This window comes from Granulicella sp. S156 (genome assembly GCF_009766105.1).
Taxonomy (GTDB): domain Bacteria; phylum Acidobacteriota; class Terriglobia; order Terriglobales; family Acidobacteriaceae; genus Granulicella.
In genome coordinates, this window is sequence record NZ_LMUH01000026.1 from 187,966 (window position 1) to 298,643 (window position 110,678).

Annotated in this window: 68 protein-coding genes; 34 read left to right on the top strand and 34 right to left on the bottom strand. The window is 57.0% G+C overall.

The window, feature by feature from the left end; all coding sequences use genetic code 11:
* Positions 1–241: 241 nt before the first annotated feature.
* From GSQ91_RS22460 to GSQ91_RS22475, 4 genes are read right to left on the bottom strand one after another with little or no spacing between them, the layout of a single operon-like run.
* Positions 242–1,399 carry an NADH-quinone oxidoreductase subunit D gene (locus GSQ91_RS22460; protein WP_158823994.1) on the bottom strand — a complete coding sequence of 386 codons (1,158 nt, stop codon included), beginning with the start codon at positions 1,397–1,399 and terminating at the stop codon, positions 242–244.
* The gene (locus GSQ91_RS22465) at positions 1,396–2,004 is read right to left on the bottom strand and encodes an NADH-quinone oxidoreductase subunit C (RefSeq protein WP_158823995.1); all 609 of its coding nucleotides are present in this window, start codon (positions 2,002–2,004) and stop codon (positions 1,396–1,398) included. The genes GSQ91_RS22460 and GSQ91_RS22465 overlap by 4 nt, the downstream gene beginning before the upstream one ends.
* Complete coding sequence (locus GSQ91_RS22470) at positions 1,985–2,626, bottom strand: NADH-quinone oxidoreductase subunit B (protein ID WP_158823996.1); 642 nt, start codon at positions 2,624–2,626, stop codon at positions 1,985–1,987. The genes GSQ91_RS22465 and GSQ91_RS22470 overlap by 20 nt, the downstream gene beginning before the upstream one ends.
* A gap of 24 nt (positions 2,627–2,650) precedes the next feature.
* The gene (locus tag GSQ91_RS22475) at positions 2,651–3,022 is read right to left on the bottom strand and encodes an NADH-quinone oxidoreductase subunit A (protein ID WP_158823997.1); all 372 of its coding nucleotides are present in this window, start codon (positions 3,020–3,022) and stop codon (positions 2,651–2,653) included.
* A 349-nt stretch (positions 3,023–3,371) separates the two neighbouring features.
* Here GSQ91_RS22475 and GSQ91_RS22480 point away from each other — a divergent pair, with 349 nt between their 5' ends.
* The 4 genes from GSQ91_RS22480 to GSQ91_RS22495 all read left to right on the top strand — a co-directional run bounded on the left by GSQ91_RS22480 (position 3,372) and on the right by GSQ91_RS22495 (position 15,500).
* Positions 3,372–6,281: a glycoside hydrolase family 2 TIM barrel-domain containing protein gene (locus tag GSQ91_RS22480; protein ID WP_158823998.1), complete on the top strand. Its 2,910-nt coding sequence runs from the start codon at positions 3,372–3,374 to the stop codon at positions 6,279–6,281.
* A 685-nt stretch (positions 6,282–6,966) separates the two neighbouring features.
* The gene (locus GSQ91_RS22485) at positions 6,967–9,087 is read left to right on the top strand and encodes an arabinofuranosidase catalytic domain-containing protein (protein ID WP_158823999.1); all 2,121 of its coding nucleotides are present in this window, start codon (positions 6,967–6,969) and stop codon (positions 9,085–9,087) included.
* Between the two features lie 566 nt (positions 9,088–9,653).
* On the top strand, positions 9,654–13,280 hold the full coding sequence (locus tag GSQ91_RS22490; protein ID WP_158824000.1) for a TonB-dependent receptor: 3,627 nt from the start codon (positions 9,654–9,656) through the stop codon (positions 13,278–13,280).
* A gap of 156 nt (positions 13,281–13,436) precedes the next feature.
* Positions 13,437–15,500 carry an alpha-L-arabinofuranosidase C-terminal domain-containing protein gene (locus GSQ91_RS22495; RefSeq protein ID WP_254064879.1) on the top strand — a complete coding sequence of 688 codons (2,064 nt, stop codon included), beginning with the start codon at positions 13,437–13,439 and terminating at the stop codon, positions 15,498–15,500.
* Positions 15,501–15,566: 66 nt separating this feature from the next.
* Here GSQ91_RS22495 and GSQ91_RS22500 read toward each other — a convergent pair whose 3' ends face one another.
* Positions 15,567–17,153 (bottom strand): malectin domain-containing carbohydrate-binding protein, encoded by a 1,587-nt coding sequence (locus tag GSQ91_RS22500; protein WP_158824002.1) that lies wholly within the window; start codon positions 17,151–17,153, stop codon positions 15,567–15,569.
* Positions 17,154–17,608: 455 nt separating this feature from the next.
* On the opposite strand from GSQ91_RS22500, the gene GSQ91_RS22505 reads away from it, so the two are divergent.
* From GSQ91_RS22505 to GSQ91_RS22520, 4 genes are all read left to right on the top strand, one after another.
* The gene (locus GSQ91_RS22505) at positions 17,609–21,577 is read left to right on the top strand and encodes a malectin domain-containing carbohydrate-binding protein (protein WP_158824003.1); all 3,969 of its coding nucleotides are present in this window, start codon (positions 17,609–17,611) and stop codon (positions 21,575–21,577) included.
* Positions 21,578–21,725: 148 nt separating this feature from the next.
* Positions 21,726–25,454, top strand: a complete 3,729-nt coding sequence (locus tag GSQ91_RS22510; protein WP_158824004.1) for a malectin domain-containing carbohydrate-binding protein — start codon at positions 21,726–21,728, stop codon at positions 25,452–25,454.
* 151 nt (positions 25,455–25,605) lie between these two features.
* A complete protein-coding gene (locus GSQ91_RS22515; RefSeq protein WP_158824005.1) occupies positions 25,606–32,037 on the top strand; it encodes a malectin domain-containing carbohydrate-binding protein in 6,432 nt (2,143 codons plus the stop codon).
* A gap of 110 nt (positions 32,038–32,147) precedes the next feature.
* Positions 32,148–36,737 (top strand): malectin domain-containing carbohydrate-binding protein, encoded by a 4,590-nt coding sequence (locus GSQ91_RS22520; RefSeq protein ID WP_158824006.1) that lies wholly within the window; start codon positions 32,148–32,150, stop codon positions 36,735–36,737.
* 110 nt (positions 36,738–36,847) lie between these two features.
* On the opposite strand, the gene GSQ91_RS22525 is transcribed toward GSQ91_RS22520, so the two are convergent.
* Both GSQ91_RS22525 and GSQ91_RS22530 read right to left on the bottom strand, forming a co-directional pair.
* Positions 36,848–39,175: a GH92 family glycosyl hydrolase gene (locus tag GSQ91_RS22525; RefSeq protein WP_158824007.1), complete on the bottom strand. Its 2,328-nt coding sequence runs from the start codon at positions 39,173–39,175 to the stop codon at positions 36,848–36,850.
* Between the two features lie 377 nt (positions 39,176–39,552).
* Positions 39,553–40,986 carry a hypothetical protein gene (locus GSQ91_RS22530; protein WP_158824008.1) on the bottom strand — a complete coding sequence of 478 codons (1,434 nt, stop codon included), beginning with the start codon at positions 40,984–40,986 and terminating at the stop codon, positions 39,553–39,555.
* 468 nt (positions 40,987–41,454) lie between these two features.
* Here GSQ91_RS22530 and GSQ91_RS22535 point away from each other — a divergent pair, with 468 nt between their 5' ends.
* From GSQ91_RS22535 to GSQ91_RS22550, 4 genes are all read left to right on the top strand, one after another.
* Positions 41,455–44,820: a TonB-dependent receptor gene (locus tag GSQ91_RS22535; protein WP_158824009.1), complete on the top strand. Its 3,366-nt coding sequence runs from the start codon at positions 41,455–41,457 to the stop codon at positions 44,818–44,820.
* A 332-nt stretch (positions 44,821–45,152) separates the two neighbouring features.
* Positions 45,153–47,960 (top strand): UPF0182 family protein, encoded by a 2,808-nt coding sequence (locus GSQ91_RS22540; protein ID WP_254064829.1) that lies wholly within the window; start codon positions 45,153–45,155, stop codon positions 47,958–47,960.
* Between the two features lie 113 nt (positions 47,961–48,073).
* Positions 48,074–49,450, top strand: coding sequence for a S9 family peptidase (locus tag GSQ91_RS22545; RefSeq protein WP_216845380.1), 1,377 nt, complete (start codon positions 48,074–48,076; stop codon positions 49,448–49,450).
* Between the two features lie 659 nt (positions 49,451–50,109).
* Positions 50,110–51,474 (top strand): amino acid permease, encoded by a 1,365-nt coding sequence (locus tag GSQ91_RS22550; RefSeq protein WP_158824010.1) that lies wholly within the window; start codon positions 50,110–50,112, stop codon positions 51,472–51,474.
* A 115-nt stretch (positions 51,475–51,589) separates the two neighbouring features.
* On the opposite strand, the gene GSQ91_RS26140 is transcribed toward GSQ91_RS22550, so the two are convergent.
* Positions 51,590–52,210: a TetR/AcrR family transcriptional regulator gene (locus GSQ91_RS26140; RefSeq protein ID WP_158824011.1), complete on the bottom strand. Its 621-nt coding sequence runs from the start codon at positions 52,208–52,210 to the stop codon at positions 51,590–51,592.
* A 516-nt stretch (positions 52,211–52,726) separates the two neighbouring features.
* Positions 52,727–53,713, bottom strand: coding sequence for a hypothetical protein (locus GSQ91_RS22560; protein WP_158824012.1), 987 nt, complete (start codon positions 53,711–53,713; stop codon positions 52,727–52,729).
* 453 nt (positions 53,714–54,166) lie between these two features.
* On the opposite strand from GSQ91_RS22560, the gene GSQ91_RS22565 reads away from it, so the two are divergent.
* Genes GSQ91_RS22565 through GSQ91_RS22575 form a run of 3 tightly spaced genes read left to right on the top strand, consistent with a single transcriptional unit; the run spans position 54,167 to position 55,651 of the window.
* The gene (locus GSQ91_RS22565; RefSeq protein WP_254064831.1) at positions 54,167–54,736 is read left to right on the top strand and encodes an RNA polymerase sigma factor; all 570 of its coding nucleotides are present in this window, start codon (positions 54,167–54,169) and stop codon (positions 54,734–54,736) included.
* The gene (locus GSQ91_RS22570) at positions 54,726–55,202 is read left to right on the top strand and encodes a hypothetical protein (protein WP_158824014.1); all 477 of its coding nucleotides are present in this window, start codon (positions 54,726–54,728) and stop codon (positions 55,200–55,202) included. The genes GSQ91_RS22565 and GSQ91_RS22570 overlap by 11 nt, the downstream gene beginning before the upstream one ends.
* Positions 55,199–55,651 (top strand): zinc ribbon domain-containing protein, encoded by a 453-nt coding sequence (locus GSQ91_RS22575; protein ID WP_158824564.1) that lies wholly within the window; start codon positions 55,199–55,201, stop codon positions 55,649–55,651. The genes GSQ91_RS22570 and GSQ91_RS22575 overlap by 4 nt, the downstream gene beginning before the upstream one ends.
* A gap of 446 nt (positions 55,652–56,097) precedes the next feature.
* On the opposite strand, the gene GSQ91_RS22580 is transcribed toward GSQ91_RS22575, so the two are convergent.
* Positions 56,098–57,684, bottom strand: a complete 1,587-nt coding sequence (locus GSQ91_RS22580) for a DHA2 family efflux MFS transporter permease subunit (RefSeq protein ID WP_158824015.1) — start codon at positions 57,682–57,684, stop codon at positions 56,098–56,100.
* 117 nt (positions 57,685–57,801) lie between these two features.
* Between GSQ91_RS22580 and GSQ91_RS22585 the strand changes: the two genes are divergently transcribed.
* Positions 57,802–58,479 carry a CerR family C-terminal domain-containing protein gene (locus GSQ91_RS22585; protein WP_158824016.1) on the top strand — a complete coding sequence of 226 codons (678 nt, stop codon included), beginning with the start codon at positions 57,802–57,804 and terminating at the stop codon, positions 58,477–58,479.
* 54 nt (positions 58,480–58,533) lie between these two features.
* Here the strand turns inward: GSQ91_RS22585 and GSQ91_RS22590 are convergent, their stop codons facing one another.
* The 3 genes from GSQ91_RS22590 to mutS are packed head-to-tail and all read right to left on the bottom strand — an operon-like array spanning position 58,534 to position 64,018.
* Positions 58,534–60,063 (bottom strand): ABC transporter substrate-binding protein, encoded by a 1,530-nt coding sequence (locus GSQ91_RS22590; protein WP_158824017.1) that lies wholly within the window; start codon positions 60,061–60,063, stop codon positions 58,534–58,536.
* Positions 60,060–61,268: an anhydro-N-acetylmuramic acid kinase gene (locus GSQ91_RS22595; RefSeq protein ID WP_158824018.1), complete on the bottom strand. Its 1,209-nt coding sequence runs from the start codon at positions 61,266–61,268 to the stop codon at positions 60,060–60,062. The genes GSQ91_RS22590 and GSQ91_RS22595 overlap by 4 nt, the downstream gene beginning before the upstream one ends.
* The gene (gene mutS, locus GSQ91_RS22600) at positions 61,265–64,018 is read right to left on the bottom strand and encodes a DNA mismatch repair protein MutS (RefSeq protein ID WP_158824019.1); all 2,754 of its coding nucleotides are present in this window, start codon (positions 64,016–64,018) and stop codon (positions 61,265–61,267) included. The genes GSQ91_RS22595 and mutS overlap by 4 nt, the downstream gene beginning before the upstream one ends.
* 135 nt (positions 64,019–64,153) lie before the next feature.
* Between mutS and GSQ91_RS22605 the strand changes: the two genes are divergently transcribed.
* The 3 genes from GSQ91_RS22605 (at position 64,154) to hemA (ending at position 66,610) form a co-directional block, all read left to right on the top strand.
* Entirely contained in the window at positions 64,154–64,396 is a 243-nt protein-coding gene (locus GSQ91_RS22605) for a hypothetical protein (protein WP_158824020.1), read from the top strand.
* Positions 64,397–64,520: 124 nt separating this feature from the next.
* The gene (gene ccsA, locus GSQ91_RS22610; RefSeq protein ID WP_158824021.1) at positions 64,521–65,336 is read left to right on the top strand and encodes a cytochrome c biogenesis protein CcsA; all 816 of its coding nucleotides are present in this window, start codon (positions 64,521–64,523) and stop codon (positions 65,334–65,336) included.
* Positions 65,333–66,610, top strand: coding sequence for a glutamyl-tRNA reductase (gene hemA / locus GSQ91_RS22615; RefSeq protein ID WP_158824022.1), 1,278 nt, complete (start codon positions 65,333–65,335; stop codon positions 66,608–66,610). Before ccsA ends, hemA begins: the two co-directional genes overlap by 4 nt.
* Positions 66,611–66,779: 169 nt before the next feature.
* Here the strand turns inward: hemA and GSQ91_RS22620 are convergent, their stop codons facing one another.
* Positions 66,780–67,451 carry an epimerase gene (locus GSQ91_RS22620; protein WP_158824023.1) on the bottom strand — a complete coding sequence of 224 codons (672 nt, stop codon included), beginning with the start codon at positions 67,449–67,451 and terminating at the stop codon, positions 66,780–66,782.
* 95 nt (positions 67,452–67,546) lie between these two features.
* Between GSQ91_RS22620 and hemC the strand changes: the two genes are divergently transcribed.
* Both hemC and GSQ91_RS22630 read left to right on the top strand, forming a co-directional pair.
* Entirely contained in the window at positions 67,547–68,533 is a 987-nt protein-coding gene (gene hemC, locus GSQ91_RS22625) for a hydroxymethylbilane synthase (RefSeq protein ID WP_158824024.1), read from the top strand.
* A gap of 403 nt (positions 68,534–68,936) precedes the next feature.
* Complete coding sequence (locus GSQ91_RS22630; RefSeq protein WP_158824025.1) at positions 68,937–69,359, top strand: MerC domain-containing protein; 423 nt, start codon at positions 68,937–68,939, stop codon at positions 69,357–69,359.
* Between the two features lie 351 nt (positions 69,360–69,710).
* On the opposite strand, the gene GSQ91_RS22635 is transcribed toward GSQ91_RS22630, so the two are convergent.
* Positions 69,711–70,388, bottom strand: a complete 678-nt coding sequence (locus GSQ91_RS22635) for an ROK family protein (RefSeq protein WP_158824026.1) — start codon at positions 70,386–70,388, stop codon at positions 69,711–69,713.
* 15 nt (positions 70,389–70,403) lie between these two features.
* Positions 70,404–71,321, bottom strand: coding sequence for an alpha/beta hydrolase (locus GSQ91_RS22640; protein ID WP_158824027.1), 918 nt, complete (start codon positions 71,319–71,321; stop codon positions 70,404–70,406).
* 167 nt (positions 71,322–71,488) lie between these two features.
* On the opposite strand from GSQ91_RS22640, the gene GSQ91_RS22645 reads away from it, so the two are divergent.
* Positions 71,489–73,267, top strand: a complete 1,779-nt coding sequence (locus GSQ91_RS22645) for a DUF885 family protein (protein ID WP_158824028.1) — start codon at positions 71,489–71,491, stop codon at positions 73,265–73,267.
* Between the two features lie 99 nt (positions 73,268–73,366).
* On the opposite strand, the gene GSQ91_RS22650 is transcribed toward GSQ91_RS22645, so the two are convergent.
* Positions 73,367–73,858: a metal-dependent transcriptional regulator gene (locus GSQ91_RS22650; RefSeq protein ID WP_254064833.1), complete on the bottom strand. Its 492-nt coding sequence runs from the start codon at positions 73,856–73,858 to the stop codon at positions 73,367–73,369.
* Between the two features lie 76 nt (positions 73,859–73,934).
* Between GSQ91_RS22650 and GSQ91_RS22655 the strand changes: the two genes are divergently transcribed.
* The gene (locus tag GSQ91_RS22655) at positions 73,935–77,381 is read left to right on the top strand and encodes a TonB-dependent receptor (protein ID WP_158824030.1); all 3,447 of its coding nucleotides are present in this window, start codon (positions 73,935–73,937) and stop codon (positions 77,379–77,381) included.
* 159 nt (positions 77,382–77,540) lie between these two features.
* On the opposite strand, the gene GSQ91_RS22660 is transcribed toward GSQ91_RS22655, so the two are convergent.
* A complete protein-coding gene (locus tag GSQ91_RS22660) occupies positions 77,541–77,963 on the bottom strand; it encodes a helix-turn-helix domain-containing protein (RefSeq protein WP_158824031.1) in 423 nt (140 codons plus the stop codon).
* A 75-nt stretch (positions 77,964–78,038) separates the two neighbouring features.
* Between GSQ91_RS22660 and GSQ91_RS22665 the strand changes: the two genes are divergently transcribed.
* Positions 78,039–79,004: an oxidoreductase gene (locus GSQ91_RS22665; protein ID WP_158824032.1), complete on the top strand. Its 966-nt coding sequence runs from the start codon at positions 78,039–78,041 to the stop codon at positions 79,002–79,004.
* A gap of 2 nt (positions 79,005–79,006) precedes the next feature.
* On the opposite strand, the gene GSQ91_RS22670 is transcribed toward GSQ91_RS22665, so the two are convergent.
* The gene (locus GSQ91_RS22670; RefSeq protein WP_174240722.1) at positions 79,007–81,409 is read right to left on the bottom strand and encodes an aldehyde dehydrogenase family protein; all 2,403 of its coding nucleotides are present in this window, start codon (positions 81,407–81,409) and stop codon (positions 79,007–79,009) included.
* Between the two features lie 110 nt (positions 81,410–81,519).
* Entirely contained in the window at positions 81,520–82,572 is a 1,053-nt protein-coding gene (deoC, locus tag GSQ91_RS22675; RefSeq protein ID WP_254064834.1) for a deoxyribose-phosphate aldolase, read from the bottom strand.
* A gap of 277 nt (positions 82,573–82,849) precedes the next feature.
* On the opposite strand from deoC, the gene GSQ91_RS22680 reads away from it, so the two are divergent.
* Positions 82,850–86,167 carry a glycoside hydrolase family 38 C-terminal domain-containing protein gene (locus tag GSQ91_RS22680; RefSeq protein ID WP_158824033.1) on the top strand — a complete coding sequence of 1,106 codons (3,318 nt, stop codon included), beginning with the start codon at positions 82,850–82,852 and terminating at the stop codon, positions 86,165–86,167.
* A gap of 303 nt (positions 86,168–86,470) precedes the next feature.
* The gene (locus tag GSQ91_RS22685; protein ID WP_158824034.1) at positions 86,471–87,325 is read left to right on the top strand and encodes a uroporphyrinogen-III synthase; all 855 of its coding nucleotides are present in this window, start codon (positions 86,471–86,473) and stop codon (positions 87,323–87,325) included.
* Between the two features lie 109 nt (positions 87,326–87,434).
* On the opposite strand, the gene GSQ91_RS22690 is transcribed toward GSQ91_RS22685, so the two are convergent.
* The 3 genes from GSQ91_RS22690 to GSQ91_RS22700 form a co-directional block, all read right to left on the bottom strand.
* A complete protein-coding gene (locus GSQ91_RS22690) occupies positions 87,435–88,460 on the bottom strand; it encodes a proline iminopeptidase-family hydrolase (protein ID WP_158824035.1) in 1,026 nt (341 codons plus the stop codon).
* A 136-nt stretch (positions 88,461–88,596) separates the two neighbouring features.
* Entirely contained in the window at positions 88,597–89,442 is an 846-nt protein-coding gene (nth, locus tag GSQ91_RS22695; RefSeq protein ID WP_158824036.1) for an endonuclease III, read from the bottom strand.
* 257 nt (positions 89,443–89,699) lie between these two features.
* Entirely contained in the window at positions 89,700–90,506 is an 807-nt protein-coding gene (locus tag GSQ91_RS22700) for a chlorite dismutase family protein (RefSeq protein ID WP_158824037.1), read from the bottom strand.
* 164 nt (positions 90,507–90,670) lie between these two features.
* Here GSQ91_RS22700 and GSQ91_RS22705 point away from each other — a divergent pair, with 164 nt between their 5' ends.
* The 4 genes from GSQ91_RS22705 (at position 90,671) to lpxD (ending at position 94,224) form a co-directional block, all read left to right on the top strand.
* Positions 90,671–91,309: a DedA family protein gene (locus GSQ91_RS22705; RefSeq protein WP_158824038.1), complete on the top strand. Its 639-nt coding sequence runs from the start codon at positions 90,671–90,673 to the stop codon at positions 91,307–91,309.
* A gap of 145 nt (positions 91,310–91,454) precedes the next feature.
* On the top strand, positions 91,455–92,153 hold the full coding sequence (locus GSQ91_RS22710) for a lipid-binding SYLF domain-containing protein (RefSeq protein ID WP_158824039.1): 699 nt from the start codon (positions 91,455–91,457) through the stop codon (positions 92,151–92,153).
* 199 nt (positions 92,154–92,352) lie between these two features.
* Positions 92,353–93,294 (top strand): lysophospholipid acyltransferase family protein, encoded by a 942-nt coding sequence (locus GSQ91_RS22715; protein WP_158824040.1) that lies wholly within the window; start codon positions 92,353–92,355, stop codon positions 93,292–93,294.
* Complete coding sequence (gene lpxD, locus GSQ91_RS22720; protein ID WP_158824041.1) at positions 93,295–94,224, top strand: UDP-3-O-(3-hydroxymyristoyl)glucosamine N-acyltransferase; 930 nt, start codon at positions 93,295–93,297, stop codon at positions 94,222–94,224.
* Positions 94,225–94,407: 183 nt separating this feature from the next.
* Here lpxD and bshB1 read toward each other — a convergent pair whose 3' ends face one another.
* Both bshB1 and GSQ91_RS22730 read right to left on the bottom strand, forming a co-directional pair.
* Positions 94,408–95,151: a bacillithiol biosynthesis deacetylase BshB1 gene (gene bshB1 / locus GSQ91_RS22725; RefSeq protein ID WP_254064836.1), complete on the bottom strand. Its 744-nt coding sequence runs from the start codon at positions 95,149–95,151 to the stop codon at positions 94,408–94,410.
* Between the two features lie 8 nt (positions 95,152–95,159).
* Positions 95,160–96,896, bottom strand: coding sequence for a hypothetical protein (locus tag GSQ91_RS22730; protein WP_158824042.1), 1,737 nt, complete (start codon positions 96,894–96,896; stop codon positions 95,160–95,162).
* Between the two features lie 169 nt (positions 96,897–97,065).
* On the opposite strand from GSQ91_RS22730, the gene GSQ91_RS22735 reads away from it, so the two are divergent.
* The 4 genes from GSQ91_RS22735 to GSQ91_RS22750 are packed head-to-tail and all read left to right on the top strand — an operon-like array spanning position 97,066 to position 99,955.
* A complete protein-coding gene (locus GSQ91_RS22735; protein ID WP_158824043.1) occupies positions 97,066–98,943 on the top strand; it encodes a bifunctional homocysteine S-methyltransferase/methylenetetrahydrofolate reductase in 1,878 nt (625 codons plus the stop codon).
* The gene (gene xseB, locus GSQ91_RS22740; RefSeq protein WP_158824044.1) at positions 98,943–99,212 is read left to right on the top strand and encodes an exodeoxyribonuclease VII small subunit; all 270 of its coding nucleotides are present in this window, start codon (positions 98,943–98,945) and stop codon (positions 99,210–99,212) included. Before GSQ91_RS22735 ends, xseB begins: the two co-directional genes overlap by 1 nt.
* A gap of 9 nt (positions 99,213–99,221) precedes the next feature.
* Entirely contained in the window at positions 99,222–99,383 is a 162-nt protein-coding gene (locus tag GSQ91_RS22745; RefSeq protein WP_158824045.1) for a hypothetical protein, read from the top strand.
* Positions 99,380–99,955, top strand: a complete 576-nt coding sequence (locus GSQ91_RS22750) for a zeta toxin family protein (RefSeq protein ID WP_158824046.1) — start codon at positions 99,380–99,382, stop codon at positions 99,953–99,955. The genes GSQ91_RS22745 and GSQ91_RS22750 overlap by 4 nt, the downstream gene beginning before the upstream one ends.
* Positions 99,956–99,968: 13 nt before the next feature.
* On the opposite strand, the gene GSQ91_RS22755 is transcribed toward GSQ91_RS22750, so the two are convergent.
* The 9 genes from GSQ91_RS22755 to GSQ91_RS22795 all read right to left on the bottom strand — a co-directional run.
* Positions 99,969–100,973 (bottom strand): polyprenyl synthetase family protein, encoded by a 1,005-nt coding sequence (locus tag GSQ91_RS22755; protein ID WP_158824047.1) that lies wholly within the window; start codon positions 100,971–100,973, stop codon positions 99,969–99,971.
* 52 nt (positions 100,974–101,025) lie between these two features.
* Entirely contained in the window at positions 101,026–101,526 is a 501-nt protein-coding gene (locus GSQ91_RS22760; RefSeq protein WP_158824048.1) for a YajQ family cyclic di-GMP-binding protein, read from the bottom strand.
* A gap of 52 nt (positions 101,527–101,578) precedes the next feature.
* Positions 101,579–102,403 carry a TatD family hydrolase gene (locus tag GSQ91_RS22765; protein WP_158824049.1) on the bottom strand — a complete coding sequence of 275 codons (825 nt, stop codon included), beginning with the start codon at positions 102,401–102,403 and terminating at the stop codon, positions 101,579–101,581.
* 37 nt (positions 102,404–102,440) lie between these two features.
* Positions 102,441–103,478 carry a hypothetical protein gene (locus GSQ91_RS22770; protein WP_158824050.1) on the bottom strand — a complete coding sequence of 346 codons (1,038 nt, stop codon included), beginning with the start codon at positions 103,476–103,478 and terminating at the stop codon, positions 102,441–102,443.
* 29 nt (positions 103,479–103,507) lie between these two features.
* Positions 103,508–105,970 carry a methionine--tRNA ligase subunit beta gene (gene metG, locus GSQ91_RS22775; protein ID WP_158824051.1) on the bottom strand — a complete coding sequence of 821 codons (2,463 nt, stop codon included), beginning with the start codon at positions 105,968–105,970 and terminating at the stop codon, positions 103,508–103,510.
* A gap of 21 nt (positions 105,971–105,991) precedes the next feature.
* Entirely contained in the window at positions 105,992–106,579 is a 588-nt protein-coding gene (locus GSQ91_RS22780) for an RNA polymerase sigma factor (RefSeq protein ID WP_158824052.1), read from the bottom strand.
* Between the two features lie 255 nt (positions 106,580–106,834).
* Positions 106,835–108,187 carry an MFS transporter gene (locus GSQ91_RS22785; protein ID WP_158824053.1) on the bottom strand — a complete coding sequence of 451 codons (1,353 nt, stop codon included), beginning with the start codon at positions 108,185–108,187 and terminating at the stop codon, positions 106,835–106,837.
* A 148-nt stretch (positions 108,188–108,335) separates the two neighbouring features.
* The gene (locus tag GSQ91_RS22790; RefSeq protein WP_254064837.1) at positions 108,336–108,641 is read right to left on the bottom strand and encodes a permease; all 306 of its coding nucleotides are present in this window, start codon (positions 108,639–108,641) and stop codon (positions 108,336–108,338) included.
* 247 nt (positions 108,642–108,888) lie between these two features.
* Positions 108,889–110,678: VWA domain-containing protein (locus GSQ91_RS22795; RefSeq protein WP_158824054.1), on the bottom strand; the 1,790-nt coding region annotated here is incomplete at its 5' end.

Here is a 110,678-nt window from a genome sequence, read left to right on the forward strand (position 1 = left end):
GCCGTCGTAGACGAGAAAAGGGAAGTTGCGAGAGGCTTCGATGCGCGGGGCGCGCTCCTCGGGGAACTGGATGGTGGTGAGGCGATCTTTATCGACATAGCTGCCGAAAAAGTTTCGGGCTGTCTCTGCTAGTCCTTTTAGGAGGCCATTCCCAAGCATCTATCTGTTTTCCCTGCGAAAAAAATAGTGCAATATTGCGCGATCTAACTCTACTCCAATTGAGTGTGTCCAGCGATACTTTTTAGCGATCTACCTCGCCCATGACGATATCGATGCTGCCAAGGATGATGACTACGTCGGCTACATTACGGCCGAGGCACATGTCTTCGAGGACGGTGAGGTTGATGAGGCTAGGTGGGCGGACGCGGTAGCGGTAGGGGTTGGGTGTGCCGTCGCTGATGAGATAAAAACCCAATTCTCCCTTGGGGGCCTCGATGCGGCCGTAGGCTTCGCCTGGTTTGGGGCGGAAGTTGCGGACCTTGGTCTTCGGGTCGGTGAAGGGGCCTTCGGGGAGATCACGCATCGCCTGCTCGAGAATTTTGATCGATTCTCGCATTTCGAGCATGCGAATCATGTAGCGGTCGTAGACATCACCGTGATCGCCCAGCGGGATGCGGAAGTTGAAACGATCGTAGATGCCGTACTTGTCTACCTTGCGGAGGTCGTAGTTGACGCCGCAGGCACGGAGGACGGGACCGGTGATGCCGGCGTTGATCGCCAGTTCTTTAGAAAGAACGCCGACACCCTGGGTGCGGGCCATAATGATTTCATTGCCAACGAGAAGAGTTTCGTACTCGTCGAGGAAACGGGGGAAGGCCGCGACGACCTGCTTCGCTTCCTCGAGCCAGCCGGCGGGAAGGTCGACCCGGCAGCCACCGAAACGCATGTAGTTACACATCATGCGTGCGCCGGTGAGGGCTTCAAAGAGGTCCAGGATTTTTTCGCGCTCGCGGAAGGCGTACATGAGCGGTGTGCCGCTGGCGCCCATGTCCTGCATGAGGAAGCCGACGAGCGAAGCGTGGTTTTGCAGGCGGGTGAGCTCGGCGGTGATAACGCGAAGGTATTGCGCGCGCTCTGGAACCTGAACGCCCGCGAGAGTTTCCACGGCGAGCGCATAGGCCCAGTTGTTGGTGAGCGAGCAGAAGTAGTCGAGGCGATCGGTGTAGGGCATGGAGCCGAGATAGGTTTCATCCTCGGCGATTTTTTCGTGATTGCGATGGAGGTAGCCGAAGATGGGTTTGAGCTTGACTACGGTTTCACCATCGAGGACGACATCCATGCGGAAGACGCCATGCGTGGACGGGTGCTGCGGTCCCATGGAGACTTCAAGAAGCTGCGAATCGCCATCGGCGGATGGCGTCAGGTGTGCGGCAGAAGGGAACTCGGCGAGGACGCTCATGCGGTGCCTCCATGATGCTGCGTGGTTTTGAGGAGGACCTTGTCGTGCGCGGTGGGCTCGTACTCGTAATCGTCCGGTTCGACGTAGTCGCGGCGCATGGGGAAGTCGGTAAACTCCTCCCACATGAGGAGGCGGCGAAGATCAGGATGGCCGTCGAAGATGACGCCGAAGAGATCGAAGACTTCGCGTTCCTGAAAGTCGACGCTACGCCATACCGCGATGAGTGAAGGCAGATGGACGCGTGTGGCGCGATCCTGTGTGCGCATGCGCAGGATGACCGGACCGTGTTTCAGCTCCATGGAGTAGAGGTGATAGACGACTTCGAGATGCCCCGTCGCCGGAGCTTCAGTGCTTTCGACTGCTTCGCCGGTTTCCGTGGCTTTGCTTGGCGCGAGAGTGGGCGCGGGCCAGTCGACGCCAGTGACGTTAGAGCAGTAATCGAAGCGGAGATGCGGAGCATCGCGGAGGAATGTGGCAACGGCAAGCGCGTGTTCTGCGTCGATGAGCAACGAGTGCTGCGCAGAAGGGCTGGGATTGGGAATGATCTCCAGGCGGCAGCCGGGGACATTCGCTTCGATTTCGGGTTTAAGCGATTCCAGAGTCATCGTTACCAGCCAGGGAGATGTTGACGAGCGGGGGGTGCCAGACGTCAGGATTTTTTGACGGTTCCAGATCATGCTCCCCGAATTTGGGAATTGGAAATTCACTGGGCTCGGCGGCGTTGAGATGGCGGGGACGGTTGTCGCCGGTTAATGGCTGCACCTCGATTTTCTTTTGCAGTTCCATGAAGCCTTCGAGAAGAGCTTCGGGACGCGGCGGGCAGCCGGGAATGTAAATGTCAATGGGGATATAGCGATCGATGCCCTTGAGGACGTTGTATCCCTGTTTGAATGGGCCGCCGGAGATGGCGCAGGCGCCCATGGAGATGACGTACTTGGGCTCGGGCATCTGGTTATAGAGGCGGACGATTTGCGGTGCCATCTTTTTGGTGATGGTGCCGGCGACAATCATGAGGTCGGCCTGGCGGGGCGACGGACGAAAGACTTCCGCCCCGAAACGGGCGAGGTCATAGCGTGCCATGGTGGTGGCAATCATTTCGATGGCACAACAGGCGAGGCCAAAGTTGAGCGGCCAGAGCGAGCTTTTGCGGCCCCAATTGTAGAGCTCCTGCATGGTGGTGGCGATGACGCCCTGGCGGCCTAGCTCGTGTTTGAGTGCTTCATCCATGGAGGGACCTTCGAGAGTTCGATCTTATGACCAAGTGAGGACGTTCTTCTGCCAAGCCCAGGCAAGACCTTCGATCAACAGCAAGAGGAAAGTAAGCATGGAGAGACATTCTCCTATGCCGAAGTGAGTGAAGGCTGTGGCGAAGGGCAGGAGGAAGACGACTTCGACATCGAAGACGAGAAAGATGATGGCGTAAAGGTAATAGCCCGGACTGAACTGGACCCACGCATCGCCCTTGGCTTCAAGGCCGCACTCATAGACTGCATTTTTGGATTGGCCGGGCTTGGCTGGAGAAAACTTTTTGGCCCAGAGCCATGCCAGTGCAAGCGGGGCAACCGCAAAACCGAGAGCCCCAATGAGCAGAACAAAAATCGGCAGGTAGGAGTCGTTCGCCATGTCTTCAAAATCACGGTAGCAGATTTGGGCGATAGCCGCACGGTGCCTGTTGACGCATTGCCACCGATTTTGCTGGCTGATATGCCTCGCGCCTGATCTGAAGTCGAGTCTGAAATTGAATTTCGGAATGGAGGGGGGCCCAGTTTGAGGCCGCTATCTGCCATGGAATGAGGGTGCAGAAAGAATCGAAGACGGAGTTTCCGCAGTCCGCTTTCGGGGCAGCAACTATGAAATTACCCAATCGTATGACTGTGTCTCGCTAGAGCTTGTCATGATTTCGCGCTGGTCCCATGAAAATGGCACATGTCACAATTGATCGGTTCTGGATTGTGGCGTTCGGGGGTTTCTGATGCGTTCGTTGGCTCACTATACTGCTTTGTTGATCTTTCTTCTGGCTTCGGTAGCGAGAGCCGCTGAGACTGAAACCCAGTACCTATCCGGCCTGGGTAAGGACGATCCCGTCAAGTGGGAGTTCAAGTGCGATAAGGGGCAAAACGCCGACAAATGGTCGACTATCGGTGTCCCATCCAACTGGGAGCTGCAAGGCTTTGGCATCTATACCTATGGCCGGATCACTCCAGCAGGCGGGTGGCCTCGCGTTCATGGTATCTACAAGCGCACCTTTACCACGCCTGTGGTCTGGCGAGACAAAACCATTTTCGTCAAGTTTGAAGGTGTTATGACCGATGCCCGGGTTACCATCAACGGTCAATCGGCCGGCCCCATGCATCAGGGCGGCTATTACGCCTTCAAGTACGACATCACGAGTCTCCTTAGGCCAGCGGGTCAGCAGAATGAGATCCAGGTGGACGTCGACGATGACTCGATGAATGAGTCCGTCAATCACGCGGAGCGCCGCGGCGATTTCTGGAACTACGCCGGCATCTTCCGGCCGGTTTATCTCGAGGCCGTCCCCAAGACATTTGTCGATCACGTGGCCATCAACGCGACCGCTGAGGGCTCCCTGGGTGTCGATGTCACGCTCTCCGATACGCGCCCAGCAGCCCCGAAAAGTCTCATCGCCTCCGTGGAGATGCAGGTGCTCGACATAAACGGCACGCCTGTTGGCGATCCTGTAACAGCGAAGGATGTCACCCTCAATGGAGGAACCCGCCTTGCCGGAAAGATTCTCAATCCGCGACTCTGGACTGCTGAGACGCCGAACCTCTACCAGCTCGAAGTGCGGCTGAAATTAGGCGATGCCGTCGTGCACACAGTGCATCAGAAGTTTGGATTCCGCACCATTGAACTCCGCCCCGGACAAGGCCTGTTTGTGAACAGTAATCGCGTCTTCCTGAAGGGGGTCGCCCGTCACTCATTCTGGCCCGATTCCGGCCGGACTCTGTCCGAGCAGATCTCCAGAGACGACGTCAACCTCATCAAAGAAATGAACGGCAACGCAGTTCGTTCCAGTCACTATCCGCCGGACCGCCACTTCCTCGATGCCTGTGACGAACTTGGCCTATACGTACTCGATGAAATCGCGGGCTGGCAGGCGCATTACGACACTGACATCGGCAAGAAGCTGGTCAAGGAGATGGTGGAGCATGACGTAAACCATCCTTCGATCCTCTTCTGGGACAACGGCAATGAAGGCGGGTTCAATTTCGATCTCGATGGAGAGTATTCAAAGTACGACCCGGGGAAACGTGTGGTTCTGCACCCTTGGGCGGCCTATCCTCCGGGTATCGTCGATACCAAACACTATCCAAACTATGAGCTGCTGCAGCAAAAGCTCGCCAATGATCCTGTCTTTTTCCCAACGGAGATGCTGCACGGCCTCTATGACGGCGGAGCCGGAGCGGGGCTGAGTGACTATTGGGATGCCATTCTCAAGAGCAAGGCCGGCGCTGGAGGATTTATCTGGTCGTTTGTGGATGAAGATGTGAAACGCGTGGACAAGGGCGGCATTCTCGACTCCGCCGGCAACCAAGCCCCCGATGGCATTGTCGGCCCATATCGTGAACGGGAAGCAAGCTTCTACACCGTCAAGCAGCTTTGGTCGCCCATCATCGTGACGCCGCCTGACGGCGCTTCGCACTCCTTCACCGTAACAAACCGTTACGCTTTCACCAATGCCGACCAATGCACCTTCGAATGGCAGACGATCGCCTTTCGCCAACCTAATGACACCGCTTCCGGTTCGGTGGTGCTGGCATCTCGGACCGATCACGGCCGTTCGCTGGCACCGGGTTCATCGGCAAGTTGGGACGATTGGGGACCGCCTGCTCCAACCTCCGTTCGCAGTGCCAAGAGAACACCCGATGCCACTCGGCTTCTCATTAAGGACGCCACGGGTCGCGTGATTCAGACCTATGTCTGGCCTATCGACAGTCTCGAGAGCCGATTGGACCAACTAGAGCACTCCGTTGGAGCAGCAAAGCCGACTGCCACCGAATCCGGTGACACTATTACGGCGACTGCGGGTGACCTGTCGTTACGAATAAGCAAGACCAGCGGCCTATTAATCTCCGCCTCTCGGCATGGCAAGTCCTTTTCCCTTGCCAGCGGCCCTCGCGTAGTGGCGATGAGCCCAAGGAGCGCTCCTCCACGCAAGCAAGATCCGCCGTCTCCGCCACCTGCCCTTGCACCGGAGTCCAGGCTCAGGTCTATAAGCCATGAAACTGACGGCAACGACTTAATCATCTCCGCCGCGTTCGACGGACCGATGAAATCGCTCACCTACCGTCTCAAACCCAATGGCTGGTTGTCCATCGACTATGTCTATGACATGAGTGGCGCCGAGGAATACTTCGGCATCGGATTCGACTATCCCGAAGCTGCTGTTAAAGGCATGCGATTCCTTGGTGATGGGCCTGCTCCGGTCTATCAGAATCGCCTCGCCGGTGGCACTCTTGACGTCTGGAACAGGCCGTATAACAACACCATGGTCGGAGATCCAGACGACCTGAAACCCGGAGAGCACTTCGACTATCCGATTTTCAAGGGGTTCTACGCTGGTGTGCGCTGGGTGCAGTTCAATACCTCGGAAGGCCCGATTACCGTGATGGTAGGCCAACAGCGCGACTCTCCAATCTACGTGCAGGTCTTTACTCCGAAGACCCCGCCCACAAATCTGCTAGGACAAGTTGCCGTGCCGTTCCCAAATGCCGGAGTTTCCTTTCTTCATGGCATCCCAGCAATTGGCAACAAATTTGGAGGACCGCAATCCATGGGGCCTTCGGGGCAGGCAGCGATAGCTAAAGGCGAGTACAAGGGAAACATCAGTCTGTATTTTGGAAAGTTGCTGGCACGGTGAGATTACCTGTTCGATAGGAGTGCTTCCCGCTACCGCCGTCTTCGCTCAATTGAGTTCGACACCCCTAATACGCCGCGCATAATCGGAACTTTTAATAATCCGTAGTGGGTCTCAAGAGTGCTAAGGGTGGCTCAAGATCTCCCCGTGTGGCCATGGTGTTCGCACCATCTGCGGGGATGCAGACTCTGGTCGAGGGGACACGGGTTTGTGTTGAGTCGGGAGAGAGAAAACCTTGATGAAGTGCTAACTGGCCATCGATTGCCGACGTAGATTGGACAGCCTTGATCTATCACAAAGTCCGGCATTAAAAGATTATTTTGCGTACGCATGCTGAGCCAAATTATCCCGCATATTTGAAAATAAAGAATGGCCATTATTTGTTTCATGGCGCAAACATAGTTCTTTTGAACTAAAAAAAATCAGTTCAATCATCCCATTGACGGCCGCACCTGTCACGCCTACATTTCTCATGGTCAAAGAAAGAGTTATTTCTGAGAGACGTACTTAACTGCGACCTCGTAATTATCGAAGCACCCCCACAATTAGCCGCATAGGGCTTCCAATATAGAGCCACATAAGCCAGTTCAGGCTCAATTATAAGAGCCCTTTGTGTATGGTGCGGAGGATGGCTTCAGTATCGAGGCTGCGATAGCTAACACCAAGTGAAGGAGCCAGGTAAAAGCTTATGAGAATCAAGTCACAATCGGTGTACGGAAAAATCTTATTCAGGATAGTGCTTGTCGCTGTCCTCGCCATTAGTTTGGCTAATGTTTGCTCGGCACAAGCAAGATCGAATGGTCCGTGCGACATCTATGCAGGGGCCACACCTTGTGTTGCTGCATTCAGCACAACCAGAGCACTATATGCCTCGTATACAGGTTCGCTATATCAGGTGACACGTCTGTCAGACAACACCACGAGTAATATCGGAATTCTTTCCGATGGCTATGCGAATGCCGCTACGCAGGACAGTTTTTGCGCCAACACCACCTGTACGATCACCGAAGTTTACGATCAGTCCTCCAACCATAACAACCTCACCCTCGCCCCTCCAGGCGGCGCAGCAAGCGGCGCTGGTCCAGGCGGCCAAGATCTTCCGGCCTTTGCAGCTACGCTGCCGGTATCTGCAGGTGGACATAAAGTATATGGAATGTACTTTCAATCTGGTATGGGATATCGCAACGATGCGACCACGGGCATTGCGGTAAATGGTCAGCCTGAGGGGGTATATATGGTGAGCTCGGGTGCTCATCTCAACGGTGGATGCTGCTTCGACTTTGGCAATGCTGAGACAAACAACCGTGATAATAATGCCGGCCACATGGATGCGATCAACATTATCTGTTCTGGCAATCCATGCTCTCCAGTTGCAGGACTCGATATGGAGAATGGCATTTATGGCAATTTGGCGGTAACCGACGGGACTCCGTTTGTGACTGCGATGGGCTCAAACGATGGGCAGCATAACTACACCATCTACCAGGGCAATGCTCAATCGGGAAGCCTTACTACTACCGGTTCGGTAGCTCTTCCAAGTGGGTACTCGCCGATGCAACAGGAGGGAGCCATCATTCTTGGCATTGGCGGGGATAACAGCGACACGACGATAGGGTCCTTCTTCGAAGGTGTCATGACGTCAGGTGTTCCTTCCAGTACGACTATGAATGCTGTTCAGGCTAATATCGTCTCGGCCGGCTACGCGGGTATGCTCCCTTATCATGACGGATTTGGAAGTGGTTCTGCATCGGGATGGGCCACGTATAACGGCAACTGGTCCGTGTCTGGAGGTTCATACGTAAACAGTACAGTCGATAACAACGGTGACAAGGCCGTTACCGGGTCGCCGACGTGGGATAACTACACATTGCAGGGAGATGTGCAGATTACGACCAGCGGGGGCGATGCTGGGTTGAACTTCCGTGTGACCAATCCGGCGGCGGGGCTCGACTCCTTAGATGGCTACTATGTGGGCGTGGACGCGACTAGTGGCATTTTAGTTCTCGGTCGTGAAAGCTATGGTTGGACGGCACTACAGACCGCGGCATTGCCCGGTGGCGTATCAACGAATACGTGGTATCACCTCACCGCGCAAGCCGTGGGCTGTACTCTCACTGTTTCTGCTCAACCGGTTGGATCGACTACGGTGACTGGATTCACCTATACCGATACCGGCTGTACCAACACAACAGGCGCGGTTGGAGTTCGCAGCCATCTTACGTCGGCAGCCTGGCGCAATATCAACGTGACCTTAGGAGGGAGTTCCACATTACCTTACTATGCTCCGTTTGCGGCGGTCACAGGACCGGCAGGCTGGACAACATATGACGGAACCTGGTCTCTATCCGGCGAAAACTACATCAATTCGGCAACTGATACGAACGGCGACAAATCAATCGGCGGGCCTACCTCTAACAATTTCACGATAACCGGCGATCTCGATCTTACAACCAGCAGTGGAGATGCGGGTTTCCTGGTGCGTGCGACGAATCCGGCCGTTGGCACTGATTCTGTGGATGCTTACTATTTAGGAATCGACAGCTCGGGATATATCGAAATTGGGAAGGAGAGCTATGGTTGGACTCAGTTGGCAGCTGCTCCTCTTCATGCTGCGCCTGCTAATACCTGGATTCATCTCACGGCACAGATTGTTGGCTGCCAGATCAGGTTAACTGCACAACCTATAAACTCTTCGACCCCGATCAATGATGTTGCTGTGACGGATTGCAGCTTTTCCTCAGGACAAGCTGGGGTGCGAACATATGGCACGTCTGCCCAGTGGAGATACGTCAGCGTAACTCCGAATTGAGAGGGATATCAATAGTTGTTGTGCCGTACGCGGGGTAGAAGGGGATCTTGAGTGTAACGAAAGATCCCTTCTACCCCGAGGTTCGTTTTGGGGAGCGTTCAGCGATCTACAGGTTGATTCGTTTGCGGCTGCTCTGCTTGAGGCGATAGTTGTCGCCGTTCACCACTAGGAGATATCCATGAGGGGCGAGTTGCACGCATAGCGCTGGTTGAGCATTTCGAAGCACAGCTCGATACCAGTCCTTTAATCAAACTCAAAAGGTTCGGAGGTGGGCTGCTTTACTCCCTCTTCGTGGCTTAGCTCTGCACCAAAATGCATTGATGCATTTGAACCAATACATTTTGGTTCATAAGACATCTTGCGAGTGGTGTATTGGAACATATAGCGTCCGTGTTGGAAAAATAACAAAATTCGAGATGAACTCAAGTCTGCGGTTCAGTCTCTACCGGTGAGAATTGTGTCATCGAAGATCAGGATCTCTGTTGAATCAACAGGTACTGCGTAGCCATCGCAGTGCAGTAGAACTCGACCGGCCATTGGTATGAAGTATTTCAGGAGGCAACACGATGAAGAAGTTGAGCAGCATGATCGGGATACTGGTTGGGACCTGCATGATCCTGGCTTCAGGAGGTATCCTCTTCCCGTCTTATGTAGCCCTTGCACAATCGGTACGAGGATCTCTGTCAGGAAGCGTTCTGGACCAGTCGGGAGCGGCGATTCCGGGAGCTAAGATCACCGTTCGCGACCCCAATACAGGCGTAACGCGAGCCACGGTTTCGAGCGCTGAAGGTTCCTATCGCCTTCCCGAGCTGAATCTGGGCTCCTATGATGTCACGGCATCAGCTACTGGTTTTTCGACGCTCGTCCAGCATGGAGTACAGATTACGATCGGAGATGTGTCCGCCCTGAATCTGACGCTTAAGGCGGGCAGCAGCGATACGACGATCAACGTGGATGCTTCCGCGCCGAACGTTGAGACGCAATCATCTGACGTTAGTGGAACCATACAGTTTCGGCAGATCATAGACCTGCCACTTGCGCTTGGTGGAGTTGGTGCTTTTCGCTCGCCGGAAGCTTTTGAATTCTTGCTGCCCGGGACAACAGGCCCTGGGTCGGGGAACAGCTTCAACGGCATTTATACCTTGAAGATCGCGGGCGGACAGTCGTTTGCCAACGAAGACCTGCTCGATGGAGCAAGCCAGACGAGAAGTGAAAATGGTTCCTCGTTCGATGAAGAGTCGCCATCCGTGGAAGCAATTCAGGAGTTCAAGATTACGACCGGCATTCCCGCGGCGGAGTATGGGCGGAATACCGGTGGCATCGAGAGCTTCGTGACAAAGGGAGGCACGAACAACTATCACGGTACGATCTTCGACATCTTCAGGAATGAAGCGCTCGACGCAAACACCTGGTTCAATAATGGAAATCTAGCCTTGAACTGCGCGGGCCCGAACAATACTCCTCAGTGCGCCAGCCTGTATAGAAGGCCAGACGACAAGCAAAATGATTATGGAGGAACACTAGGTGGCCCGGTAAGTATTCCGCATGTCTTCAGTGGTACCGATAAGCTCTTCTTCTTTTTCGCCTGGGAGCAACTCAAGCGGAGAGTCGGGGGAACGCAGATCAGCAGTGTGCCGACTCTTGCCGAACGAGGAGGGGATTTTACAGATCTTTACAATCCGGCGGCACCGCCGGCCACTGGCAGCACGGCTATTAATCCTTGTGATGGCCTGCCAGTTTATCCCGGTGAGATATTCGACCCTTCAACACAACGGATTGTGAATGGAACACCATGCCGGTCCGCCTTCAAGGGAAACGTGATTCCGCAGCAGAGTTTCAGTGTGGTAGGGAAGAACATCCTCAATCACATTCCTGCTCCCACGACGTCTGGTCTTTATAACAACTACTTTTATGCCAGTTCGATCCCGATTACGAACAGCACGTACACCGTTCGGATCGATGCCAGCCCTTCGCCCCGGCACAAAATTTTTGTGTCTTACTCTACACGTGACAATCTCCGCACCTGCTGCGCAACGCCCCTTCTTCCTTATCCTGAAGATTCTGGTACCTGGCAGCAGAACTTCGAGACTCATCTTGGCCGCGCTGGTTGGGACTTCATCATTACACCCAACGTTTTGAACCACTTCAATTTCGGCTATAACCACACGAACAGCTCCAACTTTGCCTATCCGACCTTTAACAACATCAATTACACGCAGCAACTTGGAATTTCCAATGCACCTTTTTCCAAAAACTTTCCAGGTGTCAATTTCGACTCTCGGGATCAATACCGCAACTTGGGCAATTCGTTGAACAATGATTGGGTTGACAGCGGGTTCCGTTTCAATGACAGCGTAAGCATAGCCAAAGGGCGTAACAACTTAAAGTTCGGGGGAGATTTCCGTATTCAGCAGTTTTCACCGCTGTCCTATCCAACATCTACCCTGACCTACGATCGCGCGCAGACGGCATCGGATCCTTCGAATTCGGAGCTTGACGGTAACAGCCTGGCAAGCCTTCTCCTCGGTCAGGTCTCAAACGGCAACTTTGGTGCAGGAGTGAATTCGACGCAGCCGCGATGGACATCGTTCTACTATGCGTTGTTTGCCCAGGATGACTTAAAGGTTAGCGACAAGTTGACCTTGAACCTGGGTGTCCGCTGGGATGTGGATGTCCCTCGCACGGAAGCCCACAACAACACGTCCAATTTCAGCCCTACAGCGATCGATCCAGAGTATGGCATCCCAGGAGCTCTCGTCTTCGGTACAACGTACAAAGGAAATACTCGTTGGGCTGACACCTACTACAAGGATATTGCACCTCGAGTCGGATTCGCGTTTACTCCGTATTCAAATGGATTGACCGTGTTTCGCGGTGGGGCGGCTATTGTCTATGGTCCGCTGCTGTATGCCGATGACGGCAATGGCATGAATGCTGGTTACAAGATTCAGCCTGTGTTCACAAGCAGTGATGGCTTTTCGCCATCGTTCTTGAGCGATAAGGGTTTCCCCGCCTATGCCCAACCGCCCAATCTGGACCCAGGCATCTTCAACGGTCAGCCCCTGAGCGACAATTACATCAAGTCCTCATTCGGCAAACCTGCGGAACTCTTTGAGTGGAGCTTCCAGCTTCAGCAGCAGCTTGCACAGGACCTCATCCTCGAAGTCGGCTATCTGGGCAACAAGGCGCAGAATCTTCGTTCGACTCTGCAGAACATCAACAATATTCCTTTGAGTGCGTTCAGCCTGGGCAATGAACTGAATGCCGGTGTAGCAGGGAACACTGTGGGAGTGGCTGCCCCATTTTCAGGGTTCTTCTCCTTGTGGGGTGCAGGAGCGCCAATCAATCACGCCCTTCGTCCTTTCGCTCAGTATTCTGCGATCGACTCAGGCTGCTGCCTCCAGAACGTAGGTATGTCGACTTACAATGCGCTCCTTGTATCTCTTAGCCGGCGCTTCCGCAATGGATTCTCTTTGCAGGCCTCCTACACCTGGGAGAAGAATCTGACGGATGCCGAAAGCGCGGTTCCGGGCGTAGTCCCAACGAACATACAGAATCCGACCAATCTTCACCAGGAAAAGGCTCTCGCCGCAGAAGACCTGCCACAAACCGTTGTGCTAGCCCCGCTGTATCAATTGCCCTTTGGCAAAGGAAAGGCATACCTGAACCACGGACTTTCGAACTACATTGCTGGAGGTTGGGAGGTCGGTACGGTTCAGCGTTACGAGTCCGGGCAAACGGTGGAATTCTGCTGCGCAACCTCAATTCCCGGTTGGGATAACGACATACGTTACAACCGCAATCCAGCACAGTCTCTTGCGAGCGCGGCCTACCGTTCAGGTCATCTCAATCCATTTATCCCAGGGAGGAATAGCTACTTCAATCCTGCTGCCTTTATTGATCCCAACAGTACTGCTGTCCGGGGTACCGGAGCCTATACCTTTGGCAACATGCCAAGGAACACAGGAGAGGTGAGGAGCCAGAAATTTTTCAACGAGGACGTGAGCATATCGAAGACCACGCCGATCCGCGACGGTGTGACTTTTGTGTTCAAGGGAGAGTTGTTGAATGTACTCAATCGCCACCAGTTCGCGGTGCCGGACACAAATCCAACGGACTCTTCTTTTGGTGTGCCGACTTCAACCGTTGCCCTCCCAAGGAACGTGCAGTTCACGGCTCGTGTCAGTTTCTGATAATGCTGGAGCGCCGAGCCAGGCAGTTATGACTGCCTGGCTCAGCGCTTCTTCGGCTTTCCAAGAACCAGATGGTACGCTATTGTCCCGATGGGATGGCATCGATCCTCGTCTTCTCGATCCTCGTTTTATGTACGAAAGAAAAAATCATTGAATATGAAGATCCTCGGTAAATCGGCAGTAGCGCTCATCAAGTTTTTTACGTTACTTTGTTTCGCGGTATCAGCGGCATCCCTCGCTTGGTCTCAGATGTCGGAGTCTTCGACGGGGGGGCAGGCCAGGCCGATCGTGATTCGAGTCAGTCGTCCCGGTACGCGGCAGGATATAGCATCCACTCTTTTTGGAAGTTTTCTGGAACCAATTGGTCATTCCACATACGGCGGCCTTTGGGCCAACGTTGTGGAGAACCCCTCCTTTGAAGAAGGACTCTGGTCTGCGGAGAATCTAGAAGCACAGTGGAATGCCCACGCCGAACTTCGCGCAGCATCGTCACTCGGTTTGCCAACCCCATGGGAGCCGCTCTATGCAGCCGAGGGCAGCCGTTATGCTCCCGTGCGAGGAGATGCGGCGAATTCTGCACAATCCATTCTCCTGATGTCACTTCCGGACAAGGAGGTGGGCATGCTGGAGCAGGTGTACCTTCCTGTCCAGCGCGAGCTGAAGTACAGCGGCAGCCTGTGGCTGAAGCATGTCGATGGGGACGATAAGGTGAAGCTCTCCTTGCGCCGTCACGCACATCCAACGGAAGTGCTTGCTGCAAGTGTCGTGCAGGCGCCATCGGATGCCTGGGCGAAGTACACCTTTCACCTCGAGTTGAAATCGGGACAAGTGGCACCCCTTGAACCTGTAGACCTGGTGATCTCTCTCGAGGGCGATGCTCGTGTGCTCGTGGACAACATCGGTTTGAACCCTGACGACGCGGTGGATGGCATGGATCCAGAGGTGCTGACGCTGGCACGGGAACTACATTCCCCGGCGGTTCGCTTCGGAGGCAACTTCACCTCCGCGTATAACTGGCATGACGGCGTTGGGCCACTGGACACTCGCGTTAGTAAATTGAATCTGGCCTGGGGCATACCGGAGTACAACACCTTCGGCACAGGCGAGTTCCTCCGCTTCTGCGAGCTCATCCAGGCAAAGCCGCAGATTGCACTGAATCTGGGTACAGGAACACCGAGCGAAGCGGCTGATTGGGTCAGCTTCGTCAATGCTCATTGGGCCGATCATCGCGGAGGCCTAACCTGGGAACTGGGGAATGAACTTTGGGGAGACTACCAGGTGGGCTATCCTGCGGCGTCGCTCGCTGCTGCTACAACCCTGGCGAATAGCAACGCTGTCCACAAGGTTGATCCGAACGCTCATCTGATTGCGACCGGTGGTGACGGAGGTCAGTTTCAGGAGTGGAACGCGCAGCAGCTTACAAATCCTGCTGACAGCTTCGATTATCTTTCCAGTCACTTCATCGTGACCGAAAATGTGCTTCTTCCCGAGGCTACAAACGAATTCCGCACGATGGCGATGCTCGCCGTCCCCTGGGGGCTGTCAGATCGAATCCATGCGATGAAGCAGCAGGCTGTGGAGGCTCACCGGCCCAAGGTGCAGTTTGCCTTTACCGAATGGCTGATGATTGCCAACAGCCATTCGGTACCGAACTACAACAATATGGGAGGCGCCGTTTTTGCCGGCGGATTCCTGAATGCGATGATGCGTAACTCGGATGCTGTGTCGATCGCCAATATGACGGGAATCCTCGAGTTTGGTGGGATATGGAAGAACCGGGGGCAGGTATATGCCTCGCCCGCCTACTGGGTGCTGCGTGCCTACGCAAAGGCAAAGCCCCGCACCCTCCTCAGGGTCGACTCCACTTCGCCAACCTTCAATATCTCGAAGGGACTCACTCAGCTACCAGAGATCGTGGGTGCACCGTATCTCGATGTAGTCGCGGCCCTATCCGACGACGGAAGCAGGCTGTTGCTGTTGTGCGTCAATCGCCATGTTACACGTCCTGAATCCGCTGTCATCGACCTTAGTGCCTTTGGAGTGGATAGTGGGCTCGCTCAGGTGACGACCATCGCCGGCGACGGCATCCTTGCCGAGAACGACGAATACAACCCGGACCGTGTGACCGCTGTGACACATGCCGCGAGATTCTCGGCTAAACAGTCCTACACCTTTCCGAACGCCAGCGTGACGGTGATAGAAATTCCACTCAAGAATTGAGACCTACCGCCAAGGTGAAGGGTTCACGTGGCGGACTCAAGGAAGAGTGAGATAAAACAGGGAACTCTAATCTTCGGGCTCTACCTGGATCGCGTTAATAAGTGGATAGTTCGTGTCCGGTGCGAAAGATAGTTCCAGCATGCCGTGAGACGTAGACTTTATATGATCAAAGGTTACGAGAACCATGCCGTCCTTCTGATCTCTTGCAATGTCGAAGTCTTTTAGTAAGGTCACACCGTTGCAGTAGACATCAAATACTCGACTCCCCACGCCGCCTGGGCCACCATTGTTTTTGCCAAACCATCCTTCGGAAAAATACAACCTAACTTTGTATTCTTTGCCCACAACAACGGGAATGAGATAGCGAAAATGTCCATATCGCTCCCATTCGAAGAGTTTCGAGTTCGCGGCCTTGGGTAGATTATCTGAATGAAATGCCCGCCTGCCCCCCTGGAAGAAACGTTCTGGAAGCCAGGTGTTCCCCTGGTCATCGTGAAACATCGCGGGACCAGCAAGCATCCGCAACGGAAGTCCACCATCTGAATTGGACGGCGCAATCTCGGCAGCGTTAACAAACGAGCCATCTGAAGTAAAGTCCAAATGGATCGTGCCGTCATCCATCGGGTGAATTCCCGCATACACTTTGCCAACTACGACATCATCTCCACCTGCTTCGTCAACGATATCCAAGGCCGCCGTTGCAGCATTGTTAATCGAGAGATCTACCTGTCGCGCTGCTTCTTTATCTCCTGCGGTGTCGGCGAATAGCAGCTGAAGTTGATAGCTTCCTGGAGGGACGGGAATCCTGCATTGGAATTTGCCCTCGCGCCCCTCTTGAAACAGCGCCGGATCGTCAGTGCCTTGTATTTCGCGGTTCGGATGGGAAAAGGTTGAGCCGCCTTTGCAGTATTGGTCCGTAAGCCATGTTTGTCCAGCAACATCCACATAAGGGTGCGAGGTTACGCCAAAACGGACGCGGATGGCTCGATCCTGCGCTGTCCCAACAGGTTCTGCAGGCACCGAATTACCGGCAGCCTTTGCTGCGGACACAAGACTTTCCTGTGTGCCTGATTGCTTGTGTCTTAAGAGATTGCTCCCCAGTAACAACAGAGCGGCTGCTCCGACAAGAGCCAAGCATCCCCAGATTATTCTTCTGGGAAGACTTGTAGGGGGTATGCCCTCCAGAGGTTCCTCTAGCGCTGGTAAGGTCTCGCGAGGGGCTGCAGGTGGCATGCTTGTCGATCTCTTGCGCTCAAACTGCAGAACATATTTACCCGCTGGCAGCCGAATCTGTATGGGGTGGTCGGCACCTGTCGTGGCGTAATACTGTTCCAGTTTTTTCCGCAATGTGTGAGCCGAGACGCGCACGATGGTATCTGATTGAGGATCGAACTGCTCCTGTCGATGCAGCGCCTGGACGGCAATACTATATTCCTTGATCTGTTCAGTGTTTCCGGCAAAGTGTTGTTCCGCTACGAACTCCAGGAACTTCCGCAAATTGGAAGCTTTGTCCAGAAGGCCCGACTGAAGCACGGCTTGAAGTTCCTGCCATTCTTCTTCCTGCGCAGCATTTATTGGGGGATTCGCCAAGACCATGTGGTAATGCTCCTCCAAGTTACAGCGGGGATCATTATAACGATCAAAAATGGACATGAGCGATTTCATTAACGTCATCGTTAACGTTGTTATTAACGAATTCACTGCGGATCAGAAACGCCATAGCCATGTCTCTATGGCCCAAGCCTAGGGCGAGCCTAAGTAGAACATTCGTAAATACGTTACGGCAGGTTAAAACGGCGTCAAATGAAGCCGATGGATTGGCTTGCTAGAACCTCTTGGATCTCGCCTTATCCGTGAATGAACGGCGACTCACTTGTCAGATGGGCACCCGTTCCCACAGTGTCACAACATTACATATGTCAGCGTTGCGAACGCCGCAAATCGAAGGTGTTGGCAAACGGAGCCTCATGTACCCCCAAAACCATTCCACCGAAGCTGTTCTTAGTCCTCGCAGCTCAACGCCTGCGAACCCGAAGCTCGATCCGGAGACTATCCAAAATAGATACCTGGAGGGTTGTCCTTGGGGCATTGGCAGCTGTCGGTCGGTTATGACGAGGCTCTCGCTTATCGGACTCGTGCTGGCCGCGCTGTTCGCAGGGGCGCGAACAGCCTCCGCACAGAACTCGACGATCTTTGGTCCCAACGTCTACGTTTTTACACCTGGCGATTCGGTGTCCTCGATTAATACGACTCTCAATACGCTGAACGCGAACACACAATTCAGCACCAATCGCTACGCGGTGCTTTTCGCTCCGGGCACGTATACCGGTGTTGAATCCGAGGTTGGATACTACGAATCCGTCGCTGGACTTGGGGAGACGCCTGGTGCCGTCACCATCAGCAATGGCTATCTGACCTCAAACCAGACAGATTCCAACGGCAATTTGACGACAAATTTCTGGCGCTCCATCGAGAACATGTCCATCACGCCGCCGTCAGGTGATTTGCTGCAATGGGGAGTTTCGCAGGGAGCGGCCTTCCGACGCATGTATGTCGATGGCGCAATGGAACTTACGAATACATACTGCGGGGAGGCAAGTGGCGGGTTCATCAGCGATACCGTAGTCACCGGAAACATCGGATCTTGCTCCCAGCAGCAGTGGTATACGCGCAATAGCTCCATTGGGAGTTGGACGGGAAACCTTTGGAATATCGTTTTCTCCGGCGTCTCAGGAGCCCCAGTCCCGAACTATCCGACGGGTAATACCTATACTGTTCTTCCCACCACTCCAGTGAGCCGTGAAAAGCCCTTCCTCTATATGGATAGCAGCGGAAGCTACTGGGTGTTCTCGCCGACCTTGAGGACAAATTCGTCGGGCACAAGTTGGTCAAGCGGAGGGCTTGGTGCTGGCAACTCTCTGCCCATCAGCACCTTTTATATCGCCACGCCTTCGAGCACTTTGGCGCAGATCAACGCCGCTCTGGCCTCAGGTCAGAACCTCATTCTGACTCCTGGTATTTACACCTATAGCGGATCCATCAACGTGACCAATGCAAATACCGTGGTTCTGGGACTCGGCTATGCGAATCTCAGTCCGCAGACGGGAACGGCTGCAATCACCGTAGCCGACGTGAGCGGCGTGCAGATCGCCGGACTGCTTATTGATGCCGGGCCAGTCAATTCACCGGTCCTCTTCCAGGTAGGTGTTGCAGGAGCATCGCGCGTTAGCCACGCAAGCAATCCAACGTCGATCAGCGATGTATTTTTCCGCATCGGTGGAGCTGTAACGGGAACGGCAACCGAAAGCATGGAAATCGATAGCGACAACGTCATCCTGGACAACATCTGGGCGTGGCGCGCAGACCACGGACAGGTTCCTGTTGGTTGGACCGTAAACGTGGGCATCAATGGATTGGTTGTAAACGGAGACTACGTCACAGCCTTGGGGCTGGCCGTCGAGCACTATGAGGGCGGCCAGGTCGTATGGAACGGTGAAGGTGGAGAAACCATCTTCTATCAGAGCGAAATGCCCTATGACGTTCCGAGCCAGAGCGCATGGATGGATGGCACCGTGGACGGTTATGCCTCCTACAATGTCTCGCCAACAGTCACGACCCACACGGCCTACGGCCTCGGTGTTTACTCCTACTTTGATCAAGGGGTACCCATCGTCGCAAATAGTGGTATCGCCGTTCCAGTTGCTAGCGGCGTTACTGTGACCGATGCGGTAACGGTATTCCTGTCCGGAAGTGGCCAAATCACCTACACCATCGCTTCAGACAGCGGCACTGTCGATAATGCAGGCACAGTGGCCGAGTCTGGCTCCATTACCAGCTATGTTGCCTCCTACGGTGGTTCGAGCGGAGGTTGTACTGCAGTTCCTTCGCCGCCGACAGGTCTAACGGCATCAACGTCTTCTTCAAGTGCTATTAGTTTGAGCTGGACCGAATCTAGCCCTCCGGCGAACTGCACCGCCAGTTCCTATAACGTCTACGCCAGCACCACCAGCGGGTTTACTCCGTCCTCGAGCAATCTGATCGCGAGCGGGTTGACGGGGACCAGTTATCCCAGCACTGGGCTCGCCGCGTCGACAACGTATTACTACGTCATAGAAGCGCTTGACGCAGATGGAGCTTCGGCGGCATCGGCACAAGCTACCGCTACGACTCAAAGCAATAGTGGCAACTGCACCTCCGTACCTTCAGCTCCGACCGGTCTAACGGCGACGGTCTCCTCCTCCAGCGCTATAGGTCTGATCTGGACGGCAGATACACCACCGGCCAACTGCACGATCAGTTCGTACAGCGTCTATGGCAGTACCGTCAACGGATTCACCCCGTCCTCGAGCAACCTGATCGCTAGCGGGTTGACGAACGCGAGCTACTCCAACACTGGGCTCACTGCTTCTACAACGTACTACTACGTCGTAGAAGCAATCGACGTGGACGGCACTTCGGCGGCATCGACGCAGGCCAGCGCAGAGACTTCGGCAGCGGCATCCGGGGCGGAGATCGTGGCCATCAACTCCGGCGGCCCTGCTGTAAGCAACTCGGGCGGAGGTGATGCCTCCTTTGTAGCGGATGAAGACTTCAGTGGCGGCGGCGCGGATATATCGGCGAATGCCATCGTCACTGCAGGTGTGGCCAATGCCGCTCCAGCGGCTGTCTATCAGTCAGAGCGCGCGGGGGCCTTTACCTATACGATTCCGGGCCTGACGGCTGGCACCCAATACACGGTTCTGCTGCACTTTGCAGAATTCTATTGGACTGCGGCAGGGCAACGTGTCTTCAACGTTGCGATCAACGGCACAACCGTTCTCAGTAACTTCGACATCTATGCCGCGGTTGGAGCGAATAAGGCGTTGGTCGAGCAGTTCACCGCAACCGCCAACAGCAGCGGCCAGATCATCATTGCTTATACCAACGGCACGGCTGATCAACCCAAGTCCAGCGGTATCGAGGTCCGAGGCGGAAGCTCCAATGCCTGCAGCACGGTTCCTTCTGCGCCCGCTGGGCTCACGGCTACTGCGTCTTCCTCCAGCGCCATCGGTTTGAGTTGGACGGCAGATACACCGCCGACTAACTGCACCATCAGCTCGTATAGTGTCTACGGCAGCACCGTCAACGGATTCACCCCGTCGTCAAGCAACTTGATCGCGAGCGGGGTGACGAGCGCCGGTTACTCCATCACCGGCCTCATCGCTTCGACTAACTACTATTATGTTGTGGTAGCGGTCGATGCGGATGGAACCTCGGTGGCATCATCGCAGGTCGGCGCCGAAACGCTGGCCGCTACGTCATGCAGCGTGGTTCCTTCTGCGCCAACTGGCCTTACGGCAACTGCGTCTTCCTTCAGCACCATTGGTTTGAGCTGGACGGCAGATACACCACCGGCCGGTTGTACTATCAGCTCGTACAGCGTCTACGGCAGCACCACCGGTGGGTTTACTCCATCTTCGAGCAACCTGATTGCAAGTGGGGTAACGAGTGCGAACTACTCCAATACAGGTCTCGTTGCTTCAACACCCTATTACTACGTCGTACAAGCAGTTGACGCAGACGGAGCATCGCCAGCATCGGCACAAGCATTCGCTACTACGCAATCCTCCAGCACGGACTTCGTGGCCATCAACTCGGGTGGGCCGGCGGCCAGTAACTCGAGCGGCGGTGACGCTTCCTTCATTGCTGACGAAGACTATAGCGGGGGTGGCACAGACACGTCGGCCAACACGATTGTCACAGCGGGTGTCACCAATGCAGCACCGGAGGCGGTCTACCAGTCGGAACGGGCGGGAACCTTCACATATACGATCTCTGGCCTGACTGCTGGCAGCGAACACTCAGTTCTGTTGCACTTCGCAGAGTTCTATTGGACCGCAGTAGGGAAGCGTGTCTTCAACGTAGCCATCAATGGCACCACTGTTCTCAGCAACTTCGACATCTATGCGACTGTTGGTGCAAACCATGCGTTAGTCGAGCAATTTACGGCTACCGCTAACAGCAGTGGCGAAATAGTCATTGCCTATACCAACGGCACAGCAGATCAACCTAAATCCAGCGGCATCGAAATTCGGTAAACCGGACCAACGAATGCCAGTAGTACCGAGTGCAGAAATATCCCTCTCGACTCGTTGATAACAGTTCACTAACAAGGAGTTCGTCGTGCTTACAAATTTCAATTCCCTGCGAGACTCGGTTCGTTCAGGCCAGGAAACCTCCCACCAAATGATTAATCTCTCTACAGCATTCCACTCTTGCAAGAGAGTATTTCTGGTTCTTGCTGCATGTTTCCTGTGTGCCTCTTCGTTGCACGCGCAGTGGACTCAGGTTTGGGGTGGCAATTTCCCCGGAGCCGCGGGAACTACTTACAACCATGCCGATTGGTGGAACGATGTTCAGCCCACCGCAGTATGGGGCGATGGCACGATACAAAATACAAGTGACAGCCTCCAGAATGCGTATCTCGATGGCAATGGCGATCTAGTGATTGCGATGACGTATAACCCAAATGCGGCGGTGCCATACACTTCTGCCCGATTGACAAGTACCTATGCGGCTGGACCTTACGGACGCATCGACGCCCGCATCCAGAATCCATCGGCTGTGGGTATGGGCGCAGCCTTCTGGGCATTGGGTGCGGATGCTTACCCGGCAGGTACGGGACCAGGCTCTTCGGCGCCAAGCACGAACGGAGGCACGCCCTGGCCATGGTGCGGTGAGTTGGACATGATGGAACTTCAGTCCTCGAACGCCGCTCATAACGGGTCGACTATCCACGGTGGAGAGACCGATTCGCAGACCAGCTACGAGTATGGCGGAATCAGCGCAACCGTGAACTTGACGGGAGATCAGACCTTCGACAATAGCTTTCACATCTTCACCACGGAGTGGTCGCCATATCAGATTCAATACCTTCTGGATGGTGTGGAATATGGCAGCGTCAATCTTGCCAACATCGGGGTTACCGATCAGTGGGAGATGAATCAGCCGATCAACTTCATCCTCAGCTCCGGGGTCGGTGGGAATGGTGGAACGCCGAATGGCACTGGATTCCCATCTAACCTCGTCATCAACTACGTCAACTACTCGCAATGGAGTGCGGGTGTGCCTGCTCCAGTCACCGGGCTTACCGCGACAGCACCGTACAGCAACGCTGTCGATCTCAGTTGGAAAGCGAGTTCGACCTCGGGTGTTACTTACGATATTTATGCCAGCACAACTGCGGGAACGGCGCCGAGTCTTGCCACACTCGTCGCGCAAAGTGTATCGGGCACCTCTTATACACATACAGGTTTGCAGCCGAACACGACCTACTATTACACGGTGGTCTCGGCAAATTTTGGTGGTGAATCCAGCGCATCCAACGCCACGGTAAGCACGCAGGCAGCAGGGAACAGCACCGGCATGCAATTGAGCGCAGGCGGTTATGCCATTGGCACTTACATGGCCTCCAATTTCGTTCTCGGTGGCAATACGAACTATCACTACAACGTTGGGCCGCCATCGGGCCTTACCGCAGTCAACACCTCGCAGGTTACAAATCCCGCACCGCAAGAGGTCTACAACACGGAGCGCTGGGGTGCTGCAGCATGGACGATCACGGGTTTAACCCCGCTGGCTGGCTATAACGTTCGGTTGCACTTCGTGGAGTTTGCTCACACCGCAGCTGGGCAGCGCAATTTCAATGTATCTATTAATAGTGACCAGGTTTTAACCAATTTCGACATTATTGGCACTGCAGGTGCCGCAGATACGGCCATCGCAGAAGAGTTCTATACCCAGGCCGATGAGAACGGCATCATCGAGATTCAAACCACTGCTGGCACGACCACTGTCGTCGATTTGAATCCCACAATCAACGCAATTGAAATTACCCCGGCTACCGGCGGCAATCCTGTAGGAGCTGCTCCGGGCACCATAACCGACCTTGCTATCAACTCTGGCGGCGCAGCAGTTGGCAATTTTGTGGCCGATGAAGATTTCAATGGCGGAGACGTAGCCACATCGACAGCTACAGTCACTCTCGGTTCGAATTCCGCTCCCGAGGCTGTCTATCAGTCCCAGCGCTATGTGCCATTCACCTATGTGCTGACCGAGTTGGTCGCGGATGCGCCTTATACCGTGAATCTGCATTTCGCAGAAAGTTATTGGACGGGTGTGGGTGATCGCATCTTCAACGTTGTGATCAATGGAACGCAGGTTCTGACCAATCTCGACGTATTCAAAATAGCTGGCGGCGAAAACATTGCCTATGATCCACAGTTCACCGCGAGTGCTGACAAGTATGGGCAGATTATCGTGCAGTTTGTCTACGGTGGTGCTGATCAGCCCTTCATCAACGGAATCGAGGCCGTAAAGAGCGGCGGTGTTGCTCCTGGCTGCACCGCAGTTCCTTCTGCACCGACAGGACTCACGGCGACAGCCTCTTCCGCAAGCACGATCGGCTTGAGCTGGACGGCAGTCGCAGCCCCAGCCAACTGCACGATTACCTCTTACAACGTTTACAGCAGCACCGTCAGTAGGTTTGTCCCATCATCAAGCAACTTCGTTGGCAGTGTGACCGGGACAACCTATTCCAATACTGGCCTTAGCGCCTCGACACCCTACTACTATGTGTTGGAAGCGGTAGATGGCGATGGCCCTTCCACGGGATCGACGCAGGCAACTGCGACCACTCAGTCATCGGGTTCTGGATCTGGGACAGGGATTGTTGCCATTGATTCAGGAGGTCCCGCAGTCAGCAACTCGGGTGGCGGCGACGTCTCTTTTGTCGCCGATGAATACGTAACCGGCGGAGGCACCGACACCTCTGCCAATACCATCACCACGGCAGGCGTGGCCAATGCGGCCCCGATGGCCGTCTATCAGTCAGAGCGTGCAGGAACTTTCACCTATACGATTCCGGGTTTGACGGCAGGCGCTCAATACACCGTTCTCTTGCACTTCGCAGAGTTTTACTTCACAGCGGCCGGACAGCGTCTTTTCAACGTAGCTATCAACGGCACAACGGTGTTGAACAACTTTGACATCTATGCCACAGCAGGAGCCAATAAGGCGTTGGTCGAGCAGTTTACGGCCACAGCCAATAGTAATGGGCAAATTGTCATCGCCTACACGAATGGTTCGGCAGACCAGGCCAAATCGAGCGGTATCGAGATACGAGGGGGTAGTTCCGGAAGTTGCAGCACGAATCCTTCCGCTCCAACTGGTCTCACTGCTACGGCGACCTCATCAAGCGCTATAGGTCTGAGTTGGACGGCGGTGACCGCTCCAGCCAACTGCACCATCAGTTCCTATAACGTATACGCAAGCACAACCAGTGGCTTCACTCCATCAGCGAGCAACCTGATTGCGAGCGGGATCACAACGCCAAGCTACTCGAACACTGGCCTGACTGCTTCAACCACCTACTACTATGTCGTCGAGGCGCTCGATGCAGAAGGAAACTCAACAGCCTCGGCTCAGGCATTCGCTACTACAACCGTGTCCAGCGATTTCGTAGCCATCAACTCTGGCGGCCCCGCAGTCAGCAACTCAAGTGGTGGAGACGCATCGTTCGCCGCGGATGAGGACTTTACTGGGGGCGGCACAGACACCTCAGCCAACATCGTCACAACGGCAGGTGTAGCCAACGCGGCGCCGGCGGCAGTCTATCAGTCGGAGCGCGCGGGAATCTTCACCTACACCATCTCGGGGCTGGCCGCCGGAAGTTCCCACACCGTCCTGCTGCATTTCGCCGAGTTCTATTGGACGGCAGCAGGGCAGCGTGTCTTCAACGTAGCCATCAACGGCACTCCAGTGTTGAGCAACTTCGATATCTATGCCACGGCTGGTGCGAACAAAGCGCTGGTCGAACAGTTCACGGCTACTGCCAACAGCAGCGGCCAAATCGTCATCGCCTATACCAATGGAACAGCGGATCAACCTAAATCCAGTGGTATCGAAATTAGATAGATAGCTCAACCCAATTCGTTCAGGTCGGTAGGCGACATATCACTGGCCTGAATTTCATGTGGCAGAAGTTAGTCGTACGCATACCAGTGACAGCGCTGTAGTTGCTAATCAATCAGCATTCTAGGAATGGACCACCGGCCAAGGGAGTGTTATGCATACCCAATATATCTGTATTGAAAAGCTGCGCAACCATAGCACTCGCTTCCAGGATATCTTCAGGTTATGGCCCATCGTGTCGATGATAGTGCTCGCTATCGCCGCATTACCTTTGGGAAGCGCGCGCGCCCAGCAGGTCGAGCCAACGCTCCCAACATCGCAACGGGTCACAATCAATCTGTCAGCCGGGATGCCTGGGCAAAACCCATGGCTTTATATCAAGGACTCAGACTCGCCGACTTATGCATCACCTTCTTTTAATGATTCCTCCTGGACTCCAGTGGGAATTCCATACTCGGCGAATTTCTTTACCTCGTTTCTCAATGCGGACTCCGGTGGTGGAGATGGTGATCTAAATGGAACCAATAACTGGTATCGCCTGCACTTTACGGTCGGGACTCAATACGCAAACAGCAAGATATTAGTTGAGTTCGAGGGTGCGCACACAGGTGCGCAGGTTTACATCAATGGAACGCTTCTACCGGGAATCAGTGCCGTCGCTGCCAATGCGCAGGCCTCCCACGTCGTCGGTTTTATTCCCTTTATTGTCGACCTCACGCCATACGTGACGGCCGATGGTGCTACGGAAAATGTGCTCGCCGTAAGTGTCTCTCGAAATAACACCTGGTTTGAACAGCCGGGTTTCTCACAGGATTATCGTTTCGGTCAGGCCGACGCTGGATTATTCCGTCCGGCCTATATGTTCATCACGAATAAAGTACATATCCCCGTTAATGTCTATTCTAATCAGAAAACGTGGGGCACGTACGTCGCAACAGTATCTGAAGTTCCTTCCCAGAGCAGTACGGCGCAAGCTGCCTCGGCTGTTGTCGAGGTGCAGACAAACGTTCTCAACGAAGATACAACTTCGCAGCAAGTTACCTTGACGACGCAGATTGTGGACGCAAATGGAAATGTAGTGGCTACCGCGCCACCCATCACTCAGACAGTGGCACCCATGACTGCGAGTAGTTTTCCATCTACTGCGGCTCCAATGTTCGATCAACAGATCACGGTGAATAATCCCACCTTGTGGTACCCGAACAACAGCACCTTCGGTACACCTTATATGTACAAGGTCTACCACATCATCAGTGTTAACGGGCAAGTGGTCGACTCGGCGCAAAGTCCGCTGGGTATCCGCACGATCACGTGGGACCCCAACTTCCCATACTTCAATGGCCACCCCATGTATTTATGGGGAGCTTCGGGGCGCTACGACTATCCTGCATTAGGATCCTCCGTCCCCGAAGAACAGCAGTGGCGCGACCTTGCGCAGTTAGCCGCAGAGGGCGGAAACATTTGGCGTCCGGGACACTCGACCACCAGCGAGGAATTCGTGAACGCGGCCGATGAGTATGGCATCATGATCGATCAGCCGAGCGGAGACGGCGAGGGTGCCTTCAATACGCCGACCGCGGATCAGGTGACGCTGAAGGAAGAGTTGCATCGTGACATGATCCTTCGTGATCGCAGTCATCCGTCTATTCTCGACTGGGAGTCCAACAACGGCACGATGAATGAAACTGTTGGTGAAGCCCTTCTAGCCCTCGATAAGACCTGGGACCCCATCAATACACGCGTCGCAGCCGACCGCACGCCTGACCCCGTAAATGGTTATATGCTCGGCTGCACTCTGCAAGGCTGTGAGGTCGGTGTCAAGAATGAGTTCCCGAATAATCCGGCATGGGGAGCGGAGTATTGGGGTAACGGGTCGGCACGGGGTTTGGATTGGAACTACGAACTCGCCTTTGCCGCACCATTTCTGGACAGCTGGCGTCAAGGTAAAGCGGCAAACGCCTTCGGAATGGCGCAATGGTACTTTGCCGATTCCCCTGGCGAAGACAGCCTTTATGCGGAATTTACAGGCCAACCGTCGCAGCAAAGTATGGTTCGCTCGCTGGGCGCCTCCTCAGTCGATATGAACAGATTCCCCAAGTTGCTGTACTACATCTATGAGGCAGCTTGGACACCTTTTTCCATCAAGCCAGTTGTGCGCCTGGCGAATCATTGGAACCTTTCCGGAGCTGTTCAGGAGAATGCGTTCAGCAACTGCCCATCTGTCAGCCTGCTGGTCAATGGCGTACAGCAAGGTTCAGCTAAGGTGCCAAATAGCTGGGATTCAAACTCCGAATCGAATTTGACGCAAACTACGACCCTGATGCCATTCCAAACCTCGTGGCCTGTCACTTGGGCTTCCGGTACCGTAGAGGCAGACTGTCTCGATCAGTTCGGAAATGTGCTGGCGAAAGACACCAGGGTGACAGCCGGAGCAGAGAGCAAAATCGTGCTCACCGTCGTTCCTGAGTTGACCAAGCCGGATGGGACGAACTTCGCTGTCACGGCGAACGGCTCTGACGCAGCTTTTGTTGTAGCCCAGATAGAAGACGCAAATGGGAATATAGAACCGCTTGCCTCCGACGTACTTACATTTTCTGTGAACGGTCCAGCTACGTATATGGGTGGCTCCGAGCAATATGTGTCCACTGCAACAGACGCATATTCGACCGCTTCGGGCAATAGCGAGCTTAACTATCATGCGCCCGGAGACCCTCAGCTGCAGGTCGAAGGCGGCATGACTAAGATCGCTATTCGGAGCCAGTTCACTTCGGGAAATGTAACGGTCACTGCCACCGCTCCCGGCCTGGCTTCGGGGACCGCAACCTATACGATCCAGCCGATCCCGAGCGTTACGCCAGCGTCGACCGCTCCATCCATCATTGTGCAGCCCGTAAGCACTGCGGTGACACAGGGGCAATCGGCTACGTTTTCCGTCACGGCAGCTGGCACCTCACCATTCACTTTTCAGTGGTTCAAAAATGGTTCCACAATCGCCGGCGCAACCAGTTCCACATATACCACTCCTGCCGCTGCCTCGACGGACAACAACAGCAGCTTCACCGTGACCGTCACCAACAGCGTTGGGTCCGCAACGTCCGGTGCTGCCATTCTCACGGTGGATGCGTCGGCGAACGTTGTTATTACCACTCAACCTGCAAGTCAGACGGTGTATGTTGGTCAAACAGCCCAGTTATCTGTCGCCGCAACCGGTTCGCCTACCCTTACCTATCAATGGCTAAAGAATGGTGCGACGATTGCCGGAGCGAACAGCTCTACCTACACGACTCCTGTTCTTGCGTCGACAGACAACGGTGACAGCTTTACTGTGGTTGTCGCCAATCCTGTTAATTCGGTCACTTCGGCGCCCGCGGTGCTCACGGTAGACCCAGCCATCGCGCCTGCAATCACCCAACAACCCGTTAGCCTTTCCGTGTTGGCAAATGATCCGGCTACCTTCTCCGTTGGGGTCTCCGGTTCTTCGCCCTTTACATACCAGTGGCAACTGAATGGAGTGAATCTTCTTGGCGCCAATGCAGCGACATACGCCATTCTTGCAGTGCAATCCACCAATGTTGGCAGCTACACGGTGGTCGTCACAAACGCTGCAGGTAGCGTTACGAGTGCACCCGCTACGCTTACCATCGCGCCGCCAGGAGTTAATCTGGCTCTTAATCAACCGGCCACTTCCAGTACAACGCAAGGTGCCGGATTAACTGCGAATTATGTGAACGATGGCGACCTCACGACCCGGTGGGCGTCAGCAGGAGGCATTGATCCTTCGTGGGTCGAAATCGATCTCGGATCAGTGCAGGCCTTTGACAACGTCATCCTGTACTGGGAAGCAGCATACGCCAGTACGTATCAGATCCAATATTCAACCGACAACTCAACCTGGAACGTCGCTTACAACAATACCAACGGTGTCGGTGGCGTAGAGAATCTCACCTTCCCCACTGTTATGGGTCGATATGTTCGCATGTACGGCGAAACGCGCGCCACAACGTATGGGTATTCGATCTATGAATTCCAAGTTTATGACGTGGCACAGTGCGGAGGTTCGAGTGAGCGCTATACCGTTCTGAGCTCTACAGCCGTACTCGACAATATAAGCCAGCTAACCTGGCTACGTTCCGAAAACACCTATGCCAATGGTGGTGCGCAGTATACGCAGCCAATCGCCCAGACCTACTGCGCAAGCCAAAACATGCGTTTGCCCACCCAGGCAGAAGCTCTGGCCATCAGTGGGGCCGCTTCTGCTTCCTGTGCGTTTCCTCAGGCATGGAATACGTGGACATCAACGACTGATCCTTTGAACATTAACGACGCTGCTTTTGTCTCCTCAACTGGTCAATCTACTTTTCAGGTCGCGAATAACTATCCCGGCGCGGTGCTGTGCAACTCGGGTACAACGGTCCCGCCTCCCACCATTACGACCCAGCCCGTGTCACAAACAGTCGCTGCTGGGCAGAGTGCCACGTTCAGTGTCGTGGCTGCGGGCACTGGTCCATTTACCTACCAGTGGTATCAGAATGGAGCCTCCATCACCGCTGCGATAGCGGCCAGCTATACGACCCCTGCAACAACAGCCGCTCAAAGTGGCACACTCTTCACCGTGGTTTTGACTGGCCCAACGAAAGAGACGGTCACCAGCAACTCCGCGACACTCACCGTGTCGGGGGCGGGCAGTGGTAATTGCACAACGCTTCCATCTGCGCCGACCGGGCTGACAGCGACAGCTTCCTCCCCCAATGTCATCAACCTGAGTTGGACTGCAGTCACGCCTCCAGGGAGCTGCTCGATCAGCTACTACAACGTCTATGGCAGCCCGACAAGCGGTTTTACTCCTTCTGCGAGCAACCAGTTATCTAGTGGGCTGATAGAAACAACCTACTCCAATACGGGCCTTTCGGCCTCGACAACCTACTACTATGTCGTAGAAGCCGTTGATGCAGACGGCTCGTCGTCGGCCTCGTTGCAGACCTCCGCAACCACACAAGCCGCCGCTTCCGGCATAGATGTAGTAGCCATCAACTCCGGTGGTCCTGCCGCCAGCAATACAGGAGGTGGCGATACCTCCTTCGTGGCTGATGAAGATTTCACCGGTGGTGGTGCGGCCACCTCCACGAATGCCATTACCACGGCAGGCGTAACCAACGCTGCGCCGCTGGCTGTCTATCAGTCGGAACGTGCAGGAGTCTTCACCTATACCATCCCAGGACTGACCGCCGGCACACAGTACACGATTCTTCTCCACTTTGCGGAGTTCTATTGGACGGCGGCAGGGCAGCGTGTCTTCAATGTCGCCATCAACGGCACAACGGTACTCAGCAACTTTGACATCTATGCCACAGTCGGCGCCAACAAGGCTTTGGTTGAGCAGTTCACGGCCATGGCCAACAGCAGCGGTCAAATTGTAATCGCCTATACCGCTGGTTCTGCTGATCAACCTAAATCCAGTGGCATTGAAATCAGAAGCAGCTCTAGCAGTTGCAGCGCCCTCCCAGCGGCCCCGACAGGCCTAACGGCAACGGCGTCCTCCTCGAGCGCTATCGGTTTGAGTTGGACCGCACCAACCGCTCCCACTAATTGCACCATCAGCTCCTACAACGTCTACAGCAGCACAACCAGCGGGTTTATCCCATCCACGGCTAACCTTATTGCAAGCGGCGTGACCGGCACTAGCTATTCCAACACCGGTCTCGCAGCCGCAACGACGCACTACTATGTCATGGAAGCGATCGATGCAGACGGCACATCCGCCGCCTCATTTCAAGCCGGTGCCGAGACTACGGCCATCTCCTCATGCACCACCGTCCCATCTGCGCCGACTGGCCTAACGGCAACGGCATCTTCTTCCAGTGCCATCGGTCTTACTTGGACCGCACCTACGCCTCCCACGAACTGCACCATCAGTTCCTACAACGTCTATGGCAGCACCACCAGCGGGTTTGCCCCATCCACGACTAACCTTATTGCGAGCGGTGTGACCAGTGCTAACTACTCCAACACCGGCCTCACCGCTTCCACCACCTATTACTACGTCGTCGAGGCCATTGATGCAGACGGCTCGTCGTCGGCCTCATTGCAGACATCGGCAGCCACGCAGGCAGTCTCGTCCGGCACGGATATAGTAGCCATCAACTCTGGTGGTCCCGCGGTAAGTAATGCAGGAGGCGGTGATGCATCCTTCGTCGCTGACGAAGATGTCACTGGTGGAGGCACTGACACCTCCACGAATGCCATTACCACGGCAGGCGTAACCAACGCCGCACCCATGGCCGTCTACCAGTCGGAACGTGCAGGGGTCTTCACCTATACCATCCCAGGCATGACGGCTGGCACACAGTACACGGTTCTTCTCCACTTTGCGGAGTTCTATTGGACGGCGGCAGGGCAGCGTGTCTTCAATGTCGCCATCAACGGCACAACTGTACTCAGCAACTTCGATATCTATGCCACAGCCGGCGCCAATAAGGCTCTGGTTGAACAGTTCACCGCGACCGCTAACAGTAGTGGTCAAATTGTGATCGCCTACACGGCTGGCTCTGCAGATCAACCTAAGTCTAGTGGTATTGAAATCAGATAAGACGAACGACATAGATACTCTTGAGCTCGTGAGCAGCACCACGGCCAGCGCATTCCATACGACCCAACCCTCGACCAAAACGGTGGCTGAGGCACAAATAGGAGGCTTGCATGTCGAATAGCTATTCAGTTCCTCTGCGCAGAATCATTCTTCGTGCGTTCTCCCTATTGATCGTTATCGCCATCTTTGGATTTGTATCAACGGCCCGTGCAGCCACCACGGAGATCGTCGCCATCGCTTCAGGTGGTCCGGCTGTGAGTAACTCGGGGGGCGGTGATGCATCTTTCGTTGCCGATGAGTATTTCAGTGGCGGTGGTACCGACACATCCACCAACACTATTGTTACTGCTGGCGTTGCCAATGCGGCACCCGAGGCAGTATATCAATCAGAGCGCGCAGGAACGTTCACCTACACAATTCCGGGGCTTACGGCAGGCAGTCAATACACGGTGTTGCTGCATTTTGCCGAATTCTATTGGACGGCAGCAGGACAGCGTGTCTTCAACGTCGCTATCAACGGCACAACCGTACTGAGCAACTTCGATATCTATGCCACAGTGGGTGCCAACAAGGCTCTCGTCGAGCAGTTCACGGCGACTGCCAACAACAGCGGTCAGATTGTCATTGCCTATACCAACGGAGCCGCAGATCAACCTAAATCCAGCGGCATCGAGATCCAACAAGTCACTGGCGGCTGCTCCACAATACCATCGGCTCCTGCTGATCTGAAGGCATCATCATCTTCCTCCTCCTCGATCAATCTAAGCTGGGCCGCAGTAACTCCGCCAGCAAATTGCACCATCAGCTCCTACAGCGTCTACGGCAGCACTACCAGTGGATTCACTCCTTCCGCGAGTACCTTACTATCTGGCGGCCTAACGGGCACCACGTACTCCAACACCGGCCTCGCAAATGCGACAACGTACTACTACCTTGTAGAAGCCATCGATGCAGACGGCACGTCAGTGCCCTCAGCGCAAGCCAGCGCACAGACCGCAGCCGCATCGTGCAGCGCTGCTCCGTCGGCACCGACAGGACTCACCGCGACGGCCACTTCCGCCAGCGCAATCAATCTGAGCTGGATCGCACCAACTGCCCCGACCAACTGCACCATCAGCTCCTACAATATCTACAGCAGTACCGCGAGCGGGTTCACCCCATCCGCTAGCAGTTTGATTGCAACGGGCATAACCGGAACTTCTTACTCCAATAGCGGCCTTAGCACTTCTTCCACTCACTACTACGTCGTAGAGGCGCTGGATGCGGATGGTGCGTCGTCCGCTTCGACTCAGGCGGTAGCGACTACACAAGCTACCTCATCCAGCACAGAGATAGTAGCCATCAACTCGGGCGCCCCCGCTGTCAGTAATGCGGGTGGTGGAGATACATCTTTTGTCGCTGACGAAGACGTCACAGGCGGAGGAGCAGACACATCCACGAATATCATCAACACGGCCGGCGTAACCAATGCTGCGCCCACGGCGGTCTATCAATCGGAGCGCGCAGGGGCCTTCACCTATACCATTCCTGGCCTCACATCCGGCACTCAATACACCGTTCTGCTGCACTTTGCCGAGTTCTATTGGACGGCGGCAGGGCAGCGTCTCTTCAATGTCGCCATCAACGGCACAACCGTACTGAGCAACTTCGACATCTATGCAGCGGCGGGAGCGAACAAAGCCTTAGTCGAGCAGTTTACCGCTACCGCTAATAGCAGCGGTCAAATCGTGATCGCCTATACGGCCGGCTCTGCAGACCAACCTAAATCCAGCGGTATCGAAATCAGAAGCGCCTCCAGCAGCTGCAGCACACTGCCTGTGGCTCCGACTGGACTTACTGCGACGTCGTCTTCCTCAAGCTCAATTAACTTGAACTGGAATGCTGCTACTCCTCCGACCGATTGCTCCATTAGTTCCTATAGCATCTACCGCAGTACCACTAGTGGATTTACGCCGTCTTCGAGCAACTTGATATCGAGCGGAGCTGTTGTTAATACCACCTATACCGACACTAACCTCACGCCTTCGACAACCTACTACTACGTCGTAGAAGCCGTTGATGCGGACGGTTCATCCGTCGCCTCGTCTCAAGCCGACGCGGAGACTGCTGCCACCGCCTCATGCTCTGCCGTCCCATCGGCGCCAACTGGCTTGACGGCGACGGCATCGTCTTCTACTACGATTGCCATAAGTTGGGCCGCAGCCACCCCACCGGTCAACTGCTTAGTAAACTCCTACAGCATCTATGGCAGCACAATCAACGGATTCACTCCCTCCGCCAGCACCCTGCTGGCCAGCGGACTGACGGGCACCACGTATTCCAATAGCGGCCTCGCCGCTTCGACAACTCACTATTATGTTGTGGAGGCTGTCGATGCGGTTGGTGCATCGGCACCCTCGGCTCAAGAGTCCGCAACCACACTGTCTGGCTCTTCCGGAGAAATCGCAGCCATCAACTCCGGTGGTCCTGCAGTGAGCAATTCAGGTGGCGGCGACGCATCTTTTGTTGCTGATGAGTACGTCACCGGCGGCGGTGCAGCCTCTTCGACCAATCCTGTAAACACCGTAGGCATAGCAAATGCAGCGCCCGTGGCTGTTTACCAGACGGAACGCAATGGAACCTTCACCTACACCGTTCCAGGCCTGGCACCCAGTGCACAGTACACCGTCCTGCTCCACTTCGCAGAGACTTATTGGACAGCTGCGGGACAACGTATCTTCAACGTCGCTATCAACGGCGCTCCAGTGCTTAGCAACTTCGACATTTACGCGACGGCCGGAGCGAACACAGCCCTGGTTGAACAGTTCACCGCGATTGCCAATAGCAACGGCCAAATCGTCATCGCCTATACCGATGGATCCATCGATCAACCTAAATCCAGCGGTATCGAGATACGTGGCGCTTCTAGCAATTGCACCCTCCTTCCCCCCGCTGCACCCGTGGGCTTAACCGCGCTTGCATCGTCTCCCAGCATCATTGGCCTTACCTGGACGGCAGTTACTCCTCCGCCTAACTGTGCCATCACCTATAACGTGTATGGCAGCACAACGAGCGGCTTTACTCCATCCGCAAGTACTCTGATTGCGACTGGTCTAACGACTGCAGCTTATGCCAACACGGGACTCGCACCTTCGACCACTTACTACTATGTCATCGAAGCCGTCGATGCTGACGGCACCACGGCACCCTCAACACAAGCCAGCGCTGAAACGAACTCTGCCACCTCTTGCATCTCTATTCCTTCAACGGCACCAGCCAATCTAACTGCAACTCCCTCCTCCTCAAGCGCGATCGGTTTGACCTGGGTGCCAATTACTCCGCCTTCGTACTGCACCGCGACAACGTACAACATTTACAGCAGCACTAGCAGTGGGTTCACTCCTTCTTCAGAGAATCAGATTGCAAGAAATCTGACGGGCACAACGTTCTTCAATACCAGCCTCCCTGCTTCGTCGACTTACTACTATGTGATTCAGGCCGCCGACGAGGACGGGACATCGACAGCAGTGTCGACCCAGTCAGTTGCCACTACACTGCCTCCTTCAGCCGTGTTAACAGCGACAGCATCCTCGGCGAACGAGATCGATCTGACCTTTCCCGCAAGCACAGCGGCAGCGCCGGTCGAGTATCTGATCTTCCGGAGCACAACCCCGAGCTTTACCCCAGCAAGCGGTAATGAGATCGGCACTACCAAGTCCAACTCCTTTCAGGACGTTGTAGCTTCAGCATCAACGACGTACTACTACATCGTCCAGGCCAGCAACCCGGCTGGCATTACGACGGTAGGTGGCCCTGTTAGCGCGACTACATTGGCTCTCAGCGCGAATGCACCCTTTTGGGATGCAAGCAATATCCCGCCAACGCCTACAGGAGATGTCATGACGTTCAAAATTCTGAACCGAACGAATGGGCAATATCCAGACGACCAGGTCTTTTGGAGTACTACCGTTGGCGGGGTCACTACGACCAATTCGATTGCCGCACAGCCATACTTCCAGATGCCAGCCAACTCTTCAGGGCGTATGGAGTTTTATCTGGGTTCTCAGAGTACGACTAGTCCATACTCCGATTTCATCGAGTTCACCATCGGGCCTACCTTCTTCAACGGGGACACGACGCGGGTTGACTCGTTCGGCATCAAGTTGGCAATGCAACTGATCTGCACCGATGGCACAGATATAGCAGTCGGCGAAAATGCCGCAACTTTTGCGGAGAACAGGGCGACTACATTCCAACGCTATCTCAATGCTGTTCCATCGAACTTCCAACAGCTTGCGCAATTGAATGCTCCGTATCAGATCATCTCTCCCGGAGGAGGCGGATTCGACACCGGTGGCGCCTATGCGGACTATTACACCGCCTATATTGCTGAAATCTGGTCGTCCAACGGTCTCACCATCCCACTTGCCGGAGCTAACGGAGACGGCCTGGGCGCTTACCCTGATCTTTCGGCCGCAATCTATAGGCATACCGCCGCTCCGGGGACATTCAATCCTAATGGGACGCTGATATCTGAGTCGATGTGGGGAAACCCAAGCAACTTCTATCAGACAGCGCCCACAAGCTACTATGCACAGTTCTTCCATGCCAATGCCATCAACGGCCAGCAATATGCCTTCCCATACGATGATGCTGGTGGGTACTCCTCCGATGTAAGCTGCTCCAATCCGACGACGTTACTCGTAGCTGTTGGCTGGTAGCGGCAAGATCGGGCTGCGTGGTCGTGAGCTGCTGAGCCGGGGATACCGATGTGCCATCTGTATCCCCGGTTTTACAACCGAAACTCACTTCGGTGAAATCGAGCTTGTCGTTATGTGGTCATGGATGGTGGTGCGTCTTTAGCCTGGGCACCGAGCAGCTTGTTTGGGTGGTCTGTCATCATGAATGTAACGTGGCCACCTTTGGTGATGTCGGAGTGTTTGAACCATAGCTTTGTTTCTGGCTTGCCATTCAGACTGAGGGCATCAATATATTTGCTTGTTGGAGACGCACGTTTTGCTTCGAGAATAAGCTGACGATTCTCACCGAGGGTGATGGTGACTTTATCAAAGAGTGGGGTTCCAAAAATATAGTTTGTACTCACTGGGTCAACTGCATAGAATCCCATGGCGCTCATCACATACCAGGCGGACATCTGGCCACAGTCTTCATTGCCGGCAAGACCGTCCGGCTCGTTGCGGTACATCGTTTCCATCAGGCTTGATAGGCGCTCCTGGGCCTTGTAGGGAGCACCCGCATATACGTATAGGTATGCGATGTGATGGCTTGGCTCATTTCCATGGGCATACTGCCCAACAAGTCCGGCAATATCGTCCGGGGCATCAGGCGGCAACTCCGAACTGGCGTTGAATATTCCATCTAGCTTTTGAAGAAGCTGGTCCCGGCCACCCATAAGATCTGCTAACCCCTTGGGGTCGTGCTGAACCGCGAAGGTAGCCTGCCAGGCGTTAGATTCAGTAAAGTCGCGCCATTTCTTTGCGTGTCCCATCTCGTTCGGAGCGAACGGTTCTGCCCAGTGACCATCCGCGAGGCGCGGCCGGATAAAGCCTATTTCTTTGTCATATAGGTTGCGGTAGCTCTGAGCCCGGTGTTGAAGCGCGGCCGCTTCATCTTCAGCGCCAGTCGCACGGGCCACGTGGGCCATTGCCCAGTCGTCATAGGCATAGTCCATGCTCTTGCCAATAGATTCCGCTATGAGATCGCAGGGGATATAACCATACTTCCGATAGAGAGGCAGGCCTTGATAATCGCTTGCCGTCGCTTGCCGCTTCATAGCAGCATACGCCCCCATCAGATCGATACCCTGGAAACCCTTTTGCACCGCTTCGGCAATCACTACTACAGAGTGGTAGCCGCTCATACACTCTGTTTCTTTCGCCTGCAGAGGCCACACGGGCATCCCGACAGGACTTTCGTTTGACATACGAATGAGACAGTTTGCAAGATCTGGGACGCGTTCCGGCTGAATCAGCGTAAACAGCGGATGCACCGCACGATATGTGTCCCAAAGAGAAAACGTGCTGTAGTTGTGGGCCCCAGAAGGAAGATGATGGATCTCACCATCCATACCGCGATAGTTTCCATCTACATCGTCAAAGATTGTTGGTGCGAGCAGGGAATGATATAGCGCGGTATAAAAGATCTCCTTTTGCCGTGTCGTTCCACCCTCAACCCTTATCTTTGCCAGTTCGTGCTCCCAGAGGCTGAGAGCTTCAGAACTGACCTCTGCAAAGTCCCATCCGGGAATCTCCGATTGCAGATTGTTCAGCGCCCCCTCAATATTCACTCCTGATATGCCCACCTTGACGAGAATGACCTCTCGATCTTTTGTCGCATAGTGAAGAACGCACTTGAGAGATTTACCCTCGACTTCTTTTCCGATGTTGTTTGAAATCTCGTCGTTCACAAGAACGTCAATTCGGTCGAACGGGCGGGAAAATTTTATTGCGAAATAGATCTCTCGCCCATTAGCCCAGCGGGCAGTGCTACGTCCTCCGACGATCGTGTCCTTTCCGAGTATGTTGAGTTTTGCCCAGCGCACCGCATCAGGTCCATCTTCGTAGCTATGGGCGAGATCGAGGATGAAATGACCAGTATCACTATAGGGGAACGTATATTTGTGAATACCGGCTCTCGTCGTGGCACTCAATTCCGCGCGGATCTGATAGTCCTTTAAGACCGCGGAGTAGTATCCCGGTATCGCAATCTCCTCGTCGTGAGAAAAGCGGGAGCGATAGCCCTCTGTGGGGTTTTCGGGTGTTCCGGGGGTTATTTTCACTACGCCTGTACATGGCATGAGAAGGATGTCGAGCATGTCTCCAACACCCGTGCCGCTCAAATGGGTGTGACTGAACCCCATAATCGAATTGTCAGCGTAGTGATAACCTGAACACCGATCCCACCCTCGATTGTCAGTATCTGGGCTAAGTTGGACCATGCCAAAGGGAACAGTCGCGCCTGGATAGGTGTGTCCATGACCGCCTGTCCCAATTTTGATCTTGACGAATCGAGTCACTCCGTCGGATATCTCTCTCTGAGCCCCCTGGGTAGCTGCTCGCTCCGAGATACCGTGAGCTTTTTCCAGGCCACATAAAGCTAGAGCCGAACTGGCGGCAAGAAAAGTTCTTCTGGAGATCATTTTGAGGCTCCCATCCCGGTTCTGTCATCTGTATGTGTGCCAGGTATGCCTTCTAGTTCGTCATAGCTAGCGGACGCACAGCAAGGCAGCGTTGTTTTTGCACTTCTACAATCTATGGGGGAGCTCATAGGTTGGCGCAACGTTAGGTGTGGCCTTAACGTTGTCGTATCTGCATGAAAAATAAGGCAGCATCGAATACTAGCTGCTCTAACAGTAGTTACCTGTTCTGGATAGCGGACCTAATGCGTGACGATGACTGATCGAAGTTCGACCGAAGATGTTTTCGCTGATAGGAACTTATAGATAGGACTCTGATCATTCCTAGGACTATTCCGGGGCTATGGGGGACCGGAATAGCAAATGCAAGATAGCAATTCCTAGTGAGTGGAGGTCTCAGGCAAAATGTGACATGCCTCTATATTGGTGTTTGTCGATGAGCCAGCCATGGTATTCAGCCGCAACAACAATTCGAAGTGTTGCGGAGGGCCTGACGGAGAGATGCCGCAGCTCCGAAGCACATTGGATAAGCGGGGGAGATCCGTAACCAGTTTTCCTGCAGCCTCGGTGCCTTCTGCGTTGGCGCCGGCAATGAGAAGCACCTGCCCAGTCTGATCTGGATTTCGAACCAGAGCGACAATGGCATAGGACTGGCCGGTCGCCCACCCCAGGGCGGTCGGGACGTATTGCGTCTGCTCATGTTCCCGCGGATGAAGGTTGCGAATGATCTCCTGTCCAGAATCCTTGTCAAAGACGAAACGGAAATCCAGTTGATCGCTGAAAAAAGCTGTCCATGGGTTCGAGAGGGGGCTTCCAAGCAGAACGAAGTTGTCATCGGTCTGTAGGTTTGAAAGCTGCAAGCTTCTAGCGGTTTGCAATTCAATCCGTTTTGCGCCGGATTGTGCGAGCTGTGCGAGATTGACCGCAATCGGGGTGTCGACAAGCGATGTTTTATTTCCGCGCAGGAGGATTTGGGTAATCCGATTGGTCTCAGGCGTCAGCTTGTCTGGATGCGGGATGTAGTTATGGTTGGCGTAGTCAGAAACAGAGATCTGTTGTCCTGTGTATCCCTGAATCTCGGCTATGTCCGGATCGCTGGTGATCAGATGTAATGCGTGTGGTGAAGGGAGAAACACGGACCAGGGAAGTATAGAAGCCGTCGCCCTGGCTTTGTGGGTAAAGTGGTTCCAGAAAGCACCCCATAATGCAACATTCACTAGCGTGAGAATTAGGCATATCGCTAGCCATTTACGTCCGCTCTGTTTCGTGGTTTCATGTGTTTCGAGATCCACTGTGGCCAAGGAGGCAGACTCTGCTTCTGGAGAAATTGCTGCTACCGCTGGCTGCGCATGAGGAGTATAGGGTTGAATGTCTTCGGACGCCGGTTGTATGACCCCTGCAGAAACTGGACGCGCTTCTTGAAGTGGATCACGGGATATCTCCGGGAAATATGAACCCAAGGGAAGACTGATACGAAACTCTGAGGTGTCTCCGTATCTACCATAATGCTGAAGCAAGCGCTTGCGAACATCGCTCGCGGTTACGCGAACAATTGCATCATCCCCGGTATCATACGAAGGAGCGCGGCCAAACAGTTCGATTCCAATGATGCGCTCTTTCAGCGACTCGGTATGCCCAGCAATTGCTTGGTCAACGATGTACTGAAGAAATTGTCCGCTGCGATGACTTCCTCTAAACGCAGCTCCCTCAATAACCTCTTTGACATGCTGCTTAAGCAGGAAAACGTCTTCCTCTGTCTCAGAGATTTTCGCTAATTCTATGGTCCGTGCTTCAATTTGAGAGGTCTGCGACATAGATGGTATCGAGCGAGAGCAATTCTAACACCGTTCCTGTAGGGCGCTCTTTTCGGCCCCACGGTCTGCCCACAGGTGCCATGGCGTAACGTGCTGCTTCTCCTGGAGGGAAGTGCCATTGCCACTGTTCTTCGGTAGGTAGTTACCGTTAAGCTATGCCGCATTATGCAAATTACTGATTTTGTTTGACTTTTCGGCCACTGTTAGGAGCTTCCCTAACGTTGCCAAATCCTCTTTTCCCCTCGTAGATTTGTGCCTGTTCGATGAGATCCGACCCGCAAGCAGTCGTACTCAAAATCGGCCAGAGCAATATCTAGAAGTACAGGGGATCCAATGAGCCAAGCATCATCTCAAGGTGGGAACGCAACTCTACGCAAAATTTCGTCTTCATGCCGAAATCTCAAATCGCGATTTCGCCTACTGTTGCCCGGCATCCTGGTTGTATTTTGCATGCTCTTTGGAAGCCCTTTGTCGCTTTGTACTGCGGCGTTCGGCCAGGCCGAGCAGGGAACGATCACTGGCTTAATCAGGGACTCCTCCGGCGCAATCATTCGCGGCGCGAAGGTGTCCGCAACCGATGTGGCCACGAATACGGTGAGCTCTACGGTCTCGGACTCCAACGGCTACTATACGATTCCGTATCTTGCTCCGGGCACCTATAAAGTCACGGCAGAGGCGGACGGTTTCTCCCTATCTACAGTTTCCGGCATCCATATTACGGTTAATCTCTCGACAGGTATAAATTTGACCCTCAAGGTGGGGGCTCTCTCGCAGAACGTGACCGTTCAAGCAAATGCCATTCAGCTGGAGACGGAAAACTCTGAACTTGGAGGGACGGTATCCCGCCAGCAAATTATCGAGCTCCCGCAACTCGGACGCAACCCGTATAACCTGTTGGCCCTCCAGCCCGGGGTGCTTCCCGTGTATTTCAACGCCGGCATTCAGGCACAGATCAACGGCGGTATGGCAAACACGAGCAACGTTATGTTGGATGGAGCTACGCAGGGTAACAGTTCTTCAGGGGATCTCGCTTATACGCCACCCCTGGAGTCCGTCGGTGAATTGAAGCTCATCACAAATAATTATTCTGCGGAGTACGGTATGTCCGGAGGTGGCGTAGTTACCGCGGCTTCTGAATCGGGAACAAACGTCTTTCACGGTAGCGTATATGAGTATGTCCGCAATACAGACTTCAACGCTAATGGTTGGTATCCGAATCACGTGGGCCAGGCCAGAAGTACCTACCACGAGAACAACTATGGATTTAGCATCGGCGGGCCCGCGATCTTACCCAAGTTATATAACGGGCGAAACAAGACGTTCTTTTTTCTGAACCTTGAGTGGGACCCGCAGAGCACTCCAGACCTGATCACGGCGAGCGTTCCGACGGCAGCTATGCGTGCCGGCGATTTTTCCGGGCTCGTGGACCAGAATGGAAATCGAATTACGATTTACGATCCGAACTCGACAGCGTTGGTTTCGGGAACTACGAATACCTGGAAAAGAACTCCCTTTCCGGGCAATATCATTCCTTCCAGTAGGATGAGTAATCCGATTGTGCAGAAGGTACTCAGCTACTATCCAATGCCGAATACCTATGGTACTCAGGGAATTTATAACAACTATCAGGCTACTCCTACCAGGACGACGACACAAAATACCTTTCTTGCTCGTGTCGACCAGAATTTCGGAAGCAGTCACAAGGTTTTTGTGACGGTAGGACGCCATGCTTACACCGGTATAACTCCGTCTGTCAACATAGCATTCCCACAGACAGGGACCAACGGTGACCCAGGTGGCGCCACTAATACTGCGTGGACAGGGACAGTCAGCGATACATGGACCATTCGACCCAATTTGCTGGTGGAGTCCCGTGGAAACTTCGTTCACACCTTCTTTGGGACACTGATTCCAAGCCAGGGATTTGACGTTGGCAGTCTTGGCTTTCCTGGCTCTTTCGTTCAACAAACGGAAAGTAAGGTATTTCCTCAATTTGGTATTACAGACGAGAGTGGCCTCGGTATTCAAAACTCCGCTGTAGACTCAGATTCAGAAGGCAGCAATCAAGGACAAACTCACCTTACGTGGGTCACTGGTGCCCACACTGTGAGAGCAGGCTTCGATTATAGATTTGTCTATTTCAATCAGTATCGTCCTCTAAATCCAGCTGGAGATTTCACCTTTGACAGGAACTATACCCAGGGGCCCGATCCTACAGATGCCACGGCCGATGCCGGGTGGGGGTTTGCTTCATTTCTGCTCGGTGCGCCGGACGGTGGGTATACGACGAGGGATGCGTCGGCGACATCATCGCAAAAAAATATCGACGGTTATGTTAACGATGACTATAAAGTGACCCACAATTTCACGCTCAATCTCGGTCTCCGCTATGACGTTCTTACCGGTTGGACAGATAGATACAACAAGCTGACATGGTTTGATCCAACGACGCCCGATCCGGTCACAAAGCTTCCAGGCGTTGTGCAGTTCGCCGGGGTGAACGGAAATCCGAGACAGGAAAATGACACGGATTACAAGAATTTTGCGCCACGCCTCGGATTCGCATGGGAGGTTGGAGACAAGACCGCGGTGCGTGGTGGATATGGAATCTTTTATGTCACAAATAGTGATGGCAACGTCGCAGGCACTGGTTATCAGGTATCGACGAACGTCTATACGGGGCCGCCCCCTCCAGCGCCGAATACACCACCGGTAGGAGCAACTCTATCCAACCCGTTTGCAGCTGGGTATCTTCCTTACCCTGCTCCAGCGAGCTCTCTAGTAGGGCAAGGAATTGGTGCTCCATTTCGTCCTGGCACACTTCCAAGCCATCAGGATTGGAACTTGAGCATTCAGCGGTCGCTGGCCAGCAGCACCGTACTCACTGCAGCTTATGCCGGGTCCCGCGGAGAGCACATATGGTACAACCTGGATCGTAATGCGGCACCTATCGCGGACCTGAGCCTGGGTTCTAAACTCACGCAGCAGGTGACTAATCCTTTTGCAGGACAATTGCAGGGGGCATTGGGCGCACCTACGGTCGCATATAGTCAACTGCTACGTCACTTTCCGCAATATACCGGAGTGAGTTGGTACCACGATCCTGTCGGTGACTCTTACTATGATGCATTCACCATGCAGCTTCAGCATCGAGACGACGCACATGGGCTGTTTCTACAGGCGTCCTATACGCTCAGCAAAGGAATAAACAATGTGCCGGAGAGGTATGCCGGACGAAGCGGAGCAATCATTGATCCCGATAACCTGGGGCTATCGCGAGCAGTAGCAGAATATGATCGCCCCAATTATTTGGTGGTCAACTACATCTATCAACTGCCTTTTGGACGGGGACACCAGATTTTGGGCAAGGGCATTGTTTCTCATATCGTTGGTAATTGGCAGTGGAGCGGAATAACAACGTATGGTTCGGGAATCCCAGTTGTTATTACGGCCCCAAACAACACAAATCTGCCGGGTATCAATGCTGTTGCGGATAAATTGCACGACCCCCATCTAAAAAACGGATTGCAAAACCCAGAAAAATGGTTTGACACAACAGCCTATGCGGTTCCAGCACCCTACACGACTGGAACCGGGAGCCGCAACGAGCCGAATCTTCGCGAGCCAGCCTATGGCAATTGGGACATGAGTCTAAGCCGCAAACAACAGTTCGGCGACCGAGCGAGCTTTCAACTACGCTTTGAAGCCTTCAATACGTTCAATAACAGAAACCTTGGTGCCGTGGATGGCGGTGTGACAGATGGAACATTTGGCCAGGTTACGAGTAGCGGTCAACCTCGCAATCTTCAAATTGGGGCTCGCCTGGCATTCTGATAGGGCATTCACGCAAAGAACCGGAATGTATCCGAGCAGCTAATCATCTCAGAAAAACCATCTCTCCCTCTCTGCCCGTTGCGTATGACGCGGGCACCGTGAGCCTCACTCGTGTTTAAGAATGGATGATGTCCTCATGGACTAACCAATCTCGCATCTGCCGGAAATCATGAATTCTGACCCCTTGCTGAAGAGGTTGCTGAAGGGGTTCATCTCCTCCCCGAGAATCCTCCCTGGCGGTACGATTCATCCCGGCGATTGGATGGAAGGGGCGGCACGCCTTCTTTCAGCGCCTTGTACAATCGCAGTGTTCATCGATCGGGGTATAGCGCGTGCCAGCAATCATCGACTCGTCACATCAGCCAGAATTGGGGCGAGGACGTCGCAAACTTCTTCTCTTCGGCGCAATCGTATTTGGTGCCTTCATCGGCGGCCGAATCTCACTGTCCTATTGGGTCGATTTTCTCTGGTTTGGATCGCTGGGCTATGGCGAGGTCTTTTGGAAGACGGTGAGCCTGCAAGCGGGAATCTTCATCGTCTTTGCAGGGATCACGTTCCTCCTTCTGTACGGCGCATTCTCAATGATCCGGCGGTCTCACGAGGCCGATCTGCCGAGTGCTCGCGCGATCATCATCTCAGGACAGCCGATCACCCTATCGGTCAAACCTGCCTTGCGCGTCATTTCCTTTTGCCTTTCGATTGTTATTGCTGGCCTGGCCGGTTTCGAGCTGATGTCGGAATGGCCAACGCTAGCGCTGTTCTGGTCTGCGCCCCATGCAACGGGCGTAGTTACCGATCCGATATTTGGGAAGCCGCTGAACTTCTTCCTGTTCACTCTGCCAGCGTGGCAGGTCATCAACGACTGGCTTATGACGCTGGCGATCGTGACTTGTGGCGTAGCGGTATTGTTTCTCGTCATCACGAGCGGCTCTCGTGCACTCTCCAAACAACGGACGAGATATGGCTCGTCGCCCTGGCGGGGGCTCTCCATCACGGTCGCGTTTCTGCTGCTCGTCCTTGCTATGGTGGTGTATGTCGATCGGTTCCAGAGTTTGCTGGAGCATCACACGATCTTCGACGGCGTCACTTATACCGACGCTCATGTGATGATCCATGGGCTGCTCCTGGTCTGTATTGCTCTGGTCGTCGGTGCAGGCATCGCCGCGGTCAACGCTGTGCGAGAATCACGCGGACGATGGCTCGTGTTGGCAATCGCTCCCGCCGCGGTCTGCTATGTTGTGCTGGGGGTCGTTGGTTGGTATGTTGGAAACTTCATCGTAAAGCCGAATGAGCTGGTTCGTGAAGGACCTTTCATTGCCCACAATATTGAGATGACCCGACAAGCCTTCGGGCTCGATCGATTCGCACAGCACGAATTTCCTGCTGAAACCACGGTTGATGCAACCGATCCGGCTAACAATCAGCCCACGCTGCAGAACATCCGGCTCTGGGACTGGCATGCACTGCAGGATACGCTTCGTCAGGTCCAGGAGATTCGCACCTATTACGACTTTCCCGACATCGACATCGACCGCTATAACCTCGGCGGCACGACGCGCGAAGTGATGCTCGCTGCGCGCGAACTGAACGTCGAAAAACTTCCAATTAGCAGCCGAAACTGGATCAACGAGAAACTGATTTACACTCACGGCTACGGAGTAACGATGAACCCCGTCAACGGGTTCACGGCAGAAGGTTTGCCGACGTTGTTGCTGAGCAACATGCCTGTCCAGAGCACAGTGCCCGGTCTCAAAGTAACGCGCCCTGAGATCTATTTTGGCGAACTTACCAACACCGATGTGTACGTCAATACAAGGCAACAGGAGTTTGATTACCCGCAGGGGCAGAGCAACAACCTCACGTCCTACCAGGGAACTGGCGGTATTGTGCTGGGCGGTTTTCTGCGGCGGGTCATTCTCTCGATCGCTCGCGACGATCTTGGAAAGCTACCGTTCAGTGACGACGTCAATGCGCAGAGCCGGTTGCTGATGCGGCGCAATATACGTGAGCGCATTGCGACGCTGGCGCCGTTTCTGACCTTCGACCAGGACCCCTACATGGTGGTCGGCGATGATGGCCGGCTCTCCTGGGTCATGGACGCGTTCACATCCTCCGATAGCTATCCGTATTCGACTCACTACAACCTCGGCGATAGCCCGATCAACTACATGCGCAACAGCGTCAAGGTGGTTGTCGACGCCTATAACGGGGCCACCACTTTTTATGTCTTTGATGCCGAGGACCCGATTCTAACGGCGTATCGCCGTATCTTCCCAAGCCTCTTCAAGGATGCTGCCGCGATGCCAGCGGACCTTCGCAGACATGTGCGCTACTCCGAGGCGCTGTTTAAAGTGCAGTCGGAGGTCTATGGCCTGTACCACATGACGAATCCAGAGGTCTTTTTCAACCGTGAGGATCTATGGACAGTTGCCACAGAGACGGGGCCTGACGGTAACGGCGGACAAGCAGTTCAGGAGATGCAGCCAAACTTCGTCCTGATGAAACTACCCGGGGAAGTGGGGGAAGAGTTTGTGGAGATTCTCCCCTTCACGCCAGCTAACCGGAACAACCTTATTGGGTGGATTGCCGGGCGTTCAGACGGCGCTCATTATGGAACGGCAGTCGTCTACGATTTCCCCAAGACAAGACTTGTTGATGGTCCCCAACAGATTGAATCGCGCATCGATCAGAATGCACAGCTCTCAGGACAATTGACGCTATGGAATCAACAGGGCTCTCACGTATTGCGGGGAAGTCTGCTGGTCATCCCGTCCGGCCGCGCACTTCTGTATGCAGAACCCATTTACCTGCAGGCTCAACAAAGCCCTATGCCGGAGTTGCGCCTGGTTGTGTTGGCCCTGCAAGACAAGCTCGCTTACGGTCCCACATTCGAGGCGGCGCTGGCATCTCTTTTCGGAGGGGATGTTTCGTCGCTGCGTTCCGCGGAAACATCGTCAGCTGCACCAGCACCCCACGGCACAACCCCACCTGCGGAAGATATCCATGCACTCATCGCGGAGGCTGGCAAAGACTTTGCTGATTATCAGCAATTAACGGCGAAGGGAAAGCTTGCAGAAGCTGGGCAAAAGCTTGATGAGTTGAAGCTTGTGATCGACAAGCTAAACGCTCATGAGAAGTAGATTCCGGAAGAAAGATTTATTGTTAGCGACGGGGTTGAGCTGACGAGACTTTTGGATTGACTCTGAAATTATCCTTAAACTCGGGGAGATTCTGCTATGGTTTCTTCCACGCCATGTTGACCCTTCCCATTGCTCTCGTGCTCGCCTTCCTGCTCTCACCATACTCCGGACAGAACCCGTCCGAGATCGCTCCAAGCGGCACTCAAACCAAGGGTACCCCAGGCCCTGTTCAGATGACCGCCGCCCAGGACCACCAACGTCTCCTCGATCTCCTGCACATCAACACCCTGCGTCCCGGCGTCAAACATGACCCTAAAGCTGCCAACCCGGTTAACTTCGACGAGAGCAAGGCCAACCCCTGGCCTAATCTGCCCAATCCTCTGATTCTGAACAATGGCAATTCTGTCACTACCTCGAAGTTATGGTGGACTAAGCGGCGCCCCGAGATTGTAGAGGACTTCGATCGTGAAGTCTTCGGTCGCGTACCTGCTAATGCCCCAACGGTTCACTGGCAAGTTGTCTCAACAACACAAGGCTCCGACAACGGCATTGCCACCGTGACCAAGCATCTCATTGGCCATGTCGATAACTCAGCCTACCCGGCAATCGCGGTTAACATCGATGTCTCGCTCACTCTTCCTATCGGCCTGCCGAAAGCCGTCCCGGTCGTCCTCGAGTTAACCTTTGAAAATTACCCGCGTCCCACTGGCGTCGCCCCCGCGTCACCCCCTCCGCCTGAGAAGGAGCCTACCTGGAAGCAGCAAGTGCTGGCCAAAGGTTGGGGCTATGCTCTGCTTCAGCCCACTACCATTCAACCTGACAATGGCGCCGGTTTGACCCAGGGGATCATCGGGCTGTGCAATCACGGTCAGCCGCGCAAGCTCGACGACTGGGGTGCTCTCCGCGCCTGGGCCTGGGGTGGTTCAAGAGTCATGGACTATTTGGAAACTGACCCGGCCGTCGACGCAAAGCATGTCGCGATCGAAGGTCACTCGCGTTTCGGCAAAGCTGCTCTTGTCGCAATGGCCTACGACCAGCGTTTTGCTGTGGCTTACATTAGCTCAGCCGGTGCAGGTGGGTCTGCGCTTGCGCGCCATCGTTTTGGCGAGCAGTTGGAAAACGTTGCAGACATTGGCGAATATCATTGGATGGACGGTAACTACCTCAAATATGCAGGCCCGCTCACTCCATCTGACATGCCCGTGGATACACACGAGTTGATCTCCCTCTGCGCCCCACGGCCTGTCTTTATCGGCGGGGGTACTATCCAGGGCGATGGCTGGGCTGATACACGTGGCAGCTTTATTGCCGAAGTCGCCGCCGGTCCGGTCTACCGCCTGCTCGGCAAGAGAGGCCTTGAAACCACCAGCTACCCGCCCATTGAGACCGCCCTCATCTCTGGCGAGCTCGGTTTTCGGCAACACTCCGAAGGCCACACGCCTCTTCCCAACTGGCCGACCTTCATCATCTTCGCCAGTCGCTACATGTAAGCGTCTCCGCGTTGCACGTGTGAAGCATATAGATTCCATCCACGCGAGTTACACTAGCAATCCTCAGTGCACTGTAGCCGACATCCTCTATTGGCTGGAATATAGGAAGACCTACTGGGGAGTGTGGTGCTGAACTCTCGGTACGAAACTACTATGATATGCCCCCACATCCTGTGGTCAGTTGCACTGGTTCATATTGGTTCATTCACTCTATTGATCATTATTGTGGTTGCTGTCTACTATCAATTCCAACATCTATTCACAAACTATTCGGTTGGTAGAAGTGCCGAAGAGAAGCCTAACAAGGAGAAGTTTGCTCACGGATCGGCAGGACGTTGTAGCTCTGCCATCTTTCCAGGCTCGCCCGATGATGCTCATCGAAACAGACGTTGTCTCCGTGGATGGCATACATGTCTTTGCATCGTACAGTCGCACGATACGTACCAATTTGAGCGCTTCCACTTCGTCGGCATCGTCGCTATGATTTCAAAAGCAATCCTTGATGACATAACGATGGAAGAACGGCTGTCACAATAGCCATTCAGACCACAACTGACAATCCAATACGAATTCTTATTGCCGGGGATGGATAAACAAAATCCGAGGCCAAAACGTGTTCTATGGTCACCCCCGGCCCATCGGTAAACGAAAGGTAGTACATGCATACGAACGAGCAAACATTGAATCGCGGCTTGCGGGAACGGCACATTCGCCTGATGGCGCTGGGCTCAACGATAGGCGTCGGTCTATTCCTGGGTTCGGCCAGCGCAATCAAGCTCGCTGGTCCTGCGATCATGCTCTCTTACGTTCTTGGCGGAATCGCGATCTTCATTATCATGCGCGCTCTCGGCGAAATGGCTGTGCACCAGCCGGTTGCCGGCTCTTTTAGCCGCTATGCGCAAGATTATCTCGGTCCACTATCCGGCTATCTGACCGGCTGGAACTATTGGTTCATGTGGCTGGTCACCTGTATTGCGGAAATCACGGCAGTCGGCATTTACATGGCCGTCTGGTTTCCAAATGTGCCGCAATGGGCCTGGGCCCTGGCTGCGCTCGCAGCGATGGGCGCAGTCAATTTGGCGGCTGTCAAAGCCTACGGCGAATTCGAATTCTGGTTCGCGATGATCAAGGTGGTCACCATCGTGCTGATGATTGTGGCCGGCGCCGGCATGATCCTGTTTGGCCTGGGCAATCACGGTGTCGCCACCGGCATCAGCAATCTTTGGACACATGGCGGTTTCTTCCCCAACGGCGGGCGTGGCATGCTGATGGCTCTGCAGATGGTGATGTTTGCATACCTTGGTGTGGAGATGATCGGACTTACCGCTGGGGAAGCTGACAACCCGAAGAAGTCGATTCCCGATGCGATCAACTCTGTGTTTTGGCGCATTCTTATTTTCTATATTGGCGCCCTCTTCGTGATCTTGGCGATCTATCCGTGGAACGAGCTCGGCACGCATGGCAGTCCATTCGTCATGACGTTTCAACGGTTGGGCATCAAATCGGCGGCGGGCATCATTAATTTCGTGGTACTTACAGCCGCGCTATCTTCGTGCAACGGAGGTATCTACAGCACGGGCCGTATGCTCTATAACCTCGCAGAACAGGGACAGGCCCCGCGACTCTTTGCAGTCACTTCGTCAGGTGGTGTGCCTCGCCGGGCAGTTCAGGTGTCCATTGTCGCCTTGCTGTTTGGAGTGTTGCTCAACTATCTGGTGCCGGCAAAAGTTTTTGTATGGGTCACGTCGATCGCAACGTTCGGCGCTATCTGGACCTGGGCTGTCGTACTGGTAACGCAGATGAAATTCCGGAGAAGCCTGAGCAATACAGAACGCGAGCAACTGACCTTCCGCATGCCCTTCTATCCCTATGGTTCCTGGTTCGCGCTGGCTTTCCTGGCGCTCGTTATCGGATTGATGGCCTATTTCCCGGACACGCGAGTCGCTTTGATCATCGGCCCGCTATGGTTAGTGCTGCTGACAGCGCTTTTCTATGGGCTCGGGCTCAATAAGAATCGCACCTAGAGTTCCATTCCCACTGGGCCGTCTCCACTACAGGATGGTCTGCTTTCGTCGATCGTGGTAGACGGCGGAAGCAAACCATGAGGACAAGGATGATTTGGAACGTCGATGGTATCCGTTAACGCACAGGTAATGTCAGCAGTGCATCGAAGAGGCGAGCGGTTACCATTTTTAGAGTGTGCTCATCTAGCAGCTCAGGCACAAACTGTTCCTCAATTGCCAAAGCTGAGAGTATGGGGCCTAGTGTCGCAACTGCGGCAGAGCGACTCAAATCGTTGCCACTGGATCCAAAGACCTTTATGAACTCTTCTTCCTGGTGAGCCCGGGGAAGCAGTTCTTTATAGACTTTCTGGAGCCGTTCCTTCGACTCTGGATGGCGAATCGCGAACAGTTTGAACTCGAGCAGGAGAAGCGACCAGTTTTTATCGTCAAGTGTGCTCACATAGAACTCGCGAAATATATTCAGGCTCTGCTCTACGCTCGTCGATTCGGCAAGGTTCTCGTTCATGCGGTCCGCGTGGAGTGTCATTCGTTCCGCAAACAGTGCGATGAAGAGATCCTCTTTGTTCTTGAAATGAGCGTAGATGGCTCCTTTGGTGCGTCCCGCCAGCGACGCGATCTCTCCAAGTTCCGCGCTTTCATACCCATCGCGTACAAAGATTGTCTCGGCGGAGCGGAGGAGGAGATCCCTGGTTTCTTTCGTTCTAAGGTCGTTCTTGTTAGGCAGCTTTGTAGGCATCTTTTCTCATCTTCTCTGCAAATTTAGGATCGATCAGCGATCATGTACGTATTGGAGGTCAGCTTCAAATTGTATTGAAACTGCTTTGCTTCGGCTCGGGGATACAAGATTTGCCTCCGATCGATATAGCGATCATCTCGGCGTATTGCGTGACTGTGGCCTCTCGCTGCAATGTGCGTCGCTCTTTGCCTCAAGCAGCGCATTGCGAAGCTCTTGGTTTGTTTTGAGAAGGTCACAGATGAGCGAACGTAAGGACTGGAACTTGTATTTCATCTCTTGATAGGAATCAAAGCTCCGTAGATAACAGGTCTCGTCCGGTTCGTAGTTGCTACCCATATTCTCTCCGTTGTTGCCAAAGTCGCTGGATTGGTAAGCGACGAAGGTGAGGTCCTAAACAGATCGCGGTGTGGGGATCCCCGCGATCTGCAGGCCCGATGGAGCTTGAGTCATGCCAAAGTCCGTTTTCAGAATTATTGGAATAAGCCTGAATCTCCCACGCGACCGACCGGCAAAAAGTTAGCTTTGGGATAGGACAGCACCTTTCTGTAGCTGTTTTTGCGCCTTGGCCCACTTCTTCACGACTTGCTTTGCCAGTGTGTCGATTACGTTCATGCTTTCAGACTCGCCGCGCTGAGTGGCTTTGATCTGGTCATGGACTAACGTAGTGCCTTTTCCGTCTGTAATCTCCACGTCCAGGGTGATCTGGGTTACGCCAACGAAGAATCCCACAGGCCCCATCGAAGCGCGCTTCACCTGGCTCCCAGGCTTGAACGCTGTCGTGGAGAGCCGCATCGTGTACTGGGAACAGTTCTCTCGACCGTCAGTCACCCCATCCCGATCGACTTCAGTGCCTGGAACCTGATGCAAACGCTCAACGATGTGCTCATAAACAAGAACTCGATAGGCTACAGGGAAGTCGATTTGTCCAGACGCAGGCTGCTTCACCAGGATGGAATTTGGATCGACTCTCGCAGTGGAACAGGGGACATTCGATACATCATGCCGCACGTCTGCAAGCGGAGTGATAGTGTGAATGGCTTGTTCAGCCTCGTTGCCTGGCAGATAGAACACAGCCCCGTGATAGCGGCCCACACTGTCCACGAACTCCACGGTGAGCATGTCTCGTTGGTGATGCATGAAGGTGGCAAATGCCGCACCGCCCCCATAGGGAACCGCCATCCGCATCAGCCGCCCTTTGATCCCCCAAAGCTCTACACGCTCATTCCCGGCACTAAGCGCCACGATAGAGGAAAGGTCGATGGCAGAATTCGCCGATCTACCGGTGAACTTCAGCTGTTGAGGAGTAATGGTTAACGTTCCGTTCTCTTTAGCCTTTACGTCAGGCATGCCAAGTACATGGACCGCGTGTGTCGAACTCCATCCAGAGGACTGAACGACTGCCGAATCTTGCGTAAGGGAGGGAGCTACCTGCGCTGGAACAGGTAAAGAAAGAGAGCTTGCGATGAGGGATAGTACAAATCCTGCATGGAGAGGGCGGAGCATTAGTATTCCTTGGGAGGCTGGCTGCCTATATTTATACGTACTAGTAGGTATAAAACTTGATAAAGAGTTGAGCGTGGGAGGCCAAGTTCTAAATCTATAAACATACGTACTAGTAGGAATATATCATTGTAAGCGTCAGATTGCTTAAATATTTTCAAGAATGTCGTATGTCTCAAACGATAAAGGGTTTAGTGCATACGAACCATGCACGACAGGGTGAAATTTCTTGCAGGGCGCCTGGCAGCAGACGAGAGTCGTCAAACGGCTGCCGCCAATAAGGCTCCAAGCGGGAAGCGCTCGCATGAGTTCTGGGCTGCCCCAATTCAGAAGTGAACGACGAGATGTGCCTTTATCAGTACCGTTCGTTGCCAAATGCAAGCTATTGCGTAATCCTGCGGCCTCCATCCGTATACCCTGCGTATGTTCAAACAAGACATATCGACGGTTGCGAGAATGGACAGCGACACGAAACAAATCGCATTTGGGCTGCGCCATAGGGATGTCGCGCTCCTGCAGTCACTCGTCGAGCAGTATCAGTATCGTCTTGTTCGCTATCTCATCTATCTGCTGGGCAGACGCGATGGCGTCGACGATCTGGTACAGGAAACGTGGCTGCGGGTTCTCGAGCGTGGTTCCTCCTACGACGGATGCTCTCGCTTTGAACCCTGGCTCTTCACCGTCGCGCGCAATCTCGCCATCGATCAAACCCGTAAGAGGCGAACCTTTAGCCTGGACTCGAGTGACGACGAAGAGTGGGACGCCGGTGCGGCACCGCACACCTCAAATGACCCGTCCCCCTTCACCCTTGCGGCACGCACCGAAGATGCCGAACGGCTGGCCCTATCCATGCAGACCCTTGATCCGGTCTATCGCGAAGCGCTTGTCCTTCGCTTTCAGGAAGATCTATCGCTACAGGAAATCTCTTCCGTCGTCGCTGCTCCCGTCTCTACGGTCGCTTCAAGAATCTATCGAGGTCTCGCAACGTTACGGGTGCAGTTAGAGAAAGGAAATCATGCAATCTGACAATCACAAACTCTTTCAGCAAATGATCGACGAGACGCTTGCGTCCGGCGCTCCAGTCCAAGAGGATCGCGCTCTCCGCGAGCACCTCCAGTCCTGCGCTGTATGCGAGGAGTATCTCAATAGCAGCACTCGTGCTATCGCCACTCTCGCCGGTTTTTCCTTTGAAGTGAATCCGTTGCTTCACGCGAAAGTCTCCGCATCTCTCAGCCAGCGTGCACAACAACTCGGAGCTACACCGCTTAGCCGGCGGCGGTGGGCGTTCGCCTGCATCGGTGCCTTCGTTCTGACAGTTGCTGGAACATTGCTCGACCTCCAATTTCGCAGTCTGATCGCTGCATTCTTCAACGTGACGGACGTCCATGTACAGCAAGGGCTGCTGCACTTCTGGATCGTATCTTCCTTATCTCCTGTGCTGCTGTTTCTACTACTGCCGCTGTTATCTCGGCAGAAAGAGAGGGCTTTATGAAACATCGTCCATTTTTGAGTGTTGTGCCTAAAGCAATCCAGATCTGGGCTTTGGTCCTTGTTGGCGCTGCTGTCTCGATTGCCTTGGTGATAGGGGGATGGACCGCTGGAGCAGGCGCTCGCGCAGGCGAGGTATTGAGCACCATGTCACTCTTTGGTGGGGTTGCGTTGCTCTTCTCTTCCGTTATGGCTGTCTGGCTTCTGGGTGTTGGATTCGTCTATGCCGACGCACGCCAGAGAGCTATGCGTTCCGTGCCTTGGGTCTTAGCAGTTATTTTCTTTCCCCACTTGCTTGGATTTCTCCTCTACTTTGTCATGCGCCAGCCCATCACCGCGATCTGTACCCACTGCGGCATGTCTGTCTCGCCCTATCAGCGATTTTGCTCCTGGTGCGGCACCTCCCAGGTCCCACAGACCTCAACCGACGGTCCAGTTCTCGAAACCCGTTGAAAGGACAGACGGGTGAATCTGGCTTACGATGGGCAACTCAGCAGCTAATAGTGATTTTGTTACTGCGTTTGCCTTTCGGAGTAGCAGCGGCCTTTAGGCCGCGGAAATAGGACAAAATCTCTCTTGGGCTTTAGCCCTGGGCTTTTCGTTGGCATTGGCAAGAGGCCAAGGGCGAACGAGGTTGCTGAAAAAGTCGATGACTTCACTGAAGACGATTTTTGCTGTGTACTTTGCGTATGTAAAACCCTCAAAGATTTCGCAAACGTCGTTTGTAGGGCCTTCTGGAGAGTCGTTATTTCGAAGCAATTTCTAACTGCTCACAAAGCTAGACTTTTTCAGCACCCTCTAAAGCCCTTTCTGGTCGGACCTTGTTTCCGCGGCCTAAAGGTCACTGCTATTCCCAAGAGCAGCAGCAACGACAAATACATCGATTTGTCAGTCACCACCTAGTGGACAGCTGCCTCCATATGCTTCGGCGGTTTCTTTAACAGCAACGCCATCGGAACCATGCACGCGCAGAAGAGCGAAAGCATCAGGATGACGTCGATATAAGAGAGGACGCTCGCTTGCGCCTGCAGCGTCTGGTAGAGACGGCCCATCGCGAACCGTTGCGCATCTGCTAGAGACGCCGTGTGCTGCAGAGACTGTTGTACGAGCGCGTGATATTGATTCAGCCATGCAGGACTGCTTCCATATACGTTCGCGGCAAGATACTGCTGATGCACCTGCTGATGCCGCGCAAGCACCGTTGTAAAAAGGGAAGTTCCGGCCGAGCCGCCGATATTGCGCGCCAGGTTCGCCAGTCCGGAGACGTCGTTATTCTTGCCCGGCTCTATGCCCACGTACGCGAGCGTATTGATGGGGACAAAGAGGAAGGCGAGACCGATGGACTGATAGAAGCGCAGAAAAGAGACGTACCGGAAGCTCATCTGCAGATCGAGAGTCGTCATGTGATACAAGGTCACGGCTAACGCCGTGAACCCAAACATGATGAGATAACGTCCGTCGATCCGGGAGATGAGGATGCCGACGATAGGCATGCAGATAATGGTTGCAAGGCCGCCGGCGGACATGGCCATCCCAGCAATCTCGGCCGTATAGCCCATCAACGACTGCAGGAACTGAGGCAGCAGCACGGTTGTAGCGTAAAGGGTCAGGCCCAGCATGAACATCATCAGGAACGAGACCGCGAAGTTTCGATTTTTGAATAATCGGAGATCGAGGATCGGGCGTTTTCCTGTATGAATCTGCCATAGCTCCCAGCCGACAAGAGAGAGCAACCCGATGACGAACATAACGCTAAAGATCACGATAAAGTGCGAGGCAAACCAATCGTCCTCCTGGCCTTTGTCCATCACAACTTCCAGGGTGCCGAAGGTAAGCGCAACCAGGCCGAAGCCGATGAGGTCCAATCGGAAGCCTCCGCGCTTTGCCTCCGCTACTTCGCGCTTGATCCGAGGCGTGTCTTCCACCAGGCGGTGCGTCAGCGTGAGCGACAGTATGGCAATAGGGATATTGATGAAGAAGATCCATCGCCAGTTGTAGTTGTCCGTGATCCATCCGCCCAGCGTTGGCCCGATGATTGGTGCCGTGATGACGGCTAGGCCGTAAAGCGCAAACGCTTGCCCTCGCTTTGCGGGAGGGAACGTATCGGCAAGGATCGACTGCTCGGACGGTTGCAGGCCCCCACCCCCAAGCCCCTGCAACACCCGAAAGAAGAGCAACATGGGAAGAGATGTAGCCAGCCCGCACAACAGAGAACTGACTCCGAAGATGACCACACAGGTCATGTAAAAGCGCTTTCGGCCAATGATGCTCCCCAGATACGCCCCCAGCGGCAGCACGATCGCATTGGCCACCAGGTAAGAGGTAATCACCCACGTGGACTCATCCGCGGAGGCTCCCAGTGAGCCTGCAATATGGGGCAGCGCTACATTTGCAATGGAGGTATCCAGTACTTCCATGATCGTAGCGAGCGTCACGGTGATCGCGATGATCCACGGATTGTGCTTCGGTGTATAGATCTCGTCCATTGTGTCGGTGTCCGTTTTTGAGGAGTTTCTTCAGTTACGTTGCATCCGCGCGGTTAGGGGGATACCTTTCTTGAAGAGGCGCAGACTGTTTTGCGTAAAATATATCAATCGATAGATATGATGGAAAAAGATCAGCATAAGATTCGGAAAGTTCAGGCTCGCGGGGAAGAGACCAAAAAGCGCCTGCTGGAGGCTGCAACCAGGCTCTTCAGCGAACGGGGCTTTGATGGGGTTTCAACCCGCGACATCGCCGCGGAAGCCGAGACCACACTTCCTTCGATCCCACATCACTTTGAATCGAAGGAAGGCATCTATCAGGCAGTACTGGCAAGCATTGCCGAAGAGATAACGGCTCGCCTGGCGACTGCGTCTGCCAGGGCGATGGACGTTTTGAGCAAAAAGGATGCGACCAAGCGGGAGAAGTTAGAAGCCCTGGACCATCTGCTGAGCACTCATGCGCGCTCCATTCTCCAGAGCCGGCCTGAATGGGCCCGTCTTATGGTCCATGAGCAACTGCATCCCTCTGCGGCACTGACGCCCATCACCCGGGTTCTCGAGCAGTACCTGGTAGGGCCTCTGGCCAAGCTGATTGCGGATCTGCGTGGCCTTCATGTGAAGTGCGTAGAAGTCAGGCTGGAAGCCCTGGTCTTGGTCGGACGCATCCTGATCTTTCGCACGGCCCGGCATTCCAGCCTGCATATTATGGGTTGGGAGGAGTTCACTCCGTCCCGGATCGAACGGATCATTGAGATGCTGAGCAGCAATCTTTATCGTCTTTTTCCGAAAGGCGATTGAAGGCGGATGCATTCAAAGCCACCGCCTTCGTCTCGGAATATATCTGCAGAAGAACTACCGCAGCTCCGCCGTCCGCAGAAAATCGAAACTGCCACCAGGATTCAACGTCACGTTCGTCAGCCGTGTCGAATGCACGATTTCATTGTTTGGGTACCACAACGGAATCGCGGGCAGATCGTTGGCGAGAATCTGCTGTACTTCGATATAGGCACGCCTCCGCACATCCTGGTCTGTCGAGGCGTTGGCCGCCTGCAACAGGGCATCGACACGTGCGTTGGCGTAGTGCCCGCGATTACCGCCCTTCGGCGGAAACATGCTGGACGCAGAGGTATAGCGGAAGATATCCGGATCCTCGTTCGAGCCGATCCAGCGCAGGATGTACATCTGGAACGAGCCTTTGGTGATGTCCGAGTAGAACGTGGCGAACTCAGACGAACGTAGTGACAGCTCGATACCGGCCGCGCGCATCTCCTCCTGCATAGCCTGCGCCTCCAGCCGTGTTGTCTCATCAGTGGAGGTCTTCAACGTGAACCGCAGCCGGATCCCGTTCTTGTCCGGCTTCAATCCAGCTTCGTCGAGCAGCCGAAGCGCGCGCGCTATGTCATGTGGATATTGTGGCAGAGCTGCATCGCTTGCCGCAGCCCAGTGGGCCGGAGGCAGCAGCGTCTCTGCGGGGCGAGCCTGTCCTCGCCACAGTGCCGCAATCAGCGCATCTTTATCGATCGCGCAAGCGATCGCCTGCCGGACCCTCGGATCACGCAGTGCCGGGTCCGTCACGTTGAAATTGGCATAGATCACCCACGCACTGGGACCGCTCTCTGTGTGCAGATTCGGCAGCCCTTGCAGCGCATGGACCATGTCGGGCGTAATGACATTACTCTCTACATCGCCCGAGCCCTTCTTCATCTCCAGCGCCGTGGTGATGGTGTCGGGAATTATTTCGAAGCGCACGCGCGCGATCTTCGGCGCCCCGGCCCAGTACTCCGGGTTGCGTTCGATGACCACCTCTTTGTCTTGCACTTGGCTGACGAACTTGTAGGGCCCCGTTCCCACCGGATGCAACCCTTCGTCGCTCCCGGCGCCTTTTTCTACGACGCCGAACAGCCCATCGCTCAGGTTGAAGAGCAGGCTCGGAACAGGTTCACGGGTATGTACAACCACGGTCAGCGGATCGCGGACATCAACGCCAGCTACATTCGCAAAGGCCCCACCCTTGGCGGTGATCAACGCACCGTTGGTCATGCTGCGGATCGACCATGCAACATCGTCAGCGGTGAGCGGCTTCCCATCATGAAAACGCACGCCGCCGCGCAGATGAAAGACCCAGGTCAGCAGATCGGGCCGCTCCCAACTGGTTGCGAGCCAGGGTTGAAGGTTGGAGTGGTCATCCTTGCGTACCAGCGGGTCATAGATCAACTCGCCCACACGCTCGCTCTGCGCATCGGTGCCCTGGCGCACATCAAGGTTGTTTGGCGAGCTTTCGATAATGAAGTGCAGTGTGTCGCGATCCATCGACGCATGTTCGTTACACGCAGCCAGCGGCAGCAATGTTCCCATCGCTAAAAGCCAGCAAAGACGCTTCATGCGAGCGAAATCCTTCCGAGGATGACGGGACGCTCCGCACCCGTAGCCGAAGGTACATTGCCCGATAGGCCATGCCACGTGAGCCAGCCCATCAGAGCGAAGGCCGCGGCCTCTTTGGCTTCCGTAGCAAGCCCTTCCTCTTCCGTGGTTGCGACCCGCACCCCCAATGCCGCAAAGCCTTCGCGCAGCTTGCGCATCAGGGTCGCGTTGCGTGTCCCTCCGCCTGCGGCGAACATCTCGGTTGCGTGTGCTTTTTGTCCGAGATGCGGAAGGCAGAAGCGCTGGTAGGCGTCGAGAATAGTCTCCGCTGTAAAGGCTGTAGCCGTCGCGATCACATCCTGTTTGCGCGCGCCTTCGCGCTCGCACAATCCAAGGAAACGTGTGACGAACGCCTCTCCATACTCTTCACGACCGCACGACTTCGGCGGCGGGGCAGAGAAGTAGCTCGCCTTCATCAGCGTTGCAACGACGCTATCGAAAACCTTGCCCCGCGCTCCGACCGCGCCGTCTTTGTCGAAGCGGCGGCCATAGAGTTGCTTCATGCAGGCATCGACGATCATGTTGGCCGGGCCTGTATCGAAGGCCAACACCTCGTCCACGGAACAACCCGCCGGCAGCGCTGTAACGTTGGCAATGCCGCCCAGGTTGAGCAGCAGCCGGTTCTTTGCCGCGTGACGAAACAGGCAGAAGTCCAGCATTGGCACCAGCGGTGCGCCTTGTCCTCCGGCAGCCATATCCGCTGGACGGAAATCACTGACCACTGGCACACGCAGACGCTCAGCGATCAACGACGGCTCGCCAATCTGCCACGTACACCGCACCGGTTGGCCAAGATACGGTGCTGCTGTGCCCTGGTGATAGACCGTCTGACCATGGCACGCAATAAGCTGCGGTTTCAACTTCAGTTCGCGGGCCGTAACCGCAACACACTCCGCATATACAGCACCAAGCCGCCATGAAAGCCGCGTGAGCTCCGCCGCGCTCGTCTGTTTTGCATCCATCGCCGCGAGCACCGCAGTGCGCAGTTTGGCATCGTAGGCAAACGAACGATGTCCCAGCACCTTCACGCGCGGCGCACCACCCTTACGCAATGCAGGCGAGATACGGCAGATCGCAACATCGACACCATCGGCTGAGGTCCCACTCATCACACCCGCAATGGTCAGGGCCTTTACCGCTTTGCCCTCTAATCCCTGCCTTTTCATCCGCCGCCTTTCAACTCACGTTGCAACTCTGCAATCAGTTGAAGCGCCTCACGAGGCGTCAGTCCATCCACGTCGGTCTGCTCGATGCGGTCGACGATTCGCTGCGACAGTGGCGTGAACATGGTCATCTGCATCGAAGCCTCACGCTCGGCAACAGGGGCTGCCTCGCGCACCTGTTGCGACTCGGCGCGCTCGTGCACGCGCAACACCTGCCGCGCGCGTTCAATCACAGCCCCAGGAAGTCCCGCGAGCCGCGCTACTTCGATGCCATAGCTCTTGTTGGCCGCGCCCGCTTCGACGGTATGCAGAAAGACGATGCCACCGCCGCTCTCGCGCACAGTGACACGGACGTTCTGCAGGCGCGCCAGCCGGTCTGCGAGCAGCGTGAGCTCGTGATAATGCGTCGCGAACAACGTCCGAGCTCCGATCTCATTGTGCAGATGCTCAACCGTCGACCACGCGAGTGAGAGGCCGTCATAGGTCGCGGTACCTCGCCCCATCTCGTCGAGCAGCACCAGCGAACGCGCCGTCGCTGTGTTAAGGATGGCGGCCGTCTCCGTCATCTCGACCATAAAGGTCGAACGCCCACGTGCCACATTGTCGCTTGCGCCGATTCGGGTATAGACGCGGTCGACCAGGCCCAGCCGCATGCGCTCTGCGGGCACAAAGCAGCCGCACTGCGCCATGATGACTAACAGCGCTGCCTGACGCAGATACGTACTTTTACCACCCATGTTCGGCCCGGTGATCAGCAGCAGGGAAGGGCCATGGGCCTCACCCCCGAGGGCTTCCAGATGCAACGAGTTCGGAATGAACCGCCCACCCCCGCTCTCTTCCAATCTCTGTTCAACGACGGGATGCCGCGCCGCAACAAACTCCAGCACCTCACTCGCATCGACCTGTGGTCTCACCCAGTCGCGCATCGCCGCAAGATGCGCGAAGCAGCCCAGCAGGTCAATCTCCGCCACGCGCCGCGCGGTCTCGCGAACCCGTGTGGCATTCGTCAGAAGCTGACGCCGCAGCTCCGCGAAGATCTTGCGTTCGATTTCACCGGAGCGTTCCTGCGCGGTGAGAATCTTTGTCTCAAGCTCTTTCAGTTCCGGCGTGGTGAAGCGCTCGGCATTCACCAGCGTCTGCTTGCGCTCGTAGTCGGCGGGTACCGACTTGGCATTCGCCTTGGTAACCTCGAGGTAATAACCGAAGACAGAGTTAAACCGCACCTTCAGCGAGCCGATGCCGGTACGCGCCCGCTCACGTTCTTCAATGGCGGCAATGCGCTGGCGGCCGCTCGTCGAAAGCCCGCGCAGCTCATCCAGCTCCGCATCGACGCCCTCTCGAATAGCCCCGCCATCGCTCAGTGAAACCGGAGGCTCGTCGACCAGCGTGCGCACGATCATCTCGCTCAGGTCGTCGAGCGTATCGAGTTTGGCGGCAAGAAACGCCCAGCGGCCCGACGGCGATGTTGCGGCAAACTCTGCAACCACAGCGCGCAGTCCCGGCAGCCGCGCCAGCGTGGCGCCAAGCCCAACGACCTCACGCGGCCCAGCGGAGTCCAGCGACACACGGCCCAGCAATCGTTCAAGGTCGAGCACGCCATCCATCGCTCGCCGCAGACCCTCGCGTCGGCGGATGTCGCTGGCAGCCTCCGCAACGGCATCGAGGCGTTCATTGATCTCCGCAAGTGACTGCATCGGTCGCAGCAACTGCGCACGCAGCAGGCGCTTGCCCATCGGCGTACAGCAGGCGTCCAGCGTGTAGAAAAGCGTCGTCCGCGGACCTTCACTGCTGAACAGCGGATCGACGAGCTCGAGATTGCGCACGCTTACAGCATCGAGCTCCAGGCAATCCCGCTTCTCGTAAAAGCGCAGGGTGTCGAGATGCTCCAGTGCACCCTGCTTGGTCGTGCGCAGATAGTGCACAATTCCGCCCGCAGCAACTGCCGCCGCGGCATGGTTAGCCAACCCCAGTCCATCGAGCGAGTGCACCCGAAGCTGCTGCCGCAGCAGCGGCACAGCATAATCCTCGGTGAAGACCCACTCTTCTACTTCGGTCCGCGCGCCGCCGATATCGGAGGTTGCGGACTCTTCCTTCGCTTCAACGTCCTCGCTTTTATGTAAATCAGCTGGGTTATTTTCCCGCAGAGAAGTCTGTCGCACGCTCTGCGTTGTCTTGGCCCCGAAGCCGCCAGCGCCTCGGGCAAAGATCAACTCCGCTGGCCGCAGCCGCGCCAGTTCATCCAGCGCCAGCGCCCAGGCATTCGCCCCGCCAAACTCGGTCGCACAGAACTCGCCGGTCGAGAGGTCGATAGCCGCAACACCCACACTCCCCGCACCGACTCCGGCGACGCTCGCTAGCCACTGGCTCTCACTCGCAGCCAACGTCGGATCAAGCGCTGTCCCAGGCGTGAGCACGCGCGTAACCTCGCGGCGAACGATGGTTTTGGTCGCCTTGGGGTCCTCCATCTGTTCGCACAGCGCCACCCGATAGCCGAGCCGCAGCAATCGCTGCAGATACGTCCCCGCCGAGTGGTACGGTACGCCGCACATAGGCACGGACTTCGTCTTGTCGCGCGAAGTCAGGGTCAGTTGCAGCTCGCGCGCAGCCACAATAGCGTCTTCATAGAACAGCTCGTAGAAATCCCCAAGCCGGAAGAAGAGCAGAGCGTCGGGGTGTGCATCTTTGGCAGCGCGGTACTGCCGCATCACTGGTGTTAGTCCAGCTTCGTTCGCGATTTCGTTGGTCGTTGTCATCGTTAATACAGGAAAGGTCAGAATACCGGATACCAGGCCTGAGCATTTCTTGTTCTCAACCCAACGATCCATCCCAAAAACGAGATGTCTGTTTCGCGTTTTCCGTCTACACTGACAGGAATGATCCAGATTCCCATGTCCGACGCGCAATATGCCGCCGCCGCAGTGCGGCTTCGCAACAACGGCATCGACCTTGTGGGGACCTCCGGCACGCTCACCAAAGACGGCATTACCGCAACCTACGCGCACGCCGACGGCAAGCTGACCATCGAGATCGTCGACCGCCCCAACCTCCTGCCGCTCAGCCTCATCGAAGGCAAACTGCAGGCCTATCTGGAGCAGAGCGTGGCCTACGACACCAACCGCTCAGCTGGGTAGCCCCCTTCCGCCAGTTATTCTGGGAATCCCCAGTCGCCATCGCTGAGGCTTCAACGTTGGGTAGCACCCCTTCCGCCAGCTATACTGGACTATCGCGGCAAATCCTTCGCTGCGTCACTGTCGAATGTCTCTCCTCTGGCTCCGAGTCGCGGCTCTTCTCTACGGCATAGCCGCGCTTGCGGTGCTGCCCGCGGCCCTCTATAACCGGCCGCGCTGGCGCCATGTGGCAGTCCCTGCGGCACTCGCCGGAGCATTCTTCCACTTCGTCTCCATCGCCGAAACCTTCTATGCCGCCCACCGCGCCCTGCCGGTGGACACGCACGAGACCCTCTCCATGCTCGGCCTTCTGCTGGCCGCTGCGTTTCTTCTGCTGGCGGCCAGATACCGCACGGTGTCATTCGGCATCTTCCTGCTGCCGGTCGCCGTGCTGCTGACCATCGTTCCCGCCTTCCGGCCCGGGCACGAGACCATCGCCTATCCCTTCGTCGGCACTATTTGGCTATTCCTGCACGTGGCGCTCCTGCTGGCGGCCTACGCGGCGTTATTTCTCTCGCTCATCGCGAGCCTGTTGTATCTCATCCAGGAGCGCCTGCTGAAGCAGAAACGCGCCAGCCAGCAACCTACATGGCTGCCTCCGCTCGAAACCACCGACCAGATCGCGCTGAAGTCGCTCCTCTTCGGCCTGCCCTGCATGACCGCAGGCCTGCTGATTGGTTCGGTTATCGCGCTGCAGACCATTGGCCCGACATTCTTCGCCGACCCCAAGGTGCTGCTCTCCTTCGCGATGTGGGTCGCGTACATGCTGATGATCTTCATCCGTCGCCACAGCGGCCTGCGTGGCCGCCGAGCAGTGTACCTGTCCAGCTTCGTCTTCCTGGTCGTGCTCGCGGTGTGGGCGGCGAATCAGCTCTCCGCCGTACACAGGTTCAAGGCGCCATGAGCGAGCTTAAGAAAAATTCGGGCTCTTTGCTGCTGCTCGGCGTGAACCACACGACCGCGCCGCTCGATGTGCGCGAGCGCCTCGCCATTCCTGTGTCACGCCTGGCGGATGCGACGCGGACGCTCGCCCACCAGCCCGGCGTGCGCGAAGCGCTCATTCTTTCCACCTGCAACCGCGTCGAGCTGCTGACCGTGCAGGACGATGTAGTCGCAGCAGCCGTGCCGCCTATGGGCATGCTGCGCTTTCTGCACGACTACCTCAACCTTCCCGCCAACGAGATCGAGCCGCACGTCTACGAGTTCCGCGAGCGCGAAGCGATTCGGCACCTCTTTCGCGTGGCCAGCTCCCTCGATTCCATGGTCGTAGGAGAGCCGCAGATCCTCGGCCAGGTCAAGGAATCGTGGACAGTAGCGCGCGAGGTTGGAGCGGTCAAATCCACGCTCGACCCCCTATTGCAGCGCGCGTTCTCCGTCGCCAAGAAGGTGCGCACGGAGACACAGATCGGCAGCTCAACCGTCTCCATCGCCTCAGTGGCTGCTGAACTTGCGCGCAAGATCTTCGGCTCGCTCAGCGGCAAGACGGTTCTGATCGTCGGTGCCGGCAAGATGAGCGACCTGGCCGCACGCCACCTCATCCAGCAGGGCGCGACGACGCTGCTGGTCTCGAACCGCACCGAAGCCCGCGCCGAAAAGATCGCCGACTCGCTGCGCACGCCCGCCATCACCACCGGCGTCATCCCGTTCGATCAGCTCCACGAGCAGTCGCACCGCGCCGACATCGTCATCACCAGCACCGGTGCGGGACACGTCTTTACCCCTGCCCACGCCCGCGCGTTGTTGCACCGACGCCGCAACCGCCCAATCTTCTTCATCGACATCGCCGTGCCCCGCGACGTCGCGCCCGAGATCAACAATCTCGAAGGCTGCTTCGTCTACGACATGGATGACCTTCAACAGGTCGCCGCGCAGAACCAGGCCGTCCGCAGCCGTGAGGCCGAAGCCGCGGAGTCCATCGTAAGCCGCGAGGTCGAGCGCTACGGCGAACGCCTCGCCCAAGCACCCGCGACGGAAGCCATCAAACAGCTTCTGCTCGACGCCGAAACCCTGCGTCAGCAAGAGCTCGCCCGCACCGCCCAGCGTCTCTCACCACAGCCGCTCACCCCAGAGCAGCTAGCCGCCATCGACGCCCTGACAAAGTCGCTCACCGCCAAGCTCCTGCACCCGCAGATTGCAGCCCTGCGCGAAGCAGCAAACACCCCCGATCCCGACGAATAAACCGGGTACCCCACCTCTAAACCGGGTGCCCCATCTTCGACGCGCGCTTTTTGCGCGGCTAAGGTGGGTATCGCCCAAAGGGCGACCGCTCCCGCCCCTCTCTATTTCACGTATGACGTACGTATCGTCGCTCCAAATCCTCATCAAGAATCTGGCTCCGGTACTTGGCCTACCCCTGCAACGCCGCCATCCGAAAATCCCGCGTCTCCAGCACCCTCTTCGGATACCCATTCCGAGCCACCGCAATCATCGCGCGGCCAAGCTCCTCTGTGCTCGTCGCCATACCCGGAGCAACGCGCCTTATCAGCGGATACGCCCACGACAGCGCCGCATAGATACCGTTGTACCAACCCACCTTCGAACGCACCCCATGCATCGGCTGAATATATCCGGGACGAAAGCAGAAGACCCGTGCAAATGGCAGGCGTAGCAGAGCATTCTCGGTCGCACCCTTCACCCTCGCCCACATGCTGCGGCCCTTTTCGGTGCTATCGGTGCCTGCACCAGAGACATACACAAACGTCCTCAAGCTCCCACGCTGTGCCAGTATCTCCGCAACGCCAAGCGTGAGATCGTACGTCGTCCGGCGATAGTCAGCCTCTTTCATGCCGACCGAAGAGACCCCCAGGCAGAAGAAGCAGGCATCATACCCGTCAAAGCGTTCTTCGACGCCACTCCAATCGAAGAAGTTCTCATGTGCCAACTCCTCAACCTTGGCCGAGGTAACACCCATCGTCTTGCGCACCACGAGCAGCACACGCTCCACCTTGGCATCCTCGATGCACTCGCGCAGAACGCCTTGCCCCACCATGCCGGAACCGCCAAAAAGAATCACTCGCATGGTTATCAGACTGGACCGTTATGAGGCGAGATGCAATTTCTCGCAAGTCAGCATGCGTGAAGGTATTGCACGCTTGCCCGGCGTATCCTAGATCTGTGACTACCCCAACTATCCGAATCGGTTCGCGCGGCTCGCAGCTCGCGCTCTGGCAGGCCAACCACATCGCCGCACAGCTCCGTGAGCGCGGCCATGCGGTCGAGATCGAAGTCATCCGCACGGTCGGCGACCGCATGCAGGACGCCTCCTTCGTCGCCCCCGCCACCTTTCCCGACGGCACCGCACTCGACGCCAAGGGCATCTTCATCAAGGAGATCGAAGACGCACTTGCCGCCGGCAAGATCGACCTAGCGGTGCACTCGCTCAAAGATCTCCCCACCACGCTCGACCCGCGCTTCACCCTCGCGGCTATCCCTCCTCGCGCTGACGCTCGCGACGCCTTCGTCTGCGAAGACCACTGGGGACTGCACATGCTGCCTATGGGCTCGCGTATCGGCACCAACAGCCCACGCCGCCAGGCAATGCTGCTGGCCCTGCGCCCCGATCTGGAGTTCGTCGAGATGCGCGGCAACATCGACACACGCCTGCGCAAATGGTCGGAGGGCCAGGCCGACGCCCTGGTGCTCGCCAGCGCCGGGCTCGACCGCATCGGCCGCACCGAGAACGTTCACCAGCGCTTCTCGGTCGACGAACTGACCCCCGCGCCTGGCCAGGGAGCGCTCGCCCTCGAGACCCGATGTCCCTTGCATCCGCTCGACACCGAGGACCCTACTCGCGACCCCGCGATCCATGCCGCCATCCGCGCGCTCAACGATCCCGCCACCGAGTACGCCACCCAGGCCGAGCGTACCGTGTTGCACGCACTCGGTGGAGGCTGCCAGCTTCCAGTCGGCGCGTTCTGCCACACGGCGGACGAACAAAGGCACTTGCACGCGATGGTCGTCTCGCCTGACGGCGAGCAGGTCGTCCACTTCGTGCAGCGCGCACGGCTCGATATGTCGCCGTGCGAACTGGGAGCCGCTGTCGCCGCCGAACTCACCGCCCGCGGCGCCCTGGAACTCCTACAGGAATCTGCAGCCGCGTAGCCTTGTTTTTGCCGTTGTTTGTTTCTCGCCGCTGTTTGTTTCTCGCTGTTGTCTGTTTTTAGTCGTTGTTTGTTTTTCGCCGTCACCCTGAAGCGTAGCTGAAGGACCCCCGCATTTGGTCGTTGCACCGATGCGAGGGCCTTCAGCTACGCTCTTTGTTGCACGTTGCTCTGCGTCCCCGTATTGACTAAAAATTACCTGCAAAGGGTCAAGCCCCTACATCAGAGCCTCGGGTGGCACAGACCCAGCCCCAAAGGGGCGGGATATCGCGGCTGCACGATAGGCTGCGCTTACAACGCTCGATATCCTTTGCCACTCGACCCAAGGTGGATGCATTTCGCGTTTCTGTGGACCATCCAACGATATTGCTGTCGAGAACGCATTCTCGATAGAATAGAGCCTGATGGAACTCCAACTTGAAATCGCAAACAAACCGGCCCCGGCAATATGGGCTGACCGTATGGGAATCTGGGCCTCGGCACTGTGCATCGTCCACTGTCTACTCACGCCTATCCTTCTCTCGATGTCAGCAGTCTTCGCACACTTTCTCCCCTCCGAGGAGCGGACGCATCGCTCGCTTGCAGTGTTCATTGCATTTGTCGGTGCTATCGCGCTTATCCGGGGCTTTCGAGCGCATCGGCGAGCCCGCGTGATTGGCCTGATGGCCGCTGGGTTAGCCTGTATCTTCTTCGCTGCATATCAGGGCGATCACCTGCCTGCCCACTGGGCTGAGGTGGGAATCACCTTTCTCGGCAGTGTCCTGATGATCTCAGCTCATCGCCTGAACCACACCTTTTGCAAGGACTGCGCCTGCACCAGACGATAGGGCGGGGTTTTTAAATTCCCACCACAAACCTGTCATCTCGACCGAAGTGCGGGGTCCCCGGCGAACGAGTTCTTTGTTCGCTGGGGTGCAAGCCCAATGGCGTTATCGTTGGGCGTAGTGGAGAGACCTGCATGTTGCAGAGCGCGATGCGAATGTTTGTGGCGCGCTCTGCATCAAGACCTGCAGCTTGCCTATGCAGGTACAACCGCCTGCGCGGACAACCTGCGGGTCTCTCCGCTACGGCGGCAAAATGCGCCACCTCCGGTCGAGATGACAACGTAGAGGTAGGTTCAAGAAGAACGCGGCACACAATTGGGGACGCGACCCAAACCGTCAGGAGTGAGCAGATCTCTACAGCTTGGCCGCCTGCTTCGCCGTCATCTCTTCCCACAGCCTGAACCCACCTTTGACAGCGTTCTCATTGGATCCCAGCACAATATGCTGCGGAAGATCTTTCATCAGCTTGGCATTGCCACCGCCCAGCAACACGTTATCGCAAACCATCGCCGCTCGCAGCAGTTCGATGATATTGAGCACCGATTGACGCCAGCGCTTCTTGCCGCGATGTTCCAGTCCGGCCAGCCCGATGTACTGCTCATACGTGCGGCCTTTCTTGTAGGGAAGATGCGCGAGCTCCAGCGGCACGACAACGCCATCCAGCACCATCGCCGATCCCAGCCCGGTCCCTGTGCCGATAAATAGCATGCGTCCGCTCTTGTAGCCGCCGAGCGCCTGCATCGCCGCGTCGTTGATAAAGCGGAGTGGCTTGCCGAAGGCCTTGTCGTAGTCGAACTTCACCCATCCTGCGCCCAGGTTGTGCGGCTCGGCAATCGGGCGATGGTTCACCACAGGGCCCGGATACCCAATGGATATGCGGTCGTAGCGCCACTTCTTGGTCGCAGCCAGCACCTGAGTGCACATGCTCTCCGCGGTCATTGCCGGCCCGGAAGGGATCTTGATGGGAACAGGAGCATCCGTCGATGCCACCTTTACATTCGTGCCGCCTATGTCGATTACCAAAACTCTCATGTGGGGAAAATAGTATCAGTTGCTCGCGCCTGCACTGCTCTTTCCCGTGTCTGAGCTGCTCGGTCTGTAGCTGCGCGCAGCCTTGGCAACCTCGCTGACGACCTCAGGCTCGTTCAAAATCTCGTGCCCCTTATTCGGAATCTCGATCATTGAGGCGGATATTCCTTGCCCCTTGGCCTTCGCGACATAGGCTTGTGCATACTGCGGCAGAGTAATGGGGTCGTCGGCTCCGGAGATGGCGGTTACCTCTGTTCCGTGCTGCATCTGGTCCAGCGTCTGCAGGGGCGAGAGGCTATGCACGGGAAGCAGCCACAGCGGAGCCCACTGCGCGTGCGCCATGTGCTGTCGGAACGCAGGAACATCGCAAGGACAGCCGACCAGAAAAGCATGCTGCACCAGGCCTGGATGGAGCGCCGCCACGTTGGCCGTGACCGCCGCACCGCCGGAGTGCCCTATCAGGATGACGCTGGACGCTCCCCACTGCGATTTAAGGTCTTGAATAGCGGCCGCAACGTCGTTCACAACCTCGGGGGTGTAGTTCTCGCCGGAAGAAAATCCTCTATCCCCATCTGATTTCGCTCCATAGGGATCGCCATAACCCGGCCTCAACAGCGCAGCCACACGCGTCCCCGGAGCAGCATTCGCCACATCCGACGCGAACGCATACTGATATCTCGGATTCACAAAAGGGGCATCGCCGTGCAGCACGACCACCAGTGGTGCCGCCGGGTCCGGCGTTCCGGTCAGATAGACCCGTCCTGCAATGCGGTGATCCGTCGTGCCTACGAGGAGAGCACTCCCACCGGCCGTGGACGCAGGCCGCGAGGGCGCAAAGGTGCCACGCACGGCAACGAGCTGGTATCCCCACATCCCGAGGAAAATTACGACAATAGCGACCAAAACAAGCTTCCACCAGCGCTTTACGACCTTCATTCAGTCCTCCAAAACTCCTGCTAAATACGCTTGGTTTCAGCAGCAATCAGTGTAGTGATTCATGAGCTGTCCGAAAATCAGATTGTGCGTCCCTTAGGCCCTATTCTTGCTCAACCCGGTGTGAGATATCGTGCGAAACGCGTTCCCTGGACTTGATATCGTGAGACATGAACTCTGGCAATCTACTCAGGGCTTCAATCGTCCTGCTTGCTTGCGGTGTGGCCGCTGCTCAGGAACGCGCTCAGACCGCGGAGGCAAAGCTGAGCCATCTAGCGGACCGCTTTGTGGATCAGCAACTCGCCTACGATCCAACCCTTTCTTACACAACCGGCCTTCCGACGACGGACAATAGCCGCTTCGCCGATCGCACACCCCGAGCCTTGGCAGCACTCGACGAGCAGCAACGGCACGATCTGCGTGAGCTGCACGGGATCAACGTTCACGGCCTATCTTCCAACGCACGTGCGACCTATGCGAACCTGCGGGAACAGCTGGAAGCGAATCTGCAGTTGCGGGTCTGCAGAACCGAACTATGGAACGTGAACCACTTCGATGGATGGCAATCGAGCTTTGCTGAAGTCGCAGAGCGACAGCCCGTCTCCTCGGCGGAGGATCGAAGACAGGCTCTGCAGCGATGGGCCGGCCTGCCTCGATACATTCAGGTAGAGATTGCCAATCTGAAGCTTGGCCTCGCGCAAGGGTACTCTGCCCCGCAGTCGGTAGTCCGCAGGGTCATCCAACAGATGGACGATATGGCCACTGCCGATCCCGAGAAGTCGCCCTTCTTCTCTCCGGCCCAGCGCAGTGGAGATTCGGCCTTCCAGGCATCCTTCCGGCAGCTCATCCAGGAGCAGATTAATTCGGCGCTGCGAGCCTACCGTGATTACCTGCAGGTAGAGTATCTGCCCAAAGCGCGAGAAGGTGTGGCCATATCGGATCTGCCGAACGGCACGGCTTGTTACCAGGCTTTCTTGCGCGCGAATACGACGCTGGCACGAACACCCAGAGAGGTCTTCGATCTCGGCCAGAAGACAGTGAATGCAAACGTGCTCGATGTGCAGAAGATCGGCGAGAGGCAGTTTCATAGCTCCGATCTCGCTGCCATCCTTGCCGCGATCAAGAGCAAACCTGCTGAGCACTTCCAGTCCCGGGAAGACATGCTGGCGTTCTCGCGTGATTTTCTGGAAAGAACCAAGCATAAGACGGGAGCCTCCCTGATCAGCCAGATGCCAAAGCAGGACGTCGTCATCCGGTCGCTCTCATCTTTCGAGGAGTCCGCAGGCGTTGGGTCGCGCTTTCAGCAGGAACCCAATCCGGCCAGGCCCGCGGTGTACCTGATCAACCTCAGCAATTGGAAGACGCAGACCCGCGCTGAAGCGGAGATTGTTACAGTCCACGAAACGACGCCCGGCCACTACCTGCAAAAAGCACTGGCTCAGGAGCTTCAACCGCCGACGAAACTGTCTAAGCTTGTCGACTATGCAGCCTACACAGAGGGCTGGGCTCGTTATGCGGAGGCAATGGGGGAAGAGGCGGGGATCTACGACACCGAAGACGCTGCGATCATGCGTCGCCTGTGGCCGGCGCGTGGCATGGTCGTCGATCCGGGACTGCACGCCTTTCACTGGACCCGGCAACAGGCAATCGACTACATCGTGGCCTCTGGCCGCTTCACTGCCGAGGAAGCAAACGACTACGTCGACCGTATCGCCGTCATGCCAGGACAACTAACCTCGTATGACTCCGGAGGTCTTGAGATCAAGAGGTTGCGAGAGGAAGCAAAGACCAGGTTGGGAAGCAGCTTCGACCTGCGTCGCTTCAACAAGGCTCTTCTCGAAGAGGGCGTGGTTCCTCTCAGCGAATTGCGAGTCCATGTAGAGGCCTGGATGGCCGCCGAGGAGCCAGTAAATCGAGTTACCGCTCAGACGGATAGCCGATCGCATTGACCGCCCTCAAAAAAGGCCTGTCATTTCGACCGACCAACGGGAGCGGAGAAACCCCTGTATTTTGCGGGTACGTGCATTACCGAAGCAACCAAGGCGCCGTCACTCGCAAGTGCAGGACACCCGATGCTGCTTCGGCATCGTCCCATCCATCGCCGGAATGCAATGCCCATGCGGGTCGGCCTTGGGATTGCCCAGCTTGGCCGCCATGCGCTCTTCGAACTTCTCGGAGATAAAGTGCTCCAGCCGCTCGGCCTCTTCGTGGAGCTCGTCCACCTCGTACCCCAGCACCTCGTACAGAAACGTCTCGATCAGTCGATGATGCCGCACCAGCTCCAGCGCGCGCTTCCGTCCCGCAGGGCTGAGCACCACGCCGTGGTGGCGTTCGTACAGCAGCAGCGAGTCCTGGGCAGCAGCCAGCCGCTGCAGCATGTTGGTCACTGACGCAGGCGCTACGGAGAGCCGGTCGGCAAGCTCTTTGCTGCCCACACGCCGCTGAGTGTCACCGCTCAGCGTGTAGATGGCCTTGAGATAGTCGTCCACCGACTCGCTCTCGCGAGGCCTCGGTACCGCTGCGGATTCTTTGATCGCCACTGGCATATCGTCCGCTTGCATTCTATCGCGGCATAAATTAGCCTTGCCTAAATTGATATTTAGGTGAGGCTAATTTATGCCGCGATCAACCCCAATCTCTCGCATCCTCCTATTGATCGCACTGCTTGTGGCGTCTAGCATCCTGCAGGCGCAGAGCGGAACCTCCAGCGCGATTGCGGGCACGGTCGCCGACACCACCGGCGCGATCCTGCCGAACGCAACCGTGACGGCAACCGAGGTGAACACCCATGCGACCCGCATCGGCCACACCGGCGCAGACGGCCACTTCCTCTTCTCGCAGATCAATCCGGGAACGTATCGGGTCACGGTAAAGTCTCCCGGCTTTACGGCCGCGAGCTCCGAGCCTACAGCCGTCGGAGTCAGCCGCACGGCCACGTTGAACTTCACTCTGCAGATTGGCTCCACTTCGCAAACAGTCGAAGTCATGGCCCAGCAAGCGCTTCTCAGCTTGGACAACCCCAACACCACCACCACGCTCGATGCGAAGACCATCAAGGACTTGCCGAACCCCGGCCAGGATCTCACCTACATCACACAGTTCGCGCAGGGAGCGCTGATGAACACCGCAGGCTCCTCGAACGATGCGAAGGCCGCTGGCGGCTACGGCAACGTCGAGTTCAACGGGCTTCCCGCCACGTCGAACGGCTACATCCTCGACGGGTACGACACCAACGACCCCTGGCTCGGCCTCAACATCGGCCTCTCGACGAACCTCGTCATCGGCCTCGATGCCGTGCAGGAGGCGACGGTCAACACCAACTCCTTCTCCGTCGATCAGGGCCGCTACGCCGCTTCGCAGGTGAACTACTTCACCAAATCCGGCACCAATCGTTTCCACGGCGATGCCTACGAGATCTGGAACGGCTCATTGCTCAACGCGGAAGACTACTTCCTTCACGCCAACGACACACCTGGCGACATTGCCAAAAAGCCGCGCTCCACCGTCAACGAGTTCGGTGTCAGCGCCGGTGGCCCCATTCGCCGGGACAAGCTCTTCTTCTTCGCCCACTACGAAGGCATCCGCATCGCGCTGCCGCTGGTCTCGCAGCTTACTCTGCCCTCGGCTGCCTACCAGCAATACGTATTGGGACAACTCGTCACCGGAGGCACTGACCCGATCACAGGGACAACCCTGCCCGCTCAACCCGCGGAGGTTCCGTTCTACCGCAACATGTTCTCGCTGTTTCCCAGTGCGAGCGGAACGCCCGTCCAGATCCTTGGCTGCCCCTTAGGCAATAACGGCGACGGCTGCGCGAACCAGCGCCAGGCCTCGCTCAACAACAGCGACAGCGAAAACCTTATCGTCATCAAGATCGATCACACCCTCGATGCGAAGAACAGCCTCTGGTACCGCTTTCAGCAGGACACGGGCCTGCAGGCAGCCTATACCGATCCGATCAATCCGATCTTCAACTCGTACTCGCCACAGCCGCAGCGAACGCTGGTAGCCGGCTACACGCATCTGTTCAGCCCCAACCTGGTCAACCAGTTCAACCCCGGAGCGAGCTGGTACGCCAGCATCTTCGAGCCCAACAACTTCAGCCAGGTAATGCAAACCTTTCCCATCGTGCTTCAAGGCGGCAGCTCCAATGTGCCGTTCACCACGATCGGCGGCAACAACAACACCTATCCCCAGGGCCGCAAGGTGACGCAGTGGCAGATCAACGACAACCTCACCTGGACCCGCGGAAGGCACACGCTGAAGTTCGGCATCAACACTCGCCGCCTGGATGTCAGCAACTATGACCTCGGTGAGGGCACTGTGCCCACGGTCACCTACAACGACCTCGCCGAGTTCACATACGGAGCCGCCTACACAGCCAGTCAGACCTTTCCCATTGCCCTCAAGGAACGCGTAGCTGCGGGCAATCTTGAGTACTACGCAATGGATACCTACAAGCCCTCGCCAAAAGCAACACTCACGCTCGGAATGCGTGTCTCCTGGAACAGCAACGAGACCAACCAGCAGGGCTTGTTTGCCCGTCCGGCAGGCTCCTTTCTCGATATGTCGCACGACGTCAACCAGCCGCTGGACCGTGTGATCCAGACCAACGTGCATGGCCTCTTCCCCTCGACGCCGCTGTTCGTCTACCAGCCGCGCGCGTCGATTGCGTATCAGCTATCTCCTCGTCTGGCAGTGCATGCCGGGTTCGGTATCTTCAACGACATCATCCCGGCACAGATCGCGGACCTGGCCGCCGATAACGCCCCCTACGCTCCGACCTTTGTCGGCGGCCTGGGCGGACAAGTTGGAGGCATCGGCATCGCGCCCGGTGTACAGGGCAGCGCTGTCGATGCGGCCTCTGCAGCTAACGTAGCCTTTCAAACAACCTTCCATTCGGATAGCGCACCCTGCACAGGAATCGCCGCTGGCGCACCCACCTGTCCGCTTGCCGTCGGCATGAATACCTTTCCGAGCGGAACGCTGAAGACGCCGTACTTCTATCAGTACAACGCCGGCATAGAGCAGCAGACCGGCACTCACGGCGCACTGCGCATAGACTTCGTCGGCACACGCGGCGTACATGAGCCCTATCAGGTTCAGCTCAACGGCTACCAGAACGTCTGTGCTGGATGCTTCGCTCCATACCCCTATCAACAGCCGCTCGATCAACGCTTCGGCAGCGTAAACGAATTCCGCACCGACGCCAACAGTAGCTACGCGGGCCTGCAGACCAGCTACACGCAGCAGCTCGGAGGCCTGACACTCCGCGGCAACTACACCCTGAGCCACTGCCTCGATGAAGTATCCAACGGCGGCTTGCTGTCCTTTTCGACCCAGGGCATCCTGTCGCCATTGCCCGGCGAGCTTGGCCACCAATACGGCAACTGCGACTACGATGTGCGCCACAACATCTCGGCCTTCGGTCTCTACAAGATTCCCTTCCACTCGACTCATGCGCTGTTACGTCCGGTCTTCGGTGGCTGGTCATTCTCAGAGACGGCGTTCTTCCACACCGGTCTGCCATTCACCGTGCTGAGCCAGCCCTACACCGCAAACGGCAACGGCATCTTCCAGGCCAGTGGTCCGCAGTTCGCCAATCGAGTTCCCGGTGTGCCGCTCTACCGCAAGACACCCTATCCCGGCGTCACCGTCGCAGGAACCAGGCAATGGCTCAACCCAGACGCCTTCGTCTCCGTGGTCGATCCCACAACCGGAGGCTGCGCGGGCGGCAACTCCGTCTCCAACTGCCAATTCGGAGACGCAGGACGAAACACAGTGCGAGGCCCACACTTCACGGACTCGGATATCTACCTCACGAAGTCGTTCCCGCTCAAAGCCGGTGTTTCACTCAGGATCGACGGGCAGTTCTTCAACGCCTTCAATCACCCCAACTTCGCTCTCCCCAGCAATGTCGAAGCCGGCGTGCCCGGCTACGTTCCAGCCAGATTCGGAACCCTAGAAAGCACGATCTCACCGCCAACAGGACTACTAGGTGTCGGTCTAGGCGGCGACAGTGCTCCACGCATGATCGCCTTCCAAGGCCGGATTGAGTTCTAGCGAGATACCACAATAGAACCACCCCAAAAACTGTCATCTCGACCGAAGGCGCGTTTTTGCGCCGTAGTGGAGATACCCCTGTATTTTGTTTGAAGCAGTAATGATGCCGCGGGCAAAATATAGAGTTCTCTCGATGGAAAGCCCGATTCGTGGGCTCTCCTACAACGAATCTTCTCGAGAATCTTTTGCTGTATCGAAAACGATCCGTGCCTGCTGAAACCTCCCCACACTCTTCGCCACCCAGCTCCACAGCGGTTCCACATGCTCCAGCATCTCGACGCCGATCGGCGTAATCGCATACTCCACCCGCGGAGGCACCTCGGCAAACATCTTCCGCGTCACCAGCCCATCACGTTCAAGCTGCCGCAGCGTCTTGGTCAGTGACTTCTGGCTGACGCCCTCTACTTGTTCCAGCACCCGAGAGAAGCGTAGCGGCTCACCTGCCTCCGCCAGCACGCTCATCACCCACAGCGTCCACTTGTCCGCGAGCCGCGTCACAATCTCTCGAGTCAGCGTGTCCTGGTCCTCTGAGAGCGAATCACACAGCGCTGCTGCCTCGTCCCATTTCGTTATTTTCTTCATTAGTTACCTCAAGGTAAGTACGCGCATAAAAGGTGCCTTATTGCCAAAAGATACTAATGGAAGAATACTGCATTTATGACGACGAAACGGTACACCCCATGGACAGCAGACAGAATCAATTCGCAGCAGGGAAGGCGGGTTGTTATCACCGGAGCCAACAGTGGCATCGGCTGGGAAACGGCTCTTGAACTCGCTCGCAAGGGTGCGGAGATCATCCTTCCGGCTCGCTCACAGTCCAAGGCCGACGACGCCATCACGCGCATCCGCCGCCAGGTCCCCGGCGCGAAACTTATCTCCGAGGTACTCGATCTCGCCGACCTCAGCTCAGTACGCGCCTTTGCTGCACGATACATCGAACGCTTTCCAAGCCAATCGCTCGACCTGCTCATCAACAACGCCGGCGTAATGGCTGTACCCACACGCGAACTCACGGTGGACGGCTTCGAGCGGCAGTTCGGTACCAACTACCTCGGACCCTTTACGCTCACCGCGTTGCTGTTGCCATCGATCAAGCCACAGCCCGGCTCACGCATCGTCACGGTCTCCAGTTCAGCCGGCAAGTGGGGCAAGCTCGACTTCGACAACCTGCAGAGCGAGCGCGTCTACAAGCCGATGCGGCAGGCCTATGGTCAGTCCAAGCTCGCAGACTCGATCTTTGCCCTGGAGTTGCAGCGCCGCCTCACCGCCATCGGTTCGCCGATTCTCAGCACCGCCGCGCATCCCGGCTATGCCCTCACGAACCTGCAGAAGGGCGGCTCGGGCGAAATAGGCTTCGTATTGCAGCTGCTCTCGGCAGCCCTCAAGCCGGTCGCCTCACAGGACGCCGCGCACGGCGCGCTGCCAACGCTCTTCGCCGCCGTCGCACCCGAAGCCACACCCGGCGGCTACTACGGCCCCGACCGCGTCTTCGAACTCAAAGGACATCCCGTGCCGGTACCCATCCCGAAGACCGCGCAGGATGTCAGCGTCGCCAAACGTCTGTGGGCCGAATCCGAACGCCTCACCGGCGTCAGCTTCGGCCCACTCTCAGCGGTTGCGTAAGCTCACTCCCCGTACGGCACCCAGATGTTCTTGATCTGCGTGGCATGGCGCAGGAAGTACCGCCCCTCAGCCTGCGCCGTATCGAACCAGTCGATGCTCTGGCCCTCATTGGTCCACACCTGCTTGAGGTTCCCAATGCTGCCGAGCTTCACCATCGCACTCGCCGCCTCATCGCGGAAGCTCCAGATGGCATCGATGTCGTCGTGCTCGGCGAGCGTCTTACCCAACTCACTCGCCTTGCCCGCGACGATGTTGACCACGCCACCCGGCAAGTCGCTGGTATCGAAGACCTGGTACAGATCGCTCATCAGCGTCGCCGTGCGCTCGCTAGGCACGGCGACAACTGTGTTACCCATCGCAATCGCCGGCAGCACCAGCGAAAGAAACCCAAGCAGCGGCGCATCATCAGGGCAGAGAATCCCCACCGTGCCGATGGCCTCCTTCATTGCCAGCGTCACCATGCGCATAGGCGGATTGTGCACGGAGCCTTCGAACTTGTCGGCCCATGCCGCATACGCAAACGTGCGCTCGACACCATAGTCAAACTCGATCGCCGCCTGCTCCGCGCCAACAAACGCAGCCAGCTTGGCAACGATCTCCGCCTGCCGCTGCACCAGGTTCTCGGCGATGTAATACAGAATCTGCGCACGTCCATGCGCCGCGGTCTTCGCCCACTTCCCGGAGATGTTGCGCGCCGCCTCGACAGCATTGCGAATATCTTTGCGATTGCCCAGCGGAGCCTCTCCCACGAGGTCGCCGTTCGCGCCATACACCGGATAGCTGTAGCCCGAATCAGGCCGCGCCTGCTTGCCGCCGATATACATCTTCACCGTGCGATCGATGCCGAATGTCACAGACGCACTGCGCTCTTCGTCGAAGCCCTCCGGCTGATCGATCACCGTCTCCGGCAGCGTCTTGGCCGCAGCCTTGCGCTCGGCATGCACCGGCACGAGGTACTCATACATGCCCTCTTTGCCGCCCTCACGTCCATAGCCACTCTCGCGATAGCCGCCGAAGCCGCACGCCGCGTCGAAGAGGTTGGTCGCATTCACCCACACCACACCGGCCTTCACCTGCGCCGCCACATCGAGCGCGACGTTGATGTTCTCGCTCCACACGCACGCCGCGAGTCCATAGGTCGTATTGTTCGCCAGCTCCACAGCCTCAGCCGGAGTGCGGAAGGTCATCGCCACCAGCACCGGCCCGAAGATCTCGTCCTGCGCCACGGTCGAAGCAGGCTGCACGTTGGTCAGCAACGTGGGCTTGAAGAACAGACCCTTCTCCGGCAGCGTAATGTCGGGCTGCCAGCAGGTAGCGCCCTCTTTCACGCCAGTCTCAACGAGGCTCTTGATGCGGTCGTACTGCACCTGATCGACGATCGCGCCGATATCGATAGCTTTGTCCAGCGGCGAGCCAACACGCAGCGTCTCCATGCGCGCGCGAATCTTGTCATAGAGCTGTTCGGCCACGCGCTCCTGCACCAGCAGCCGCGAACCCGCACAGCACACCTGCCCCTGGTTGAACCAGATGCCATCGACCAGCCCTTCTACCGCGGAGTCCAGATCGGCATCATCGAACACGATGAACGGTGACTTGCCGCCAAGCTCCAGGCTGAGCTTCTTCGAAGTCTTCGCCGTAGCCTTGCGAATGATGCGTCCCACCTCGGTCGATCCCGTAAACGCAATCTTGTCGATGCCCGCATGTTCGACGATAGCGGCGCCAGTCTTGCCATCGCCATTGATCACGTTGAGCACACCCTTGGGCAGCCCGATCTCATCGGCGATCTCGGCCAGCGCCAGCGCGCTCAGCGGCGTAAACTCAGCCGGCTTGATGACGACAGTATTGCCCGCAGCCAGTGCCGGCGCCACCTTCCACGCGAACATCAGCAGCGGAAAGTTCCACGGAATAATCTGCCCAACCACACCAACACTCGTATAGCCGGGAAACTCCTGGTCGAGCAGTTGCGCCCAACCCGCATGGTGATAGAAGTGCCGCGCCACCAGCGGAATATCGATATCGCGCGACTCGCGAATAGACTTGCCGTTGTCCAGCGTCTCCAGCACAGCGAGCCTGCGCGCGTGCTTCTGCACCTGCCGCGCAAACGCATACAGATACCGCGCCCGCTGATGCCCGCTGAGAGCCTGCCACGCAGGCAGGGCAGCGCGAGCAGCCTTCACAGCGCGATCCACATCGCTCGCATCGGCGGTCGCAACCTTCGCCAGCACCTCGCCGGTCGCGGGGTTCTTCGTCTCAAACGACGCGCCGCCAACCTTGGTCCATGCCCCATCGATGTAGTGTCCGAAGCTGCGCTTATGCGCATCGAGCCACTTGTTCACTTCGCCTGCATCTTCCGGCGCCGGACCATATTCCATGCTGTAGAACTTCTCCACGATGCTGCTGCTCATGTCGGTTGCCCTTGCTCTTCTTCTGCTGTTGTCGTTGCTCTTGCTTTTCTTGTTGTCATCCCCGAAGGCCGGGGTGGAGCGGATCTGCTTCATCCTCGCGCCACGAATCTCTACGCAATCGGGTGCCGATACGTCGCCGAATACCTTCCACTCACATGGTGCTCCAACTGCCGCTCGATATCCCCAAGCATCGAACTCGCGCCATAGCGAAAGAGCGTCGGCTCAAGCCACGGCCTGCCGAGCTCATCCTTCATGGTCGCCATCCAGTCCAGTGCCTGTTTGGCGGTCTTGATGCCGCCCGCCGGCTTGAACCCGACCGACATACCCGTGCGCTCGGCATAGTCGCGAATCGCCCGCACCATCACGAGCGAGACGGGCAGCGTCGCATTCACCGCTTCCTTGCCGGTGCTGGTCTTGATGAAGTCCGAGCCAGCCATCATCGCGACCCAACTCGCGCGCGCGACGTTACGCAAGGTCAACAGGTCCCCAGTCCCGAGAATCGCCTTCATATGCGCCGCCCCGCAGGCCTCTTTGAACGCCGCAACCTCGTCGTACAGGGCATTCCACTCGCCATTGAAGACATGCGCGCGCGTAATCACGATGTCGATCTCGCTGGCGCCTGCCTCCACGCTCCGTCGAATCTCCTCCACGCGCTCCGCCAGCGGCGAAAGCCCGGCAGGGAAGCCGGTAGACACTGCCGCGACAGGGATGTTCGATCCTTCGAGCGCCTTTACCGCCGTCTCGACGAACGCGTGGTACACGCACACCGCGCCAGTGGTCAGGTGCAGCTCTTCAATCCCCAGCGCCTTCACCAGATGGTCCTGCAGCGGACGCTGCGCCTTCGCACACAGACGTTTCACGCGCTCGGCGGAGTCATCGCCGCTCAGTGTCGTCAGGTCCATGCACGCAATCGCGCGCAGCAGCCACGCCGCCTGCCAGTCTTTCTTCACCGAACGCCGGGCCGGAATGGTCGCTGCACGCCGCTCGACCGCGCTGGTATTTACCCGCACTTCCTCTACCCAGTCCAGGTTCAGCGGAATGCGCTGGTTCGGAACCAGTTCGCGTCCATGCAGCGTGACGGGAACGCCCACGTGCCCCACCGCCGCGTTTTCTTCCGTCTTTTTCGTCAACTCTTCCTGCTTCACCGCCATGCCAATACCCACTCCAATCCAAGCAATCAGGCCCGCCAGAGTCCGGCAGGCCTGAAATCAGGTGCGAATAAAAAGTGTATACCTCATACCCCGGGATATGGAGTGAGGCACTACTCCGGGTGCCCCACCTTCGCCGCGTTCTTTGCGGCTAAGGTGGGTATCGGGCGACCGCCCGACCGCTCCTGCCCATGTAGGCGGCCCCAATGACGTTCGAGGATGGAACACCCGAACTCGTACCAGTTCATTCCCTGGTTTGGTGAATATCGTTCCCATTTGCTAACCTCCCTCCATGCGTCTTCGCGTTCTCTCGCTCGTCGTTCTGTTCTCCGCCACCCTCCTTTCAGCCCAGTCCTTCACCCCGGTGCGAGAACTGAAGAACCTCTCCCCCGACGCCCTCGCGAAGCTGCACACGCTCGAGACCCTGAACGCTCTGCCCCCTGGTGACTGGCATTTCCACGCCGGAGACATCCCGCACGGCGAGTCGCCCACCCTCGACGACTCCGGGTGGCCGCTCGTCCACGCGCACAGCAAAGCCCCCAAGGACGCCGTCTGGTACCGCCGCGAGATCGAGGTGCCCAAGACCCTCAATGGCTACGACATCACCGGCGCCCGCGTCTGGTTCCAGTTCCAGGCCGACGCCAACGGTCCCATGCCTCAGATCATCTACTTCAACGGCAAGCGCGTCGCCCTCGGCGACGACCTCGAACCCATCGTCCTCTTCGAGCCCGCCAAGCCCGGCGACAAGATCCTCGTCGCGGTCAAGCTCCTCCACACCGTCGACGACAAGACCTTCCGCGGAGTCAGCCTGCGCGTTGAGCCCACTGGCTCCAACCAGCGCCCCGATCCCGACGACATCCGAGTGCAGTGCATCACCGCCTTCAACCTCCTGCCGGAACTCCCCACGCCACGCAAAGACCTGCTTCCGAAGGTGGAAGAGGCGATCGCCGCTATCGACTTGAACGCGCTCAAGGCCGCCGACCAGCACGCCTTCGATGCCTCTCTCCGCAAGGCCCAGGGCATCCTGAGCGAACTGCACCCCGTACTCTCACAGGCCAAGATCGACCTCGCCGGCAACTCACACATCGACGCCGCTTGGCTCTGGCCGCGCACCGAAACCGTCGACGTCGTCCGCCGCACCTTCACCACCGCCCTGCAGCTGATGAACGAGTATCCCGACTACACCTTCACGCAGTCCGCCGCACAGTACACCGAGTGGATGGCCGAAAAGTACCCCGACCTCAACGCGCAGATCAAAGAGCGCGTGAAAGAAGGCCGCTGGGAGATCGTCGGCGGCATGTGGATAGAGCCCGATCTCAACATGCCCGATGGCGAGTCGCTCGTCCGCCAGCTGCTCGTCGGCCAGCGCTACTTCCAGCAGCAGTACGGCGTAACCGCGCGTATCGGCTGGAACCCCGACTCCTTCGGCTACAACTGGCAGTTGCCGCAGATCTACAAGCGCTCCGGCCTCGACTACTTCGTCACCCAGAAGATGCACTGGAACGACACCAACCAGCTCCCCTTCCGCCTCTTCTGGTGGGAATCGCCCGACGGCAGCAAAGTTCTTACTTACTTCCCAACCGACTACGTGCACGAGAACGTAAACCCCACCCGCCTCTCCGCTGACTTTGCCGAGTCCGCGCAGCGCAACCCCGGCACCTCCGAAATGCTCGACCTCTACGGCATCGGCGACCACGGCGGCGGCCCCACCCGCGCCATGCTCGACCAGGCCGATCACTGGATCGCAGCAGGCGCTGGAGAAAACGGGAAGACGCCCAACGCTGTTCCGACCATGCATTACAGCACCGCGCAGAACTACTTCACCAACGTAGAAAAGAACCTGAACCCTGACTCCCCCACCTGGGACTACGACAGCATCGCCAAGGGCTACACTGCGCCCCCCGCGTCCTCCACGGGCGCTGTCGGCATTCCAACCTGGAAGAGCGAACTCTACTTCGAGTTCCACCGCGGTGTCTTCACCACCCAGGCCGAGCACAAGCGCAGCATGAGGACTAGTGAAGTCGCCACACTCGACGCCGAAAAGCTCGCGTCGTTCGCCTGGCTGGACGGCAAGACTTACCCTGACGCCGAACTCACCGAAGACTGGAAGAAGATCACCTTCAACCAGTTCCATGATCTCGCCGCCGGCTCCGGCATCGGCGTCATCTACAAGGACGCGCAGCGCGACTACACCGAGGTCTTCCACTCCGACCGTGAGATCAGCGAATCGGCGATCAACACGCTCTCCGCGAATGTCGATACCCGCGTTACCTCGGGTGTTCCCGTCCTGGTCTTCAACGCCATGGCATGGCCGCGCACGGAAACCGTTCGTCTCACGGTGCAGACACCCGAAACAGCTTCTGCTGTCAGCATCCTCGATTCAACCGGCAAACATCTTCTCGCGCAAACCGTCTCCTCCAACCCTGCTACGCACGAGTTCACGGTTCTGGTGCGCGCCGAAGTTCCCGCGCTTGGCTACGCTGTGCTGCATGCTGAGCCCGGTGCAACCAAGGACCATCTCACCGACCTTCGCCTGGACCAGCAGTCTGATTCCTTTGTCCTGGCCAACGCGCATCTCAAGGCCACGGTCAACAAGCAGACCGGCTGCATCACCAGCCTCATCTCGCTTCCTGCAAACACCGAGTTCGTCGCCCCCAACGCCTGCGCCAATCAGCTCCAGGCCTTCAAGGACACCCCCAAACAATACGACGCATGGAACGTGGATCCCGGGACGTTTGATGTAGCTCCGACGATCATCTCGAACATAGACTCCATCGCCGCCACCGACAACGGCCCCTTGCGCAAGACGATTCACATCACGCGCACCTGGCAGTCCTCGAAGTTTGTGCAGGACATCTCCCTCGACGCCGGCGCCGACTCCGTGCAGGTTGCCAACGAGATTGACTGGCGCGAGCGGCACATCCTCTTGAAGGCTGCCTTCCCACTCGCAGCCACTAGCGGGAAGGCCACCTACGAGATTCCCTACGGCTCCATCGAGCGCCCGACCACACGCAACAACTCGTGGGAGAAGGCTCAGTTTGAAGTCCCCGCAATGCGTTGGGCCGACCTTGGCGATGCGCATCAGGGAGTCTCCATCCTCAACGACTCCAAGTACGGCTACGACGCAGTCGACAACCAGCTGCGCCTCACGCTGCTGCGCTCGGCCACCTGGCCCGACGCTGAGGCCGATCAGGGCACTCAGCGCTTCACCTACGCCATCTACCCGCACACTGGCGAGTGGAAGCAGGCACTCACGGTTCATCGTGGCTACGAGCTGAACGATCCCCTCAAAGCCCAGCAGGTCTTCAGCCACACTGGCACTCTGCCTGCGGAACACTCCTGGGGCGCGGTGGACAACGCCAACGTCACGCTCACAGCGGTAAAGAAGGCCGAGGACTCCGACGCCCTCGTCTTCCGCATGTACGAGTGGGCAGGGCAGGCCAGCGCCGTAAAACTGCACGTCCCCAAGGGCGCGCAGTACGCCGTCGAGAGCAACCTGATGGAGAAGGTGGAGGGTGGACATCTATCCCTGAATGGCGAGGTCGTAACGGTTCCAATCAAGCCCTACGAAATTCTCACTGTCCAGGTCTTCTACCCAGCCGCAAAATAACGCCGTTCACAGCAGTAATGCCGTTCCCAACCATAGCGCCAACCTCAACAAGGGTTGGCGCTATTCGTTTTTCGCCGTCATCCTGAGCCGTAGGCGAAGGCCCCCTGCATTGGGGCCACCGCCAATACAGGTTTGGTTACTGATGTTTTCGCGGTCGTTGCTGTTGCTTTTCTTTTTGTCATTCCCGTAGGGAATCTGCTGTTGCTGTTGCTTCTGAGATAGGTCCGGGCTTTAGCCCGGACCTATCTCAGAAACAAATACAAAGAAGATGAAATACTCCCGAGAGAAAGCCCCACGATCTCGATGACCCAACCCCGCATCCTCATCACGCGCTCCCCCCACCAATCCTCGGAACTCGCCGAGCGCCTCCGCGCGTCTGGGATCGAGCCCATCCTCATCCCCACCATCGAGATCGTCGAGCCCACCAGCTTTACCTCACTCGATACTGCGATCAGCCACCTCGACACCTTCCACTGGCTGCTCTTCACCAGCGCCAATGCCGTCGAGTCCTTCCATCGGCGCAACCATGCCTTGAAGGGGACGGGCTTCAGCCCGTCCGTTGAACCTCCTCATGAAAGAGGGGCTTTAGCCCCGGAGGGCTCTGCCTCAAAGGTAGCCACAATCGGCCCTGCCACCACCCGTGCCGCGGAGTCCGCCGGCCTCCCCGTCGACCTCACCGCCCCACAAGCCGTCGCCGAATCCCTGGCCAACGCTCTTCTCCCCCACGCACTCCAGCCCGACGGCACCTCCACACGCTTCCTGCTCGTCCGCGCCGAGCAGGCCCGCGATCATCTCCTCGACACCCTGCGCGCCGCCGGAGCCGAAGTAACCATCGCCCCGGCCTACCGCACCGTCATTCCCGAGAGCTCAATCCCCGCGATCCGAGACCTCTTCTCTCGCCCCGAGAACTATCCCGACGCCATCACCTTTACCAGCTCGTCCACCGCCCACAACCTCTTGGCATTGCTGGACGCCGCTGGCCTCACCCTCCCACCCAACATCCTGCGCGCCTCGATCGGCCCAATCACCTCGCAGACGCTGCGCGACCAAGGCTTCCCACCCCACATCGAAGCCGACGAACCCAGCGTGTCTTCCCTGGCTACCGCAATCGTCAGGTGTCTCAGTCAGGCGAAGGACAAACAACAGCAAAATCTTTAACGCAGAGGGCGCAGAGGTCTCGCGAAGTTCGCCACATATGCCGCTGCGCCCTCTGCGTTAAAGATTTTGCCTGGACTACGACTAGCTCCTGCTCGATCTTCACGGTCTGTTACACGCTACGCAGAAAGCCCAGCAGGTGCCGGAAGTACACCTCTTGGTCATCCCAGAAGCACATATGGCTGCCATTGGGGCAGATGGCTGAGGTGGCGTTGGGCATGAGAGTCGCCATCTTCTTCATGTCCTCCGGGTCCATCTCGTCATAGCGGGCACCAATGGTGAGGGTGCGAACCTTGATCTCGTGCAGCCGGTCCCATCGCTCCCAGTCCTTGAGGTTGCCGGTGACGACGAACTCGCTCTTGCCCTGCATCTCGTTATAGATCTTCTGGTTCATACGATTGAAGGCGCGCACGACAGGCTCGGGCCAGGGTTGGGTGCGGCAGATCATCTTAGGATAGAGATCCTCCATCATGATCTGCTCATACGCGGGATTGTCGTAGTCCTGCTTGGCTTCAAGGGCGTTGAGTTGCGCGAGCTTGTCCGGAGAAAGCAGGCTCTCCTTGAGCGCGGCCGTACGCTTGAGATAGGTCTTGATACCCGCAGCCATGTCCGAGATCACGAGACCACGCAGGTGCTGTTGGTACTTCAGCGCATACTCCATCGCAAGGATGCCACCCCACGAGTGGCCGAAGAGAACGAAGTTCTCAAGACCGAGACCACGCCGCACCTCCTCAACCTCTTCGGTGTAGCGAGCCAAGGTCCACAAAGAAGGATCGTCGGGGACGTCGGAGTTTCCCACACCGAGCTGATCGTAGTAGTACATCTCGATGCCTGCCTCAGGAAGGAACGACTCCATGGCTTCGAGGTAGTCGTGAGGCACCCCAGGGCCGCCGTGGAGCAGCAGCACCTTGATCTTGCCACTGCCGATCTTCTTGGTCCAGACCTTATATTTGCCGCCGACAACAGGCAGCATGCGGATGCCTGCAGTGCGGATGCCGGCAGGATTGAGCGGTTCGCCGGTGGAGGAGAGCGCCTGCGGAAGTGGGTCAGCAACAGGAGTCGGATCAAGCGCCCGGGCGACAGGCACGGCGAGAGCAGCAAGAGCGGCGGTGCTGGAAACAAAACTACGTCGGTTCATAGATAAATTCCCTGCTGGTGAAGCAGATAAAGCTTGATTTCCCCGCAAAAAGCCGTTGCGACCTCCGCGAAACCTCTGCGCCCTCTGCGTTAAAGATTTTTGCTGGTACTGCCCCCGGTCCACGCCAGAAAACCACTTAATGCGAACTCCACGTCTTATCCACCGAGTTACACAGCTTTTCCAGCGAGCAATCCACACACCGCGGCTTCCGCGCAATGCAGACCTGCCGCCCATGATGAATCAGCTCATGCGAGAACTGAATCCAGCGGTTCTGAGGAATAACCTTCTGCAGGTCCTGCTCGACCTTTACCGGCTCGGTCGCCTTGGTCAACTCCAGCCGTCGCGAGATCCGCAGCACATGCGTGTCGACCACCACGCCCGAGGGAATCCCGTACCAGGAACCCAGCACGACATTCGCCGTCTTCCGTGCCACACCCGGAAGCTGGATCATCTCTGCGATGGTCTTGGGAACCTCCCCACCGAACCGCTCGACAAGCACCCGCGCCGCACCCTGAATGTTCTTGGCCTTCGATCGGTAGAAGCCGGTCGTGCGGACGATCCGCTCGATCTCCAGCAGCGGAGCCTCCGCCAGAGCCTTGGGCGTTGGGAACATCTGAAACAGCCCCGGAGTAACCTTGTTCACGCTCACGTCGGTAGTCTGGGCCGAAAGCGCCGTTGCAATCGTCAACTCAAAGGCATTGCGATGGGTCAGCGCGCAGACGACATTCGGATAGGTCTTCCGCAGCGCATCGAGGATAGCCGCAACCCGCTCCGGCGCCAGTGGTTTAGCCGTCTTGCCGCGCTTGACCTCAGCCGCAACCGGCTCCTTGGCGGCAATCGCCCGAGCCTTCGTGGCCGGAACACCCTCAATGGCAGCCTTCCGCGCCGCAGGCTTCAGCCTCTGCGGCGGAGTCAGCGCCTTGGCTGCCGTGCTGGTTTTGGCTCGCTTCGTTTTGACGGGTACGGCCTTTGCTGTGGTCATCTTTTAGAACCTGTGCTCATTCCTGCTTTTGCTCTTGTCTTTGCTTTTCTAGTTGTCATTCCGACCCTGAGCGAAGCCGAAGGGGAGCGAACCTGCTGTCTCCCGTTTTTCGCTTGTTCTAGCTAGAAAAGTGTGGGCATAGCCTCTGTGATCGCACGGGCAAAGAACGGGAGAAAGCAGGTTCACTCGGCTGCGCTCGGAATGACAAACCAGAAAAACAAGAGCAACAGATACTCGCTGATCTGCTAACTCTCCCCTTACCCCAACCGATCCAGCATCTCCATCGGCTTCAACCGCACGCAGCTAAAGATCGGAGTGTCCTTGAGCGTATACAGGCTGGCCTCCGTCTCGCGAAGCTGCTGCACGAGATCGAGGAAGTCCTCAGGGAAGTTGGTCTCGAAGGCCACCACGAACTCCTGGTCGTCGATGCCGAACGAGTACGTCGTATTCAGCTTGACGCGCGGATAGAGCAGTCCCACGCGGATATGTTCGTCCATTAGCCGCTTGCGCTCTGTCATCGGCAACAGGTACCAGGGCCGCGTCTTCCAGAACGGATAGATGAAGATGTACTTCTGCCCACCGGGACGAATCGCTCCCCGGCCTTCGCCTTCGCTCTCGTCCTCGCGGTCGATCTGGTACTGCGAGCGCTTGGTCATAGCCAGGAAGTTATGCGGCGACTCCAGATAGCCGCCCAGCGGCGTCGCCATCAGCTCCGAGCGCATCTTGTTCAGCTCATCGACGGCATAGCCGATCGACCAGACGCACATATCGACATCGCCTCGCGTGCCAATGGTGGAGTAGGTCAGCGAGAGGAACTCACCGGGCTTGTTCCAGCGCGCCAGCACATCGGCGAACGCGGTCTTGTGAGCAGCCTTTTCGGCAGCGGGAAGCCTGCGCCACTCGGGCAGCAGCTTATAGAAACTAAAGCAAACAATCTGACGCTTAACCGGAGGCCCTCCGTGCGCGGCAGGCGCTCCATAGCCCGAGGGCTGAGGGCGGCCTGGAGCAGGGGTTTCGGGGGTGACTGGTGTGGCTGCGGGAGGTGCGGTTACGGCTTCGGACATAAGCCAATCCTAGCAAACTCAGCGCAAAAGCCGTCGCGTCCTTTGCGTCTCTCCTCCGCGCCCGTTGCGTGAGCGCTTTCACAGGCGCACGTATCCCCACGAGAGCCAGAGAGGAGCCCCGCATTAACCTGACGACGCCCCTCCATCCGATATACTGCACAGGAATGTCCGAGAAAATCATCGCAATCCTGGTGGCCTTCATCAGCGCGGGAGGCTACGCTGGCGTTGCCCTGTTGATGGCGATCCAGTCAGCCTGCATCCCTATCCCTTCTGAAGTCATCATGCCCTTCGCGGGCTATGCTCTGGCCCACTCTCAATGGCAGCTCATCATCCTGGCAACCGTGGCTTCTCTGGCTTCCAACCTGGGTTCTATCCCTGCCTATTGGATCGGCGCTAAGGGCGGTCGTCCCATGATCGAGCGTTTCGGCCGGTACCTGCTGCTCAGCAAGCGCGATCTGGACATGGCGGATCACTTTTTTGGCCACTTCGGTTCGATCACGGTGCTGGTTGGCAGAATGCTGCCGATCGTCCGCACCTTCATCGCGTTCCCGGCTGGAGTCGCCAGGATGAACCAGTTCCGCTTTCACCTCTACACCTTCATCGGCTCCTGGCCCTGGTGCTACGCGCTGGCGTACGTTGGCATGAAGCTGGGCGCACGCTTCCAGACCGATCCCCGGTTTAAGGCATTCTTTGACAAGTTTCACCACGGCGTGGAGTTGATCCTGCTTCTCGGGGTCGTGTGGTTTGTCTGGACCCACTGGAAGAATCGTATGGGCCAGTCAGCACCTGAAACTGCAGCATAAACGGGTCCATAAGGGCCAAACCGGGCTGCGCTGTCTTGTAACCTCTGTTCTTTGTGTGCAACCCCGGCGCGCCTGCGTCCATCTGACTTTGCTGAGGCGGCAGGAAAATAATTGGCCGCAAGCTCGCTCTTGAAAGGTAATTCTAATGAAGAAAGTTAGCGTAATCCTCTGTGCCTTGGTGATGTCGGCTGGACTGGTCCCTGCACATGCACACGCGCAGGATGCGAAGTTAACGGATCGTTTGGACAGCGCCAAAGCGGTGATCGAGGAGATCATGGCGACCCCCGATAAGGGCATTCCTCAATCGATTTTGGCCAGCGCGCACTGCGTAGTCGTCATCCCTTCCTTCAAGAAGGGTGCATTCGTAGTGGGAGCTCAGTATGGTCAGGGCGTGGCAACTTGCCGTACGCCCCGTGGTTGGAGCGCACCGGTCTTCGTTCAGCTGGCTGGCGGCAGCTTCGGCTTCCAGATCGGTGGTCAGGCTACCGACCTCGTGCTGATCGCGATGAATAAGAATGGACTCGAGGACATGTTGAAGAACAAGTTCAAGCTCGGCGCCGATGCAGCCGCTTCGGCAGGCCCAGTGGGCCGTAATGCCCAGGCCGGTACGGACTGGAAGCTGAACGCCGAGTTCCTTACCTACTCCCGTAGCAAGGGCCTCTTCGCCGGCATTGATCTTGACGGCACTGTGCTCTCGCAGAACACGGACGATACGCGCTCTGAGTATGGTGCGGACGTCCCGTTCCAGGGTGTGCTCCACGGCGAGACGCCAACCCGCCCCAATGCACGTCCTTTCGTACACACCGTTGCGAAGTACTTCATCATCTCGCAGGACAACCACTAAACCGATCCAGACACCATCGCAGGCAACAAAAGGGCGGCTTCGGCCGCCCTTTTGCTTTGCCCGTAACTCGCAAAGAATCTCCCGTTCTGTTCGATTATCGCCCAGCACTCGGGCCGCAGCCTCAAAATGCAGCAGTCTCCTGAACTTTCCAACATCCCACGCCTCCTGGTAGGGGTGTCCGATTGCGTACACTGAATTCTTGGCCGATAACTTGCAGACCCCTCCGCCGGTACCACCTTCCTTCCGGGAGAACCTGGAATATTGGGCCCTGCGTAGCCTGGTCGGAGCCGTAGGACTTCTGCCGCGACCGGTAGCCCGGGCAGCCGGCGCGGCGATTGGTTGGGTCTGCTGGAAATCTCTTGGCGGCCTTCGCCGGACGGGCCTGCGGAATCTCAGGCTCGCCTTCCCTGAGAAGTCAAAAGAGCAGCACCAGGAGATTCTCCGCGAGCTTTATAGAATGCTCGGCTGGCAGATAGCCGAGTTCTGCAAGATGCACAGCTACACGCTGGAGAGCGCCTCGCAATTCGTCCGCTATGAAGGCCTGGGGCATTACCTCCAGGCTCGCGACAAGGGCCAGGGAGTGCTGGTGCTGACCGGGCATCTGGGCGCGTGGGAGCTATCGAGCTTCTACCATTCGCTGCGGGGGTATCCCATGTCGGTGGTGATCCGCAGACTCGACAACCCGCGAGTAGATGCCTTCGTCAACGGGATACGCTGCATGCACGGCAACCGCGTTCTGCACAAAGACGACTTCGCGCGGGGCCTTTTGTCGGCCATGCACCGCGGCGACACGGTCGGCATTCTGATGGATACGAATATGACGCCGCCGCAAGGAGTCTTCGTGCCGTTCTTCGGCGTGGAGGCCTGCACGGCATCGGGGTTGGCCCGCGTAGCCCTGAAGACCGGCGCGGCCGTGCTGCCGGGATTTCTCCTGTGGGAGAAGAGCGAAAAACGCTATGTGCTGCACTTCGGCAAGGAACTGGATCTGGTCCGCACAGGGGACACCCAGGCGGACATCCTGGCGAACACGGCCCTGTTCGCTGCGACGACTGAGGCTTATATTCGGCGATATCCGGAGCAGTGGCTCTGGGTGCACCGCCGCTGGAAGACCCGGCCCGAGGGCGAAGGGAGCCTCTACTAGATGAGCGCGATTCGCAGGACGGCAGCGGAGATAGCAGCGCTTTTGGGCATTGAAACGGCATCGCAGGCCACCATCTCGCGCGTCTCGGAGATCGCAGGCGCGACCGGCGATGCGCTCGTCTTCGCCCAGGACGTAGCGACGCTGCAGGCGGCTCTGGAATCAAATGCCGGGCTCATTCTCGCCCGCCGTGGGGCTTACGAGACAGATGACACCCGCGTGCTTTGGGTGCGCGTCCCGAAATATGCGTTTGCGGCGGTTGCAAGAGAACTGGTGGCACCGGACGATAGCCCGTTGCAGCATCCGGCAGCGATCGTTGATCTCTCTGCCACCCTGGGCGCACGGACCCGGGTTGGCGCTGGCGCTGTGATTGAAGCCGATGTCGTGATCGGTGCGGATTGCACCATCGGTAGCCGCGTGACGATCTGCAAAGGGGCGACTCTCGGAGATCGCGTCGTAGTACAGTCCGGAGCCGTGCTTGGATCAACAGGTTTTGGCTACGTGCGCAACCCTGAAACTGGTGAGTATCTGCTGTTTCCCCAGCAAGGCCGTCTGGTCGTCGAAGACGACGTAGAGATCGGCGCGAACGCCACTATTGACCGCGGCGCGCTGGGCGAGACGAGGATCGGCCGGGGAGCGAAGATCGACAATCTGGTCCATATCGGTCACAACTGCAGCATCGGCCGCAACGTTGTGATCGCCGCACAGGTAGGAATCTCGGGCTCATGCGTAGTGGAGGATGGCGCCGTGCTAGCCGGTCAGGTAGGACTGGGCGATCATGTCCACGTTGGACCGGGTGTCATTCTTGGGGGGCAGGGAGGCATATTTCCAGGCAAGTCGGTGACAGGCCCTGGCGAGATGTATGCCGGAACTCCCGCCGAACCCGTCAAGGATTACCTGAAGTCGCTGGCGCGCTTACGACGGCTCAAGTAGTACTGCACCTGTACCACGGGTGCGCCGACAATCCGGGTGCCCCATCTTCGGCGCGTTCTTTGCGCCTAAGGTGGGTATCGGGCGAACGCCCGATTGCTCCTGCTCATGTATGGCTTACCTCAGGTCCTCGTGCCATCGGCAAGATTGCTTCGTATGACGATAGGCATAGGAAGCGAAACTCCGCTAAATACTCTGCACTGGCAGCAACATCAGATCCTGCACTGAGCCGACCTCTTTCTGCACGAAGGGTTCAGCATAACGAACCCCGGCAAGAAGGCCATAGTGGCGTGCGGTCGCAAACATACGCTCGCGAATGTCGCTTTCAGGCACAAAAAGTCCCGCTCCTGCATGCTGCTCCCCATACTGGGAACGATAGGCAAGCAACGACTGTAACCGGGTCTCGATGTGTTCCGTGATGTCGACGACGAATGTGGGGCGCACGTCGGCATATAGCGAGGCATAGAGAATCTTGTAGGGACGATGCGGCGTGCCGTGTTCGGCAGGCAGGTCGAGGCGCGACAAGCCTGCCGCGAAGCAGGCCTCATATCCGAGTGTCGCCGTCGTGTAGTGATCCGGATGGCGACCCTGCCAGTAAGGCAGGATCACGACGCGTGGCCTAAGGCGACGCAAGACGGCGGCGATCTTCAGCCGGTTTTCGAGCGTGTTCTGTACATTGCCGTCGGGCAGGTCAAGTGCTTCGCGATGCGAAACCTGCAGGATCCGTGCTGCTGCCTCGGCCTCGGCGGCGCGTTCGGCTGCGGTGCCGCGCGTACCGGACTCACCTCGTGTGAGGTCGAGGATTCCGGTACGCCAGCCCAGCGCGTGCTGTACTAACAGCGTTCCGCCGCAGGTTTGTTCTACGTCATCGCGATGCGCCGCGATGGCAAGCACATCGACCGTGGACGGCATGCTGCGTTCGGCGGGCATCGCGATACTCAGTTGGCGGCGTCGGTCAACGCATCCATATAGGCGACGTCAAGTACCGTGCCCTGGACGGTGATGAGGGAGTTGTCGATTTCGCTGCCATCCGGCGTGTTGAAGGCATGAATCTGCCCGCCATACCCTGTGTAGATCTTGTTATAGTTCTGCACCCAGCAGATGCCGTCGAGGTCGCCGTAGTAGTACAGATTCAGATTGGTGTTGGGATAGTCGACGGTGAGGTTGGTGGGGCTGGTGGAATTATTGGGGGTGACGGCCGGGATGATCTGAACAGGGGAGACAGCTCCCAGGTTCACCCATACCACGCTGCCATCTGTCGTAGCCTGGTCAGTGGAAGCGTTCCAGCTGGGAGTGCTGCCACCGGATGTGCCGGCAGTCAGCACGTACTGAATATTGCCTGCGTTGCAGAGCCCCGAGCTTGGAGCATCGCAGACTTCCTGGCCAACCGTGTAGCTGGTCTTCGCCGCCCAGGTCGGCAGGATCGTATTGGTCGTTGAGTTCGGGACAAAACGCGTGAGGCAGTTATAGTTAGCCTCTTGAGTCTTGTCCCCGTTCGCTGCGGCGGCTGCCCGAGGCCCGTTCGCGCACCCCTGCGATCCGATCCAGAGCGTGTTGTTGTCAGCGAACAGCATCTTCGTGTGAGTGCCATCGGAGATGTTGTAGGTGGTCGACCCCAGCGTGTAAGTGCTCAGGTTTAGCAGCGAAAGATTGCCGCCGAAGAGGCCATTACCCTGAAGACTCTGCCCCGCAAGATACAGCGTAGTGCCGTCGGAAATCGCATGTGTGACACCGCCCGGAACAGGGATGGGGTTGGGTACGGGGATGGACTGCAACGGCGATGTGCCGCTCGGAGGCAGCAAACTATAATTGAGGAGAAGAGCGCCCGTCTGGAGGACTGTCACACTGGCTGTCGTGCCACCGCACTCAGGGCCGCAATTCAACACGTAAATGCTACTGCCATCGAGCGAGAAGACAGCATCCGACGGCCTGTCGAAAGCAGCCCCAGCCACATTGGCGCTGTTGGCGTCGCTGACCTGCACAACACAGTACACCGGGAGCAACAGAGGCTCGCAGTCGACATACTTGGGAGGGAGGACGGGATTAGCCGTGGCCGCCAGCTTGACGACCTGGTAGAGCGAGTTGGAGTTGCGTACCATCGCCAGAATGATGGTGCCGCTCGGATTGACGACGACCTTGTCGACGTTCGGCAGATTAAGATTGATTCCCTCGACGACCAAAATGCCAGAATAGGCTGATCCAGCTCCGCTTCCGCCTGCAACTGCAAAAATTGTGCCATTGCTTGCTATGCCTGCTGAGGGGGAATCGGCGCCGTAGGTTCCGATGGTCGTACCGGTCTTTTCGGTGCCATAGTCAACCGCCGTAAGCTGTCCAGTGCTATACGAGCGAACGTACCCGGTCAGTTCCTCTGGGAAGCTGAGAATCTCAACCGGATCCGCAGCAGAGAATCCGGAGATGCTGAAGGAGGTAATCGTGTTCTGGATATTCCCGCGAAGGTTGCGCAGGCCGTCCAGAATCTCAAGGCTACCCGCCCCGCCGGCTGGGGTGTAGGCCACCAGGACGCGCTCCAACAGACCGCTCGGTGGAATGGGACGCCCGGAGTAGGTGCTGGAGGGATATACGTAGAGACGCTGTCCGCAAGCGGTCAACGCCAGCGTAACGGCTGCAAGGAGCATGCCCGAAATAACCTGGGCGGGGAGACTTCTATTCTTCAACGTGAATCACTCCAAACCATCGCGAGACCGCAGCAAAGCGCTGCATTTATTAGTTCCGAGTATAGCAAAGGGGCGTGGACTTGATCGTTCATTCCCAGTTTCGTCCAACTCGCTTTGCTTTATCCGTGGCGTTATACGATGAAGGATGGACGCGGAATACAGGAGACGAATGGCGGTTGGAATCGATAGGCTTTTCGCCGGTGGCACAGTGTTGTGTGACGGCGCCATGGGCACCATGCTTTATAGCTGTGGTGTCTTTATCAACCGTTGCTACGACGAGTTGAATGTGTCGCAGCCGGAGATGGTTCGTTCCGTGCATCAGCAGTACCTGCAGGCCGGCGCGGAGGTGATTGAAACCAATACCTTTGGCGCGAACTCCCTCCGGCTGGAGCGGTTCGGACTGCGCGAAAAAGTAAGGGATTTCAATCTGGCTGGGGCCGCGATCGCACGGCAGACGGTCGATGCGATTCGTGAGAAACAGGGTTCGGAAGCCTTTGTGGCCGGAGCCGTCGGGCCATTGGGCGTCCGGCTCGAACCCCTGGGCAAGCTTGGCTTGGAGGAGGCCCGTGCTGCCTTCGCCGAGCAGATCTCCGCATTGGCGGAGGGTGGCGTCGACCTGCTCATCATCGAAACGATGATGTCGATCGACGAAGCGGAGCAGGCCGTTCTGGCTGCGCGCGAGGTGGCTCCGCACTTGAAGGTCGCCGTCATGGTGACGGTCGATGAAGAAGGCAACTGTCTGGACGGCACCAGCCCTGAAGTTGCCGCACAGCGCCTGACCGCTATCGGCGCGGATGCTGTCGGATGCAACTGTAGCTCGGGTCCGGCTACGGTGCTCAGCGTGATCGAACGCATGCGCGAGGCGACCACGCTGCCGCTGCTCGCGATGCCGAATGCAGGTATGCCCCGCAACGTCGAAGGCCGCAATATCTATCTCACATCGCCGGAGTACATGGCGAGCTTTACGCGTAAGGCGGTGCGCGCCGGGGCTACCTGGGTTGGTGGCTGCTGCGGTACAACTCCAGCCCACACTCGCTCGATGCGGGGAGCACTGCGCGCGATGGAGGCGCAGGACCTGGGGGAGAAGACCACGGAACACACACTGCATGCTGCCACTACAAGTGAGCATCGCGTGGAGCCGAAGCCCCTTCGCGAGCGCTCGCTCGTTGGCCGGATGATTGCGGACGGCGAATTCGTAACGATGGTGGAGATCGTTCCGCCCAAGGGTTTTGATTGCACCAAGGAGCTTGCCGGCGCGCTGCTGCTGAAGAAGCGGGGAGTGCATGCGATCAACGTGCCGGACTCGCCGCGAGCCAGCGCCCGGATGAGCGCACAGAGCCTCTGTGTGCAGATTCAACAGCAGGTGGGTATCGAGACGATCCTGCACTACACCTGCCGCGACCGCAATGTGCTGAGCATTCAAAGCGATCTGTTAGGCGCTTCGTCCATTGGGCTGAAGAACATCCTCTGCCTGACCGGCGACCCGCCCAAGATGGGCAACTACCCGGATGCAACGGCAGTCTTCGACGTCGATGCCATCGGTCTGGTGAACATCGTGCATGGACTCAACCAGGGGCTTGATATCGGACGCAATCCGATCGGCGGATCGGCTGGCTTTACGATCTCTGCGGCGGCGAATCCGGGTGTCCCCGACATCGACCACGAGGTGCGGCGCTTCGCGTACAAAGTCGAGGCCGGTGCGGAGTTCTGCATTACGCAGCCCGTCTTCGATCTGCGGCTGCTGGAGGACTTTTTGCGTCGCATCGAAGGGTTCCGCATCCCCGTGATAGCGGGCATCTGGCCGCTCACCAGTGTGCGCAATGCGGAGTTCATGAAGAATGATCTGCGCTTGAGTGTGCCGGACGAGATATTTACCCGCATGGGAGCGGCATCCAACAAAGAAGACGCGTTGGCCGAAGGGCTGAAGATCGCGCAGGAGATGCTGGCTGGCGTACGCGGTGCAGTGCAGGGCGTACAGGTGAGCGCTCCGTTTAGCAAGTACACCGCAGCGGCCGAGGTTCTCGGCTTCACGGAGGAGATTGCATAATGGCGAGCTTTGAAGATCAGTTGTCAGAGTTGGAAAAGGTCGTCGAGCAACTGGAACGCGGCGACCTTTCGCTGGACGAGAGCGTCAGCTTGTTCGAGCGCGGTGTGCATCTGTCGAACGCCTGCAAAGCACAGCTCTCAAGCGCGGAGAGCCGGATTCAGGTGCTGCTGGAGCCCGAGGAGCATGGTCCAGTTCGGGTGGAAGAGTTGGCACTGACAGTGGCGGATGAAGAGAGCGACGAAGAGGACGAGGAAGTCGACGAGGAGTAAAATACAGTCATGGCGAACTACATCGATGTGGAGACATTCGATATAGAGAAGTTTGGCGACAGCATTGCAAAAGCTGCTCGCGAGGCTGTGAAGTGGGAGCGCCGAAAACTCGAGTGGATTCTTGAGGAAAAGAAGAAGCAGCAATCTGAAGATAAAAAAGAGGCTGCTTGAATCGTCCAATTCTGACGATTATTGCCGGTTCGAATGGGTGCGGAAAGAGCACTCTTACATCTTCCGCACGAGATAAATTTCAGCAGTATCCGGTGCTTGACCCAGATGCGATCGCCAAGTCAATTCAGGAAACTTTAGGCCCGGTACACTCAGATATTGAAGCTGGCAAACGAGTTCTCCGTAATGCGGAAGACTTGATTGTGGCTGGTCAGAGCTTTACTGTAGAGACCACGCTTTCCGGAAGTACCTACTTGAAGATGGCCGCACGGGCAAAAAAGGCTGGATTCAATATCATGATCATCTTTATAGGAACGGCTTCCGTGGAGATCAACATCGAACGGGTAAAGGGTCGAGTATTAAAGGGCGGCCACGATGTGCCGGAAGAAGATCAACGGCGACGGTATCCTCGAACACTCGCAAATATGAAGCGGTTATTACCTCTGGCTGATCTTGCCGTGATTCTTGATAACTCGAGTCCTCTTGGACATTCACTTGTTGCGACAGGGCATCATGGATTCATGTCTTGGAACGAGCCAACACCTTCATGGGCGCTGCCTCTTCGCGAAAAGTAAAACCTGAAGACAATTACCGGTCGCGGGTCGTAACAAATCCCGGAACCCACAACAGCGCTCGCTTGTAGTCGCTCTCCGGAAGATCCGCGATAGACTGGCGAGCTGCCTCGGCATAGGCGCAGGCCGTATCCATGGCGTAGGCCAGGGACTCGTGCCGCTGCAGAATCTCCAGAATATCCGTATGGGCTACGTGCGCGAAGCTGCGGTCGGCGAGCACGGTGCGAATGGCTTCGCGATCGGCTCCGGTGCCCCGTTCCAGGGCATGGATGACTGCCAGCGTCGCCTTGCCTTCGCGAAGGTCGGAGGCCGCAGGTTTGCCGAGGATGTCGTCCTGCGCGGTGAGATCGAGCACGTCGTCGACGATCTGGAAGGCAAGCCCGAGGTTGCGGCCATACTCCCCCAGAGCCTCTTCATAAGGTGCGTTATCGGATGCGGCTGGATGCGCCGCTATCACCGCGCCAAGCTGCATCGAGACCTTGAATAGACAGGCGGTCTTGCGGTAGATGAGGTCGAAGTACTCTTCTTCATTGATAAGATGGCCCAGCTTCTCCATCTGCAACAGCTCGCCTTCGACCATCTGCTGCGTCAGCGAGATGAGCAGATCGAGGATGCGGAAGTTGCGCTCGGCCAGGGCTGTCTGGAACGACTGCATATAGAGCCAGTCGCCCGCGAGCACGCACTTGGCATTGCCCCACGTGGTGTTCGACGACGGCCGCCCGCGGCGCGTGCTGGCCTCGTCGATGATGTCGTCGTGTACCAGTGTCGCGGTGTGCAGCATCTCCACGACCGCACCCAGGCGAATGCGGGCCTCCGACTCGCACCCCACCGCCTTTGCGGAGAGCAGAAGCAGAAGCGGGCGAATACGTTTTCCCCCGCCGGCAATCAAATATTGCGCAATGTCCGTGACCACTTCGACCTGCGAGTCGGACTGGCGGGTGAACTCGCGCTCGATGGCGGCGAGGTCGTCCCGCAAAAGGTCGAAGACTTCGGCGGCGGTCGCGATGGAGAGTGAACTCACGATGAAGTTAAGAGTAGCAGGAACATCGATACTTCCGTTTGTTGGGCTCGGTTTAGTTTGAGCGGAAGTTGGTGAACTGCAGGTCGACTCCGAAGTCCTTGCCTCGCAACATACCCATAATTTCCTGCAGAGTATCGCGATCTTTGCTGGTCACACGCACCGTATCCCCCTGGATGGAGGCCTGCGCTTTTTTCTTCGATTCCTTGATGAGGGCGACGATTTTCTTCGCCGGTTCGGACGTGATGCCCTGCTTCAGCTTGATCTTCTGGCGCACGGAGGAGTTCGTGGCGGGCTCAATCTTCTCGTATTCGAGGTTCTTGAGTGAGACACCGCGCTTGACCAGTTTCTGGGAGAGGATCTCGATAACCGCCTTGAGGGTGTACTCGTCCTGGCTAGCGAGTTGAAGGGTCTCGGTGCCTTCCAGGGCGATGGTCGACTTCGAGCTCTTGAGATCGAACCGTGCGTTCACCTCTTTGGTCGCCTGGTCGATGGCGTTCTTGACTTCCTGAAGTTCTACTTTGCTGACGACGTCGAAGCTCTGATCTGCTGGCATAAGGAGTCCTGTTCGCTTGTTGCGATTCTATGTCTATGATGCGGTGTTTATTCTATGCGTCTGTTGACGGGAAGAGCGTGCAAAAGTTCTTTGTGGTCTGTGCAGCGATGGTCTCGTACGGAACATCGCGTAATCCTGCGAGGAATCGAGCCGTATGGGCAACGTTTGCCGGCTCGTTGGTCTGGCCCCGCAGGGGGATCGGTGCAAGAAATGGGGCGTCGGTCTCAACCAGGATACGGTCGACCGGTGCGGACTTCGCGACGGTCTGGATCGTCGTCGACTTCGGATAGGTGAGATTTCCGGCGAACGACAGGTAGAAGCCCGCACCCAGCGAGCGTGCGGCCTGGTCTTCGTTGCCGGAGAAACAGTGCATGATGCCGGGTAGCCCGCTCGGGGTCCAATGCTCGGCGATGAGGGCGAGCAGGTCCTCCCACGCATCGGCGGGCTCGTACTTCTGTTTTGCCGCAGGTATGGCCAGCTCGGACGTCCGGCAATGGATCAGGATGGGTTTCCGGGCGGTTACGGCAATCTTCAACTGGGCGACGAAGGCGGCCTGCTGCGTGGAAATGTCGGGATTGTCTAGATGGTAGTAGTCGAGACCGATCTCTCCGATCGCAATACAGCGCGGGTCTTCGACCAGGTTGGCAAGCTTCGCGAGGTTCTCCGGCGTGGCTTGATGCGCCTCCTGCGGATGAATGCCGGCAGAGGCGAAGATGTGTCCGTGCTCACGTGCCAGGTCGAGTGCGCGGTGCATCGTGTCCGGCCCGTCGCCAATGCCGATGGCCAGCAGCTTGGTCACGCCGGCCTCACGCGCGTTCGCGAGTACCTGCGGAAGGTTGTCGTAGTCGTCGAGATGGCAGTGTGAGTCGATCAGCATAGCTCTATTCAATTCTCTCAATAATTGGCGGAGATCTTCATGGAAGGGAAGGGGTCGTTGGCCGAGCTTCGCAGCGATTTCGGATCACGACCAGAATCTGTTTCTGGATAGCCCGCATCACTGCATCCGCCCAGATACCGGCATAGGGGTTGACATGGGTGGAGAGGCGTTCGCGGCTGGTCAGGTGCAGCATCACGCCATCGGGACGCGGCTCAAGGCTATACTCGCCATCGAGAACGTCGAAGAACTGGCCGCCGATGACCAGATGCTCATCGAGAGTGGTCGGCGGGATCGATTCTGTATTCGCGCGGATGGAAAACCGCAGATCTTTGTTCAACTCCCATTGGTTGACCGTTTCCGTGAAGGTAAGGTTCCCGCTAAAACCCGCTTGCCGGATGCCGCCAACCCCGGGATGGGAGAGCGTGGCCTCAATCGGCAGAGGAAACCCGATCTTCTGTACCCATGAACCCGGCAGTTCCGCTGGTGCGATCTTAGGGACGCTGGCGATATTGGCCCAGACGGTCTGAACTGGGGCATGGATCAGAATCTCTGTGTTGACCGTCCTGACCTCAAACGGCGAGGGAATCTGTGCTTCGAAGACGACGAACAGCAGCGGCAGCACGAGCACCGGTAAGGTAGCACTGGAACGTATTCTGCGTCGTTTTGCGAGCCCCACAGCGATCGCTGCGCCGATCAAGGACATGATCAGCACGATGGGCGCGATCATCACCACGCAGATGATGCCCTCCCACTTGATGGCAAGGAGTATGAGCGCCTGGATGAGCAGGGTCATCGCGGGGATGGTGTAGCTGCGCGAGTTCCGAATGAGTTCAGGACGCTCCAACTGCAGGTAGGTAGAGGCCGACGCGAAGCCCGTGACCAGCGGCGTAATCACCAGGTAGGAGACCGAGATCAGCAGCAGCCCAAGGGGGTGCGGCTTCTGCAAATCAGAGGGTCGCAAAGCCACCCATCCCATTAGGGAGATTGCAGCGTAAAGCAGCAGGCTTCCCAGTACCCCGACACCGATACCTGTCCACCAGGGACTCTTGTACGCGAAATGGGGGACCTTTGGCATAGAGGGCGAAGTCACTGGGGCCGTGCCGTTTACTTCAGGCGCGACCCCAGTGCGATCTCTTCCCCAAAGGTCGCGAGCACCGGCTTACCGCCGTCGCCCTCCGACGCCGCAAGCAACATGCCGTGCGACTCCAGCCCGCGCATCTTGCGCGGCGCGAGGTTGGTGATCACTACGATGCGACGGCCGATCAGGTCTTCCGGCGTATACCACTCGGCAATGCCGGAGAGAATCTGCCGCTTCTCATGGCCGAGATCGACCTCCAGCCGCAGCAGCTTATCGGCCTTCGGAATGCGCTCGGCAACGATAATTTGCGCAACACGAAGCTCGATCTTGGCGAAGTCGTCGATGGTGATGGCAGGTGACGCGTCGGCGGGGCCTGCGGTGATCGGAGTCTGTGAGGCGACCGACGCAAAGGGGCCACTGGCCGTAGCTTCAGTGTGCGAGGGCGTCGGCCCATTGTGCGTCGTGGTGGAGGCGCTGCCGCCGACAGGCAGCGTACCGGCGGGCTCACCGAGCGAGCTGGTACGAGGAGCTGCGGCAGGATGCGTGCTGTCAGTCGGCACAGGCTGCGCGGGCGCAGGCGTCGTTGCAGCCTTCAGTGGTGTCTCAGGACGGCCCTCAGTGGGCGCAGGGGTAGGATTTTCCATATCGGTCATGATCTGTACGAGTCCTTTGTCGGCGCGCGGGAAGATTGGAGTCAGCGCGCCGAGTTTTGTTCCGGGCTTTAGTCCACCCCATTGCAGGTTGTTCAATTCTCTGTTGCGAGCTGCGACTTCGATATCCCCAAGGCCAAGTTGTGCCCAGACTTTTGCGGTGGCGGCTGGCAGGATTGGGTGGAGAAGTGCCGTGATGATGCGGATAGATTCAGCGGCACAATAAAGAGTTTGCTCAACCGCACGCATGCCATCCGGTTGTTGCAAGTCTATTTTCCAAGGCGCAAGGCCCGTTAACATTTGGTCCGTTGTACTCACCATGATTGCTGTGGATTTCAACCATGTAGCAAGGTCACCCTTGTCCAAGAGCTCAGAGGCAACTGAAGGCAAGCTCTCCATCAACGATCTGATCTCGTTCGCGTCGTATTTCGGTGTCAGGTCTTCCAGGTCTGTCAAAAGTTCGGAGAGTGTCTGCTCAGGGGGCCCTTCAGAGATTGTGCCTTGGCAGTACTTGTGGAGCATAGAAAATGTACGGCTGACGAGATTCCCATAGCCGTTGGCGAGATCAGCGTTGTAACGAGTGATAAGGGCTTCAAAGCTGAAACTGCCATCCTGTCCGAACGGAATCTCGCGCAGCAAAAAGTACCGCAGTACGTCAGTCGCGAATAGGTCACGCTCAGGTTTGGTGCTGTTGGGGAACTGGCTACCGTAGACATGGTCACCGAAGCTATCGAGGATCGTCTCTGTGCGGACGATGTTCCCTTTAGACTTCGACATCTTTGAGTTGTCGAAGAGCAGCCATCCGTGTGCGGTGATCGCCTTGGGGAGAGGCAGGTCGGCGGCGAGAAGGAAGGCAGGCCAGTAGACACAGTGGAAACGGATGATCTCTTTACCTACTAGGTGGAGATCAGCGGGCCAGTAGTGCTTGAATTTCTTTTCTTCATCTGCATCAGTTGAGCCGTAGCCGATGGCTGTCATGTAATTAGCGAGTGCGTCGAGCCAGACATAGATGACGTGTTTTTGTTTGGCTTCGCTCGCTGCTGGTTCTGGGACGGGGATGCCCCAGGTAAAGCTGCTGCGTGAAACGGAGAGATCTTTGAGGGCGCCGGGGACGTAGTAAAGATTCTCTCCGAATTTACCTAGCAGACCTTTTTTGAAGGCAAGGTCAAACGCTTCCAAAACTTCAAGAGGCTCATTGTGGGGAGCGCCCAACTCTTCATTTGAGAGCTCAAGAACATACTGCCAGTTGCCGCGCAGGAAACTAAGAACTTCATTGCGACGAGCTTCGTTTTCGATCTTTAACTTGCCTGACTCAATGAGCTGCAGCAGTGGCAACTGGAACTCTGAAAGTTTGAAGAAAAAGTTTTCTTCTGTGACGATTTCGGTAATGCGGCCGCAGTCGGGGCAGGGGGCTCCCGCAGGGACGTCGACAAAGGTTTCGTCGGAAACGCAGTAGGTTCCGGTGTATGCCTTCAGTTCGATGAAGCCACGAGCGTGGAGTTCGGCGAAGAGTTTTTGGACACCACGTTTGTGTTTTTCATCGGTGGTACGGATATATGCGTTATTGGTGATGCCCATCCGCTTCCAGAGGTCTTCAAAAGATTTCGAAACCTGGTCTGCGAACTGCTGCGGCGCGATCCCTGCAGCGGCGGCAGACCGTTCAATCTTCTGTCCGTGCTCATCCGTGCCGGTGAGGAAGAATGTGTCGTCGCCCAGCAGGCTGTGGCGGCGGGCGAGCACGTCGGCGACGATAGTCGTATAGGCGTGGCCGATATGCGGTCGCGCGTTGACGTAGTAGATCGGTGTGGTGAGATAGAACTTTTTGCGGTCGGCTGACATGGGCTACATGCCAGTTTACAGTCAGTTGCCGTTCGATAGCATGGCGGCGGCTGGGCATTCGCAACTGCAATTGAGACAACCGTGTGTAGAACACGCACCACAGGTGCGTATCAGCGCGCGTTTCAGCGCTGCGCGAGCACGATGGGCACGGACCGCAGCGTTGCCGGCTGTAATGCCGTGCCGATTGGCGAAGTCGGCGAGCGGAGCCTCGTCCAGATCGACCTCGCGGATGAGCTGGGCGTAGTTCGGAGTCAGCGAGGGCAGTACAGCTTCGATGCAATGGCACACGAAGCTAAAAGTCGCCGGATCGTGCGGGGCGAGAGCTGAAGCCTCTTCCGTGCCGGTTCCCAGTTCTGTTGCCCAGCGGTCGATGGTGGCATTCTCTGAGCCGCGATGGCGATAGTGATCGATGACCGCATTGCGAAGGATGCGATAAAACCACGCCACGATGGACTCATCCTGCCGCAGGCCGCTGGAGTGCTGAACAGCTCGCAGATAGGCCGATTGCAGGATGTCCTCCGCGATGGCAGGATCGGCCACACGGCGGCGGACGAAGCCGAGGAAGTCGCGGCGGCGGTCCAGCAGTTCGGAGATGGTCTCAGTGGGCATACAAAAGAACTACACAATCCTAAAGACATAGATGCCGGAGGACGACGGTTGGCTTCTTGCCTCGTTCGCCCTCCGGCCGCTACGTGCGTTTAGCAGTGCGGGCAGCTACAGTCAGTGCCGTTGCAGTCCGGGCAGGTGCAAAGCGGGCCGCAGGGGCAGGTGCATTGGGTGGTCATGGCGTCGTTTCCTTTCCGGCCGCTTAATCGCGGTCATAGGTGCTGACGGACGACCGTGGAAAGCATTACACCCTCAACTTTACGCCGCGCTGAGCGGAAGCTCCGGTTCGGCGGGAGCGCCAAGTCGTGGCACCAGGATCTGGAAGATGATCAAGGCAAGCACGTAGGCAAAGGCCGCAAGTGTAAATATGACCATGGGATGCAGCGCAAAGAAGTGGGAGACGATCCAAGTGAAGAGGGCTCCTCCGGCCGCGCCAACGGCGCCTCCAATGCCAACGACGGTGCTGATGGCGGTCGAGGGAAACATATCTGTTGGCGTGGAGAAGAGGTTCGCCGACCAACCTTGATGCGCCGCGGCCGCCAGGGAGAAGAGAGCAATTGCCGGCCAGGCATTTGTCGGAAAGAGGTGGCCCATGTGCGGCACCAGCAGTATGGGAACAACTGCCAGGGCGCAGATCAGCAGCGCAAACTTGCGTCCCGAATTGACACTGTGCCCGCGGTTCATCCGGAATCCTGAAAGCCAGCCACCGGCGATGGAACCAACGCTGGATACGCTGTAGACGATGATCAGCGGATACTTCGCGTGGTTGAGATCCAGGCCGTAGTTGTCGTGGAGAAACATCGGCAGATAGAAGAGATAGAACCACCAGACGGGGTCGGTAAGGCCCTTGGCGAGGGAAAAGGCATAGAAGCCGCGATGACGCAGAAGAACCCCATAGGTGGAGCCTCCCGCCATTACGGGTGCAAGCTGGCGCTGCGTCGTTGTGGAGCCACGCCGGAGCTTGTTGTACGGGAAAAACATCCAGATGACACACCAGATAAGGCCCATGGAGCCGGTCGTAATAAAAGCGGCGTTCCAGCTATAGCGTGATGTGACGGCGGCGATCAGGATAGGGGCGATGAAGAAGCTGGCGTTGGAGCCTGAATTGAAAAGTCCGGTTGCGAGCGCGCGCTCTTCCGAGGGAAACCACTCAGTCGTGGCCTTGATGGCGGCGGGGAAGTTGCCGGATTCTCCGAGGCCGAGGAATATGCGGGCGATGCAGAAACCGAGCACGCTGGCAACGATGGAGTGGCTGATGGAGGCCAGTCCCCAGATCAGGATCGCCAGGGCATAACCGGTTTTGGTGCCGAGCTTATCGATGATGCGACCGGCGAACAGAAAGCCAACACCATAGGCAATCTGGAAGCACTCGATGATGTGCCCGTAGTTGAGGTGGTATGCGGCTTGGAATTTTGCGTCGAGTCCCGGAATCCAGCCCATGAATCCGAGGTGCAGTTGCGGCTCAATCAGCGAGAGGACCGAGCGGTCCATGTAGTTGATGGTTGTCGCGAGGAAGAGCAGAAAGCAGACGAACCACCGCATGCTGGGAGCAGTTTCGGGAGCTTGTGACGTAAAGCCGGAGTCGTAGGACTCGGAGGTTGAAGCGGACATGGGTCGGGCTCCTGAAGGATCGAGTGCGCACAGGTAATGGATTTTCGTTATGCGCCCGCCGATGCCGGACAAAACGCGTCGCCCCTGAGCATAGCCTGACGATAGTGGTAGGTGTCAAGAAAGTGGACAGACAGATTTTATGCCCTAGTCAAGGGGTTGTGCTCATCCAGGGGAAGTACGGATAGAGCAGCAGGAACAGTACCAGGGAAATCGCCATTAGATCCATGTAGATGCACAGAATCACGCCACCGTGATACAGACTCCAGCGCCGTTGAATACAGCGCACGGTCTCCGCCGTCCCAATCATCGTGCCCAGGGACGGCAGCAGAAGCAGCAGCGTCGGACGAATATGCGGGAAGTGGGAGAGTGGGATGGCGGCGAACACACTGCCCAACACCAGAACATTACCCCGGGCGAGTGAGCGCGTACGCGGATTGAAGAATCTAGGAATCAAAATCTGGCCGCAGGGCGCGGAACGGACGGTCCCGCAGGCCCAAAAGCATCATTGCACACCTGGAGCTATGACCAGTCAAAGGCGCTTTTGCTTTTGCTTTTGCTTTGCCTTTGCTCTTGCTTTTGCCTCTGTCTTTGCTTTTCTGGTTGTCATTCCGAGCGCAGCGAGCGAACCTGCTGTCTCCCGCTTTTTGCCTGCCTCACCCAGAAAAACGGTAGAAAGCAGGTTCCTCCCCTTCGACTCCGCTCTAGTGAGGAGCCGCGGCAGGTGGCATTGTTTTGGCTGGCGTCGACGCCGGCGTCGCGGGCTGTGCAAACGGCTTCGTATACACCGGCGGCGCAAGACGGCTGACACTTGAAACCGGAATCTCGACCACCCCGAAGCGATTCGAAGGCACGTCATGGATGGCGATCCGCAGGTAACTCTCCTTCCTGACGGGAGCGCTTATCTGGAGATGAAACGCCACAGGTTGTTGCGTGAACCGCTTGTACGTCTCAGGCGTCAGGGTCAACTGGATCGTGTTCCCGATCGCATTCAATAACTTTCCATTGGGATCGTAGACATAGGCCTTGAACTCGATAGTGCCTGTATGCATTCCGTCGGGTAGCTGCGTTAGCTGAAAATCACCCGGTAGAGCTACAAAATCCACATCGAAACGACGAAACGGGCCTTTGATCCTTTCGTTTGGATTGAGTTCGTTGCCAGGCGCAACAGTATCTTCGTCTGTCTTGGAGTCGGGTAGCACACGCACCTTGAAGAGGATGTCTCCGGGTGTTGGGGTGCCGCGGGTCATTGCAGTCGCAGCATAGGCTTCGGCCGAGTGCGCCGCAGTTGCAGCCGTTTCACGGATGGCGGTCGTGGGGGTTTGGTTTGGATCGTCCGCGTAGTAGCCGTGACGATAGGCGAGCTGAAGACCACGTGTAGCGAGGGTTCCGGTCAGGTTGACCTGGATCTTCCGGTACTCGCCCTTCCACTTGGAGTTCGACGGATTATAGGTCAGGGTGTAGTAGTTCGATCCGGAATCCATAGCCCTGGCCACCGCGTCGGCGAGTCCGTTGGTGTTGTAGTAGGCGTGGCCCCCGGTGTCGTCGGCCAGCTGCTCCATCGTCGTGTGCTCCGTGGCCTGGCTGCCACTGAGCTTTGCGACGTCATTGCTGACTGCTGTGGGATTTCCATCATCCTTTTGACCGGAGTTTGCGACGCCCAAAGCAGGAACGGTCTTCGGGTTGCTGGCCTCTACGGGGTAAACGGCTACCTGCGCGCGGTTGAGCAGATTCGTCGTCTCGCGGAACTCCTTATTGTTCATCTCCATGACGGAGAAGGGATCCTTGAGGCTGGGGTCGGGAAGAATGTTCAGCGGAAACCCGCCGGAAAACCAGATCACGTTTTTACGGTCGGGAAAGTTCGCTAGATAATGCGCCAGCTCGTTGAAGGCGTCCAGCGTGTATTGCTGGCGAAGCTGCAACGGGAAAGACTGTTGTTCGGCTGCGAACTGCTGCAGGTTGGCGGACGTCTGCGCCATCACCGGTCCCATGTCGCTCGTTATATCGGAGAGGCTCTGTGTATCGGCGTCGTTCCCGGTAGGATCTTCCAGCAAAACCGAGGCGCGTGGAATGAGCTTGTGTTCAACGGCATCTTTCAGCATCTCAGGGTCGGAACTGAAGCCCTGCAACAATATAAGCCGATTGGTCAGTCCAAAGATAGCGATACGCGCGTTGGGAGCGGCGTGTATCACGTACTGCTGCAACTGATTGCGGACGAAGCCCTGATCCTTCAGCGGCGTGTTCAGCGTGTCTAGCAGCAGGATATTCAGTGTTCCGTTGGGGGGGGCAGAGGTGTAATCCGTGAAGATGCCCGGCGGCAGCTTGGGAAGCTCTGGCCCGCGTGCCTGCGGTGCCGAGGAGGTGTGTTCCTCAAAGCTGAGGACCTGTTGTGGTGTCTTGCTCTCTAGCAGCTGGAAGCTGTCTTTGGTAAGCCCACGTATCGGATGACCGTTTTGGTCTTGCACCGCAACGTCGACCACGACGAGCTGCGTGC

Bases quoted from the DNA above. Each gene is read 5' to 3' on its own strand.
- GSQ91_RS22630 (WP_158824025.1), top strand. From the start codon at position 68,937: ATGGAACTCCAACTTGAAATCGCAAACAAACCGGCCCCGGCAATATGG.
- GSQ91_RS22785 (WP_158824053.1), bottom strand. From the start codon at position 108,187: ATGTCCGCTTCAACCTCCGAGTCCTACGACTCCGGCTTTACGTCACAA.
- GSQ91_RS22465 (WP_158823995.1), bottom strand. From the start codon at position 2,004: ATGACTCTGGAATCGCTTAAACCCGAAATCGAAGCGAATGTCCCCGGC.
- GSQ91_RS22490 (WP_158824000.1), top strand. From the start codon at position 9,654: ATGAAGAAGTTGAGCAGCATGATCGGGATACTGGTTGGGACCTGCATG.
- GSQ91_RS22605 (WP_158824020.1), top strand. From the start codon at position 64,154: ATGTCCGACGCGCAATATGCCGCCGCCGCAGTGCGGCTTCGCAACAAC.
- GSQ91_RS22475 (WP_158823997.1), bottom strand. From the start codon at position 3,022: ATGGCGAACGACTCCTACCTGCCGATTTTTGTTCTGCTCATTGGGGCT.
- metG (WP_158824051.1), bottom strand. From the start codon at position 105,970: ATGTCAGCCGACCGCAAAAAGTTCTATCTCACCACACCGATCTACTAC.
- GSQ91_RS22665 (WP_158824032.1), top strand. From the start codon at position 78,039: ATGACGACGAAACGGTACACCCCATGGACAGCAGACAGAATCAATTCG.
- GSQ91_RS22765 (WP_158824049.1), bottom strand. From the start codon at position 102,403: ATGCTGATCGACTCACACTGCCATCTCGACGACTACGACAACCTTCCG.
- GSQ91_RS22640 (WP_158824027.1), bottom strand. From the start codon at position 71,321: ATGAAGGTCGTAAAGCGCTGGTGGAAGCTTGTTTTGGTCGCTATTGTC.
- GSQ91_RS22550 (WP_158824010.1), top strand. From the start codon at position 50,110: ATGCATACGAACGAGCAAACATTGAATCGCGGCTTGCGGGAACGGCAC.
- GSQ91_RS22660 (WP_158824031.1), bottom strand. From the start codon at position 77,963: ATGAAGAAAATAACGAAATGGGACGAGGCAGCAGCGCTGTGTGATTCG.
- nth (WP_158824036.1), bottom strand. From the start codon at position 89,442: ATGACCACAGCAAAGGCCGTACCCGTCAAAACGAAGCGAGCCAAAACC.
- GSQ91_RS22480 (WP_158823998.1), top strand. From the start codon at position 3,372: ATGCGTTCGTTGGCTCACTATACTGCTTTGTTGATCTTTCTTCTGGCT.
- GSQ91_RS22575 (WP_158824564.1), top strand. From the start codon at position 55,199: ATGAAACATCGTCCATTTTTGAGTGTTGTGCCTAAAGCAATCCAGATC.
- GSQ91_RS22500 (WP_158824002.1), bottom strand. From the start codon at position 17,153: ATGTCCATTTTTGATCGTTATAATGATCCCCGCTGTAACTTGGAGGAG.
- GSQ91_RS22530 (WP_158824008.1), bottom strand. From the start codon at position 40,986: ATGTCGCAGACCTCTCAAATTGAAGCACGGACCATAGAATTAGCGAAA.
- GSQ91_RS22685 (WP_158824034.1), top strand. From the start codon at position 86,471: ATGACCCAACCCCGCATCCTCATCACGCGCTCCCCCCACCAATCCTCG.
- GSQ91_RS22760 (WP_158824048.1), bottom strand. From the start codon at position 101,526: ATGCCAGCAGATCAGAGCTTCGACGTCGTCAGCAAAGTAGAACTTCAG.
- GSQ91_RS22645 (WP_158824028.1), top strand. From the start codon at position 71,489: ATGAACTCTGGCAATCTACTCAGGGCTTCAATCGTCCTGCTTGCTTGC.
- GSQ91_RS22545 (WP_216845380.1), top strand. From the start codon at position 48,074: ATGTTGACCCTTCCCATTGCTCTCGTGCTCGCCTTCCTGCTCTCACCA.
- GSQ91_RS22510 (WP_158824004.1), top strand. From the start codon at position 21,726: ATGATTAATCTCTCTACAGCATTCCACTCTTGCAAGAGAGTATTTCTG.
- GSQ91_RS22595 (WP_158824018.1), bottom strand. From the start codon at position 61,268: ATGAAAAGGCAGGGATTAGAGGGCAAAGCGGTAAAGGCCCTGACCATT.
- GSQ91_RS22515 (WP_158824005.1), top strand. From the start codon at position 25,606: ATGCATACCCAATATATCTGTATTGAAAAGCTGCGCAACCATAGCACT.
- xseB (WP_158824044.1), top strand. From the start codon at position 98,943: ATGGCGAGCTTTGAAGATCAGTTGTCAGAGTTGGAAAAGGTCGTCGAG.
- GSQ91_RS22570 (WP_158824014.1), top strand. From the start codon at position 54,726: ATGCAATCTGACAATCACAAACTCTTTCAGCAAATGATCGACGAGACG.
- bshB1 (WP_254064836.1), bottom strand. From the start codon at position 95,151: ATGCCCGCCGAACGCAGCATGCCGTCCACGGTCGATGTGCTTGCCATC.
- GSQ91_RS22560 (WP_158824012.1), bottom strand. From the start codon at position 53,713: ATGCTCCGCCCTCTCCATGCAGGATTTGTACTATCCCTCATCGCAAGC.
- GSQ91_RS22505 (WP_158824003.1), top strand. From the start codon at position 17,609: ATGACGAGGCTCTCGCTTATCGGACTCGTGCTGGCCGCGCTGTTCGCA.
- GSQ91_RS22485 (WP_158823999.1), top strand. From the start codon at position 6,967: ATGAGAATCAAGTCACAATCGGTGTACGGAAAAATCTTATTCAGGATA.
- ccsA (WP_158824021.1), top strand. From the start codon at position 64,521: ATGTCTCTCCTCTGGCTCCGAGTCGCGGCTCTTCTCTACGGCATAGCC.
- GSQ91_RS22520 (WP_158824006.1), top strand. From the start codon at position 32,148: ATGTCGAATAGCTATTCAGTTCCTCTGCGCAGAATCATTCTTCGTGCG.
- GSQ91_RS22770 (WP_158824050.1), bottom strand. From the start codon at position 103,478: ATGCCAAAGGTCCCCCATTTCGCGTACAAGAGTCCCTGGTGGACAGGT.
- GSQ91_RS22460 (WP_158823994.1), bottom strand. From the start codon at position 1,399: ATGAGCGTCCTCGCCGAGTTCCCTTCTGCCGCACACCTGACGCCATCC.
- GSQ91_RS22495 (WP_254064879.1), top strand. From the start codon at position 13,437: ATGAAGATCCTCGGTAAATCGGCAGTAGCGCTCATCAAGTTTTTTACG.
- mutS (WP_158824019.1), bottom strand. From the start codon at position 64,018: ATGACAACGACCAACGAAATCGCGAACGAAGCTGGACTAACACCAGTG.
- GSQ91_RS22585 (WP_158824016.1), top strand. From the start codon at position 57,802: ATGATGGAAAAAGATCAGCATAAGATTCGGAAAGTTCAGGCTCGCGGG.
- GSQ91_RS22525 (WP_158824007.1), bottom strand. From the start codon at position 39,175: ATGATCTCCAGAAGAACTTTTCTTGCCGCCAGTTCGGCTCTAGCTTTA.
- GSQ91_RS26140 (WP_158824011.1), bottom strand. From the start codon at position 52,210: ATGCCTACAAAGCTGCCTAACAAGAACGACCTTAGAACGAAAGAAACC.
- GSQ91_RS22580 (WP_158824015.1), bottom strand. From the start codon at position 57,684: ATGGACGAGATCTATACACCGAAGCACAATCCGTGGATCATCGCGATC.
- GSQ91_RS22670 (WP_174240722.1), bottom strand. From the start codon at position 81,409: ATGAGCAGCAGCATCGTGGAGAAGTTCTACAGCATGGAATATGGTCCG.
- GSQ91_RS22780 (WP_158824052.1), bottom strand. From the start codon at position 106,579: ATGCCCACTGAGACCATCTCCGAACTGCTGGACCGCCGCCGCGACTTC.
- GSQ91_RS22705 (WP_158824038.1), top strand. From the start codon at position 90,671: ATGTCCGAGAAAATCATCGCAATCCTGGTGGCCTTCATCAGCGCGGGA.
- GSQ91_RS22710 (WP_158824039.1), top strand. From the start codon at position 91,455: ATGAAGAAAGTTAGCGTAATCCTCTGTGCCTTGGTGATGTCGGCTGGA.
- GSQ91_RS22620 (WP_158824023.1), bottom strand. From the start codon at position 67,451: ATGCGAGTGATTCTTTTTGGCGGTTCCGGCATGGTGGGGCAAGGCGTT.
- GSQ91_RS22745 (WP_158824045.1), top strand. From the start codon at position 99,222: ATGGCGAACTACATCGATGTGGAGACATTCGATATAGAGAAGTTTGGC.
- GSQ91_RS22590 (WP_158824017.1), bottom strand. From the start codon at position 60,063: ATGAAGCGTCTTTGCTGGCTTTTAGCGATGGGAACATTGCTGCCGCTG.
- GSQ91_RS22735 (WP_158824043.1), top strand. From the start codon at position 97,066: ATGGCGGTTGGAATCGATAGGCTTTTCGCCGGTGGCACAGTGTTGTGT.
- GSQ91_RS22700 (WP_158824037.1), bottom strand. From the start codon at position 90,506: ATGTCCGAAGCCGTAACCGCACCTCCCGCAGCCACACCAGTCACCCCC.
- hemA (WP_158824022.1), top strand. From the start codon at position 65,333: ATGAGCGAGCTTAAGAAAAATTCGGGCTCTTTGCTGCTGCTCGGCGTG.
- GSQ91_RS22565 (WP_254064831.1), top strand. From the start codon at position 54,167: ATGGACAGCGACACGAAACAAATCGCATTTGGGCTGCGCCATAGGGAT.
- GSQ91_RS22690 (WP_158824035.1), bottom strand. From the start codon at position 88,460: ATGAACCGACGTAGTTTTGTTTCCAGCACCGCCGCTCTTGCTGCTCTC.
- GSQ91_RS22635 (WP_158824026.1), bottom strand. From the start codon at position 70,388: ATGAGAGTTTTGGTAATCGACATAGGCGGCACGAATGTAAAGGTGGCA.
- lpxD (WP_158824041.1), top strand. From the start codon at position 93,295: ATGAGCGCGATTCGCAGGACGGCAGCGGAGATAGCAGCGCTTTTGGGC.
- GSQ91_RS22680 (WP_158824033.1), top strand. From the start codon at position 82,850: ATGCGTCTTCGCGTTCTCTCGCTCGTCGTTCTGTTCTCCGCCACCCTC.
- GSQ91_RS22470 (WP_158823996.1), bottom strand. From the start codon at position 2,626: ATGGATGAAGCACTCAAACACGAGCTAGGCCGCCAGGGCGTCATCGCC.
- GSQ91_RS22655 (WP_158824030.1), top strand. From the start codon at position 73,935: ATGCCGCGATCAACCCCAATCTCTCGCATCCTCCTATTGATCGCACTG.